This is a genomic window from Variovorax sp. ZS18.2.2 (genome assembly GCF_024701975.1).
GTDB lineage: Bacteria > Pseudomonadota > Gammaproteobacteria > Burkholderiales > Burkholderiaceae_C > Variovorax.
Map to the genome: position 1 here is coordinate 1 of NZ_JANLNM010000013.1, position 115,343 is coordinate 115,343.

Sequence of the window (115,343 nt, forward strand, 5' to 3'; positions counted from 1 at the left end):
CCTTGAGCGACGCGAGCGTCTCCAGGTTGCCCGCATAGGTCAGTTTGTCCAGATTCACGACCGGCTCATCGCTTTGCGCGATCCAGTCGAGTACGAAATTGGCGCCAATGAAGCCCGCGCCGCCGGTAATCAGGATCATGGCAAGTTGAACTCACTTGTTGATTCAGATGTGTGCACACCTACAAAAAGCATGCCAAAACCGGCTCGCGCGATCGACTGAAACGACACGCTGAAAAGTAGTGTCCACGTCGAAGCGATGGCGAGCGAACACGCTGCGCGCTCGCGCATGGTTCTACTTTCTCGAAAAAAATTCGAGGCCACCCGCACCGGCAGGCCATGCGACGTTCGATGCCGTCGAACACGACGCCACGGTCCTGGCAAGAGCACTCAAAAGGTGCCGCCTCGTGCATTTCCGCGAATGTGCACGCGCAATCGAAAGGCCACAGGCGCCCTCCAGGCGCCATCCGGATTTTTTCGCGAAGAAGTAATGCCATGCGTTCGGTCGCGCTGCACAGGCGGCTGTCTTTCGCACGGCATTCACGCGATCAGTGGCACTACTTCCGAGGCCTGCCCATCCGCATGAAAACGCGAGCGATTTGGCATGGTTTTTGTGTGCAAGTGAATAAGCAAGTGAATTCACTTTGCACACCCCTCTCAAGGATCGATCCGCCATGCCCATACAAAGACTCCAGACCAACGCCCGCATGAGCCAGGCCGTGATCGCCAACGGCTTCGTCTTTCTCGCAGGCCAGGTGGCGAGCGACACCGCCGCCGACGTCGCCGGCCAGACCGCGCAGATCGTCGCAAAGATCGACGCGCTGCTGAAAGAAGCAGGCAGCGACAAGACGCGCATCGTGCAGGCCACGATCTGGCTGGCCGACCACAAGACCTTCGGCGAGATGAACACGGTGTGGGACGCATGGGTTCCGGAAGGCCATGCACCGGCGCGCGCCTGCGTCGAGTCGGCACTGGCCTTCCCGCCCTACACGGTCGAGATCGGCGTCATCGCGGCCGTCTGAAGGAGCACCCGCCATGCATACCGTGGTCCTCGGCGCCGGCGTGGCAGGTGTTGCTACCGCCTGGTATCTTGCCGCGCAGGGGCGGCAGGTGACGGTGATCGACCGCCAGCCGCTGCCTGCCGCGGAAACCAGCTATGCGAATGCAGGCATGGTGGCGCCGGGGCACTCCTACACCTGGGCCTCGCCGCGGGCACCGGGCATTCTCTGGCGCTCGCTGCGCGACGACAGCCAGGCGCTTCGCCTGAAGCTCAACCCCGATCCGCGCATGTGGACCTGGTTGTGGAAGTTCATGCAGAACTGCACGGCCGAGCGCTCGCGCCTGAACACCAGCCGCAAGCTGGTGCTGTGCCGCTACTCGCAGGGGCTGCTGCAGCAACTGACGACCGCAGAGGACCTGGCGTACGAGCGCATCAGCCGCGGCGCGCTGTACCTGTACCGCGACGAAGCCTCGTTCGCGCGCGGCAAGGCGAACATGCAGATCCTGGCCGACGGCGGCATGCGGCTGGAGCTGCTGGACGGCGACGGCGTGGTGGCGCAGGAACCCGCGCTCGCCGATGCACGCCCGCACATCGCCGGCGCCATCTATTGCCCGAGCGACGAGAGCGGCGACGCGCGCATGTTCACGCGGGCGCTCACCGAGCGCTGCCGCGCGGCGGGCGTGAGCTTCATGATGGATGCGAACATCCAGCGCATCGAAGCCGATGGCAGCCGCATCCGCGCCGTGCACACCGACCAGGGCGCCGTCGCCGCCGACGACTACGTGCTGGCCATGGGCAGCTATTCGCCGATTGCCGCGCGCCCGCTCGGCTACCGGCTGCCGATCTATCCGGTCAAGGGCTACTCGGTCACCTTCCCGACCGACACGCGGCACCGGCCGCCTTCGCTGGCCGGCGTCGACGAGAACAACCTCGTGGCCTGGGCCCGTTTCGGCGACCGCCTGCGCTTCACCGCCACCGCGGAATTCAGCGGCTACGACACCCGGCACGCACCGGCGGACTTCGGCCCGATGCTGCGCGTGGCCCGGCAGCTGTTCCCCGACGGCGCGGACTACGACAAGCCTGACTTCTGGGCCGGCCTGCGTCCGATGACCCCCGAAGGCACGCCCATCCTGGGCAAGAGCCGGCACGACAACCTGTACCTCAACACCGGCCACGGCCACATGGGCTGGACCATGGCCTGCGGCACGGCACAGATCGTGACCGACATCATGAACGGCCGCACGCCGGCCATCGACATCACGGGAATGACCTTGCGATGAACCACACAGCGACCCTGGGCGAGAACTACACGATCCTGCCGTTCGCGATGGACGAGGGCGTGATGGCGCGGGCCGCCATCGGCCTGGTGGTGCTGGAGACCGACCAGACCATCGAGCACGAGTGGCGCCAGATCATGCAGCTGCCCGGCGTGGCGTACTTCGAGGCGCGCCTGCCGAGCCCGGCCGACATCGGCCTGGCCTCGCTCGCGCGAATGGAAGCGCACATCACGCCGGCCACGCGGCTCATCGTGCCCGACGTGGAGCTCGACGTGGTCGCCTTCGGCTGCACCTCGGGCTCGATCGTGATCGGCGAGGACAAGGTGTTCGCGCAGATTCGCCACGCCCGCCCGGGCGTGGCCTGCACCACGCCGATCACGGCCGCCATGGCGGGCCTTCATGCACTGGACGTGCGCAGGACGGCGCTGATCACGCCTTACGTGCATTCGGTCAACGAGGTGTTCAAGCAGCACATCGAGGCTGGTGGCATCGAGGTGCCGCGCATCGCGACCTTCAACCACGCCAACGACAGCGAGGTGGCGCGCATCGACCGCGCCTCGCTGCGCGCGGCGATTCTCGCGGCCGGCGCACAGGCCGACGTGGACGCGGTGTTCGTCGCCTGCACCAGCCTGCGCATGGCCGACCTGACGCGCGAGGTCGAGGAAGAACTCGGCAAGCCCGTGGTCTCGAGCAACTGTGCGATGGCCTGGCATGCGCTGCGCCTGGCCGGTGTGCGCGATTCCCTTCCCCGCTTCGGACGCCTGTTCGAAGTCTGACCTTCATTTTTCTTACGCCCCATGAATCGCAGATCCGAAGCCGTCCTGAGCGTCCTGCCGCGCACCCTGCGCCGCGCCGGCATGACCGTCAACGACGTCCACAAGCGCCTGAAGGAAATGGTCATCGTCTACCGGATCAAGCCGGGCGAGCGCGTCAACGAGGGCGAGCTGGCGGAAGAACTGGACGTGAGCCGCACGCCGCTGCGCGAGGCACTGCACCGGCTGGTGGCCGAGAACATGCTCACGCTGGTGCCGAACCGCGGCTTCTACGGACGGCAACTCGAACGCCAGGAGGTCTTCGACCTGTACGAGCTGCGCGGTGCCATCGAGCTCGCGTCCGTCAACCTGGCACTGCAGCGCGCGGCGCACGACGACATCGTCCTGGCGCGCGACGCCTGGCTGGACGTGATGCAGCACACCGCCGCGATGTCCACCTACCAGTTGCTGGAGGCGGACGAGCAGTTCCACCTGTCGATCGCGCGGCTCTCCGGCAACCAGGAGATCGCGAAGTCGCTGCAGGCCGTCAACGCCCGCATCCACTACTTCCGCTGGAGCGACCTGGAGGGCAAGAGCAAGGCCATGGAAGAGGAACACCTGGCGCTGCTCGATGCCCTGCTGCGCCGCGATGCACCGCTGTGCCGCGACGTCATCAGCGGCCATGTGGCGCACCGCATGGAAGACATCGTCCAGTTCATCCAGCACAGCGTGGTGCGGCTGTACGCCGGGCACATGTAGGCGGCCTGCGCCACTCGCACCCCTCATCGCACACCGATTTTTTCAAAACCTGGAGTACGCCGTGATCAAGCACTTTTCGTCCCGTCTTCTCGTCGCCCTGCTGCTCGGTGCCGGACCTGCCGGCGCCTTCGCCCAGGGCACCGTCAACGTGGGCGCGGTGCTGTCCCTCACGGGCGCCAGCGCCACCATCGGCGAAGACGTGCGCCGCGGCATCATGCTGGGCGTCGACCAGGTGAATGCCAAGGGCGGCGTGCTCGGCAAGAAATTCAACGTGATCGTCGAAGATTCGGGCGGCAACGCGACGACGGCGCTCAACGCGGCGCGCAAGCTGGTCGGCGTGGACAAGGTGCCGGTGGTGATGGGCGAATACTCCTCGAGCATCACGCTGCCGGTGGGGCAGTACCTGGTCAAGGAAGGTGTCACGCACCTGAACATCAACAGCAGCAGCATCAAGCTGAAGGACCTCGGCCCCACCTCGTTCGGCCTGCTCGGGCTGGAGAACTACGCCAACAGCTTCTCGGCCTCCGACACCTACGCGCTGGGCTACCGCAAGGTCGCGGTGATCGCACCCAACAACGCCTACGGCCAGGGCGTGCTGCAGGGCTACAAGGAAGCTTTCGAGAAGCTGGGCGGCAAGGTCGTCACCGAGGTGCTCTATGCGGCGGGGCAGTCCACCTACCGCCGCGAGCTCGAACAGATGTCGCGCAGCAGTCCGGACGCCTTCGTCTACACCGCCTACGGCCAGGAGGCCGCGGTGATCAACCGCGAAGCGCACGACCTGGGCCTGCGCAAGACGCCGTGGTACGCCATCCTGCTGAGCATGTGCGTGTCCGACACGCCGCCCGAGATCGCGAACGGGCAGCTCGGCATGGAACTCGGCGCGGTGCAGGGTCCGGCGGGCAAGGCCTACGCCGAAGCCTTCACCGCGAAATACAAGGAAGGCTTCAAGACCGCCTACACCGGCTATGGCTACGACGCCGTGCTGATGACCGCGGCCGCGATGGAGAAGGCCAGGTCGGTCGATTCGGCCGCCATCCAGGCCGCGCTCAAGGAGCTCGGGCAGTCGTACCCGGGCGTCACCGGCGTCATCAGCTTCGACGCCAACCGGCAGCGGCTCAACCCGCCCTATGACCGGCTCAAGTACGAAAACGGAAAGATCGCGCAGCGCTGACCGGCCCCGCCCACCGCACAAGGCCACCGACATGTTCCAGTTCCTGATCGACGCCCTCCTGCGCACCGCGGACCTCGCACTGGTCACGCTCGGGCTGAGCATGCTCTACGGGCTGGTCAAGTTCCCCAACATCGCCCATGTGCAGTACGCGATGTTCGGGGCCTATGCGAGCTATGCGCTGTATGCAGCGGGTGCGCCGCTGATCGGCGCGCTGCTGATCGCGAGCGTCGTCACGGGCGTGCTGGCGCTGGGCCTGCACCTCTTGATCTTTCGCCGGCTGCTGCGCGCGGGGCCGTCCATTTCGATGGTCGGCTCGCTGGCCGTGTCGATGCTGGCCATCGCGCTGATGCAGGGGCTGGCCGGCTCGTTTCCGCGCATGTTCAAGCTGGGCCATGCAGCGCCGCTGACCATCGCCGGCGCCCACATCTCGTACACCCAGTTCTACTTCGTCTGCACGACGGTGGTGCTGCTGGTGCTGGTGACGCTGCTGCTGTTCTACACGCGCCTGGGCCGCGCCATGCGCGCGCTCACCAACAACGCCGCGCTGGCCAATGCCTCGGGGCTGAACGCGGAGCGCATCACCTTTCTCGTGAGCTTTGCGAGCGGCATGGTGGCGGGCCTGGGGGGCAGCATGCTGTCGCTGTCGACGGGGGCTCACATCAACCTGGGCAACGACCTGCTGCTGCCGGTTTTTGCCGCGGCCATCCTGGGCGGCCTCGGCAACCCGATGGGGGCGATTGCGGGGGCGCTGCTCATCGCAGTGACCGAGACCGCCGTCACCAACCTCAACTTCGGCTTTCTCTTCGGCGTGGACATGAAGTTCCTGCCCGTGACTTACATCAACGCCGCCTCCTTCCTGATCCTGCTGCTGGCGCTGCTGTTCAAGCCCTACGGGTTGTTCGACCGCGAGGTGCGCCGTGTTTGACTTCCTCGTCTTCTCGCTGACCGTCGCAGGCATCTATGCGCTCATGGCGCTGGGCCTGAACCTGCAGGCGGGCTATGCGGGCCTGATGAACTTCGGCCACATCGCGTTCGCAGGCATCGGCGCCTACGCCACGGGCATCGCCTTCTCGCTCGGATGGCCGCCGCTGGCCGGCGCCGCCCTCGGCGTGCTCGCGGCGATGGCGCTGGGCTGGTGCATCGCGCGCGTCGGCAACAAGCTGGCCAGCGACTACTGGGGCATCGCCACGCTGGCGATCGCCGAGATCCTGCGCACCATCGCGACCAACGAAGACTGGCTCACGGGCGGCGCCAACGGCATCAGCGCCATTCCCTCGCTGTTCGATGGCCTGGGCCGGCCGTGGAGCGGGCTGGCCTTCCTCGGGCTGGTCGCGGTTGCCGTCACGGTGTGCGCTCTGCTGTGTCACCGGCTGGGCGATGGCCGGTTCGGCCGTGCATTGCGGCTCATGCGCGAGGAGCCGCAGCTCGCGGCCTGTATGGGATACGACCTGCGCTCGCTCAAGTCGCGCACGCTCATGGCGGGCGCGGCCGTCACCGCGCTCGGCGGCTCGCTCTATGCCCACTACATGAGCTTCGTGAGCCCCGACTACATGTTCCCCGCGGAGACCTTCCTGCTGTGGACGATGGTGATGATCGGCGGCGTCGGCAGCACGGCCGGCGTGCTCGTCGGCGTGCTGCTGGTGCAGGCGGCGAACGTGCTGGCGCCCTTCGCCCGGGAGGTGCTGGGCTTCGGCTCGGACCAGGCCGGCGCACTGCGGCTGGGGCTGATCGGACTCATCCTGCTGGCCTGCCTGATGTGGCGCAGCGAAGGACTGGTGCCGGAAAAGATCCGGAAGATGCCATGAGCGCACAGTCCCTCGCCCTGCTGGAAGTGAAGGCCGTCGCCAAGGCCTTCAGCGGCAACCACGTGCTGCAGGACGTGAGCTTCAACGTCGCGTCCGGCGAAATCGTCGGCCTGCTCGGACCCAACGGGTCGGGCAAGAGCACCCTGCTCAACACCATCAACGGCTTCGAGACGATCGACCGGGGTGCGATCCGCCTGGCCGGCAATCGCATCGACGGGCTGCCGGTCCATCGCGTGGTCGCGGCGGGCATCGGGCGCACCTTCCAGCTGCCCTCGATGCCGCGCAAGATGTCGGTGCTCGAGGTGGCCGTGGCGGCCGCCACCGCGCACCACGGCATCTGGGCCACGCTGACGCGCAGCGCCGCGGCGCGCCGCACCGAGCAGGCCGCGCTGAGGAAGGCCGGGCAGTTGCTCGACCAGCTGCTGCTCTCCACCGTGCGCGACCTGCCGGCCGCCGCGTTGTCCGGCGGACAGAAGAAGCTGCTGGGCATCGTGTGCGCGCTGATGGCAGAGCCCCGGCTGCTGATCCTCGACGAACCGACGGCCGGCGTGCACCCCAACCTGCGGCGCGACATCGTGCGCGCCCTGCAGGCCCTCAATGCCCAGGGCATGACGCTGCTGATCGTCGAGCACGACATGCAGTTCATCCGCGAGGTCTGCACGCGCTGCGTCGTGCTGGACCGCGGCCGCATCGTCGCCGACTGCCGCCCCGACGAACTCGTGCGCAACGAGGAAGTGGTGCGCGCCTACCTCGGGCGCGCCGAAGAGCCCGAGCTCGAGGAGGCGCTCCCATGATCGAGGTCAAACAGGTCGTTGCGGGCTACACGGCCGAGGTCGACATCCTCAAGGGCATCACGCTGCACGCCGCAAGGGCGGAGATCGTGACGCTGCTCGGGCCGAACGGCTGCGGCAAGTCGACGCTGCTCAAGAGCATCGCCGGCTTCGTGCCGCCGCGCAGCGGCGCGGTGCTGCTCGAAGGCCAGGATGTTTCGAGGATGCCGGCGCACGACAAGATCCGCCGCTGCGGCCTGGGCTTCGTGCCGCAGACCGAGAACGTCTTCAGCGCGCTGACGGTGCGCGAGAACATGCTGGTCGGCGGCCACTACCTGGGCAACACGCACTGCGAGCAGCGCATGCGCGAACTGTGCGCGCTGTACCCGATGCTGGGCCGCAAGCTCGGCGCGCGCGCCGCCTCGCTGTCGGGCGGCGAGCGGCAGATCCTGGCGCTGGCGCGTGCGCTGATGCCGCGGCCGCACATCCTGCTGCTGGACGAACCCTCGGCCGGGCTCTCGCCCAAGATGCTGCAGGAGGTCTTCGAGGCCATCGCGGAGATCCGCCGCAAGGAGGCCGTCACGATCCTGATGGTCGAGCAGAACGCCATGGAGGCGCTGCGCATCTCGGACCGCGCCTACATCCTGTCGATGGGCACCGTTGCACTCTCCGGCACGGCCCGCTCGCTCATGCACGACCCGCAGGTGCGGGAACTCTATCTGGGCAGGCCGTCGCCGTGACAACCGCGCGCGCGAGGCCCGCCAGACATCCGCCCGGCGGTCGCGATCCGACCTCGGGCCCCGGACTCTTTATCGAGGAGGAACGGCCATGACCACAGCGTCCACGCAACCCACGCAATCCACGCAGCAGGCGAGGTCCTACGAGAACTTCGTCATCGTCATCGCGCCGCTGCTGAACAGCGTCAGCGGCATCGCGATCGATCTCTACGCGCCCAGCATGCCCTCCATCGGGCGCGAATTCGGCGTCAGTGCGCTCGTGATGCAGGGAAGCATCTCGATCACGCTGATCGCCTACGCAGTGGGCCAGCTGTTCTTCGGCCTGATCGCCGACGGGCGCGGCCGGCTGCCGGCCATCCTGCCGGGCCTGGCGCTCTTCATCGCGGGGAGCCTGGTCGCGATGCTGGCCGGCGACATCACGCAGTTGCTCATCGGCCGGGCGATGCAGGGCTTTGCCATCGGCGCCTGCCAGGTGGTGGCGCGGGCGCTGCTGGTGGACAACATCCAGGGCGAGCGCTTCTATGTCGCCGTGGTCTACCTCAGCCTGGCCTGGGGCCTGGGCCCGGTGCTGGCGCCCTTCATCGGCGGGCTGGTCGAGCAGTACGCGGGCTGGCGCTGGAACTTCGCGCTGTATGCGGGCTACAGCGCGCTGCTGCTGGCGCTCAGCTTCAGGCTGCAGGAGTCGCTCCCGCCGAGCCGGCGCAAGAGCCTGCGCCAGTCGCTCGGCGGCTATGTGCTGATCCTGGGCAACTCGCGTTTCCTGTCGGCGACGCTGGCGCTCGGGTGCAGCCTGTCGGTCTTCCTGATCTGGAACATCATCGGCCCCTTCGTCATCCAGGACCGGCTGCAGCAAAGCCCCTCCTACTTCGGCACCACCGCGCTGCTCGCGGGCATCTGCTACCTCGCGGGCACGCTGCTCAACCGCACGCTCATCCGCACCGTGAGCGGCCGCACGTTGATGCTGGCCGGGCTCGGCGCCTGCGTGCTGGGCATCTTCGCGATGCTGTGCACGCCCGGCGCGCTGGTGCTGCCGACCCTTTTGGCCGGCGTGATGCTGACGAACTTCGGCCAGGGCCTGCTGTTTTCCAACGTCGTGGCGCTGACCATGACGCTGTACCCCGACCGTGCCGGCGCCACCGCGAGCCTGCTGGGCTGCGGAATGATGGTCTGCGCGGGTGCCAGCTCCGCGCTGGTCGGCCATCTTCCTGTCGGCACCAACCTGTCGGTCTCGCTCCCGTTCGCCGCGCTGCTCGTGCTGCAGGCCCTGGGCATCTGGGGCGCACTCCGGTCCACCGCCTTGCGCAAGGCTGTCGATCATGAATGCCAAGTTTGACGCCCGCAGCCTGGACCACCGGCTGCTGCAGACCCTGCGGCAGCGGGCGGTGGCTGCGGTGAATGAAGGGTGCAGCGTGGCCCAGGTCGCGCTGGTCTACGGCCTGAACCGCCGCACGGTGTTTCGCTGGGTCGCCGATTACCGGCGCGACGGACCGCAGGCCCTGCTGGCCAAGCCCATTCCCGGACGGCCCAAGCGGCGCGATGCGAATGCCGCCGCGTCGGAGCCGATGTTGCCGGCGCGCAGCGAATGAGCACTGCGGCCCCCCGGGGCGCCCGTTTTTCCCGGTGCAACGCAAGCCCCGGAATGTCACCTCAGGTCACGTTTTGGTGCAGGAAAACAGGGCACCCGGCGCCTGTGAAACCCGCGCATGCGGTGCGCCCGCACACCGCCCCGTCCGCAGAAAAACGTGTTGTCCCGGATACCGAGAAAGTAGAGCCACCTGCCCGCCATTCGGCCCAGAGAATGGAATTCCAGAGATTGGTGTGACATAACTTTCCAACCCGATGTGGCAATTGATTTACACCCTCGATGCGTCAATCATTTCCTCTGCTGCGGTGCAACACATGGCATATATTTTGCTAAATTGAATAGTCATTTGTTTACAATTTTTTCGCCCATCAAAGCCTATTTCATTGCGAATCAGGCAATGAACCGACGCGTCAATAAAGAGCCATTGATTTTCTGCAGGAAGAACAATTCCATTTCCGCCAATCACGAGCGGGGATGCCGTAGAGGAGACTTTCTTTAACCCTACGTTATAGGATGAATGAAAATGTCTTGGAATGAAGCACTGATCGACGAGGAAATTACCATCTTGCAAAGAATTCGCTCCGATGTGGGAGCGAGGGTATTGCCCCAGCGGCTTTACGAGGAATTCGTGAAGACCTACAAGAAGATTTCCACCGAGCTGGTGATCTTCGACGAAGAAGGCAATGTCTGGCTGACCCAGCGGCCGAGCAAGGAAAGGCAGCCCGACGAGCCCTTCGCAGGGCAATGGCACAACCCCGGTGTCATGCACAATTTCAACGAATCCATCGACAACGCGTGGGAGCGGCTGTGCAAGGACGAATTGGGAACCGACGTGGTGGCCGACGGCCCTCAATTCATCAAGATTCTCGAATTCAGCGAATCCAAGCGAGGCCATTACCTGTCGCTGCTCTATATCACGCGCTACCGCAGCGGCAAATTGACGAGCAGCACGCCCTCGGGGTTTTACAAGCCGAGCGACCTGCCGCAACCGATCTTCGAGCCGCACGAGAAATTGATCATTCCCGAGGCGATCAAGGCGGCGGCCTCCCTCGGGTGGCTGCAATGATGCGGTCCGGACCGCGCAAGGCCCGGTATACCGGCGCCTTTTCGGTCGCCCCGACGATTTTCGACGAGCGGGGCGAACTTGACCTGGACGGCCAGAAGCGCTGCATCGATTTCATCATCGAGGCGGGTGCCGACGGCCTGTGCATATTGGCCAATTATTCGGAGCAATTCTCCCTGTCGGACCGCGAGCGGGAAATTCTCGCCATCACGATCTTCGAACACGTGGCCGGGCGCGTGCCGGTCATTGCCACCACCAGCCATTTCAGCTCGCAGATCTGCGCCGAACGCAGCAAGCGCGCCGCGCTGATGGGGGCGGCCATGGTCATGGTCATGCCGCCGTACCACGGCGCCACGATCCGGGCCAGCGAGGCCGGGGTGGCGGAGTTCTACCGGCGCGTGGCCGACGGCCTCGACATACCGATCATGTTGCAGGACGCCCCGATGAGCGGCACGCCGCTGTCCGCGGCCTTCCTGGCGCAGCTCGCGCACGACGTGCCGGCGGTCTGCTATTTCAAGATCGAGGTGGCGCAATCGGCCGGCAAGCTGCGCGAGCTGATCCGCCTGGGCGGCGACGCCATCGAAGGGCCCTGGGACGGCGAGGAGGCGATCACGCTGTTCGCCGACCTGGAAGCTGGCGCGACCGGCGGCATCCTGGGCGCCGGCTACCCTGATGGGCTGCAGCCGATCATTCGCGACTACCTCGCCGGGAACCGCGAGCAGGCGATGCGCGGCTACGAGCGCTGGCTGCCCCTCATCAACTACGAGAACCGGCAGTGCGGCCTGCTGGCCAGCAAGGCGCTGATGAAGGCCGGCGGAATCATCCGCTGCGACATGGCGCGGCATCCGATTCCCGCGCTGCATCCCGCGACCGAGGCCGGGCTGATCGAAATCGCCCGGAATCTCGACGCGATGGTCCTGCGCTGGGCGCGTTGACCCCCGAAGAAAGGCACTGCCCGTGATTTCCCAGACCATCAAACAGGTTCGTGCCTACACCTTGCGTGGCGGCGGGGCCGACTACCACGACCAGTCCGACGGGCACTGGATCGACGACCACATCTCCACGCCGATGAGCAAGTACCCCGAATACCGCCAGAGCCGGCGCAGCTTCGGCATCAACGTGCTCGGCACGCTGGTGGTGGAAGTCGAGGCGAGCGACGGCACCGTGGGCTTCGCGGTCACGACCGGCGGCGAGCCGGGCGCTTTCATCGTGGAAAAGCACCTGGCGCGCTTCATCGAAGGGGCCAGGGTCACCGACGTCGAGAAGATCTGGGACCAGATGTACCAGTCGACGCTCTACTACGGCCGCAAGGGCATCGTGCTGAACACGATCTCGGCGGTGGACCTCGCGCTCTGGGACCTGATGGGCAAGCTGCGCCAGGAGCCGGTGCACCAGCTGCTGGGCGGCGCCGTGCGGAACGAACTGCAGTTCTATGCCACCGGCGCGCGCCCGGACCTCGCCAAGCAGATGGGCTTCATCGGCGGCAAGCTGCCGCTGCAGCACGGCCCGGCCGAAGGCGAGGAAGGCCTGCGGCGCAACCTCGAGAAGCTGGCCCACATGCGCGAGCAGGTCGGCCCCGACTTCTGGCTGATGTACGACTGCTGGATGAGCCTGGACCTCAACTACGCCACGCGGCTGGCGCACGCGGCGGCCGACTTCAAGCTCAAGTGGATCGAAGAGGCGCTGCCGCCGGACGACTACTGGGGCTATGCGGCGCTGCGCAAGAACATGCCGGCCGGCATGATGGTCTCAACCGGCGAGCACGAGGCCACGCGCTGGGGCTTCCGGCTGCTGCTCGAGATGGGCTGCTGCGACATCATCCAGCCCGACGTGAACTGGTGCGGCGGCCTCACCGAGCTGATCAAGATCTCGGCGCTGGCGGACGCCCACGGTGCGCTGGTGGTGCCGCACGGCTCGTCGGTCTACAGTTATCACTTCGTCATCACCCGGCACAACAGCCCGTTTGCCGAGTTCCTGATGATGGCGCCCAAGGCCGACGAGGTGGTGCCGATGTTCAACCCGCTGTTGCTCGACGAGCCGATTCCGCACCAGGGGCGCATGTCGGTGAACCAGCTCGACAAGCCGGGCTTCGGGGTGCGCCTGAACCCGGAATGCATGCTCGACCGGCCCTACAGCCATTGAGGGCGCGCCAGCGATGCCGGTGCGATCTTTCAGGCTCCAACTGAACCCGGGCCAGGCGGCGGAATACCGGCGCCGGCACGACGCCCTCTGGCCCGAGCTGGCCGCACTGCTGCGGGAGGCCGGCATCGAGGACTACCGCATCTTTCTCGACGAGACGGACGGCGCGCTCTACGGCGTCATGCACTACCGGCGCGACGACCTGCTCGAAGCGCTGCCCGGCTCGCCCGTGATGCAGCGCTGGTGGGCTTACATGGCGGACATCATGCAGACCCACCCCGATCATTCGCCGGTCAGCGTCGAACTGCTGCCGGTCTTCGCGTTGACGCCCGAACCACTCGCCTGAAGGAGCACCCCATGCTGCTGGCCGACAAGACCGTGATCGTGACTGGCGCCTCGCGCGGCATCGGCCGCGCCGTCGCCCTGGAATGCGCGCGCCAGGGGGCGCGTGTCGTCATCGGGCACAGCGGCAGCGCCCAGGGCCAGGCAGCCGCCTTCTCGCTGATGGAAGAAATCTCCGGCTTCGGCGGCGGCAGCATCGAAGTGGGCAGCGATGCCGCCGACCTGGACACCGGGGGCCGGCTGGTCGCGGCGGCGCTCGACGCCTTCGGGAGCGTGGACGTGTTCGTCAACAACGCCGGCATCTGCCCCTTCCACTCCTTTCTCGACATGCCGCGCGAGACCTACCTGCGCACGATCGACACCAACCTGAACGGCGCCTACTTCGCGGTCCAGGCCGCCGCCAACCAGATGAAGAAGCAGGGCAAGGGCGGCGCCATCATCGCCGTGAGCTCGATCAGCGCGCTGGTCGGCGGCGGCATGCAGACGCACTACACGCCGACCAAGGCCGGGCTGCATTCGCTGATGCAGTCCTGCGCGATCGCGCTCGGGCCGTACGGCATCCGCTGCAACACCGTGCTGCCGGGCACCATCGCCACCGACATCAACCAGGAAGACCTGGCCGACGAGGAAAAGCGCGCCTACATGATCCGGCGCACCACGCTGGGCCGCCTGGGCGTGCCCGAGGACATCGCCGGCCCGGTGGTCTTCCTGGCCTCGGACATGGCCCGCTATGTCACAGGTGCCGCGCTGCTGGTGGACGGCGGCATGTTCGTCAATCTGCAATGACGCCCGAACTCTGGCGGGAAGCGCCCGAAGCGGGTGCTGGCATCTACACCGGACCGATCGTCGATTCGCACATTCACCTGTTCGACCCCCGCCGTCCGCAAGGCATTCCGTGGCCGCCGAAGGACGATGCGATCCACCGGCCGACGCTCCCTGCGGACTACTTCGCCGTGTCGAAGGAACACGGCATCACCGGCGTCACCGGTGCCATCGGCGCCATCGCCGTCGAGGCCAGTCCCTGGCGCGACGACAATTTCTGGCTGCTGGAGACGTTGCGCGACGATCCCCGGATGCGCGGCTTCGTCGGCAACCTGGTGCCGGGCGCCGACGACTTTCTCCCCACGCTGGAACGGCTGGCGACCGAGCCCTTGTTCCTTGGCATCCGATGCGGCAACCTCTGGGACCGCGACCTGCGCGAGGATGTTCGCAACCCCGCCTTCATCGACGGCCTGCGCGCGCTGGCCGAGAGCGGCCGCAGCCTCGACAGCGCCAACCCCGATGCGCGATTGATCGAAGCCCTGCTCGAGATCGCCCACCAGGTGCCGACGCTCCGGATCGTGGTCGACCACCTGCCCGGCGCCGTCGTCCCGGCGGCCCAGGAACAGACCTTCCTGCACAACCTGCGGGCGCTGGCGGCGCATCCCGGCGTGTTCGCGAAGATTTCCCAGATCCCCGTGAACGCAGACGACTCGGCACAGGTGCGCAACCGGTTGGACACCCTGTGGGCGCTGTTCGGCGAAGACCGGTGCCTGTTCGGCAGCGACTGGCCCAACAGCCTGCATGCGGCCCCGTTTCGCGACGTCCTGGGCTCGGCCCTGCGGTTCATGCGGGACCGGAGCGCGGCGGCGAAGACGAAGTTCTTTTCGACGAATTCGGCGCGCGCCTACCGTTGACATCACCGAGCCCCAGGTGATGAACGCCTGGGTTCGCGCCATCGAGCGTGGCGCAGTTCGAGGCACCGATGCGGGCCTGCGGGATGACGCAGGCTTTGAGGGCTGGCAACAACGATTGCGCGGTTCTTGCAATCAAAAGCATCCAGAAAACCGGCCTCTGAAGATACGATCCATCGGTGCCCAGAGGGGGGCGCGAGGGCGGTGCGCATGGCACCGGTGAGCGGATCGGAGAAAAAAGCAATGAAAACGACACTTGCTGCGCTCTGGAGCGCGGCTGTTTTTTGCCTCGGACTGGCGGCGTGCGGTGGAGGCGGGGGGAGCGGCGGCGGAGGCGGCCTCGGCGCGCCGCCGGCCTTCGGTGCCGATGCGCCCTCGAGCTCCGCCATGCTCCGGGCACCTGGCGATGAAGAAGCACCCTCGCTGACAGCGCAGGCGGCGACCAGTCCCGGTCTCGACGTGCAAGCCGTCACCTCGCGCCTGAACGCCGAGGACCCACGCAACGGCATCTACTACGTCTACGCCGCCGACGGCACCAATGGCACCCGGCAAAAGCTCGGTGTCAACTTCGGCACCAGGAGCTATACGTTGACGGACAGCCAGGGGCGCGCCACGTCCGGCACCTTCAGCGAGGATGCAACGGAACCCGGCACCTACGTCTTTGCGAGCGATCGCATCACGAGCACCGTCAACACGGCCCGTTTTCGCCTGACCCCCGATGCCATCGTCGGCGCCTTTCCCTTCGAGAAGCCGTGGTCGAACCCCGTCAGCTACCAGGTGATGCCGTTCGTTGCGGCACGTGCCTTCGTCACCGACCCGGCACAACTAGCCGGTACCTACAACCGTTTCGGCGTCAGCCGCAACAGCAACGGCACCTCGGACTCGCAGATCCTCGCCATGCGGATTTCGGGAGGCGGCCAGACACTGGAGATGTGCTTCGACAACACGATCTACCGAATCGAGTCGTGTCCGGTCGCTTCGAAGCGGACGTACGCCATCACGGCGTCGCCTGACTTCGTCTGGACCGCCATCAACATCGTCTCGCCCAGCGATCTCCTGCAGTTCCGCATGGCCCGCATCGGTGGGCAGAACGTCTGGCTGTCGGGCGGCTACACCGACGCGGCACCCAATGTCCATGTGTTCCGGGTCGGGTTGCAGGACTCTCCCGACTGGCCAAAGATCAGGTACATCGGCGCATCGACAGAGGGCAGCTGGGGGAGCAATGTCTTCGACGCCACGACCTCCGTACGCACCGCGATCACTCCGGAAGGTGTCACCGGCGAGCTCAGCCTTCCCTTTGCCCCGATGGGTGGCCCGCAAGGCATTCGGAGCCTGAACGCCACGGGGCAGAAGAAGTACTACGCGATACAGAACGGCGTGCTCTCCGTCATTGTCGGCACGCGCAATCCGGACACTCAGGGCTACATCCAGATCAATCTGTTCAAGGAAGCGCTGGATGCGCGAAGCGGGCGCTACACGGTGTTTGCAACCAATGGCACCGAGCAGGCTCTGGACATCGACTTCGATACCCGGCGCTACACGATGACCGCACCTGGTGGAGACGCTACGACAGGAAGCTTCAGCGAAGATCCGAACGACCCCGGCACCTACATCTTCGCAAACGAACGCATCACGACTGCATTGAACACGGCGCGCTTCAGGACCAAGAGCGGCGCCATCGTCGGAGGTTTTCCATTCGCCCTCTTCAAATCGGTCCCCGTTGTCTATGCGGTCCAGCCCTTTATCGCCGCGCGCTCCTTCGTGACCGACAGGAGAGAGTTGGCTGGCACCTACGACGTGATCGTTGCGGCGGGCGGCAGCAACAACCTCACGCACCCGGGCGCCTACTGGCAGTTCTACATCGATGCGGCGGGAACAGTCGCAAGGCAATGTCACCCCACAACTGCAGCCTGCCTCCCCGCGGCGAGCTTGGGCGACTACGCCATCTCACCGGGCATGTCGCCCGGCATCTGGCTGTTCACCCAGAACGGAAAGGCGTCTTTCGCGGTACGAGTTGCCCATATCAATGGCCGAAGAGTCATGCTGCAGATTTCGGAATCCTATTCACCGTACGTTGATCCAAGCTCCCCCCTTTTCCCATACCCGATCTGGATGCTCACGACAGGCCTTCAGCAGCCGACGGACGTAGCGTCCCCGGTGTACTGGCCTGCGATGCGCATGCATATCGCCTCGACGGGGGGCACCTTCGGGACCGCATACGTCGATGCGACCCGCTATGCGACCAGCTATTCACGGCCAGACGGTACTCCAGGCTCGCTGGCCCTAGAAATGCAGGGCGTCTCCGGCAACTTCCAGGTGCGAGAAGGCATCGACAGCACCGGAAAAAGGTACCAGCTGGCCCAGAACGGTGTCATCGCGCTCATGCAGGCCGCCCCGCCCTTCGACAACCTGCACATAGGCCTGGCCGACTGAACCATCCGGCTCCTTCGATCCAGTCTGCGAAAATCGCGGGTTCTTGGAGTCCCCCGTGTCATCACCTTTCGTTGCCGAAACCCGCCGCCGCCGCACCTTCGCGATCATTTCCCACCCTGACGCCGGCAAGACCACGCTGACCGAAAAGCTGCTGCTTTTCTCCGGCGCGATCCAGATTGCCGGCTCGGTGAAGGCGCGCAAGGCCTCGCGCCACGCCACCTCCGACTGGATGGAAATCGAAAAGCAGCGCGGCATCTCGGTGGCCTCGTCGGTCATGCAGATGCTGTACCGCGACCACGTCATCAACCTGCTCGACACGCCCGGCCACAAGGACTTCTCGGAAGACACCTACCGCGTGCTCACCGCCGTCGACTCGGCGCTGATGGTGATCGACGCGGCCAACGGCGTGGAAGCGCAGACGCGCCGGCTGATCGAAGTCTGCCGCCAGCGCGACACGCCCATCATCACCTTCGTCAACAAGATGGACCGGGAAGTGCGCGAGCCGCTGGACATCCTGGACGAAGTGGAGCGCGAGCTCGGCATGCCCTGCGTGCCGATGACCTGGCCCGTAGGCCAGGGCAAGAGCTTCCGAGGGATCATGAACCTGCGCACGCAGACGATGACGGTGTTCGAGTCGGGCAGCGAACGGCTGCCGCACGACTTCGAGACCATCCCGCTGTCGGACCGCGAGAAGCTCACCCAGCGCTTCGGCGCCGATTTCGAATCCGCCATGGACAGCATGGAGCTGGCCACCGGCGCCTCGCCCACCTGGGACCGCGAAGCCTTCCTGGCCGGCAAGCAGACGCCCGTGTTCTTCGGCTCCGGCGTGAACAACTTCGGCGTGATGGAAGTGCTCGACGCGCTGGTCGACCTGGCGCCGCAACCGCAGTCGCGCACCAGCACCACGATGGTCAACCGCCAGCCCGTGGTGAAGGAGATCCAGCCCGAGGACAAGGACTTCGCGGGCGTGGTCTTCAAGGTACAGGCCAACATGGACGCCAACCACCGCGACCGCATCGCCTTCGTGCGCATGGCCTCGGGCAAGTACACACCGGGCATGAAGCTCAAGGTGCAGCGCACCTCGAAAGAACTGCGCCCCACCAGCGTCGTGACCTTCATGAGCCAGCGCCGCGAAGCCGTCGAAGAGGCCTATGCGGGCGATATCGTGGGCTTCACCACCCACGGCGGCGTGCAGCTGGGCGACACGATCACCGATGGCGCGAGCCTGCAGTTCACCGGACTGCCCTTCTTCGCGCCCGAACTGTTCATGACGGTGATCCTGAAGAACCCACTGCGCACCAAGCAGCTGCAGCAGGGCCTGGCCCAGCTCGGCGAAGAAGGCGCGATCCAGGTGTTCCGCCCCGAAGTCGGCGGGCCGATGCTGCTGGGCGCTGTCGGCCAGCTGCAGTTCGAAGTGGTGCAGCACCGCCTGAAGGCCGAGTACGACGCCGACGTGCGGCTCGAAGGCTGCCAGTACACCGGCGCGCGCTGGATCACGGCCGACACGCCGGCCGAGCTGCGCGAGTTCGTCAACGCCTACCCGGTGCGCATGGCCAAGGACGCGGCCGACACGCTGGCCTTCCTGTGCACCTCGCCCTACGACGTGCGGCTCGCGCAGGAGCGTTTTCCGAAGATCCACTTCCATCCGCTGCGGGAGCATGCGGGGCTGGCGCTGCAGAGCGCGGGTTGAGCGAGCGTCGAGCGAGGCAGTGAGCCGGACTGTGAATTCGCATAGTCCATCCGCGCAGTAGGTCATTCCGGTTACGATTGGCGACACAAAACACCGCGGTCCCGTGAGGCTGCGGCAGATCGTCGATTTACACGCGGGGGGAGACTGATGTTCGCTATCGGTTGGTCGAAGTCGCTGTCGAGTGCAGCGCTGGTGTGTCTGGTTCTTTCGGGCTGCGGTGGCGGCGGTGGAGGCTCAGGCGGTTCGGGAGGCATTTCTTCCGGGGGAGCCGGACTCGGCAAGGTGACCGAGTCCGAGGCGCAGTCCTCCTCACCGGCGCTCCAGGCGCTGAGCGACGAGCCGGCTCCTTCGTTCTCGGCGCAGATCGGCGACAACGCCGGTCCCGATCTGTCGGGTGCTCAGGCCCGGCTCGATGCCCCGGATCCTCGAAATGGCAGCTACGCGGTCTATGCGGCCAACGGGACGCAGCTGGCCCTGTCCATCGACATGAACGCGAAGCGCTACGTGATGACCGACCCGGCAGGGGAATCGGCATCGGGCACTTTTGCCGAGGATTTCACCGAACCCGGCACCTACGTCTTCGACACCACGCGTGTCCCCGCCGCCGTGAACCTGGCGCGCTTTCGCATCACGGCCGATGCCGCGGTCGGCCAGTTCCCGTTTGCGAACGCCTATTCGAACCCCGCAACCTACGCGGTGCAGCCCTTTATCGCGGCGCGGACTTTCGTGACAGCCGGCGCGGCGGTGGACGGCGTCTACAACCGCCTGGGCATCAGCCACAACCGCAGCGGCACCACGGACTCGCAGGTCGTGCCGCTGCGCATCTCCGGCACGGGCACGCTGCTCGAGATGTGTTTCGACAACACGATCTACACGATCGACGCCTGTCCCACCGGGTCGAAGCGCGCCTATTCGCTGGCCGTCGAAGCCGACTCGAAGTGGACCGGCACCAACGTCACCAACCCCGACGACAAGCTCGGGTTCCGTGTGACCCGCATCAACGGGCAGAACGTCTACCTCTCGGCCGGTGCCAGCACGATCGACCCCGACACCCAGGTCTTCCGCCTGGCCGTGCCGGAGTCGTCCAGCTGGCCGGCCATCACGACGCGCGGCGGCTCCACGGTGGGCACCTGGGGAAGAACGACCCTGGACACCACCACCTACCTGCGCGCTGCCTCGTATGCGGACGACAACTACAAGACCCTGAACGTGCCCGTCAGCCCGCTGGCATCGGGGCCCGCAGGCATCCGGGTGGTGACCAACGGCACCGAGAAGTACCACGTCGTGCAGGGCGCCGGACTGGCGATCGTGGCCGGGTTCCGCACCATTGCGAGCACCGTGGGCTACATCGCCGTCGGTCTGGTCGACAGCCGTCCTCCTGGCGACTCGCGCAATGGCCGCTACAAGGTCTTCACCACGAATGGCACGCAGCAGACGTTGAAGCTCAACCTCGACACGAAGCGCTACGAAATGATCGACAACGCGGGTGCGACAGTGGCCGGCGCGATTGCGGACGACAGCGCGGAAGCGGGCACCTATATCTTCGCAACCGGCCGGGTCGCCAACACCCCGTACAACACGGCACGCTTCCGGGTCTCCGGCGATGCCGTGGTCGGTGGGTTCCCGTTCGCGGTGGCACTCTCGAATCCGGTGACCTACGCGGCGCAGCCGTTCATTGCGGCCCGGACCTTCGTGACCCGCGCCGCGGATCTGGACGGCACCTACAGCCAACTGGCCGTGACGCGCAATGCCAGCGGCGCGGATTCCTCCATCACATCGTTCAGGCTCCAGGGCGGCGGCACCGGCATGGTCTTGTGCAACAGCAACCAGATCTTCGCCATCGACGCCTGTCCAGCGCAGTTCCAGATTCCATACACGGTCACTTGGGATGCAGCCAACGCTCGCTGGCAGGCGATCCGCGTTGACAACCCAGACCCGAACCAGGGCCAGATCTTCCATGTCGCCCGCATCGGTGGCCAGAACATCCAGTTGCGCGGTGCATTCGGTGTCAGCCAGGCCAGCACGATCTTCCGCATCGGACTGCCCGAGATGACCTTGTGGCCCTCAGTCACGGCGCATGGCCTCTCCACAGATGGCGCATGGGGTTCTTCTGTACTGAATACCGAAGTAAACCAGCGCACGAGCACCAGCGTGAACGGGACCGTGGGAACGCTGAGCCTCCCCGTGAGCATCCTCGGCGGCCCATCCGGCATGCGCATCGTGAATGGCTCTGGAGTCAACAAGTACTTCGAGGTACGTTCGACCAGCCTCAGCGTGCTGGTCGGCGCGCGTACCAACGTCAACACGCAGGGCTACATCCAGCTCAACCTGGTGGATTGAAAAAGAAGGCTGCGAAAAAGAGACCTAGCTGCCTGTCGACGCGTAGCGGCGCACCCCCAGCCGCCACACGCCGAAGGCAGCCGCCAGGAACACGAAGCCCGTGACCGGCGACACGATGCCGACCCATCCCGGCGCGCCCAGCGGGTCGGCCTTGCCCAGGATCGCCAACGCCGGGTAATAGGCCACGCAGGCCAGCGGCACCACGAAGGTCAGCACCCGGCGGAACCACCGCGCATACAGCGCCAGCGGATACTGCGCCGCCTGCACGCCGCCGTAGGTGAGCACGTTGGCGATCTCCAGGCTCTCGACGGTCCAGAACGACAGCGTGCCCTGCAGCACCAGGATGCCGAGGAACAGCGCGACGCCGCCGGCCAGTGCGAACAGCGCAATCGCCACCGTGGCCGCCGTCCATTCGATGCCTGCCTGCTGCGTGGCGAACACCACGACCGCCAGGCCCTGCAGCAGGCGGCCCGCGCGGCTGATGCGGAAGTCGTTGCCCATCAGCTGCAGCGCCAGGGGGCGCGGGCGCAGCAGCAAGCGGTCGAAGGCGCCGGTGCGCAGGAACTCGGTGCCGAGCACGTCGAAGCCGCGGCCCAATGCGTCGGCCAGCGCGAACATGCAGTTGACCAATCCGTAGAACAGCGCCACCTCGCCGATGCGCCAGCCCTGCACGTCGCCGAAGCGATGGAACAGCGCCCAAACGGCGACCACCTCGATGCCGGTCCCGAGGAACTGGCCGACGGTCAGCATCAGCGCGGAGGCGGGATAGCGCGCCTGCCCGCCGATGGACGCGCGCACGAGGCGAAAGAAAAGAGAAAGCGAGCCCATATCTCGGCTAGCCGCCCTGGATCTGAAGGCTGCGCATCGTGCGGCCCATCGCAAGGCGTCCCGCCGCGACCAGCACGGCGATCCAGAAGCACTGCAGTCCCAGCGCGGCCACCGCATGCCAGCCGCCCAGCTGCCCGAAGTACAGCCGCGCCGGGATGTCCGTCAGCCCGGCCAGCGGCTGGATCAGCAGCACCGTCTGCCAGGCGTCCGGCAACAGTGCGAGCGGCATCAGGTTGCCCGAGAACACGATGACCACCGGCGTCGCCACCGCGGTGATGCCGCGCTCGTTGAGCGCGGCGGTGGCCGCCACGTTGAGCAGCATCACCATCGATGCCGACAGAAGCAGCGCCAGCACCGTGGACAGGAGGAATGCAAGTCCCTCGATCCACCCCGCTGGCAATTGCCAGGCCCATTCGCCCAACCCCACCAACGGCAGCGCGACCGCGGCGAACGCCGCCATCAGCGCCACGCGCGGCAGCACGCGCGCGGCGATCCATCCGGCGCTGCGCGCGAACCACAGCGCATAGGCGTCCACCGGGCGCAGCCGGTCGTAGGCGACCGCGCCGGTGCGCACGGCCTGCGCCACTTCCGGGTCGCTGAGCCAGGGCATCAGCACCAGCAGTCCCTGCGCCAGCCATGTGTAGGTGATGGCATCCGCGAGCGACATCGGCGAACTCGCGCCCGCGATGGCCGTGCCGCCATAGAAAGCGGCGAACACCATCACCTTGATGCCGCCCCACCAGCACTGCGTCGCGAAACCCGCGAGCGCGGCCGTGCGGTACTGCAGCATCTGCAGGAAGCGCGAAGCGAAGGCCGCGACATACGGGCGCGCGAGGGCTCGCAGCTTCATCATCACGCGTCGGCCGCTCCATGCATCGCATAGAAGCGCGCGATCACCGCCTCGATCGCCATGCCTTCGAGGCGAATGTCTTCCACCGCATGCTCGGCCGCGATGCGCGCGATCAAGGCCGGCGCGGTGGTCACCGAGGGATCGAAGTCGAGCACCAGTGTCTGGCCGTCGCGTGCGCGCACCGTGGCGCCGGGCACCTGCACGGGCAGCGCGGCGTCCTGCGCGAAGTCGACGATCAACCGGCGCTCGGCCATTACCTGCGCGCGCAACGCCTCGACCGGGCTGTCGGCCAGCACGCGGCCGTGGCCGATGACGATCACGCGCTGGGCCAGGGCCTCGATGTCGTGCATGTCGTGCGTGGTGAGCAACACCGTCGTGCCGCGCTCGCGGTTGGCGCGACGCACGAAGTCGCGCACCGCGAGCTTGGAGGGCGCATCCAGGCCGATGGTCGGTTCGTCGAGGAAGAGGATGTCGGGCTCGTGCAGCAGCGCCGCCGCGATTTCGGCGCGCATGCGCTGGCCCAGCGAGAGTTGGCGCACCGGCTGGTCGAGCACGCGCTCCAGGTGCAGCAGCGCGACCAGTTCGTCGCGCGTGCGCCGATAGCGCTGCGGGTCGACGCGGTAGATGTCGCGCAGCAGGTCGAAGCCATCGCCCACGGGCAGGTCCCACCACAGCTGCGTGCGCTGGCCGAAGACCACGCCGATGCGCCCCACGTGGCGCTCGCGGTCGGCGAAGGGGTCGCGGCCGTCGATCTCCACGCGCCCGCCGTCGGGCCGCAGGATGCCCGCGAGGATCTTGATGGTGGTCGACTTGCCCGCGCCGTTCGGCCCGATGAAGCCGAGCAGTTCGCCGCGCTGCAATTCGAAGGACACGCCGGACAGCGCCTCGACCGTGCGATGCCGGCGCTGCACCACGCCGCGCAGCGCGCCCATCACGCCCGGGTCGCGCTCGGAAATCCGGTAGGTCTTGAGGAGGTGGTCGACGAGGATGTGGGGCATGGAAGGCGCCGCGCCGGCGGGGAAGACGCGGCGGGGGCGGGATGCTACACGAAAGCGCCGGTACGATCCCGGGCTCTCCAGAGACTCATCCCCATGCCGCCTTCGTCCGCCCTGCCCGCCTCGCCTACCCACCTGCTGCCGCTCGACCGCTGGGCGGTATCGGCCCGCAGCGCGCTCACCGGCGTGTTCACGGACATCGACGACACCCTCACCACCGACGGCGCGATCACTGCCGATGCACTGCAGGCGCTCGGCGACCTGAAAGCGGCCGGCTTCGCCATCGTGGCGATCACGGGTCGGCCGGTGGGCTGGAGCCTGCCCTTCGTCAACACCTGGCCGGTCGATGCGATCGTGGCGGAGAACGGCGCGGTGGCGCTCTTGCCCGCGCCCGATGGGCAGATCGAGAAGCGCTACCAGCAGGACGCGCCCACGCGCGCAACCAACTTCGCGCGCATGCAGGCGGTGCTGGCGCACATCGAGCGCGAGATTCCGGGTGCGCAACGTGCCACCGATTCAGCGGGCCGCGAGACCGACATCGCCATCGACCACAGCGAGTTCGTGCAGTTGAGCGAGGAGACCATCGCGCATGTCGTCGCGCTGATGCGCAGCGAAGGCATGCACGCCACCGTGAGCAGCATCCACATCAATGGCTGGTACGGCGACAACGACAAGCTCGAGGGCGCGCGCTGGATCGTGCGCGAACTGTGGGGCCGCACGCTCGACGATGAGTTCGACCGCTGGGCCTACGTGGGCGATTCCACCAACGACCAGCTGATGTTCCGCACCTTCGCGAGCAGCATCGGCGTGGCGAACGTCGCGCGCTTCGTGCCGCAGCTGGAGCATCTGCCGCGCTACGTGACGGCGGGCGAGCGCGGCGTGGGTTTCGCCGAGGCGGCGCGCGCGATGCTCTCGGCGCGCGGCGCTACTCGCTGACCGACAGGCCTGCGCGCGTTGCTGCGCAGCGCCGCCCATTGCCGCCAGATGCCGAAGGCGGCGATCAGCAGCAGCACGGCCGCGTAGCCTTCCACCGTGTTCAGCAGGCCGAGCGGCTTCACCAGGAAGCCCGCCAGCATCGCCGGCAGGCTGAACGCGAGGTAGCAGACGACGAAGATGGCCGCGAAGAGCTCGCCACGCTCGTGCGAATCGGCGAGCGGTGCCAGCGTCTGCACCAACGCGGAGAACGCACCGCCGAAGCCCAGGCCCGCGATCGCGGTGCCCACGAAGAACAGCGCGAGCGACTTCGTCGCCAGCGACGCCAGCAGCAACACCAGGCCGACCGCGATGCTGGCCGCGCCGAACACCACGGTGCGCGGCGCGGGGAAGCGACCGAGCAAGGTGGGCGCGAGCGCGCCGAAGCCCGAGAGCACCGCGACCGTGAGACCGTTGACCACGCCGTTGTCGATATGGAACACATGCAGCATCAGCGATGGCGCGAGCGACAGGTACAGGCCGCCCAGTGCCCACACCGCGATGAACACCGGCAGGCCGCGCACGAAGTCGGCCCGGGCCCGCGCGGGAATCGACACGCGCGGCACCAGCGAAGCCAGCGCACCGGCGCGCGGCGTGACGGTCTCGGGCATCCACAGCACCACGGCCGCGCCGACCGCGAACACCACGGCCAGCACGCCGAACACCAGCATCACCGGCTGGGCGGTGAACTTGACCGCCATGCCGGTCAGCAACGCGCCCACGGCGAGCCCCGCGAGCGGCGACACGCTGGTGATCATCGCGCCCAGGCGCTTGCGCGATGCCGGTGCCGCCTCGACCACCGCCGCGCTCAGCGCGCCGCTTGCGATGCCCGTGGCCACGCCCTGCACGATGCGCGCGACGATCAGTCCGGCGATGTCCTCCGCCAGCACGAAAAGCCCCATCGCCACCGCCTGCAGCACCAGCGCCGCCAGCACCACCGGGCGGCGGCCGATGTGGTCCGACAGCGAACCCGCCACCAGCAGCGAGATCAGCAACGCGATCGCGTAGATCGCGAACGCCACCGTGAGCATCGATGCCGAGAAGCCCCAGGCGTGCTGGAACACGACGAACAACGGGGTGGGTGCGGCGGCCGCGAAGAAAAAGGCGAAGAGCACCGCGGCCAACAGCGGAAAACCGACCGCCGCCGGCAGGCGCCAGGGCTTGGAATGGGCAGCGACGTCAGCGGTGGCAACGGCGAGTTCAGGGCAGGAGGAAGGCATTGGAGGTCCTTAACGCAACTTTTTTAGCTTTTGAGATTCTAGACTTGTAGATTCACTAAAGCAAATAGCTTTGCGTTAAAGTCCTCGCATGAACGATGTTGCCCTTCCCAACAAGCGTCCCGGTGGCCGCAGCGCCCAGGTGCAGGCGCTGGTGCGCACCGCCCTCGAGCAACTGGTGGCCGAACAAGGGAGCGAACGCGTCACCGTGCCCGCCGTGGCCGAACGTGCCGGAGTCAGCGCCTCCAGCATCTACCGCCGATGGGGGGATTTGTCAGGTCTTCTGGCCGAAACGGCCACGCGCCGGCTAGACCCGAACCGGCCGCTGCCCGACACGGGATCGCTGCGCGAGGACCTGAGGGCGTGGGCGCAGGAACTCATCACGCACTTGGCGCAGCCCTGCAGCAAGTCCCTGTTGAAAGCCGCGGCCGCGCTGGCCACCGGTGACGCGGACACCGACTGCCTGCGCAATCGCCGCAGGGAAGCGCTGACGCTGGTCGAGCAGGCGCAGGCCCGCGGCGAGCATGCGCCCGAGGCGCAGCAGGTGATCGATCACCTGATTGCGCCGATCGTGTTCCGGCTGGTGTTCGGGGCGGAGCCGGTGAAGCCGGAGTTGGCGGAGCGGCTGGTGGGGGAGCTGTTTGCGATTGCGGCGGCGGACCGCTGAACAGCAATCGAGCCCCCGCGCTCAGCCCACCATTTCCGTGGCGAGCGCCTCGGCCTGCCGCAGCACAAGTTCAACCGCCGCATCCTGCTGGTCCGGCGGGTACTTGTATTTCCGCAGGATCCGTTTGACCAGCAACCGCAGCTTCGCGCGAATGCTCTCTCGCTTTTCCCAGTCGACGGTGAGGTTCTGCCGAAGACTCTCCGTCAGCTCGTGAGCGATTTTCTTCAGCGTTTCGTCAGTCAAGTCGCGCACGGCGGATTCGTTGTCGATCAGCGCGGAGTAGAAGCGAACCTCGTCTTCGGTCAACCCCAGCTTCTCCCCCTGCTGCGCCGCCTCGCGAAACTTCCTGGCCATATCGACCAGTTCTTCCATCACCTGTGCGGTTTCGATGGAGCGATTCTGGTAGCGCTTGATGACGTTGCCCAGCAGCTCTGAAAACTTGCGATCCAGCACCACGTTGCCGGCGAACCGGCTCTTGATCTCGCCCTCCAGCAAGCGCTCCAGCAATTCGACCGCCAGGTTGCGCTCCGGCAGGCTGCGAACCTGCGCCAGAAAGGCCTCGTCCAGCAGTCCGATGTTCGGCTTTTCGAGGCCGACCGCATCGAAGATGTCGACCACGCTTTCGGACACTACCGCCGAACCGATGATCTGGCGGATGGCCAGCTCGCGCTGCTCGTCGGTGCGCTTCTTCGCCGTGAGCTCCTTCTTCGTCAGGATCACCTTCACGCCTTGCAGGAAAGCCACCTCTTCGCGCACCGCCTTGGCCTCGTCGAGCGTGCAGCACAGCGTGAACGCCTTGCTCATCGCGAGGGCGGTATCGGCAAAGCGCTTCTTGCCATCCTTGATGCCGAGCACATGATTCGCCGCGCCGGCGAGCACTTTGTGCCCACCGGTCAGGAAACCGCTGTAGTCAAAGCCGTGCAGCATGCCGCGCAGCACGTCGATCTTTTCGGCCAGCAGGCTGTAGGCCTCGTGCGCATCCACCGTGGGCCGGCCCCGGCCGTTGCTTGCGGTGTATTCCTTCATCGCGGCCTTCAGCTCATTGCCGATGCCGATGTAGTCGACCACCAGCCCACCCTGCTTGTTGCTGAACACACGATTCACGCGCGCAATGGCCTGCATCAGGTTGTGGCCCTTCATGGGCTTGTCGACATAAAGCGTGTGCACGCAAGGCGCATCGAAGCCGGTCAGCCACATGTCGCGCACGATCACCAGGCGCAGCGGATCGGCCGGGTCCTTGAAGCGCTTCTCGAGCCGCTTCTTCACTTGCGGGCTGTAGATGTGCGGCCGCAGCAGCGCTTTGTCGCTGGCTGATCCGGTCATCACGATCTTGATGGCGCCCTTCTCGGGGTCGGCGTCGTGCCAATCGGGACGCAGCTTCACGATTTCGTCGTACAGGTGCACGCAGATGTCGCGGCTCATGGCCACCACCATCGCCTTGCCGTTCTGTGCCTTGTTCCGCTCTTCGAAGTGGGCCACCAGATCCGCTGCAACGCTCGCCACGCGGGGCTCGGCACCCACCACTTTCTCGAGCGCGGTCCATTTGCTCTTGAGGCGGGATTGGTCGCTTTCCTCTTCGTCTTCCGCCAGCTCGTCGACCTCGTCGTCGAGCAGTGCCAGCTCAGACTCCTTCAACCGCAGTTTGGCGAGCCGCGACTCGTAGTAGATCGCCACGGTCGCGCCGTCTTCGCGGGCCTGTTGCATGTCGTAGACATGGATGTAGTCGCCGAACACGGCGCGCGTATCGCGGTCTTCACCGCTCACCGGTGTGCCGGTGAAAGCGACGAACGTGGCATTGGGCAATGCATCGCGCAGGTGCTGCGCATAGCCGACCTGATAGCGCTCCACCGTGCCGGCGCCATAGGCGGGCGGCGTGAAGGCCACGTGATGTGGCGTCGGCACACCGTCGCCTGTTGCAATGGCCTTGATTTCAGGCGGCGCGGCCGTCGCCTTTCGCACCTTGAGCTTGGCCTCGAACCCGTACTGCGTGCGATGCGCCTCATCGGCAATCACCACGATGTTGTGGCGGTCCGAGAGCACCGGAAAGCTGTCTTCGTCCTCGCCCGGCATGAACTTCTGAATGGTCGCGAACACGATGCCGCCCGAAGGACGATTCGCCAGCAACGCGCGCAACTGCTGCCGCGTCGTGGCTTGCACTGGCTGCTCGCGCAAGAGATCCTGCGCCAGGCTGAACACACCGAAGAGCTGCCCGTCCAGGTCGTTCCGGTCGGTGATGACAACGATGGTTGGGTTCTCCATCGCCGGCTCCTGCATCACGCGCGCGGCGAAGCAGGTCATGGTGATGCTCTTGCCGCTGCCCTGCGTGTGCCACACCACGCCGCCCTTGCCCTGAATGCCCTTTGCAGCACCGGGCCGCGAAGCTGCCACCACTTGGCCGATGGCCGCGCGCACCGCGTGAAACTGGTGGTAGCCCGCGATCTTCTTGATCAGATCTCCGTCGTCCTCGAACAGCACGAAGTAGCGCAGGTAGTCCAGTAGATAAACCGGCGCCAGCACGCCGCGCACCAGGGTCTGCAGTTCGTTGAATTCGCCCAGCGGATCAAGCGTGATGCCGTCAATGGTGCGCCACGCCATGAAGCGCTCGCCATTGCTGGAGAGCGAGCCGAGCAGCGCCTCGGTGCCGTCGGAGATGACCAGCAACTCGTTGTACTGGAAGACGTCCGGAATCTGCTCCTTGTATGTCTGAACCTGGTCGTAGGCCTTCCATACATCGGCGTTCTGGTCGGCCGGGTTCTTGATTTCAAGCAGCACCAGCGGCAGCCCGTTGATGAACAGCACGATGTCGGGCCGCCGCGTGTGATGCGGCCCGCGAATCGAGAACTGGTTGACCGCCAGCCATTCATTGCGCTCGATGCGCGCCCAGTCGATCAGCTGCACGAAGTCGCCACGCGTTTCGCCGTCTTTCTGGTACTGCACCGGCACGCCCGCCACCAGCAGCTTGTGAAACTGGCGGTTGGCGGACAGCAACACCGGCGTGCCCAGCTCCAGCACCTGCTTGAGCGCATCGTCCCGCGCGGCTGCTGGTACGCCGGGGTTGAGCCGGTCGATCGCTTCGCGCAACCGGGCCGCAAGCACCACCTGCCGATAGTTGGTTCGCTCCGGAGCGGCGCTGTCGGGCGCCATATCAGGGCCGTAGCAATGCGTGTAGCCCACCTCGACCAGCCAGCCGAGCGTTTCCTGTTCCAGCTGATCTTCAGTCATGTTTTCAACCCGTCAGAAGCGCGATGTACGGCTGGTAGCTGAAGCTGCGGTTCGTCTTCTGGCCGGTCAGCTCCGTCACGATGCCAAGGTCTTCGAGCGTCTTTACGGCCGCAGTGGCCGTCGGGAAGGTCGTATCGAGCTTCTGGCGCACCCGCTCGATGGTGAAGCGCGGCATCAGGGGCAAGAGTTCGAACAGGCGATAGCTCGCCGGCCCGACCTTGGGGGCTTCGAGCAAACGGCGGCGGTCCGCGGCCACCAAGGTTGCGATGGCAATGATCCCGCGCTCGGCATCGGTGGCCGCCGAGGCCACGCCTTCCAGAAAGAAGCTCACCCAGCCCTCCCAGTCTCCGTCCGTGCGCACGCTCGACAAGCGGCGGTAGTACTCCGCCTGATGCTGTTTCAGGTAGCCGCTGAGATACATCAGCGGCTCGGACAACAGGGCCCAATGCTCGATCAACGCGGCGATCAACAGACGACCGATGCGGCCATTGCCGTCCAGGAATGGGTGGATGGTTTCGAACTGCGCATGCACCAGCGCAATCTTCACCAGCGGCGGCAGCGCGGGCGATGGCTCGCTGTGAATGAAGCGCTCCATGTCGGCCAGCAGCCCGGCCACGTGGTCTGCCGGCGGTGGCACGAACACCGCATTGCCCGGTCGCGTGCCGCCGATCCAGTTCTGCGAGCGGCGCAGGGCGCCCGGCTGCTTGCCGGCTCCGCGCGCACCATCGAGGAGCAGTGCATGGGCATCGCACAGCAGGCGAATGCTGATGGGCAGACCGGCGGGGTCGCGCAGGTTGTCTTGCACCAGCCGGAAGGCGCGCAGGTAGTTGGTGACCTCTTCCACGTCGTCCGTGTTTCGAACGGCGAAGCCGGCCTCTTCGTCGAACAGGTCCGTGAGCGTGGCTTGCGTGCCCTCGATCTGGGACGTGAGGAGCGCCTCCTTGCGAATGGCGCTGTACAGCAGCCAGTCCACCGAAGGCACCAGGCCCGACACGCCCGACAGCCGGGCCAGTGCCAGCTCGGCGACGCGGTTGAGTTCGGCGAACGACTCTGGCGCCAGCACCGGATCACGGGGCGGCAGCGGATACGGAACGAAGGCCTGAACGGCTTCGCCTGAAGTGCTGGAGGTGACGTAGGAGCCCGAACTGCGCATTGGATGAAAGCGTTCTTGAATGGCTGGCCGGGGTATTAAAGCAGTCTTTAATGAATCGGTCAGCTATTAAAACGCCCGACAGGCTGAAGATGCCGAGTGCCAGGACAGACGGCCCTACCCAAGCACGGCCGACTCCACGGCTTTCTGGCGCTTCAGCTCATCGAGTGTCTTGCCGGCGGGATCTTTCCATACGCGCCAACCGTTGGAGCTGCGGCCGAGCACGACGTCCGAAGCGCCGCTGGGCGAACCGAACAACACGTCGCGCTGAAACACGTAGGCGCCGTTGTCCAACACAAGATCACCGGCATCGATCAAACGCTGCCGATGCCTGCCTGGAGACAAGGGGACCAAGCTCGGCACGATGTCCACCCGGCCGCGAGCACCCGCCAACACCACCATGCCCTCTTCGGTGTATTGGCCTGTCGCGTCGGCACCCGGCCCCTTGCAACGAAACAGAACCTGTGGCCTTGGATTCGTTTGCATCACAGCTGGCACGCCAGCGCCTTGCGGTGCCTCCCGACGAACAGCAAGCGGCTCGAAGATCGGCTGGCCCAAGGTCGAGACCAGCGTACGAATGGTGTCGAAGAACTCCTGGCAGTCCGCATCCAGGGAAGCTGGCGTGTGCGGTTTGGACCCGGCATTTCCGTTCTCCACCGAATATCGTTGAGCTGCGTTGGCTTGCTGAATGCTGCGCCACTCAAGGTACATCGCATGCGTCGGTGTGAAGCTGTGCGTCAGAGATACCGCAACGAGCGCGCGGTTCCAGAATTTGCGCTTCGGGTCCAGGTCGTGTTCATTGAGTCGCTTGCCCACCGTGCCGGTCTGCCCTGCGTACACGGACAGTTGATCTTTCTCTTCGTCGTCGCCGATCAGGTAGTAAACGCCGACCTGCCGCGATTCGGGCATGAGGAGGAATTCGGAAAGAAGTGGTCGTGGCACTTCGATCATCTGCACGATGCTCGTCGTCAGGGCTGCGACGCGGATGCCTCGCGGGTCGCCAGCGGGCAGAAATATCTGGATGGTGCGAGGGCGTTGGCTCATGGGGTGCAAATGCGAGAGCAGACAAGGGTTGCGTCTTCGAGTTCAGACAGCGACGACTTCAGTCGAAGCGCGCCGAACTTCTGGCAGACGTAGCTGTCCAGATATCAGGCGTGGAAGCAAAGTGTCCCGGAGAGCCACAAGGGTTTGAGCCTGCTGGGTTTGTATCGATACCCTCTGCTTCAATGGCAGGACGGCTGCATCAAAGCGAGCCAGCACTTCAGGGGAAGGTACGAGGATCGGCAGGTCTCCCAGCTTGCTTCTACTGAGTTCAGTCTGGCCTGTCGAACCTTCTCCCATCGCTTCAATTTCTGGCTGCATTTGCTTCAACAGCTGTCCGAGATATGACCAAGTCAGTAGTGGCCCAGCTCGAATAACCGTGACATGTGAATCTGCAATGCAGCGTTCAGGGACGTGCAGCAATTGCGCAACTCGTCCAAGGGTACCGACACCGGTCGAATTCACAAGCACGTCCCCGACGATCAGTTCTCGTCCATCGATCTTCCTCTGTGCAGGGTCGTGGCGCCGACCTTTGGTGAAGTCAACCGCAAAGTCACGGACGCATTTCTGATTCAGCACCAGTACGCCACCCTCGTCGACATATTTTGGCGACAGTCCTCGATTGAGGTAGCTACACATCACTTCAAACTTTTCAACATACCAGCCATGCGGTACTTCTCTAGCCTGTCGCTCTTCCAATCCATCCGGAAACAACGCAGCCGTTGCCTCATCCATGCCTTGGGGGATACGGCCTTCCATCTTGGCGCGCACGGGATCGAAATCGACAAACCACGACTTGAACAGCGCCTGGGCGATGGCTTCGAGCGTGGTGATGGTCTCGCGCAGGAGGTTGATGCGGTCGTCAAGTGCCCCAATGGCAGTTGCAACGGCGTTCTGGACACTGATCGATGGCAAAACGATAGGCAACTTTCGCTGCGCCGTAATGCCTATATAGGCCCGTGTCGAGCCAGCCCCCGCCCACGCTGCAAAAGTCTGTTGGAACGGCGCAGAGTCAAAGTAGTATTTAAGGTACCTGTTATCGAGTTTTGTCGGATCCAGAACTCGGTAGTAGGTCACTTGCGGCGTCAGCACCAGATATTTGTGCACAGTCGACTCAACGATGGCCGTTCGTCCTAGTGTGGCCTTGTGCGACAACAAGACATCACCTTCTTTGGCAAACCCTTTGCGCAATGAAGATGCCTGCGCCTCTGAAATGAACGCGCAAGCGCGTGAGTCCACGCGACCATTTTTCATGTCAGACGCCATGATGAACGGGACGCCGACTTTCACAAAGTCAGCCGCCTTGGGGTGTATCTCACCGTGGTTTCCGTCCATCGGGGGGGCGACAACACCGGCCTTTATGAGTTCTTCCACCGTGAAGGTGCGCACCTCAGAACTCATATCCCAGACCCCCCAGCTTCTTCCGGATCAACAAATCCAACTCCGCCCCCCTCGCCATTTGCTCGCCCAGCTTCTCCGTGAGCGTCTGCATCTTCAGCGCAAACGCCTCATCGTCATCTTCGACTTTCTCGGCACCGACGAAGCGGCCCGGTGTGAGCACATGATCGTGCTGCGCAATTTCCTCCAGCCTCACGCTGCGGCAGAAGCCAGCGACGTCTTCGTAGGCAGGCAGCGGAGGGTCACCGCGCCACGCAGCAACGGTACTCGCAATGCGGTCGATCACCTCATCGGCCAATTCGCACTGCACGCGGCTGATCATGGTGGCGAGCTTGCGCGCATCAATGAACAGCACTTCCCCCTTGCGCGCCGCAGCCTTCCTCTTCGTCAAGAACCACAGACACGCCGGAATCTGCGTATTGAAGAAAAGCTGCCCAGGCAACGCCACCATCACTTCAACCACATCCGCCTCGACCATCGCAGCACGAATCTGCCCTTCGTTGTTCTGGCTGCTGCTCATGCTCCCATTGGCCAACACGATGCCGGCACGGCCGGTGTCCGGCTTCAGGTGATGCAGCATGTGCTGCAGCCAGGCGTAGTTGGCATTGCCTTGTGGCGGATCGCCATACACCCAGCGCGCATCCCCTTCCAGGCTGCCGTGCCACCAGTCGCTGATGTTGAACGGCGGATTGGCCAGCACGAAATCGGCACGCAAGTCCTTGTGCTGATCGCGCACAAAGCTGTCGGCAGGCTCCTTGCCCAGATCGAAATCGAGCCCGCGAATGGCGAGGTTCATCGCCGCCAAACGCCATGTGGTCGGATTGGCCTCCTGCCCGTAGATCGAAACGTCGCCGCGCTTGCCGCCATGCGCCTCGATGAATTCCTCGCTCTGCACGAACATGCCACCCGACCCGCAGCACGGGTCGTACACCTTGCCGTGATGCGGTGCGAGCACAGCCACCAGCGTCTTGACGATGCTGCGCGGCGTATAGAACTGCCCACCCCGCTTGCCTTCGGCATTGGCAAACATGCCGAGGAAATACTCGTACACCTGCCCCAGCACATCGCGGGCCACGGCGGCGTCTTGCCCGAAGCCGATGGTCGACACCAGGTCGATCAGTTCGCCCAGCTTGCCGTCCGGCAGTTGGGCCCGGGCATAGCGCTTGTCGAGAATGTTCTTGAGGGTGGGGTTTTCCGCCTCGATGAGCGTGAGCGCGTCGTCGATGCGCTTGCCGATGTTCGCCTGCTTGGCGGCGGCACGAATGCTCTCCCAGCGGGCCGCTTCGGGCACCCAGAAGACATTGGCGGCGCGGTAGTAGTCGCGGTCTTCCAACTCGGTGGCCACGTCGTCGGGCGTGGCGTCGGGCAGGTGGTACTCATCGGCCGGATCGGCAAAGCGCTTGACCAACTCGGCATTGCGGGCCGCGAACGTGTCGGAGATGTATTTGACGAAGATGAGGCCGAGCACAAGGTGCTTGTACTCGGCGGCGTCCATGTTGGCGCGCAGCTTGTCGGCTGTGGCCCAAAGGGTTTTCTTGAAGGATTCGATCATCTGGCTGGACTGTCAGGCTCGCCGGGGGCGCCGCGCGCCCTTCCGGGAAGGCCGAAGCGTAGCGCAAGAGGACCGGCCGCCTCCCCGCCCCGCCTCACTTCTCCTTCGCCAACCCCAGCTTCTCAATCACCACCTTCTCCTTCACCACCGTGTCCTGCGCGAACTTGGTGTACTGCGCCGAGCTCATGTAGTCCGGCAGCATGTCGTAGCGGCCGAGCGCGGCCACATAGCTCGGCTCTTCCATCGCCTGCTTGAACGCGTCGTGCAGCTTCTTCACCACCTCGGGCGACGTGCCCTTGGGCGCGCCGATGCCGAAGGGCGAGTTCTGCACCACGTCGTAGCCCAGTTCCTTGAGCGTCGGCGCATCGGGGAACTTGGCCAGGCGCTTCTCGCCCCAGGTGTTGAGCACGCGCAGCTTGCCGGCCTCGACCTGCGGCGCGAAGCCGGTGCTGTCGGCCGCGGCCATCAGCTGGCCGCTGACCACCGCGAGCATCAGGTCGGCGCTGCCCTTGTAGGGCACGTGCTGCAGCTCGATGCCGGCCTTCTGCGCAATGATTTCGGTGGTCAGGTGCGGGCTCGTCAGGTTGCCGGTGGAGCCGTAGGTGAGCTTGCCGGGGTTGGCCTTGGCGTAGGCGACGAAGTCGGCCCAGGTCTTGAACGGGCTGTTGGCCGGCACCACGATGCCGAAGGCGTAGCCGGTGACGTTCAGGACGTAGGTGATGTCCTTGAGCGGGTCCCAGTTGATCTTGGTGGTGTAGCCAAGGCGGAACACGCCGAGCGGAATCTGCGCGACCGTGTAGCCGTCGGGCTGCGCGGTCTGCAGGGCCTGCGCGGGCAGCGTGCCGCCGGCGCCGGGCTTGTTGTCGACGATGACGGGCTGGCCAATGATCTTGCTCGCGTTGTCGGCGAGCTGGCGCATCGTGATGTCGGTCGGGCCGCCCGCGGGGAAGGCGATGACCAGCTTGATCGGCTTGGCGGGGAAAGCCTGGGCAAGCGCCGCCAGCGGGGAAGCGAGGCCGCACGCGGCAAGCGTGGCGGCACAGAGAAGGGAACGGCGGGACATGGCGGAGGCTCCTGAAAACTTGAAGACCGCGCATTGGGCCCTGCCCCGCCCGATGCGGCAATCGGGGCTCACCCGACTGCTGTCGCCGACGTTCCTCAGCCGGCCGCCTGGCCGAAACCTTCGAGCACGTTCACCGTGTTGACGCCCACTTCGGCCACCGCGTAACCGCCTTCGAACACGAACACCGTGGGTAACCCTGCGCGCGCGAGGTCTTCTCCCATGCGCAGGTAGTCGTCGCTCTTGAGCTTGAAGCCGGAGATCGGGTCGCCTTCGAAAGTGTCGACGCCGAGCGAGACCACGAGAGCGCCGGCCTTCACCTTCGCGATGCCGTCGAGCGCCGTCTTGAGCGCTGCGCGCCACGCCGTGAAGTCGGTGCCGCGCGGCAGCGGCAGGTTGTGGTTGAAGCCTTCGCCTTTGCCGGCGCCGCGCTCGTCGGCATGGCCGAGGTAGTACGGGTAGTCGGTGAACGGATCGCCGTGCAGGCTGGCAAAGTGCACGTCGCTGCGCTCGTAGAAGATGGCCTGCGTGCCGTTGCCGTGGTGGTAGTCCACATCGAGCACCGCCACGCGCTCGACGCCCGCATCGCGCAGCGCCTGCGCGGCCACGGCGGCGTTGTTGACGAAGCAGTAGCCGCCGAAGAAATCGACGCCCGCATGGTGGCCCGGAGGCCGCGTCAGCGCGAAGGCCGCGCGCTCGCCGCCGAGCACGCGCTGCGTCGCGGTCCAGGCGCACGCCGCACCCTGTCGCGCCGCGGCCCAGCTGCCGGCCGTGAGCGGCGTGCCCGCATCGAACGAGAACAGACCCATGCGCGCCGGAAAGCTCTGTGGCAGCACATCGGTGCGCATGCCGCGCGTGGGCCAGTACGACGGGAGGGCGTCACGCGACGCATTGGTTGGGTCGAGCGCCACCCATTCGTCCCACGCACCGGCGATGAAGTCCAGGTAGCGCGGCGCGTGCACCTTCGCGAGCAGCGCATCGTCGAGCGCATCGGGCGCCTGCAGCGGGCCAAGGCCCCGGCGCTCCAGCTCATGCTTCACATGGTCGACGCGGGCCGGCACCTCGAAGCAAGGCACCAGCTCGCCACGGAACATTTCGACTTTGCCTTGATGCAGTGCGTGCTGGTCGTTGTAGATGGTGAGCATGAAGAAAAACAGGGTCGGCGTTGCAGATGCCGCCGATCATGCCGCACGCCGCAGCACCGCCCGGCGCCTGCCGGACGCGGTGAGCCCGAACAGGTCCTTCGGGTCGTCGAGCTCGGGCACCAGCGCGATCTTCTGGCCGATGCCGCGCTCGATGGCGAGCTGGTGGATGTAGCGCAGCGCGGTGTAGTCCTCCAGCGCGAAGCCGACCGAGTCGAACACCGTGACCTGCTCGGCGGTCTCGCGCCCGGGCACTTCGCCGAGCAGCACCTTCCACAGTTCGTACACCGGGAAGTCGGCCGCCAGTTGCTGGATCTCGCCTTCGACGCGGGTCTGTGCCTCGTACTCGACGAACACGCGCGCGCGGCGCAGCACGTCGGGGTGCAGCTCGGTCTTGCCGGGCGAATCGCCGCCGACCGCGTTGATGTGCATGCCGGGCTCGATCATCTCGGGCGTGAGCACGGTCGCGCGGCCCTGGTAGGCGGTGACGGTGGTGACGATGTCCGCGCCGCGCACCGCCTCGGCCACGGAGCGGGCGCGCACGATTTCCAGCGGCGTGCAGGCCGAGAGGTGCCGCACCAGCTTGTCGGTGGCGTGCGGGTCGGTGTCGAACACGCGCACTTCCTCGATGCCCAGCAGCGCGTGGAAGGCCAGCGCCTGGAACTCGCTCTGCGAGCCGTTGCCGATCAATGCGAGGCTGCGCGAGTCGGGCCGCGCCAGGGCCTGCGCCGCCATCGCCGAGGTAGCGGCGGTGCGCAGCGCGGTGGTGAGGGTGAGTTCGGACAGCAGCACCGGATAGCCGGTGTCGACCTCGGCCAGCACACCGAAGGCCATGACCGTCGGCAGCCCGACCGAGGTGTTGTGCGGATGCCCGTTGACGTACTTGAAGGCGTAGGCGCCGTCGTCGGCCACCGGCATCAACTCGATCACGCCGAGGTGCGAATGGCTCGCGACGCGCGCCTTCTTGTCGAACTCGCGCCAACGCAAAAAATCGTCGCGCAGCGCGTCGGCCAGCGCCTCGAGGAATTGCGGCACTCCTGTTTCATCCACCAGGCGAACCAGGCTGTGAACATCGATGAAGCGGGTCATGACATGGCTCCTTGCGTAGCCCGGCACGGCGCTTCATCCCCTCGCATGTTGACTCCACCATGGCTGATTCAGGATGCGCCTGCGCCAAGGGTTCGATCATTCTGCGCCTGCTCGCAACTTCTTGCGAGCCCCCTTCAGTCGTACCTGCGCTCTTCCTCGATGCTGCGCTCCAGAAAACGCCAGAGCCGCTCGTCTTCGCTGAAGGCCACGTTGAAGCGCAGCCAGCCGGTGGGGCGCGGATTGACCAGGAACAGCTGGCCCGGGCCGAGCATGATGCCCTCCGTTGCGGCGCGCTTCGAGAGCTCGGCACTGTCGGCAATGTCCGGGTGCCGGGCCCACAGGTACATGCCGGCCGCGGCTTCGTGGAAGAGCTCGAAGCCCAGCCCGTTCAGCCGCCTTGCGACGCCGCCTTGCGCCTGCGCAAGGCGGTCGCGCAGGGCCTTCAGATGCTTGCGCCAGCGACCGTCGGTCACGGTGCTGAAGGCCAGGCGCTCGGTGATGTCGGACGAGGTGAGGCCCGAGACCATCTTGAGCTGCGCCAGGTCTTCGAGCAGCTCGGGCTGCGCAACCACAAAACCGACGCGGATGTTCGGCGAGATGGTCTTGGAGTAGCTGCTGACGTAGACCACGCGGCGCAGTTGTCCCAGGCTTGCGAGCGAGGGCCGCATCGACGCATCCATCTCGGCATAGATGTCGTTCTCGACCAGCGTGAAATCGTGCAGTTGCGCCAGCTGGAGCAACTGCACCAGTTGCGGCAGCGAGGCCATCGAGCAGGTAGGGCTCTGCAGCCGGGGCTGGGTGAAGAAGGCCTTGGGCCGGTGCGATGCGAGCAGCGCCTCGAGCGCCGGCATGTCGTAGCCCGAAGGAATGCGCGGCACGCCGATGATCTCCACGCCCAGGAAGCGCAGCATGAACATCAGGTTCGGATAGCCCGGGTCGTCCACCAGCACCGAATCGCCCGGCTTGAGCAGGCGGCGCGCGACCAGGTCCAGCGCCTGGCTCGATCCCTGGGTCAGCAGGACCTGGCCGGCTTCGACCACGATCTGCTGCTCCGACAGCGCCTCGGCCGTCGCCATGCGCAGCGCCATGTGGCCGAAGGGCAGGCCGTAGCCGCCGATGTCGGCGCCTTCGGAGGCCAGGTGGCGCAGGCTCCGGCGCATGCCGTCCTCGAACAGCCAGTCGTGCGGCAGCCAGCCGCAGCCGGGCTTGAGCGGGAGGTTGCGGTTCTCGAAGATCTGCTGCAGGTACCAGCGGGCATCGAAGCGGGGGTCCGGCCGCGGTGCGCTGGCCGCGCCTGCGCTGCTGTCTTCGCTGCGCCGCTTGACGAAGAAACCCGCGTTGGCGCGCGAGACCAGCAGGCCCTGGGCCACCAGCCGGTCGTAGGCCTCGACCACCGTGAAAACACTGACGCCGTGCGCTGCGGCAAAGGCGCGGATCGACGGCAACTTGCTGTCGGCCTTGAGCTTCTGGGCGCCGATCAGACCGCGCAGCCCTTCCACGATCTGGCTCACCAGCGGCGTCGGCTGTTCGGGGCGAAGAATGAGCATCGGGGGGCGTCTGCGGCCGTCCGGCCTGCACCATATTGAGGAAAGTGTGTACAGGATACAAGACCAGTACAGTCCCGCCGGCGATCACTTCCGGTGTACATGGCTGGATCGATTCGCGCGACCTAGAGTGCCGGCATTCCTTCTTCCATGCACAGGTCGTACCCATGAAACGCGAACCCCACCTCAGCAATGCCGCCCTCATGGCGCGCCGCAGCGCGGCCGTCGCACGCGGCGTCGGGCAGGCCCACGAAATCTTCGTCAGCCGGGCCGCCAACGCCGAACTGTGGGACGTGGAGGGCCGCCGCTACATCGATTTCGCCGGCGGCATCGCGGTGCTCAACACCGGCCATTGCCACCCGGAAATCAGTGCGGCCGTGAAGGCGCAGGTCGATCTCTACTCGCACACCTGCTTCCAGGTGGTGGCCTACGAGTCCTACGTGGAGCTGGCCGAGCGCCTGAACGCGCTGGCGCCAGGCAACTTCGCGAAGAAGTCGATCTTCCTGAGCACCGGCGCCGAGGCGGTCGAGAACGCGGTGAAGATCGCCCGCGCCCACACCCGGCGCCCCGGCGTCATTGCCTTCAACGGCGGCTACCACGGCCGCACGATGATGACGCTGGGCCTGACCGGCAAGGTGGCCCCCTACAAGATCGGCTTCGGCCCCTTTCCGGGCGAGGTGTTCCATGCGCTCTACCCGAATGCGCTGCACGGCGTGAGCGTGGACGATGCGCTGCATTCGGTCGAGCTGCTGTTCAAGAACGACATCGAACCCGAACGCGTGGCCGCCTTCATCCTGGAGCCGGTGCAGGGCGAGGGCGGCTTCTACGTGGCACCCAACGACTTCGTCGAGGGCCTGCGCGCGCTGGCGGACCGCCACGGCATCCTGATCATTGCCGACGAGGTGCAGACCGGCGCGGGCCGCACCGGCACCTGGTTCGCCAGCGAGCAATGGCCCGTGGCGCCCGACCTGATCACCACCGCCAAGTCGATGGCGGGCGGCTTCCCGATCTCCGGCGTGGTGGGCCGCGCCGAGGTGATGGACGCTCCCGCGCCCGGCGGCCTGGGCGGCACCTATGCCGGCAGCCCCATCGGTTGCGCCGCGGCGCTGGCGGTGCTCAAGGTGTTCGACGAAGAGCAGTTGCTGGCCCGCAGCCGCGCCATGGGCGAGCGGCTCACGGCAGGCCTCTGCCGCATCGCGGCCGACGTGCCGGCCATCGGCGATGTGCGGGGGCTCGGCGCCATGGTGGCCATCGAGCTGTTCGAAGAAGGCGACACCGCGCGGCCCGATGCCGCGCTGACCCGCCAGGTGGTCGCGGAGGCGGCGCGGCGCGGGTTGATCCTGCTGTCATGCGGAACCTACGGCAATGTCATTCGCGTGCTGGTGCCGCTGACGGCATCCGACTTGCTTGTGGACGAAGGCCTGGCGCTTCTCGCGGACAGCTTCGCCGCACTGCGCTGATCGACCGATCTCTTTCTGAAATCCTCCATGACAGCTGAACCCTTGGTGCGCTTCCAGCGCGTCCAGAAAACCTACGACGGCGAGCACCTGGTGGTGCGCCAGCTCGATCTGGACATTCACCGTGGTGAGTTCCTGAGCCTGCTCGGGCCTTCGGGCTCGGGCAAGACCACCACGCTGATGATGCTGGCGGGCTTCGAGTCGCCGACCTCGGGCGACATATTGCTGGACGGCAAGCAGATCACCGGCGTGCCGCCGCACAAGCGCAACTTCGGCATGGTGTTCCAGAACTACGCACTGTTTCCGCACCTGAGCGTGGGCCAGAACGTGGCCTATCCGCTGACGGTGCGCAAGGTGCCGAAGGACGAGCAGCAGCGCCGCGTGCAGCGCGCGCTCGACATGGTCCAGCTGCGCGGCATGACCGACCGCCTGCCCGGCCAGCTCTCGGGCGGCCAGCAGCAGCGCGTGGCGCTGGCGCGTGCGCTGGTGTTCGAGCCGCAGCTCGTGCTGATGGACGAGCCGCTCGGCGCGCTCGACAAGCAGTTGCGCGAGCACATGCAGATCGAGCTCAAGGACCTGCACCGCCAGCTGGGCGTGACCTTCGTGTACGTGACGCACGACCAGGGCGAGGCGCTCACCATGAGCGACCGCGTCGCGGTGTTCAACGAAGGCGTGATCCAGCAGCTGGACACGGTCGACGGCCTGTACGAAAAGCCGTCCAACCGCTTCGTGGCCGGCTTCGTCGGCGACAACACCGTGCTCAAGGGCCAGCTGGCCCGCGGCGGCGAGCAGGCCGGGATGACGCTGCCCGACGGCCGCGTGCTGCACGGGCTCAACGTCGGCGGCGCGGCAGCGGGTGCGGCCGTCGAGGCCTGCATCCGCCCCGAGCGGGTGGTGCTGCACCGCAGCCCGGCCGCACAGGACGCGCCCGGCGCCAACATGCTCGCCGCCCAGGTGTCGCGCGTCATCTACTTCGGCGACCACCTGCGGCTGCTGTGCGGCGTTGGCGACGGCCAGGCCGAAGCCACCGTGAAGCTGCCGCTGGACGGCCTGGACGGCGCCGCCGCGCCACAGCCCGGCGAAGCGGTGGTGCTCGAATTTCCGATGGCGCATGTGCGCATCTACGCCCCCTGAACCCGGCCCCGTTGTTCCCTCCCTTCCCTCCCGTTTTCTTCTTTCCTTTCATCACCCCGAAAGACTTCTCCATGAAAAAGACCCTCCTCGCCTGCACCGTCGCCGTCAGCTTCGCGCTGCCGGCCTTCGCCCAGCAGCAGCTCACCGTGGTCAACTTCGGCGGTGCCAACGCCAATGCCCAGAAGAAGGCGTACTACGAGCCCTACGAGAAGGCCGGCACCAAGATCATCCCGGTCGAATACAACGGCGAACAGGCCAAGATCAAGGCCATGGTCGAGACGAAGAAGGTCACCTGGGACGTGGTCGAGGTCGAGTCGCCCGATGTGGCGCGCGGCTGCGACGAGGGCCTGTTCGAGAAGCTCGACTATTCCAAGATCGGCAACAAGGCCGACTTCCTTCCCGCCGCGATCACCGACTGCGGCGTCGGCCTCTTCGTGTGGTCCACCGTCATGGCCTACAACGGCGAGAAGCTCAAGACCGCGCCCAGCAGCTGGGCCGACTTCTGGGACGTGAAGAAGATCCCCGGCAAGCGCGGCATGCGCAAGGGCGCGCGCTACAACCTGGAGTTCGCGCTCATGGCCGACGGCGTGAAGCCGGCCGATGTCTACAAGGTGCTCGCCACCAAGGACGGCGCCGACCGCGCCTTCAAGAAGCTCACCGAGCTCAAGCCCAACATCCAGTGGTGGGAGGCCGGTGCGCAGCCGCCGCAGTTCCTGGTGGCCGGCGACGTGGTGCTGACCACCGTGTACAACGGCCGCATCGACGCGGCCAACCGCGAAGGCCGCGACCTCAAGATCTACTGGCCGGGCGGCATCTACGACCTGGACTACCTGGTGATTCCGAAGGGCGCGCCGAACAAGGAGGCTTCGCTCAAGTACATCCAGTTCGCGATGCAGCCGGCCAACCAGGCGGTCTATGCCCAGAACATCGCCTACGGCCCCGCCAACACCAAGGCGCTGGCTTCGCTCAGCAGCAAGGTGCTGGCCGACCTGCCGACCTCGGCGACCAACGCCAAGGACTCGCTGCAGTTCAACGTCGGCTTCTGGGCCGACCAAGGCGAGGCGCTCGAGAAGCGCTTTGCATCCTGGGCCACGCAGTAAGCGGGCAGGCAAGAGGCCATGCACGCGGCAACGACTGCCCCCCTCGGTTCGGCAGAGGCGCCACCCGGCGAGCTACGGCGTGCGCTGGCACGCGCCGACGCCCGCCGCAAGTGGCGCGCCTTCGCGCTCACGGTGCCGCTGCTGGTGTTCCTGCTGCTCACGCTGCTGGTGCCCATCGTGGCGCTGCTGCAGCGCGCGGTCGAGAACCCCGAGGTGGCCAACGCGCTGCCGCGCACCGTGCGCGCGCTCGACGGATGGAACCGCAAGGAGGCGCCCGCGCCGGCGGCCTATGCCGCCATTGCGGCCGACCTCGGCCAGCTGCCCGACAGCTCCGACGCGGGCGCCCTGGCGCGCCGCCTCAACACCGAGATCGCGGGCGCCCGCTCGCTCGTGATGGGCACCTTCCGGGCGCTGCCCATCGCCGGCACGCCGGAAGAAATCAAGGCGCGCATGCTGGCAATCGATCCGCGCTGGGGCGAAGCGCCGTACTGGCAGGCGATTGCCAAGAACGGCTCGCGCTGGACGCCCGACTACCTGCTCGCCTCGGTCGACCTGCGGCGCGACGTGGCCGGCGACGTGGAGCGCATGCCCGCCGACCAGCGCGCGTTCGCCGGCATCCTGCTGCGCACCTTCCAGATCAGCGCCGTCGTCACCTTCTTCTGCCTGCTGCTGGCCTATCCGCTGGCCTGGTGGCTGTCGACGCTGCCGGCGCGCAAGGCCAACGTGCTGATGATCCTGGTGCTGGTGCCGTTCTGGACGTCCATCCTGGTGCGCGTGGCGGCGTGGATCGTGCTGCTGCAATCCGAGGGGCTGGTCAACCGCGGCCTCATGGGCATCGGCCTCATCGACCATCCGCTGGCGCTGCTGTTCAACCGCACCGGCGTGATCATCGCGATGGTGCACATCCTGCTGCCCTTCATGATCCTGCCGCTCTACAGCGTGATGAAGAGCGTGCCGCCCACCTACCTGCGCGCGGCCGTCTCGCTGGGCAGTTCGCCGCTGGCGGCGTTCTTCCGCGTCTACGTGCCGCAGACCTATCCGGGCATCGGCGCGGGTGCGCTGCTGGTCTTCATCCTGGCCATCGGCTACTACGTCACGCCGGCGCTCCTGGGCGGCGCGGACGACCAGATGCTGAGCTACTACATCGCGCGCTACACCAACGTGGAAGTCAACTGGGGCATGGCCTGCGCGCTGGGCACCGTGCTGCTGGTCGCCACGCTGCTGCTGTATGCCGTGTACCGCCGCATCGGCAAGGCCGAACTGAGCCTCGGCTGAACCGCACGACAGCACGAAAGACACACACGCATGTTCAAGCTCCCTCACTTCCCGGCCTACGCCACCTTCGCCGACAAGCTCGGCTGGTGGGCGGTGCGCGCGGGCTGCGTCGCGGTGCTGGCCTTTCTGCTGGCGCCCATCCTGGTGGTGATTCCGCTGTCGTTCTCCGACAGCTCGTTCCTGGCCTATCCGATTCCCGGCTGGTCGCTGCGCTGGTACCGCAACCTCTTCGAGTCGCCCGAGTGGGCGCGCGCGGCGCGCAACAGCTTCATCGTCGCGCCGGCCGCCACGGTGCTGGCCACCGTGCTGGGCACGCTCGCGGCGGTGGGGCTGTCGCGCACGAGCTTCGCCTTCAAGGGCCTGCTCATGAGCGTGCTGATCTCGCCGATGGTGGTGCCCATCGTGGTGGTGGGCGTCGCCACGTACCTCTACTTCGCGCCCATCGGCCTGGCCGACACCTACTTCGGTCTGATCGTGGTGCATGCCGCGCTGGGCGCACCGTTCGTGCTGACCACCGTGCTGGCCACGCTGGCCGGCTTCAACCAGAACCTGGTGCGCGCATCGCTGAGCCTGGGCGAAACGCCGTTCAGGACCTTCATGCGCATCACGCTGCCGGTGATTGCGCCGGGCGTGATCTCGGGTGCGCTGTTCGCCTTTGCCACCTCGTTCGACGAAGTGGTGGTCACGCTGTTCCTCGCGGGGCCCGACCAGGTCACGCTGCCGCGTCAGATGTTCACCGGCATCCGCGAGAACATCTCGCCCACCATCGCCGCGGTTGCGACGCTGCTGATCGTCTTCACCACCACGCTGCTGCTCGCGCTCGAATGGTTGCGCGGCCGGCGGCGCTGAACCGCCTTGCCTGCAATGCCCACGACCACCCCGAACCAGCCGCTCGGCGGCAACACGATGCCGCGCTTCGCCGGCCCCGGCACGATGATGCGGCTGCCGGCCGCAACCTCCCCCGAGGGCCTCGACGCCGCGTTCATCGGCGTGCCGCTGGACATCGGCACCTCCAACCGGCCGGGCGCGCGCTTCGGGCCACGCCAGATCCGCGCCGAGTCGGCGCTGCTGCGCCCCTACAACATGGCCACCGGCGCCGCGCCTTTCGACCGGCTGAACGTGGCCGACCTGGGCGACGTGCCGATCAACACCTACTCGCTCGAGAAATCGGTCGACATCGTCTCGGCCTTCTACGACACGGTGCTGGCCGCCGGCTGCACGCCGCTGACGCTCGGCGGCGACCACACCATCGCGCTGCCGATCCTGCGTGCGGTGGCACGCAGGCATGGCCCGGTGGCGCTGGTGCACGTAGATGCCCATGCGGACGTGAACGACGACATGTTCGGAGAGCGCATCGCCCACGGCACACCATTCCGGCGCGCGGTCGAAGAAGGCCTGCTGGCCTGCGACAAGGTCTGGCAGATCGGCCTGCGCGGCACCGGCTATGCGGCGGACGATTTCGACTGGCCGCGCGAACAGGGCTTCACCGTGGTGCAGGCGCACGAGGTCTGGTACCGGTCGCTCGCGCCGCTGATGGCGCAAGTGCGCGAGCGCATCGGGCCCACGCACCCGGTCTACATCAGCTTCGACATCGACGGCATCGATCCCTCGTTCGCCGGCGGCACCGGAACGCCCGAGATCGGTGGGCTCACCGTGCCGCAGGCGCTGGAGATCGTGCGCGGCTGCCGCGGCCTGAACGTGGTGGGCGCCGACCTGGTGGAGGTCAGCCCGCCTTACGACACGAGCGGAAACACCGCACTGCTCGGCGCCAACCTGCTCTACGAAATGCTGTGCGTGCTTCCCGGCGTGCCCTTTCGCTGACACCGGCGACCCACTCCTTGCTAGACAACACGACACCATGGACACCAGAACCTCTCCCCTCGCGCTGCTGAACGACCCGACCCTGCTCAAGACCGATGCGCTGATTGCCGGCGAATGGACAAGGGGCGCCGGCCGCTTCGACGTGAACGACCCGGCCACCGGACTGAAGCTGGTCGATGTGGCCAACCTCGCGCGGGCGGACGCCGTGCGCGCCATTGCCGCCGCCAACAAGGCGCTGGCCGCCTGGCGCGGCAAGACCGGCAAGGAGCGCAGCATCGTGCTGCGCAAGTGGTTCGACCTGCTGATCGCCAACACCGAAGACCTCGGCCGCCTGATGACCGCCGAGCAGGGCAAGCCCTTTGCCGAGGCCAAGGGCGAGGTCGCCTATGGCGCGAGCTTCGTCGAGTGGTTCGCCGAAGAGGCCAAGCGCGTGAACGGCGAGGTGCTGCCGCAGTTCGACAACAACCGCCGCCTGCTGGTGATGAAGCAGGCCATCGGCGTGTGCGCGGCGATCACGCCATGGAATTTTCCGCTCGCGATGATCACCCGCAAGGTGGCGCCGGCGCTGGCCGCGGGTTGCACGGTGATCATCAAGCCGGCCGAACTCACGCCGCTGACCGCGCTGGCCGCGGCGGAACTGGCGGTGCGCGCCGGCATTCCGGCGGGCGTGCTCAACGTGCTCACGGCCGACAGCCAGAACAGCATCGCGATCGGCAAGGAACTGTGCGAGAGCGACGTCGTTCGCCACCTGAGCTTCACGGGGTCCACCGAAGTGGGCCGCATCCTCATGAGCCAGTGCGCGCCGACGGTCAAGAAGCTGTCGCTGGAGCTGGGCGGCAACGCGCCTTTTCTGGTGTTCGACGATGCGGATCTGGACTCCGCAGTCGAAGGCGCCATGGCGAGCAAGTACCGCAACGCCGGCCAGACCTGCGTGTGCGCGAACCGGCTGTATGTGCAGGACGGCATCTATGACGCCTTCGTCGAGAAGTTCGCGGCCAGGGTCAAGGCGCTCAAGGTCGGCAACGGCTTCGAGGACGGCGTGGTGCAGGGCCCGCTGATCGAGGAAGCGGCCGTCGACAAGGTGCAGCGCCATGTGGCCGACGCCGTCGCCAAGGGCGGCAAGGTGCTGGCGGGCGGCCACAGGATGCAGGGCCAGTTCTTCGAGCCGACCGTGGTGGCCGAAGCCACCGCCGACATGTTGTGCGCGCGGGAAGAAACCTTCGGTCCCTTCGCCCCCGTGTTCCGCTTCAAGACCGAACAGGACGGCATCGACGCGGCGAACAACACCGAGTTCGGCCTGGCGAGCTACTTCTACACGCGCGACGTGGGGCGCATCTTCCGTGTGGCGGAAGCGCTGGAGTACGGCATGGTGGGCATCAACGCGGGCGTGATCGCCACCGAGCACGTGCCCTTCGGCGGCGTGAAGCAGTCGGGCCTGGGACGCGAAGGCTCGCACCACGGGATGGACGACTACGTGGAGATCAAGTACCTCTGCCTGGGCGACATCCAGAAATAAGAAGCACGGCAGGGCGGGGACCGGTCCCCGCCCTGCCCGCTATCTCGCCAGCACCGGCTTGAGCGCCACGCCGGTGTGCGTGCCCAGCCGCACCACCTCTTCCGGCGGTGCCGCGGCCACGATGCGCCCGCCGGCGTTGCCGCCTTCGGGCCCGAGGTCGATGATCCAGTCGGCTTCGGCGATCACGTCGAGGTCGTGCTCGATCACCACCACGCTGTGCCCGCCGTTCACCAGCCGGTGCAGCACGTGGATCAGCTTCTCGACGTCGGCCATGTGCAGGCCCACGGTCGGCTCGTCGAGCACGTAGAGCGTGTGCGGCGCCTTCTGGCCGCGGCGGGTGATGTCGTCGCGCACCTTGCTCAACTCGGTCACCAGCTTGATGCGCTGCGCCTCGCCGCCCGAGAGCGTGGGCGAGGGCTGGCCGAGCGTGAGATAGCCGAGCCCCACGTCTTTCAGCAACTGCAGCGGATGGCTGATGTTGGGCATGGCCGAGAAGAACTCGACCGCCTCGTCCACCTCCATCTTCAGCACGTCGCCGATGCTCTTGCCGCGCCAGCTCACGGCCAGCGTCTCGGGGTTGAAGCGCGCGCCGTGGCACACCTCGCAGGGCACCTTCACGTCGGGCAGGAAGCTCATCTCGATGGTGCGCACGCCCGCGCCTTCGCAGCCCGGGCAGCGGCCTTCGCCGGTGTTGAAGCTGAAGCGCGCCGGGCCGTAGCCGCGCGCCTTGGCTTCGAGCGTGTCGGCGAAGAGCTTGCGGATGGTGTCCCAGAAGCCGATGTAGGTGGCCGGGCAGCTGCGCGGCGTCTTGCCGATGGGGGTCTGGTCGACTTCGAGCACGCGGTCGATGACTTCGTAGCCATCGACGCTGCTGCAGCCAGTCCAGCCCGGGCGCTTGCCCGCGGCATCGGCATCGCGGCCGGCCTTGGTCATGCGCTGGATCACGATCGCCTGCACGTTGGTCAGCAGCACGTCGCGCGCGAGCGTGGACTTGCCCGAGCCACTGACGCCGGTGACCACCACAAGGCGATGCAGCGGCAGGGTGGCGGTCACGTGCTGCAGGTTGTGCAGGTCGGCGCCGTGCACGGTGAACCAGTTGCCGCTGTCTTCCGCCTTCGGGTCGGGCGAGGGGATCAGGCGCCGGGCCTGCAGCGGATGCTTGATGGCATCGCGGAGGTAACGGCCGGTCTGCGATTCGCCCGCCGCCTCGATATCGGCCACCGAGCCTTCGGCCACGAGCCGTCCGCCGCGCTTGCCAGCGCTCGGACCGATGTCGATGATGTGATCGGCGCGGCGGATGGTGTCCTCGTCGTGCTCCACCACCACCAGCGTGTTGCCCTTCTCGCCGAGCTTGTGCAGCGCGTTCAGCAGGATCTGGTTGTCGCGCGCATGCAGGCCGATGGTCGGCTCGTCGAGCACGTAGCACACGCCCTGCAGGTTGCTGCCGAGCTGCGCGGCCAGGCGGATGCGTTGCGCCTCGCCACCACTCAGCGTGGGCGCGCCGCGGTCGAGCGTCAGATAGCCCAGCCCCACTTCTTCAAGGAATTCGAGGCGGCTCTTGATCTCGGGCACGAGGTCGCGTGCGATCTCGGCTTCGCGGCCGGTGAGCACCAGCCCTTCGAACCACTGGCGCACCTCGGTCACGCTCATGCGCGCGAGCTCGGTGATGCCGATGCCGCCCGAGCCGTCGGCCGCGGTGCCGAAGCCCACCGCGCGCGCCGTGGCGTTCAGGCGCGTTCCGGAGCAGGTCGGGCAGGCCGTGTCGGCCAGGTCTTCGACCTCGGGCTCGGCAAAGGTCTGCTCGCGGCCCTTGTTGTCGTCGTCGCGGATCGAATCGTCGAAGACCTTGCGCTGGTCCTTGCTGAGCTTGACGCCCGTGCCCACGCAATCGGGGCACCAGCCGTGCTTGCTGTTGTAGCTGAAGAGGCGCGGATCGAGTTCGGCGTAGCTGGTGCTGCAGACCGGGCAGGCGCGCAGCGTGGAGAACACGTTGACGCGGCCGATGCCCGAGGCCGAGACGCCCGCCATCATCGCGGCCTTGAGGCCGTCGAGCTGGCTCAGCACATGCACCACGCCCTTGCCGTGCTCGAGCGCCTTGGTGAGCGCCTCGCGCAGCTCGTTCTCCTTCGAGGGCAGCACGTCGAGGCTGGCCACGGGCAGCTCGATGCTGTGCTCCTTGAAGCGGTCGATGCGCGGGAAGCCCGTCGTCGGCAGGAAATCGCCGTCGACGCGCAGGTGCGTGAAGCCGCGCGGCCGCGCCCAGTCGGCCAGCTCGGTGTACACGCCCTTGCGGTTGCTCACCAGCGGCGCGAGCAGGCCGATGTGCTGGCCCTTGAAGTTGCGCATCAGCTGCGCGGCGATGCTGTCGGGCGTCTGCGGCTGCACGGCCGCGCCGTCGTGGATGCAGTGCTGGATGCCCAGCTTCACATACAGGAGGCGCAGGAAGTGCCACACCTCGGTGGTGGTGCCCACCGTGCTCTTGCGGCCACCGCGCGAGAGGCGCTGCTCGATGGCCACGGTCGGCGGAATGCCGTAGACCGCATCCACCTCGGGCCGCCCCGCCGGCTGCACGATGCTGCGCGCATACGCATTGAGCGATTCGAGGTAGCGGCGCTGTCCTTCGTTGAAAAGAATGTCGAAGGCCAGCGTCGATTTGCCCGAGCCGCTGACGCCCGTCACCACGCTGAACTTGCCGCGCGGAATGTTCACGCTGAGGTTCTTCAGGTTGTGCTCGCGCGCATTCACGATCTCGATGGCGTTGCTGCCGGGCGCCGTCTTCGCGTTCGCGATGTAGCGCCGCGCCGCGCGTTCGGCCACCTTGTAGGCCTCGGGGCCGATGGCCAGTTCGTAGTCGGCCAGCGCGGCGCCGGTGAGCGATGCGCGGTTCTCGCGCAGTTGCTCGGGCGTGCCTTCGGCCACCACCTGGCCGCCGCCCTCGCCGCCTTCGGGGCCGAGGTCGATGAGCCAGTCGCTGGCGCGGATCACGTCCAGGTTGTGCTCGATGACGATCAGCGAATGGCCGGCGTCCAGCAGCTTGCGCAGCGCGCGCATCAGGCGCGCGATGTCATCGAAGTGCAGGCCCGTGGTCGGCTCGTCGAACAGGAACAGCGTGCCCTTGCGCGCGACCGATTGCTTGCTCGCGGTCGCGCTCTTTGCTGCTTCAGCGAGGAAGCCCGCGAGCTTCAGGCGCTGCGCCTCACCGCCCGAGAGCGTGGGCACGGGCTGGCCGAGCTTGACGTAGTCCAGGCCCACATCGGAGATCGGCTGCAGCACGCGCAGCACGTCGCGGTCGGCCTCGAACACCACTGCCGCCTCGGCCACGGTGAGGTCGAGCACGTCGGCCACGTTGTAGTTCTTGCCTTTGCGCTCCACGCGCACTTCGAGGATTTCGGGGCGGTAGCGCTTGCCGTCGCAATCGGGGCAGCGCAGGTACACGTCCGACAGGAACTGCATCTCGACGTGCTCGAAGCCCGAGCCGCCGCAGGTCGGGCAGCGCCCGTCGCCCGAGTTGAAGCTGAACTTGCTTGCGGTGTAGCCGCGCTGGCGCGAGAGCGCCGCGGTGGCGAAGATCTCGCGGATCGCGTCCCACGCGCCCACGTAGCTCGCGGGGTTGGAGCGCGCGGTCTTGCCGATGGGCGACTGGTCGACGAAGACCACGTCGCCCAGGTGATCGGCGCCGAGCATGCGGTCGTGCGCACCGGGCGTTTCCGTGGCCTTGCCGAAGTGGCGCATGAGCGCGGGCGCGAGCACGTCCTGGATCAGCGTCGATTTGCCCGAGCCGCTGACGCCGGTCACGCACACCAGCCGCGCGAGCGGAAATTCGACTGTCACGTTCTGCAGGTTGTGCTCGCGCGCGCCTTCGAGGATGAGCCGGTGCGTGTTCTCGCTCACCAGCCGCTTGAAGCCCATGCCGATCTTCTTGCGCCCGCCCAGGTACTGGCCGGTGAGCGTGTCGGCGTCGCGCAGTTGATCCGTCGTGCCGTCGAACACGATCTGCCCGCCGCGGATGCCGGGGCCGGGGCCCATGTCGATCACACGGTCGGCCGCGAGCATGACCGCCGGGTCGTGCTCGACCACCACCAGCGTGTTGCCCGCATCGCGCAGGCGCAGCATGGCCTCGGTGATGCGGTTCATGTCGCGCGGGTGCAGGCCGATGCTGGGCTCGTCGAGCACGAAGAGGGTGTTGACCAGCGAGGTGCCGAGCGCGGTGGTGAGGTTGATGCGCTGCACCTCGCCGCCCGAGAGCGTGCGGCTCTGGCGGTCGAGCGTGAGGTAGCCGATGCCGACGTCGTGCAGGTAGCGCAGGCGGGTGGTGATTTCTTCGAAGAGGAGTTTGAGGGCCTGGGTTTCGCCGTGTCTCGCTCCTTCCCCCTCTGGGGGAAGGTTGGGATGGGGGCTCTCGGCCTCCACCACCGCCACAGCCTTTGCAGAGGCCGCATGCCCCCACCCCTGCCCTCCCCCAGAGGGGGAGGGAGCGAATCCCTGGCCCATGCGATCGAAGAAGCGCCGCAGCCGCTCGATGGGCAGCAGCATCAGGTCATGCAGGCAGAGGCCCGGCAGCGCTTCGAGCTGCGCGCGCGACCACTTCACGCCGGTCGGCATGAAGCGCTTCTCGGGAGGCAGCACCGCGTCAGCGTCTTCCTTGCTGCCGATGCGCCAGAGCAGGCTGTCCAGCTTCAGGCGCGCGCCGCTGCAGACGGGGCATTGCGTGTAGCTGCGGTACTTGGACAAGAGCACGCGAATGTGCATCTTGTAGGCCTTGCTCTCCAGGTAGCCGAAGAAGCGGCGCACGCCATACCACTGCTTGTTCCAGTTGCCGTCCTTGTAGTTGGGCGTGCCCTCGATCACCCAGTGCTTCTGCTCGTCGGTGAGCTTGTTCCAGGGCGTGTCGCGCGGAATGCCAGCGGCCTCGGCGTGCCGCATGAGATCGTCCTGCGCCTCTTTCCACGCCGGTGTCTGGATCGTCTTGATGGCGCCCGCGCGCAGCGTGAGCTTGTCGTTCGGGATCACGAGGCCGAGGTCGACACCGATGACGCGACCGAAGCCGCGGCAGGTGTCGCAGGCGCCGACCGCCGAGTTGAACGAAAACATCGACGGGATCGGATCGGTGTAGCGGATGTCGCTCTCGGGGCAGTGCAGGCCGGTGGAGAACTTCCACACATCAGTGGGCGCAGACATCACCCCCACGCTCCCCACTTCGTGTGGTTCGCTGCCCCCCGAGGGGGCTGGCCCGCCTTGGGGCGGCCCTGCGACGGGCCCCTCAGCCCCGGTCGCATGCACGGTGACACGCCCGCTGCCGCGCTTGAGCGCCACCTCGATCGCCTCCACCACGCGCGAACGCTCGGCGCTGGAGATGCGAAAGCGGTCGGCCACCACGTCGAGCACCTTGCGCGGGCCGGTGGGCGTGGCCACCTCGCGCTCGGACTGCACGCGCGTGAAGCCGCTGGCCGAGAGCCATTGCGTCACTTCTTCGGCCGACGTGCCGGCCGGCAGCTCGACCGGGAAGGTGATGACCAGCCGCGGATCGCCCGCTGCAGCCGCGCGCTCGGCGATCTGGGCATAGATGCTGTCGGGTGAGTCATGGCGCACCGGCAGCGCCGTTTCGCGGTCGAACAGCTGCGCCGCACGGGCGTAGAGCAGCTTCAGGTGGTCGTTCAGCTCGGTCATCGTGCCGACCGTGGAGCGCGAGGAGCGCACCGGGTTGGTCTGGTCGATGGCGATGGCGGGCGGCACGCCCTCCACCTTGTCGACGGCCGGCTTGTCCATCCGGTCCAGGAACTGGCGCGCGTAGGCGGAGAAGGTTTCCACATAACGCCGCTGGCCTTCGGCGTAGAGGGTGTCGAACACGAGACTCGATTTGCCCGAGCCGCTGGGCCCGGTGACCACGGTCATCTCGCCTGTGCGGATGTCGAGGTCGAGGTTCTGGAGGTTGTGCTGGCGCGCGCCGCGAATCCGGATGGAGCCCTGTGTCATGAGTGCCTTGGGGGGTGGGGCAAACATTCTAGGGAGTGGTCCATGACGCATCCGTGCACTGCATCACAAGGTCTGCGCTCGCGCAGGGGTTTGTCCGTATTCATCTGGAAGACACTTTCGGAAACAAATAGCACGTTTGTTTTCATTTAAACGAGGGCTTCCCTCGAAAGGCTTCCCATGACGAAGATGCGCACGCTTTGCGTCGCGGCCCTGCTGGCGTTGACGGCGATGGGCGCCTCGGCCCAGATCCTCATCGGCCAGACCGCCGGCATGACCGGCTCGGTCGCCGCGAGCGTGAACGAGACCATCGGCGGCGCGCAGCTGGTGATCGATGCGGCCAACGCCCAGGGCGGCATCCACGGCGAGAAGATCGAGGTGATCCGCATGGACGACGCCTTCGACGTGAAGCGCGCCAGCGACAACGCCCGCGTGCTGATCGAAGACAAAAAAGTGGTGGCGCTCTTCATGAGCCGCGGCACGCCGCACTCGCAGGCGATCATTCCGTGGCTCGACAAGAACGAGGTGGCGCTGATCGGCCCTTCCACCGGCGCCATGGTGCTGCACAAGCCGCTGCAAAAGCATGTGTTCAACGTGCGCGCCACCTACCAGCGCGAGGCCGAGAAGGCGGTGCAGCACCTCTTGACTACCGGGCTCACGCGCATCGCTGTGGTGTATGTGACCGACTCGTTCGGCAAGGACGCGCTCGAAGGCGCGATGACCGGTTTCACCAAGGGCAAGACCACGCCGACGGTGACCATTCCGGCCGACCGCGACAAGCCCGACTACGCGACCATCGTGCCGGCCATCAAGGACGCCAACGCGCAGGCGGTGCTGTGGATCGGCTCGGGCGTGGCGGTGGTCGACGGCATCAAGGCGCTGCGTGCGTCGGGCTCGGCGGCGCAGGTGGTCACGCTGTCGAACAACGCCTCGTCGGGCTTCATCAAGCAGCTGGGCGATGCGAGCCGCGGCGTGATCGTGACGCAGGTGTTCCCGAACGAGCGCTCGCTCGGCCAGCCGATGGTGAAGGAGGCGCTCACGCTGGCCAAGGCCAAGGGGCAGGCAGAACTTTCGCCTGCTGCGCTCGAGGGCTTCGCTTCGGCGAAGGTGCTGGTCGAGGCCCTGCGCCGCGCGGGGCCCAAGCCCACGCGCGCCAAGGTGCTGGCCGCGCTGGAAAGCATCCGCAGCTACGACCTCGGCGGCGGGCTCGAGGTGAGCTACACGCCGCAGGACCACAGCGGCATCGACTTCGCGGACCTGGCGATCATCAGCGACGGGCGGTTCAAGCGCTGACCTTCCGCCCCTCCGAAATCTCCTCTGACCACGGCCCGCCGGCCTCCCCGGCGGGCCGTTGTTTTTGGCGATCTGGAAACAAAGTTCTGACAGGGTTTCTACGGGAAACTAAATGTCACTTGCAGCAACACATTACACATCTTCTGACAGGGGCGCACGCCTCGTGGAAAGGCTTTGCCCGATGAAGACGATGTTCACGTCCTGCGCCGCTGCGTTGCTGCTGGCGTTGGCTGCCCCGGGCGCTTCGGCCCAGATCCTGATCGGCCAGTCGGCCGACCTCTCGGGCCCGGTGGCGGCCAGCGTGAAGGAAACGATCCTGGGTTCGCAACTGGTGATCGACCAGGTCAACGCCCAGGGCGGCATCAACGGCGAGCAGATCGAGGTGATCCGCCTCGACGACGGCCTCGACGCCAAGCGCTCGCTCGAAAACACCCGCATCCTGATCGAGGAGAAGAAGGTCGTCGCGCTGCTGCTGAACCGCGGCACGCCCAACACGATCGCGGTGATCCCGCTGCTCGACAAATACGGCGTGGCGCTGGTCGGCCCGTCGACCGGCGCCATGGTGCTGCACAAGCCGCTGCAGAAGAACATCTTCAATGTGCGCTCGACCTACCAGCGCGAGGCCGAGAAGGCGGTGCAGCACCTGCAGACCACCGGCATCCAGCGCATCGCCGTGGTCCAGGCCGAGGACTCCTTCGGCAAGGATGCGATGGAAGGTGCGAACAAGGGCTTCGAGAAGGCGAACCTGAAGCCGGCGGTGATTGCGCTGGCCGACCGCAACAAGCCCGACTACTCGGCGATCGTGCCGCAGATCACCAAGGCCAATGCGCAGGCGGTGCTGTGGATCGGCTCGGGCACGGCGGTGACGGAAGGCGTGAAGGCGTTGCGGGCCGCGGGCTCGGCGGCGCAGATCATCACGCTGTCGAACAACGCCGCGTCGGGCTTCATCAAGGAACTGGGCTCGGCGAGCGCGGGCGTGATCATCACGCAGGTGCTGCCCTATGAGCGCTCGTTCGGCCATCCGCTGATCAAGGAAGCGCTGGCGCTCGCGAAGGCCAAGGGGCAGAACGAGTTGTCGCCGGCGCTGCTCGAGGGCTTCGTCGCCACCAAGGTGCTGGTGGAGGCGCTGCGCCGCACGGGGCCGAAGCCCACGCGCGCGAAGCTCATCGCCACGCTCAACAGCTTCCAGTACGACGCGGGCGGCGGGGTCGATGTGAACTACTCGCCGACGGACCACTCGGGCATCGACTATGTCGATCTGTCGATCGTCAGCGAGGGCCGGTTCAAGCGCTGACCGCAGCCTCCCCTCCTCCCCAAACACGGCCCGCCGGCGCACCCGGCGGGCCGTTTCTTTTGGGACATTGAAAACAACGGTCCGCAGGGTTTCCACATGCACAGAAATGTCACTTAAAGAAACACACTACACATCTTTTGACAATGACGACCAGTTCGTGGAAAGACCTCGCTCGATGAAGAAGATGTTCAAGTCCTGCACCGCCGCACTCCTGCTGGCGGCGATCACCCAAGGAGCGTCGGCCCAGATCGTGATCGGCCAGTCGGCCGACCTCTCCGGTCTTGTCTCCGCCAGCGTCAAGGAGGCGATCCTGGGCTCGCAGCTGCTCATCGACCAGGTCAACGCCCAGGGCGGCATCAACGGCGAGCGGATCGAGGTGATCCGCATGGACGACGGTTTCGATCCCAAACGCACCGTGGAGAACTCGCGCACGCTGATCGAGGACAAGAAGGTCATTGCCCTGCTGCTCAACCGCGGAACGCCCAACGCGACGGCCGTGATTCCCCTGCTCGAGAAGTACGGCGTGCCGCTGGTCGGTCCTTCCTCCGGCGCGATGGTGCTGCACGCGCCGGTGCAGAAGTACATCTTCAACGTGCGTTCGACCTATCAGCGCGAGGCCGAGAAGGCTGTGCAGCACCTGCACACCATCGGCATCCAGCGCATCGGCGTGGTGCAGGAGCAGGATTCCGCCTTCGCCACCGACGCCATGGTGGGTGCGAACCGCGGCTTCGAGAGCGCGAAGATCAAGCCCGCGGTGCTGGTGCCGGCGGACCGCCGCAAGCCCGACTACGGCACCATCGTTCCGCCGTTGACGCAGGCGAACGTGCAGGCCGTGCTCTGGATCGCTTCGGGCACGGCGGTCACCGAAGGCGTGAAGGCGCTGCGCGCGGCGGGCTCGGCGGCGCAGGTGATCACGCTGTCGAACAACGCCGCGTCGGGCTTCATCAAGGAGCTGGGCGCATCGAGCGGCGGTGTGATCGTCACGCAGGTGCTGCCGTACGAGCGCTCCTTCGGCCATCCACTGATCAAGGAAGCCATGGCGCTCGCGAAGGCCAAGGGGCAGAACGAACTGTCGCCCGCGCTGCTCGAGGGCTTCGTCGCCACCAAGGTGCTGGTGGAAGCGCTGCGCCGCACGGGCCCCAAGCCCACGCGTGCCCGGCTGCTCGCCACGCTCAACAGCTTCCAGTACGACGTGGGCGGCGGGCTCGACGTGAACTACTCGCCGACCGACCATTCGGGCATCGACTACGTCGACCTGTCGATCATCAGCGAGGGCCGCTTCAAGAGGTAGCTTGCCCCCGCCGCGTTTTCTGCTTCTTACTTACTTGGGCGCAGCGGCAGGTGCAGGCTCGTGCGTGGTGGTGTCGCCACCATGCTTCTCGCCCGACATGTCGACCTTGTCACCGGCCTTCGAGATCACGTACAGGGCAATGGCGGCAAAGATGACGAAGCCGACGACGATTTTCCACATGGGTGCTGTCTCCTGAAGAGGATGGGGATGGTGAGGAGGGTTCAAGGGGTTCAAGAAAAGGGCCTCATGCCGATGGATGGCATGAAGCCCCTTTGTTGAACGGAGGACCGCTCCCGCAGCCCTCCTCTCGCACATGCGATATGTGCGATGCGTGCGATCAGTCGTTCGCGTAGATGTCCACGTCCTTCGTCTCGCGGATGAAGATGGTGCCGATCACCAGCGTGATGCCCGCGATGATGATCGGGTACCAGAGGCCGTTGTACATGTTGCCGGTGGAGGCCACGATGGCGAAGGCCGTGGTCGGCAGCAGGCCGCCGAACCAGCCGTTGCCGATGTGATACGGCAGGCTCATCGAGGTGTAGCGGATGCGCGTGGGGAACAACTCGACCAGCATCGCCGCGATCGGGCCGTAGACCATCGTCACCAGCAGCACCAGCCAGAACAGCAGCACGATCGTCAGCACCTTGTTGATCTTGGCGGGGTCGGCCTTCGCCGGGTAGCCCGCGATCTTCAGGTCTTCGGCCACGCCCTTCTTGAAGGCCGCGATTTCCTTGGCCGAGCCTTCGTCGAACTTGGAGTTCACCACGTTGCCGACGGGCGCTTCGACCGTCTTGTCGCCGATCTTCACGATGGCCTTCGAACCCGGCGCGCCGGCCACGTTCTCATAGCTCACCGAGTTCTGCACGAGGTAACGCTTGGCGATGTCGCAGGAACTGCGGAAGTCGATTTCGCGGGCCACCGGATTGCCCTGGAACGAACAGGTTGCCGGGTCGGCCGTCACCGTGACGCCGGCCGTGGCCTGCGCGCGGGCCAGATCGGGGTTGGCGGCTTCGGTCAGCATCTTGAAGACCGGGAAGTAGGTGACCACGGCCAGCAGGCACCCGGCCATGATGATGGGCTTCCGGCCGATCTTGTCAGACAGCGTGCCGAAGACCACGAAGAACGGCGTGCCGAGCAGCAGCGCGGCGGCGATCATCAGGTTGGCGGTGGTCGAATCCACCTTCAGCTGTGCCGTCAGAAAGAACAGCGCGTAGAACTGGCCCGAGTACCAGACCACCGCCTGGCCCGCCGTGAGGCCGACCAGCGCCAGGATCACGATCTTCAGGTTCTTCCACTCGCCGAACGATTCGGACAGCGGCGCCTTCGAGGTCTTGCCCTCGGCCTTCATCTTCTGGAAGGCGGGCGATTCGCTCAGGGAGAGACGAATCCACACCGAGATGCCGAGCAGCAGGATCGACACCAGGAACGGAATGCGCCAGCCCCAGTCGTTGAACGCCGCTTCGCCCATGAACTCGCGCACGCCCAGGATCACCAGCAAGCTCAGGAACAGGCCCAGCGTTGCCGTGGTCTGGATCCACGAGGTGTACGCGCCGCGCTTGCCGTGCGGCGAGTGCTCGGCCACGTAGGTGGCCGCACCGCCGTACTCGCCGCCGAGCGCCAGGCCCTGCAGCATGCGCAGCGCGATCAGGATCACCGGCGCCGCGACGCCGATGGTCGCGTAGCTGGGCAGCAAGCCGACGATGAAGGTCGACAGGCCCATGATCAGGATCGTCACCAGGAAGGTGTACTTGCGCCCGATCATGTCGCCCAGGCGGCCGAACACGATGGCGCCGAACGGACGCACCAGGAAGCCGGCCGCAAACGCCAGCAGCGCGAAGATGAACCCGGCGGCCGGATCCAGGCCGCTGAAGAACTGCTTGGCAATGATCGCGGCGAGCGAACCGTAGAGGTAGAAGTCGTACCACTCGAACACGGTGCCGAGCGAGGAGGCGAAGATGACTTTCTTCTCCTCCGAGGACATGGGCCGGGGGGCCGGGTGCGGCACTCCCCGTGAATCTAGTGTGGCGGCCATTGCGTCGTCTCCTGTGTGTTTGCGTTCATGCGGCACCCGATATCCGGGACCGTGAGGCATTCTTGGAGGCGTGACTGACCCGAGGCTTGCGCGAAACTGAACCGATGCTTACGGATTAAGGTGAAACCCGCGGGGCGCGTTTCAGCCTGTAAGAAATCGCAACCCTGCGCGGGTTTGTCCTCAGGGCTTGCTGCTGCGCAGCAAAGCCGAGGGGCGCTGGTCGGCACCGGCCCATTGCGGGCCATCGAACCACGCGTCACCCGACAGGTACGAACGCAGCATCGCGAGGCCGTCGAAGCCCCAGAAGAGACGCCCGTCCACCACATAGGCCGGCGTACCGAACACGCCGAGCGCGAGCGCTTCGTCGGTGTTGCGCTTCAGAAGCGCCTTGCTCTCGTCGCTGCCCGCTTCGCGCTTGGGCTGCAGTTGCGCGGTGAGCGCAGCGAGACGCGCGGCATCGCCGGGTTCTTCGCCGCCGCGCCACACGTGGCGGAAGATGGTCTCGGCGACCAGCCGGCTGATGCTGCCGTCGTCCGATGTCGAAAGTGCGAGACGCAGGTGCGCGAGCGGGTTGTAGGGGTGCGAGGCCGGCATCTCGATCTGGATGCCGTTCGCATGCCCGAGCCACAGCACATGGCGGTAGGTCCAGCTGCGCTTGGACGGAATCTCGGCCGGCCCGAGCTGGCCGTGTTGCTTCAGCAGCGCGCCGAGCAGCACCGGCTTGTAGGCCACGCTATAGCTCAGCCTTTCGAGCGCCTCTGGCAGGTGCTCGAACGCGAGGTGCGCGTAGGGCGAGATGAAGTCGAGATAGAAGTCGATGTGCTTCATGCGTCGTTGTCTCCGGAGGGTTCCGGGATTTCTGGGACACGCCAGATGCCGGCCCGGGCCCGCAACTCTATCGCGCGCCACACGCCGCGGCGCGCGTCGTCTTCCATCTTGCTCCAGCCCGCGATCTCGGGAATGGTGCGCAGGCACCCTTCGCAGAAGCCGCTCAGGCGGTCCATGCGGCAGACCGAGGTGCAGGGCGAGGGAACGTCTTCGGGCAGATCACGCACGGCCACCGCGCGTGCGGCCAGGGTCTCGGCTTCCGCGAAGTTCAAACCACGTCCGCCACCGGTGCGCCGGTGAGCGTTTCGAGGTCCTGCGGCCTCAACTGGAACACCGCGTGCGGATGGCCCGCCGCGGCCCAGATGTCCTCGAAGCGGAACAGCTCGCGGTCGATCAGCACCACCGGTTTGGTCGCGTGCCCCACGGGCGACACGCCACCGATGGTGAAGCCGGTGCGCGCCTTCACGAACTCGGCATCGGCGCGGCCGGTCTTGCCGATGAGCGCGTCGACTTTCTTCTCGTCCACCCGCTTGTCGCCCGAGGTGATGACCAGCACCGCCACGTCGTCGCTCTTGCGCCGGAAGATGATGCTCTTGGCGATCTGCCCGACGGAGATGCCGAGCGCATCGGCCGCCTGCTGCGCGGTGCGGCAGGCGTCGTCGAGCATGCGTGGCGAATGAGGATGGCCGGCGTCCTGCAGCACGCGGGAGACGCGCTGCACGCCTTCGGGCAGGGAGTGGAGTTCAGAGCCGCACATCGTCAACCGGCTCGCTTGGTGCGGATCGCTTTGGACGCCCGGGAATTCGGCTCGCGCCCCAGCGCCTCGCTGATGTAGACGCCCGCGTCGATCAGCTTGTCCAGGTCGATGCCGGTCTCGATGCCCATGCCGTGCAGCATGTAGACCACGTCCTCGGTCGCGACGTTGCCCGTCGCGCCCTTGGCGTAGGGGCAGCCACCCAGCCCCGCCGAAGACGACTGGAAGTTCCACACGCCCATCTCGAGCGCCGCCAGCGTGTTGACCAGCGCCTGCCCGTAGGTGTCGTGGAAGTGGCCGGAAATGGCGGCTACATCGAAGTGCGCCAGCGTGGCCTCCATAGCCGCTTGCACCTTGCGCGGCGTGCCCACGCCGATGGTGTCGGCCACGTCCACGCGCTGCACGCCAATGCCCTTCATCAACTGCGCGAGGTAGCCGACCTTGGCCGGCGCGATCTCGCCTTCATAGGGGCAACCGACGGTGCACGACATCGCGCCGCGCACTCGGATGCCCTTCTCGAGCGCCGCGGCCACCACGGGTGCAAAGCGCTCGATGCTCTCGGCGATCGAGCAGTTGATGTTCTTCTGGCTGAAGGCCTCGCTCGCGGCGCCGAACACCACGATCTCGTCGGGCCACTCCTCGCGCGGAGCGGCAATGGCGGCCTCGAAGCCCTTCATGTTGGGCGTGAGCACCGAGTAGAGAACGCCGGGCTTGCGCCGGATGCCGTGCATCACCTCGGCGTTGTCGGCCATCTGCGGCACCCACTTGGGCGAGACGAAACTGGTGACTTCGATTTCCTTGAGCCCCGCGTCCTGCAGGCGGTGCACGAGGCCGATCTTGATCTCGGCCGAGACGGGCTGCTTTTCGTTCTGCAGGCCGTCGCGCGGGCCGACGTCGACGAGCTTGACGCGGGTGGGGAGTTTCATGGGATGTCTCTTGTGTCGCGGGAGGAGGAAAAAGCCGCCTTGGATTGTCGGCCACCTGGGAACACCCTGCCTGGTACACAAGTTCAGGAAGGTAGCAATGCGCGCCAGCGGGGTTGCAAATGGCGCCAGCCGCGGTCCCCCCAACAAAAGCGCCGGGGGGTTTCCCAACTGGGCCGCCTTTCCATGGCGGGATCGTCGGCAGTACGTGGCGTCAGTAGCCCCGAACGGGATCGACGATGCCGTTGATCGGCTGCCCCTCTTCCATCGCGCGGATCTTTCCGGCGATCTGGGTGATGGACTCCTCGCGCAGCGTGCGCGCCGAGCCGTGCGGCGTCACGGTGATCTTCGGGTGGCGCCAGAAGGCGTGGTCGGCCGGCAGCGGTTCGACCTGGAACACATCGAGCGTCGCGCCCGCGAGTTCGCCGGCATCGAGCATCGGAATGAGGTCGTCTTCAACCAGATGCCCGCCGCGCGCAATGCTGATCAGATAGCCCTCGGGCAAAAGCCTGCCCAGCGTCTTGCGGTTCAGGATGCCGCGCGTGGCCTCGGTCAACGGCAGCAGGTTGACCAGCACGCGCGTGGACGAAAGGAATTCGTCGAACTGCGCCTCGCCGTTGAACACCTGCACGCCATCGATGGCCTTGGGCGAGCGGCTCCAGCCCAGCACCGGAAACTCGAACTGCGCAACGGCCTTGGCCACGCGTTCGCCCAGCACGCCGAGCCCCATGATGCCGACCGGAAAGTCACGCCGCAGCTTCGGCTTGCGGTAGCTCCACTTGCCTTCGCGTGCATCGGCCTCGTACACATCGAACTCGCGGAAGTGGCGGATCAGCGTGTGGCACACGTATTCGGCCATCTGCACCGACATGCCCGCATCGTCGAGCCGCACGATGCGCGTGTGCGCGGGCACCTTGAGCTTGAGCAGCGCATCGACGCCCGCGCCGATGTTGAAGATGCCGCGCAGCTGTGGCTGCTGGTCGATGAATTCCTGCGGCGGCGCCCACACCACGGCATGGTCGGCCTGCGGCGCGCCGGGCTTCCAGGCTTCGATGACGGCATCGGGGAGTTCGGCCTGCAGGCCTTCGATCCAGAGGTCTGGGCGGTTGTCGGTGAGGTAGACGGTGATTCGCATGGGGACGAATCTTAGTGAGGGCGCTGACGCGATGCCCATGGATGGCTATGCTCGAACGCCACCCACCCACTCACCCACCTCATCAGGAGACACCCATGATCAGATTCAGCGTGATGTACCCCTACGCGGCAGACGCCCGCTTCGACCACGCCTATTACCGCGACAAGCACATGCCGCTGCTGAAGGCGCGCCTGGGCGATGCCTGCATCTCGTACATCATCGAGAAGGGACTGGCCGGCGGTGCGCCCGGAACCCCGCCCACCTACGTCGGCATGTGCCACGTGCTCAGCGAATCGGTCGAGGCCTTCCAGACAGCGTTCGGGCCGCATGCGAAGGAGATCAGGGACGACGTCAGGAACTACACCGACATTACGCCGGTGATACAGATCAGTGAAGTGGTGGTGGGCTGATCGCCCACACCACCCCGCTCACGCCGCCTTCGCGCGGCGGCGGCGCCACACCAAGCGCACCAGCCACACCATCGGCAGCCCCACCAGCAACACCCACGGCAACACCGCCGCCAGGAAGGTGATGAGCACGCCCACGCTTTCCGCCAGCACCGAACCGGCTTCGCGCAGCGCACGCATCATCGGGTTGTAGCTGCGGCCGCCCTGCGACAGCGTGCGCGTCGGCGTGAACTGGATCTGGATGTGCTGCTTGGTGGTCTGCTGCTCGAGCACCTTGCGCTGCGTGGCGCTGCTGTCGAGCTCGGCCTGAGTGTCGGCCAGCGTGCGCTGTATTTCCAGCAGGTCGGACATGTCGCGCTTGGTCGTCTTGTCGCGCAGCATGAGGCGCAGGCTGTCGCGGAACTCGACGCGGTTCTTGATGCGCGCCTCGACGTCGATCACCTCGGCCGTCCTGTCCTCGCTCGTGGTGTTCTGCGACACCACATTGGCCACGCCGGCCAACCCGCTGAGCAGCTTGTCGACGTCGGCCGGGGCCACGCGCATCTCGAGCATCGCGTTGCCGGGCTGCTGCGGCGTCTCGCGCAGCAGCGAGGACGACAGCAGCTCGCACTGCAGCGTGCCGCAGAGGTCGCGCACCTTGCCCCAGGCGTCGGCGAGCTGGTCGGGGGCCACTTCGACATTCAGGTCCTGCCGCACCGCGAGATAGCGCTGCAGCGGCGTGCCCTGGAGCACATCGGAAGCGCCGGAGCCCGCGGCCGCAGGCGCTTGCTGTTCGGCCTCCCTCGCCACCTGCTTCATCCGCATGGACCCGCCCGGGGCCGAGATGGGTTCGGCGGGAGGGGGAGCTGCCCCCGTGGCGTTGTGCCTGTCGCAGCCGCCCACCGACAGGGCGGCCGCCAGGACCAGCAGGAAGATGCCCGACCGGCGGCCGGTGGCAGGAGACGAGAACGGGTGCTTGCGATGCATCATGAAAACCCCTTGAAGTGATGACTACCGCAGCTGATACGGACGAGCCCCCGCAACGGGGTTAAAGAATTTCGCGGGAGGCCCGCGAAACTCGTCAGGCTGTGGCGGCCATCCGCAACAATTCGTCGCCCTCGGCCACCTGCTCGCCGGGCGAGAACATCAGTTCTTCGACCGTGCCATCGGCGGGCGCTGCGATGGTGTGCTCCATCTTCATGGCCTCCATCACCGCCAGCGGCTGGCCGCGGCTGACCTTGTCGCCGGCCTTCACCGCGAAGGACACGACCTTGCCAGGCATCGGCGCGGTGAGCCGGCCGCCTTCGGCCTGGGTGTCGCCCGCGTGGGCGAGGCGGTCGATGGCGGTGATCTTCGTGGCGCCCTTCGCGGCGAACACGTGAGCCGTGGCGCCGTCGATGTGCACATCCAGCGTCTGGCGCGAGCCACCGAACTCGACCTCGAACTCGCCCGTCGGGAACTGGCCGATGACCAGCGACCCTGCCGTGCCGCCGGCTTCGAGCCAGAGGCCGCCGTCGCGCTTGTAGGTCAGCACGGCCGTCTGCTCAGCGCCGCGGAATTCGAAGTCGAAGTGGCGCCGGTATTCGCCCAACGCGCGCCAGCCGTCGCGGCGGGCAAAGGGATCGGGCATCTTCGCAGGCCACTCGGTGATCAGCGTGCGCGTGATCGCGGCGGCTGCGGCCAGCGGCAGGCCCAGCGCCTCGCGGTCGAACAGCACGGTGCGCTCGCGCTCGATCAGCGCAGTGTCCAGGTTCGCCTTCGAGAACGATTCGGTCGCGAGGATGCCGCGCAAAAACTGCACGTTGGTCGCCACGCCCACGATCTGCACCTGCGCGAGCGCGGCGTCGAGCCGGGCCAGCGCCTCGGCGCGCGTGCTGCCGTGCACGATCAGCTTGGCGATCATCGAGTCGTAGAAGGGCGAGATCTCGCCGCCCTCGCGCACGCCGTCGTCGATGCGCACGCGGCTGCGCTGGAAGGCGGTCGCTTGCGGCTTGCGATAAACGCGCAGCGTGCCGGTGGCGGGCAGGAAGTTGTTGTCGGGGTTCTCGGCGCAGATGCGCGCTTCGATCGCGTGGCCGTGGATCTGCAGGTCCGCCTGCTTCGAGGGCAACGTCTCGCCCGAGGCCACGCGCAGTTGCCATTCGACGAGATCCAGGCCGGTGATGGCTTCGGTCACCGGATGCTCCACCTGCAGGCGCGTGTTCATCTCCATGAAGAAGAAGTTCATCTCGCCGCCTTCGCGCTGCTCGACGATGAACTCGACGGTGCCGGCGCCGACGTAGTTCACGGCACGCGCGGCAGCCACGGCCGCATCGCCCATCTCCTTGCGCATTGCTTCCGTCATGCCGGGCGCGGGCGCTTCTTCCAGCACCTTCTGGTGGCGCCGCTGCACCGAGCAGTCACGCTCGAACAGATAGACATAGTTGCCGTGCGCGTCACCGAACACCTGGATCTCGATGTGGCGCGGGCGCTGCACGTACTTCTCGATCAGCACCGCGTCGTCGCCGAAGCTGTTGATGGCCTCACGCTTGCACGAGGCCAGCGCGGCCTCGAAATCCGCGGCCTTGTCGACCGCCCGCATGCCCTTGCCGCCGCCGCCCGCGCTCGCCTTGATGAGCACCGGGTAGCCGATGCGGTCGGCTTCGCGCTGCAACAGCGCCGGGTCCTGGTCGTGGCCGTGGTAGCCGGGCACCAGCGGCACGCCGGCCTTCTCCATCAATTGTTTCGACTCGGCCTTCAGGCCCATCGCCTTGATCGCCGAGGGCGGCGGGCCGATGAAAACCAGGCCCACGTCGGCGCAGGCCTGCGCGAACTCTTCGTTCTCGCTGAGGAAGCCGTAGCCCGGATGCACCGCCTCGGCGCCCGTGGCCTTGGCGGCTTCGAGGATTCGCTCCCAACGCAGGTAGCTTTCCTTGGGTGCGCTGCCTCCGATGTGCACCGACTCGTCGCAGGCACGCACGTGGTTGGCATGCGCGTCGGCATCGGAGTACACGGCGACCGTGCGAATCGCCATACGACGGGCAGTTGCCGCAACTCGGCACGCAATCTCGCCACGGTTGGCGATCAGGATTTTCTTAAACATTCGGAGTGTCTCCCGGAGGATTCTTTTTCAGTTGAAACGCAGGCACGACGCCCGGATCGGGTCGGCCGCTGAAGATGCGGGCCACGCGGCTGAACAGCGCGCTCAGAAAGCGCCAGCTCTTGCGGATGAGCCACACGCTGAGCACCAGCACGAGGACGAACAGCACAAGAAAAACGAGCGGATGCGCCACCGCGAGCCACAACCCCGCCGGCACCATCGTGTCTTCGACCAGCGAAGCGCCCACGTTGGTAAACGGCTCGGGCGAGGTGTTGATGGCCGCGCGCGTCGTGGCCTTGGCCGCATGCGCCGTGGCCGCGAAGCCGCCGCCGACCAGCGCGGCCACGATGGCCATCACGCCGTGGTCCGCGCCGAACACGCTGGCCGCGAGCGCGGCGCCCGCGGGAATGCGGATCGCGGTGTGCACCACATCCCACAGCGAGTCGAGGCCCGGGATCTTGTCGGCGAAGAATTCGATGAACACCATGAAGCCGCTGGCCGCGATCACCACCGGATGCGCCAGCAGTTGCAGCCCGCTCGGCAGCGGCACCCAGCCGAAGTAGCCGACCACCCCCGTCAGCAGAACGACGAGGTACAGGCGCACGCCGCTGGCCCAACCGATGGCTGCGGACAGTGCGAGCAGTTGGGGCATGTCGAGCGTGTTCATGGCGTGTCCTTGCTTGTCAGCCGGCGAGCCAGGAGGGCTTGCGCTTCTGCAAGAAGGCCTGCACGCCCTCGCGACCCTCGTCGCTTGCGCGGATGTCGGCGATGCCCTCGACGGTCTTCGCGATGAGCGCGTCGTCGATCTCGCGGCCGGCCACGTCGGCGATCAACTGCTTGCAGGCGCGTACGGCGGCCGGGCTCGCGCCGGTCAGCGCCTTCAGCAGTTCATCGACCTTGGCATCGAGCGCATCGGCGGTCACCACTTCATGCACGAAACCGATGCGGTGCGCCTCGGCGGCGGTGAAGCGCTCGGCCGTGAGGAAGTAGCGCTGCGAGGCGCGCGTGCCCATCGCGCGCAGCACGTAAGGGCTGATGGTCGCGGGCACGAGGCCGATCTTGACTTCGCTGAGGCAATACCACGCGGTGTCCACGCTCACGGCCATGTCGCAGGCCGCGACCAGCCCCATTCCGCCGGCATACACATCGCCCTGCACACGCGCGATGGTGGGCTTGGGGCACTCGGCGATGGTGCGCAGCATGGCTGCGAGCTTGCCCGCGTCGGCGATGTTCTCGCCCCGCGTGAAGTCGGCCATGCGGCGCATCCAGTTGAGGTTCGCGCCCGCGCAGAAGGCCGGGCCGTTCGCGCCGAGCACGATGGCCTTGACCTGCGGCGCGGCGCCGGCTTCGGTGAAGGCCTGCGTCAGCTCGGCGATGACGATGTCGTCGAAGGCATTGCGGGCGTCGGGCTGATCGAGCCAGATGCGGGCGATGGCGCCGTCGATGGAGAGATTCAGTTTGGTGAAGGTGCTGCTCATGCCGTGCCCCTCTTCACATGCGGAAGATGCCGAACTTCGGTTCGGGAATCGGCGCATTGCGCGACGCGGCCAATCCCAGCGCGAGCACACGGCGCGTATCGGCCGGGTCGATGATCCCGTCGTCCCACAACCGCGCCGTCGCGTAGTAGGGGTGCCCCTGGTCTTCGTACTGCTGGCGGATCGGCGCCTTGAAGGCCTCTTCCTCGTCCTTGCTCCAGCTGCCGCCCTTGAGCTCGATGCCGTCGCGCTTCACCGTCGCCAGCACGCTCGCGGCCTGCTCGCCGCCCATCACACTGATGCGCGCGTTGGGCCACATCCAGAGGAAGCGCGGGCTGTACGCGCGGCCGCACATGCCGTAGTTGCCGGCGCCGAAGCTGCCGCCGATGATGATGGTGAACTTGGGCACGTTGGCGGTGGCCACCGCCGTCACCATCTTCGCGCCGTGGCGCGCGATGCCTTCGTTCTCGTACTTGCGGCCGACCATGAAGCCGGTGATGTTCTGCAGGAACACCAGCGGGATCTTGCGGTGGCAGCACAGCTCGATGAAGTGCGCGCCCTTCTGCGCCGACTCGCTGAACAGGATGCCGTTGTTGGCGATGATTCCGACGGGCATGCCCTCGATCTCGGCGAAGCCGCAGACCAGCGTGGCGCCAAAGCGCGCCTTGAACTCGTGGAACTCGCTGCCGTCGACGATGCGCGCGATGATCTCGCGCACGTCGAAGGGCTTGCGGGTGTCGGTGGGGATCACGCCGTAGAGCTCTTCGCGCGGGAACGCGGGTGCGTTCACTGCCGGATGTGCGGCCGGCTGCGGCGCTGCGGCCTTGGCATTGAGATTCGCCACCGCCGAACGCGCGAGCGCCAGCGCGTGCAGGTCGTTCTGCGCGAGGTGATCGACCACGCCCGAGAGCCGCGTGTGCACGTCGCCGCCGCCGAGGTCTTCGGCCGTCACGACCTCGCCGGTGGCCGCCTTCACGAGCGGCGGACCACCCAGGAAGATGGTGCCCTGGTTCTTCACGATGATCGACTCGTCGCTCATCGCCGGCACATACGCGCCGCCCGCCGTGCACGAGCCCATGACCACCGCGATCTGCGGGATGCCCTGGGCGCTCATGTTGGCCTGGTTGTAGAAGATGCGGCCGAAGTGGTCGCGGTCGGGGAACACCTCGTCCTGGTTCGGCAGGTTGGCGCCACCCGAGTCGACGAGGTAGATACAGGGCAGGCGGTTCTGCTCGGCAACCTCTTGCGCGCGCAGATGCTTCTTCACCGTCATCGGGTAGTAGGTGCCGCCCTTCACCGTCGCGTCGTTGCAGACGATCATGCAATCGACACCGTTCACGCGGCCGATGCCGGTGATGATGCCGGCGCCGGGTGCCGATTCGGCCCCCTTGGCATCGAGGTACATCGCATGCGCAGCCAGCGGCGCGATTTCGAGGAACGGCGTGCCCGGGTCGAGCAGCTCGGCCACGCGGTCGCGCGGCAGCAGCTTGCCCCGGCCCGTGTGCTTCGCGCGCGCAGCCTCGCCGCCGCCCTGCTCCACTTTGGCGAACTGCGCATGCAGGTCATCGACCAAGGCGCGCATCGCAGCGGCATTCGCCTGGAAGTCTGCGGAGCGGGCGTTGAGTTTGGTTTCGAGTTTGCTCATGCTGTCTTTTCTTGCGTGAGACCGAGTTGCTCGGTCATGGCATCGCGGATCTTGAATTTCTGGATCTTGCCGGTCACCGTCATCGGGAACTCGGTGACGAACTGGATGTACTTCGGCACCTTGTAATGCGCGATCTGGCCCTTGCAGAAGTCGCGGATCTCGGTGTCGGTCGCGGTCTGGCCGGGCTTGACGATGATCCAGGCGCACAGCTCTTCGCCGTACTTCCTGTCCGGAAGGCCGACCACCTGCACGTCCTGCACCTTCGGGTGGCGATACAGGAACTCTTCGATCTCGCGCGGGTAGATGTTCTCGCCGCCGCGGATCACCAGGTCCTTGATGCGGCCGACGATGTTCACGTAGCCCTCGGCGTCCATGGTGGCGAGGTCGCCGGTGTGCATCCAGTGCTCGGCGTCGATGGCTTCGCGCGTCCTGGGTTCGTCTTCCCAGTAGCCGTGCATCACCGAGTAGCCGCGCGTGCACAGCTCGCCCGACTTGCCCACGGGCATGACCGTGCCGGTCTCCGGGTCGACGATCTTCACCCCGAGATGCGGCTGCACCGTGCCGACGGTGGACACGCGCTTGTCCAGCGGCGTGTCGGTGCTGCTCTGGCAACTCACCGGGCTGGTCTCGGTCATGCCGTAGGCGATGGTGATTTCGCCCAGGTGCATCTCGTTCACCACGCGCTTCATCACCTCGATAGGGCACGGCGAGCCGGCCATGATGCCGGTGCGCAGCGTGGAGAGGTCGAACTCCTTGAAGCGCGGATGGTCGAGCTCGGCGATGAACATCGTGGGCACGCCATGCAGGCCCGTGCACTTCTCGGCCTGCACGGTCTCCAGTACGGTGAGCGGATCGAAACCGTCGTTCGGGTACACGATCGCCGAGCCGTGCGTGAGGCAGGCGAGGTTGCCCAGCACCATGCCGAAGCAGTGGTAGAGCGGCACCGGGATGCAGAGCTTGTCGACGGGCGAGAGCTTCATGCACTCGCCGATGAAGAAGCCGTTGTTCAGGATGTTGCGGTGCGTGAGCGTCGCGCCCTTGGGAAAGCCCGTGGTGCCGCTGGTGAACTGGATGTTGATGGGGTCGGAGGCCTTCAGCGTCTTCTGGATCTGCGCCACACGCGGGTCGGACACGTCGCCGCTGGCGAGCAGCTGGCTGAAGCGCTTCATGCCGGGCTCTTCCACATCGGCCGCGGCCTTGCCGTCGATCCAGAAGGTGTGCTGCAGCTGCGGCAGACGCTTGGGACCCAGCTCGCGCAGCATGCCCAGGTAGTCGCTGGTCTTGAACTGCGCCATCGTCACCAGCACCTTGCAGCCGACCTTGTTGAGCGCGTACTCGAGCTCGGAGGTGCGGTAGGCCGGGTTGATGTTGACGAGGATCAGGCCGACCTTGGCGGTGGCGATCTGCATCAGCACCCAGGGCGCGTTGTTGTGCGACCAGATGCCGACGCGGTCGCCGGGCACGAGGCCGAGGTTCAGCAGCGCGCTCGCGAGCTTGCTGGATTCGGCCTGCAGCTCGCGGTAGGTGAAGCGCTGGCCTTCGTGGCGGCTGATGAGGGCTTCGCGATCGGGTTGCTTTTCGACCATGTCGTCGAAGAAGTCGCCGATGGTTTGCTCGATCAGCGGGACGTCGGTGGCGCCCTTGCCGTAGCTCTCGGTCAACGCAGCAGTCATGCTCATGTCCTTCCTTGTCTCCGTTTTGTCTTGCTCCTTCCCCTTCCGGGGGAAGGTTGGGATGGGGGCAAGCGGCGCTTGTTCGGCGCAATGCTTCATCGAACGCCGCTTGCCCCCACCCCTGCCCTCCCCCGGAAGGGGAGGGGGAAAAACAGCTTACGCAGTTTCCGCGAACAACTCGCGGCCGATCAGCATCCGGCGGATTTCGCTCGTCCCCGCGCCGATCTCGTACAGCTTGGCATCGCGCCACAGCCGCTCCACCGGAAAGTCCTTCGTGTAGCCCACGCCGCCCAGCGCCTGGATCGCCTCGCCGGCCATCCATGTCGCCTTCTCGGCCGAATAGAGGATCGCGCCGGCCGCGTCCTTGCGGAAGGTGCGCGCATGGTCGTTGCGGTCGCAGGCCTTGCCGACGGCGTACACGTAAGCGCGCGTGGCCTGCCACGTCGAATACATGTCCGCGAGCTTGCCCTGCATCAGCTGGAACTCGCCGATGCTCTGGCCGAACTGCTTGCGCTCGTGGATGAAGGGCAGCACCGCGTCCATGCACGCGGCCATGATGCCCAGCGGGCCGCCTGAGAGCACGGCGCGTTCGTAGTCGAGGCCGCTCATCAGCACCTTCGCGCCGAGGCCTTCGCCGCCGAGCACGTTTTCTTCAGGCACTTCGCAGTTGTCGAAGAACAGCGGGTAGGTGTTGGAACCGCGCATGCCGAGCTTGTCGAGCTTGGTGCCTGCCGAAAAGCCTTTGAAGTTCTTCTCGATGATGAAGGCCGTCATGCCGCGCGCGCCCATCTCGGGTTCGGTCTTGGCATAGATGACCAGCGTGTCGGCGTCGCCGCCGTTGGTGATCCACATCTTGCCGCCGTTGAGCACGTAGTAGCCGTTCTTCTTCTCGGCCTTGAGCTTCATGCTCACCACGTCGGAGCCGGCGTTGGGCTCGCTCATGGCCAGCGCACCGACGTGCTCGCCACTCACCAGCTTGGGCAGGTACTTCTTCTTCTGCGCATCGTTGCCGTTGCGGTGGATCTGGTTCACGCACAGGTTGGAGTGCGCGCCATACGACAGGCCCACCGAGGCCGAGGCGCGCGAGACTTCTTCCATGGCCACGATGTGCGCCAGGTAGCCCAGCTCGGTGCCGCCGAACTCTTCCTTGACCGTCATGCCGTGCAGGCCCAGTTCGCCCAGCTTCTGCCAGAGGTCGTGCGGGAACAGGTTGTCGCGGTCGATGTCGGCGGCGCGGGGAGCGATTTCGTTGGCGGCGAAGTCCTGGATGGCGCTGCGCAGCGAGTCGATGTCCTCGCCCAGGTCGAAGTTCAGGCCGGGATCGTGCATGTGTCTTGTCTCCTCTGAGGGGTCGGCGCGCAGGGCTGCCCACGCGGAATGGCGCTTGGAAGAAACGCAGCTTACGCCTCGTCGCGCCGCAATTGGCGCCACAATGGTTGCAAATTGCGCCACGACTTCACCGCCCGACCATGACCTCGCCCGCCTTCCTGAAGCCCGCCCGCGCCGTCACCCCCATGGCCTTCGTGAGAGCCATCGCGAAGGGCTACGAGCGCTACGGCATGGACCCCGCCGAGGCCCTGAAGTCGGCACAGATCACGCCGCGCGAACTGGCCCGGCCGGGCGCGCGGGTGACGGCGGCGCAGTTCGAGGCGCTCTCGGAACACGCCATGCAGGAGCTGGACGACGAGGCCCTCGGCTGGTTCTCGCGGCGCCTGCCCTGGGGCAGCTACGGCATGCTGTGCCGCGCCTCGCTGACCTCGCCCGACCTGGGCGTGGCCATCAAGCGCTGGTGCCGCCATCACCGCCTGCTGACGGAAGACATCGGCCTCGCGCTCGAAGTGGCCGGCGGCGTGGCCACGCTGCGCATCACCGAGAACCGCCCGCTGGACGAGGCCTTCCGCGAGTTCTGCTTGGTCACCAGCCTGCGCTTCATGCACGGCTACATGTGCTGGGCCATCGACTCGCGCATCTCGCTGCGCAACGCCACCTTTCCGTTCGCGGTGCCACCGCACCGCGATGCCTACGCGCCGATGTTCACGCCCGAGGTGCGCTTCGATGCGGCACAGGCCACCATCAGCTTCGACGAGCGCTACTTGGCCCTGCCGCTGCAGCGCGACGAGCGCGCGCTGCGCACCATGCTCAAGCGCGCGCTGCCGCTCACGATCCTGCAGTACCGCCGCGACCGCCTGCTGGGCCAGCGCGTGCGCGAGCTGCTGCGCTCGCGCGCCGCCGAGGCCACCACCGCGGACGCGCTGGCCGGATTGCTGAACGTATCGAGCCGCACGTTGCACCGGCAGTTGCACGAGGAAGGCACCTCGCTGCAGACGCTGAAGAACGAGGTGCGCCACGAGCTCGCCGTGGAGCTGCTGCGCCGCACCAACCGCCCGATCAAGCAGGTGGCGCTGGCGGTGGGCTTTCGCAACGAGAAGAGTTTTTCGCGCGCTTTCCTGCAGTGGACGGGGTATGCGCCCAGGGATTTCCGGCAGCAAGGACCTTCGTGAGCAGCTGGCGGCCGTGCTGCTCGTGGCGAGCCGTCAGGCGGATGTTGCGGTCATCGCCTTGAACTGCGCAGCCTGCCATGCGTACTCCTCCGCGAAGGCGTCGGGGTCCTTGAGCGCATAGGCGCCATAGGCATAGACCGTGGCATACGCCGCGTAGTCGGCCGCTTCGAGCGCCTGTCCGGCCAGCGCCCTGGCAACGGCGTAGGTCGCGGACACCGCTGCATGCGCCGCCCCATCGATGGAGGCCGAACCCGGATGGCTGCCGGCCGTTGCTGCCCCACGTTGTCGCGCCGACGCCAGTGCCGCCGCATCGCACCGGCCTTCGAGGAAGGCGCCGAGGGTGTCCAGGCAATCGATGGCCTCCGGCGATTCGAGCAGGTGCCGCACGCGCTGCACACACGCGAAGCCGAAGCGCAGCCGCAGCAGCGAATGGACTTCGGCCTCGAGATCGGCCGCCTTGGCGAGGCGCCGGAGTTCGGCGTTCACTTCTTTCTTCAGGCGGAGGGTGCCGCGGCGATCTTCGCCAGCGCATCGGCGATCGACTGGCTGTCTTCCGGCCGCACCAGCTTCGCGACTTCCTTGCCATCGCGCATGAACACCAGCGTGGGCCAGAGCCGCACGTTGAACGAGCGGCCCAGCGGGCGGCCGCTGCCGTCCTCGACCTTGATGCGCGGGATCTCGGGGTACTTGGCGAAGGCCTCGGCGATGTTCGGTTGCGCGGCCTTGCAGATGCCGCACCAGTTGGTGCCGAACTCGACCACGGCGGGGCCGGTGCGTGCGTCGATCTCGGCGCGGTCGGGTTGTTCTGTCTTGTATTCGGAGGTCATGGGCTGGGGTTCCTTCGTTCCTGCGAATGGAGGGGAGACGGTGCCAACCATTCCACCAGAAACTCAGGCCGCTTGCAGGCGATAACCCGAAAGCAACGCGGGCAGTTCGGTCATGTCGCTGAACACCTTCACCGCGCCCGCGCTCAGCAGCGGACCGGGACCGCTGTGGCCCGATTCACCCGTGCTGTAGCCGAACACCGTCGCACCCGCGGCCACGCCGGCCATCGCGCCGGTGACCGTGTCCTCGACGATGGCGCAGCGCTTGGGGTCGACGCCCAGCGCTTCGGCGGCGGCGAGGTACACGTCGGGATGCGGCTTGGAGCGCGGCATTTCGTGGCCGCTGAAGATGCGCCCTTCGAAGCAGTCGAGCAGGCCGACCTTGGCCAGCTGCAGCTCGACCTTGTGGCGGTCGGCGCCCGAGGCACAGGCGATGCGGCCCTTGAGTGCCGCGTGGATTTCGCGGACTGCGGCGACGGCATGGGGGATGGCCTGCAGGTCGCGGTCGAGGGCTTCGTTGCGGCGAGCCCGGAAGGTCTTCAGCCACTCGGGCGTGATGACGAAACCGGTCTTCGATTCGATGAGGGCGGCTTCGTCCTTCACGGCCTTGCCGGTGAAGGTGTTCATCGCTTCCTCGGTGGTGAGGTGCCAGCCGAGCTCGCCGAGCATGTCGGCGAGCACACGGTTGGTGATGGGTTCGGAGTCGACTAGGACGCCGTCGCAGTCGAAGAGGACTGCGGCGAAGGGGAATGGGGTCATATGGTTGTTCGTTGACTTGCTTGCTTGGGACGATGGTAGCAACTGGGGGTTTCTTTTTCTCGGGGCCGGGTCTCGGCCCGGCGGCCGACTTACTTTCTTTTGCTTCGCCAAAAGAACGTAAGCAAAGAAAAGGCGACCCTGCTGTCTGCGTCCCTACGCTTCGCTTCGGGCAACCTGCGGTGCTCACGTTCCGCGGGGTCTCGCCCAAACTCGCTTCGCTCAAACAAGGGCGAGCCCTGATCCGCGAAACGCTCCGCTCCTCGGCGCATACAGAGAAGGGCTTTGGGGACCAGCAGGCCATCGCTGCGCTCGGCCAGCTCACGGGCCTTCGCTTCGCTCGGCTTGGGTTGGTTCCATCTACGACGACGAGCCTCTGCTCCGCTGAGTTCGGATTGGCTCCCTCTCCCTCTGGGAGAGGGTTGGGGTGAGGGCCGGCAGAAACACCGCCTCGCCGGCACGAAGGCCGATGCCCTCACCCCCGCCCTCTCCCCAAGGGGAGAGGGGGCAAGTCCAGCCGTCGAGTGAGGCAACGACCCGACCGAATCGAGGCCGAGCGAAGCAAAGGCCCGATTGCAAGCCGAGCAAAGCGATGGCCCGTGTTGTCTCCACCCCCTCTGGCTGCGCCGAGGAGCGCAGCGTTTCGCGGATCAGAGCTCGCAGCTGTTTGAGCGAAGCGAGTTCTGCGAGACCCCGCGAAACGCGAGCACCGCAGGTTGCCCGTAGCGAAGCGAAGGGTCGCAGACAGCGGGGTCGCCTTTTCTTTGGCTACTTTCTTTTGGCGAAGCAAAAGAAAGTAGCTCGCCCGCCGGGGCGAGACCCGGCCTCGGAAAAAAACCTCAAGACACAGCTCGAATAGGTATGTAGATCTCCCCACCCCCAGCCATAAACTCCTTCGACTTCTCCTCCATCCCCTCAGCCATGGCTTGGGCCTCCGCCACGCCCTTCTTCGCCGCGTACTCCCGCACTTCCTGCGTAATCTTCATAGAGCAGAACTTCGGCCCACACATCGAGCAGAAGTGCGCCACCTTGCTCGAGTCCTTCGGCAGCGTCTCGTCATGGAATTCACGCGCGGTGTCGGGATCGAGCCCGAGGTTGAACTGGTCCTGCCAGCGAAACTCGAATCGCGCCTTGCTCAACGCATCGTCACGCGAGCGCGCCCCCGGATGTCCCTTCGCAACGTCCGCAGCATGCGCAGCAATCTTGTAAGCAATGATCCCCTGCTTCACGTCATCGCGATCCGGCAACCCCAGGTGCTCCTTGGGCGTCACGTAGCACAGCATCGCAGTCCCGGCCCAGCCGATCATCGCCGCGCCGATGGCGCTGGAGATGTGGTCATACCCCGGTGCGATGTCGATCGTCAGCGGCCCGAGCGTATAGAACGGCGCCTCGTGGCAGTGCTTGAGTTGCTCGTCCATGTTGGCCTGGATCATGTGCATCGGCACATGGCCCGGGCCTTCGATCATGGTCTGCACGTCGTGCTTCCACGCGATCTTGGTGAGCTCGCCCAGCGTGCGCAGCTCGGCGAACTGCGCTTCGTCATTCGCATCGGCACCCGAGCCCGGACGCAGGCCATCGCCCAGCGAGAAGCTCACGTCGTACGCCTTCATGATGTCGCAGATGTCCTCGAAGCGCTCGTAGAGAAAGCTCTCCTTGTGGTGCGCGATGCACCACTTGGCCATGATCGAGCCGCCACGCGAGACGATGCCCGTCATGCGGTCGGCCGTGAGGTGAATGAACGGCAGCCGCACGCCCGCGTGGATGGTGAAGTAGTCGATGCCCTGCTCGGCCTGCTCGATCAGCGTGTCGCGGAAGATCTCCCAGGTCAGGTCCTCGGCCACGCCGCCCACCTTCTCCAACGCCTGGTAGATCGGCACCGTGCCGATGGGCACCGGCGAGTTGCGCACGATCCAGTCGCGCGTGGTGTGGATGTTCTTGCCGGTCGACAGGTCCATCACGTTGTCGGCGCCCCAGCGGATCGCCCACACGAGTTTTTCGACCTCTTCCTCGATGCTCGAGGTCACGGCCGAGTTGCCGATGTTGGCGTTGATCTTCACCTTGAAGTTGCGGCCGATGGCCATCGGCTCGACTTCAGGATGGTTGATGTTGGCAGGGATGATCGCGCGGCCGCGCGCCACCTCGTCGCGCACGAACTCGGGCGTGATGATGCGCGGGATGCTTGCGCCCATCGGGTTGCCTGCCACGCGCTTGGCACGCTCCTCGTTGGCGAGGTATTCGGCCATCCACTCGCGCTTGCCGTTCTCGCGCAGGGCTACGTACTCCATCTCGGGCGTGACGATGCCGCGGCGTGCGTAGTGCATCTGCGTGACGTTGGCGCCCGATTTCGCGCGGCGCGGCGTGCGCTGCAGCGCCGAGGCGGCGGCGCGCAGTTCGGCCAGACGCAGGGCGTCGTGGTCGTGCGCGTGTTTCAGGCCTTCATCGAGCGCCTGGTGCGAACGGCCTTCGTAGCTCTCGGTGTCGTTGCGCTCGGCGATCCACGCATCGCGCACGCTGGGCAGGCCGCGGCGCACGTCGATGTCGACCTTGGCATCGGTGTACGGGCCCGAGGTGTCGTAGAGCGAGACGGTCTCGCCATTCGTCAGCAGCACGTCGCGCACCGGCACGTTCAGATCGGGCCGGCTGCCCGGGATCAGGCACTTGTGGGACGCGGGAAAGGGCTCGCGCGTGAGCGAGAGCAGGGAAGTGAACTTATCGGGGGCATTCATCGGGGCACTCCTTGTTGAGGGAAAGGGTGCTCCGCAATCGCTCGGTGGACTTGGGGCCGTCACGGAAGGTGGGTGACGGGACCTCGGTCAGGGAGTGCAGCTCTTCTTACGCCGGTATGACCCGGATCAAGTTCGCGGGTCGGCAGCTTTGCCATCTCAGCACACCACGTGTGTGCACCCCGGAGCGAGGCCGATTGTGCGAGCCCCGGCCCGGCGCGTCAACCCGCGTCACCCCGCCAGTCAGAGGCTGAGAAGCAATTCGGCGTGACCGAGCAGCCCCCGCAAAGGGCCCCAATCAAGGCGCAAAGCGCAGCCATAGCTCGGGCTATGGCGAGCATTTGCAACGCAGAGTGGGACCCTTTGCGGGGGATGAGCGGTCATGTCGGATTGCTTCTCAGCCTCTCAGGCCAGGGGCTGCTGCAGGTCGCCGTCGAGGTAGTACCAGCGGTCGCCTTCTCTCACGAAGCGGCTGCGCTCGTGCAGGCGGGTAGCGGTGCCCGTGCTGCTGCGCTGGCGCGCGACGAATTCGACCTCGGCATGGTCGGCATCGAGCACCGAGCGCGAGCGGATGTCCAGCCCCAGCCACTTGATGCCCGGCTCGAACTCGATCGACGCCGGCCGCTTCGACACGTACCAGGTGGCGAGCAGGTACTCGGCGCGTTCCAGCACGAAGGCCGAATAGCGCGAGCGCATCAGCGATTCGGCGTCGGGGGCGGGCGTGTTCTCGAAATCGTCGAGGTAGCGGCCACAGCACAGGGCGTAGCCGATGGGCTTGTCGCGGCGGTCGGTACGGCCGCAGGGGCAAGGTCCGGTGGTGGGATCGATGGCGCTCATGAAGACCGCTATTGGAACACCTCGCGAGGATCCCTCCGATGGGGCAACCCCGGAGCCAGCCGAAGCTACCCCACGCGGCTCGCGGCAATCGCGTCCTGCAGCGCCCGCGCATCGGCCGGCTTGTAGATCAGCGCATAGCCCGCGCGCTCGACCTCCACCCGGTTGGCATGGGCGGTTTCGCCGGTCAGAATGACCACGTTGCGCGCCTTGCCGACCGCCTGCAGCGCCTGCGCGGCAGCCAGCCCCGAGAGGCCGCTGCCCAGCCGCAGGTCGCTCAGCATCAGGTCGAACACGCCGCCATGCTGCAGCGCCTCGCGCGGGTTGGCGGCCAGCGCCACCTCGTGGCCCCAGCCGCACAGCAGCGAGCGCATCGCCTCGCGCACGGGCTGCTCGTCGTCGAGCACCAGGATGCGGATCGCGGAGGTGGTCCGGCCGGACCCAACCGGCTCGGCCGGCACCTCGGTCTCCGGCACCTTCGGCGGCGCGGGCGCCTCTTCCAGCACCAGCGAAAAAGTACTGCCGCGCGCGGGCGCGGAGCGCACCTCGATGCGCGAACCCATCACCTGCGCCATGCCGGCCACCAGCGACAGGCCCAGCCCGAGGCCGCGGCTGCGGTCGCGGCCCGGGTTGTCGACCTGGAAGAACTCCTCGAACACATGCTCCCGGTGCTGCGCCTCGATGCCCATGCCCGAGTCGCGCACCTCGATGCGCCAGGCGGGCACGCCGTCCGCCGGGCGCTGCACCCGCCGCGCGAGCACGAAGACCGTGCCCACAGGCGTGTACTTGATGGCGTTGTCGATCAGATTGCCCAGCACGCGCGCGAGCATGCGCGCATCGGCCCGCACCACCGCCTCGGTCGGGCGGATGCGCAGCGCGAGCCCCTTGGCATCGGCCAGCGCGGCGAAACGCCCCTGGAGCGATTCGAAGATCGGATCGAGGTACAGCGGCTCCAGCCGCACCGGGGTCACACCGCCGTCGAGCTGCGCGATGTCGAGCAGCGCGTCGATGGAGCCGCGCAGCGCATCGACGCTGTCGCGCATGAAACGCAGGTTGTCGGCGCTGGGCGCGGTGCGCGTGTCGAGCGCGTCGACAAAAATCGCCAGCGCATGCATCGGCTGGCGCAGGTCATGGTTGGCGGCCGCGAAGATGCGCGCGCGCTGCGCCGCGAGCTGCGCCACGTGGTCGAGCTGGCGCGCGAGCGCATCGGCCAGGCGTGCCTTCTCGAAGCCGGTTTCGATGGCGCTCACGATCAGCCGGTTCTGCTTGCGCGCGTAGTAGAGCGCAGCGAACATCTGCGAGACCACGAGGCAGCCCATGATGAGCGTCACGCTGCCCGGCTCGACCACCAGCCTGAGCGCCATGCCCAGGAACATCGGCACGCTGAAGCACACCGCCGCGAGCCACCACTGGGCCAGCGCCGCGATCACGACGCTCGAAACCCCGCTGACGAAAAAGTACATCAGCAGGATCAGCGTCAGGTCGGCGTGCGGAAAGAAGAGCCACGGCGCAAGCCCCCAGATCAGCCCCGGCACCAGCATGCGCAGCTCCAGCCGCCGGCGCGTCTGCACCGCAGTGGCGACATCGATGCCGGCCGGATCGATGCGGCGCAGGTGCCGGTGCCGCTGCCACTGCGAGGTGTGCACCAGCACGCCCCAGACCAGCGCGCCCAGGTTGTGGGTGAGTACGAGAAAAGTAATCCAGAAGATGGCGGCGACGGTGGCCGCCATCAGCGGGGTGTCGAAGGTGTCGACCACATAGGCCCGCGCAAGGCTCTGGTCGACCAGCGGATTGGCATTCGGCGACTCGACCCAGTAGCCGCGGATGCGCTGCAGGATGCCCCCTGGAAAGGGCCTGCGGACGGGGGTGGACGAAGGGGCGCGCATGGACGGAAACCGGGCCATGATTCTGCGCGCATTGCACGGCGCCGGGCTGCGCCCACCGGGACATCCACCCTTGGCGCGGCGCTTGCTAAACGTTAGCCTTACTTCGGCACACGACACGAGAGCGAGGCGGCGATGTACCTGACAGGCTCCGAACAGCAGGCACTGCGCGGCGTTTTCACGCTGCTGGCGCAGGAGCGCGGCGAAAGCGACATCCGCGAACACCTGGGCTGGGCGCTGCTCGACCTGCTGCATGCGGACCAGTTCGCCTCCTTCGTGTGGAACGCCGAGAGCGGCCGCTTCGACAGCCGCGTGGCGCTCAACATGGACCCGGCCAACCTCGACCGCTACGGCGAATGGCACCAGCACCACGACCCGATCACCTTCGTGCTGCAGTCGCACCGCCGCGCCACCCGCGTGACCGACGTGATGCCGCAGTGCGAGTTGATGCGCACCGAGTTCTTCACCGACTTTCTCTCGCGCGACGGGCTGCACTGGGGCATGAACCTGCACGCCTTCGAAGGAAGCCGCGCGCTGGGTGACCTGCGCATCTGGCGGCGCAAGGGGCGTGGCGATTTCGGCGACCACGAGAAGGGGCTGCTCGACCTGATCGAGCCCGCGTTCATCGGCGCGCTGCAGCGTGCGCAGCGCACGGCGGCCGCGGTGCCGATGCCTGCCAGGACTTCATGGATTGCCTTGAGCGCACGCGAGCAGGAAGTCGCACGCGCCGTGTGCGAAGGCCTGACCGACAAGGAAATCGCGCGGCGCATGGCGGTGAGCGTGCCGACGGTGCGCACCTATCTGCGGCGCATCTTCGACAAGCTCGGCATCGAGCGGCGATCGGCGCTGGCCGGCCTCGACAAGCGCTGACACTGTGGTGCGCCCTACTTCGCCTTGGGCGCGGGCAGGCGGCCCAGCACGCCCTCCACCGCGAGACCGACGGCGAGCAGCTTGCGGTCGCTGCCGGCTGGCCCGTCGAGCTCCAGCCCGATGGGCAAGCCGCTGGTCGCACCAAGGCCCGAAGGCAGTTGCACACCCGGAATGCCGGCGTTGCTGCCGGGGTCGGTGTTCTGGATCAGCACGCCGAAGTTCTCGGGGCTGCTGGCTTCGGGCGCAGCAGCCAGGGCCACGCGCGGCACCGTCGGGAACACGAGCGCATCGAGCGTGTTCTTCGCGAAGGTGTCGCGATAGAGCTTCTGCAACGCGGGCCGCGCGATGCGCATCGCGTTGTCGTAGGCCGGCTTCGCATCGACCGTGCCGTTCGGCGCGGGGAGCTTTCGCGGGATCACGAAGGCCTCGAAGGTGCCCTTGACGTCGGGGCTCGCGATGCCGGCAGTGAGTTGCGCGATGTCGATGCCGGTGCGGTACTTCGCAAGGTAGGCCACCATGTCGTCGTGCGCTTCGTACAGCGCGAGCGGGAAGCCGATGGCGCCGTTGAGCTCCATGAGCTTCGGCATCTCCACATCCACCAGCGTGACGCCCGCAGCGCGCAGCTTGGCCAGCGCGGCATCGGTGGCGGCGCGCGTGTCCGCATCGAGGTTCGCATAGAAAGCCGGCACCACGCCGAGCCGCACGCGCTTCAAGTCAGCGGGCTTGAGCGGCGCACCGCCCGCGATCACGCGGTCGAGCAGCGCGACATCGGCCATCGACTGCGCCATCGGGCCCGCGGTGTCGCGGGTGTGCGAGATCGGCGCGATGCCCTGCTGCGAATAGCGCCCCATGCTCGGACGCAGCGATGCGCAGCCGTTGAACGCGCACGGAATGCGCACCGAGCCGCCCGTGTCGGTGCCCAGCGCTGCCGGCGCCATGCGCGCACCGAGTGCTGCGCCATTGCCCGACGACGACCCGCCCGCGATGCGGCTCGCGTCGTAGGCGTTGCGCACGCCGACCTCGGGACCGGTCTGGAACGCGGGGTTGTAGCCCGTGACGCCGAAGGCCAGCTCGTGCATGTTCGTCTTGCCGAGGATGACCGCGCCGGCCGCGCGCAGCTTCGCGACCACGGGCGCATCGGCGGCGGGCACGAAGCCCTTGAGCGCGGGCGAGCCGGCCGTGGCGGGCAGACCCTGCACCTGGATGTTGTCCTTGATGACCACCGGCAGGCCGGCCAGCGGCTTGCAGGCGCCGCCGCGCTTTCGCTGCGCATCGGCGGCGCGCGCGGCCTTCAGTGCGCCGGCCTCGTCGAGCGTGACGAAGGCATTGAGGTTCGCCCTCATCTTGGCCTGCGCGAGGTAGGCCGAGACCAACTGCTCGCTGGTCACCGTGCCGGCGCAGAGCTGCTGCACGGCATCGCTCGCGGTCAGCGTGGTGATGTCCACGGCGACGAGCTGCTGCACTTGTGCGGATGCACCGAGGCACAACAGCGCCGCGGTGAAGGAAACGGGTTTGGAAATGGACATGGCAAGGACCTCCGACGAAGAGGTCTCCATGCTGCGCCGTCGGCGTTGTCCTGTCTGTCATCGAAACCGATGACAAGGGACGAAAGCTCCACTGAAACATCACCGCGCGGGCAGCGCGCCAGGGGTCAAGGGCGCTTCAACTCGGGATAGATCGTCATCAGCTGCATGGCCACGCCGTTGGTCCAGCCGAAGCCGTCCTGCAGGACGTACTCGCCGCCGCCGGCCTCGCCGCTGTTGTCGATCACGTTGTATTTCTCGACCAGCTTGCCGCTGCTGCCATAGACCTGCTGCACCTTGCCCATCCAGCGCGTCGCGATGTCGTGCGCGAGCGCATGCTGGCGATAGCGCCGGAGACCGTCCACCGCGACCCATTGCAGCGGCGCCCAGCCGTTGGGCGCATCCCATTGCTGATCGGTCGGGATCGGCGTCGTCACAAGGCCATACGGCTTGAGCAGTTGCTTGCTCGTCCAGTCGGCCACGCGCGTCGCCTGCGCCGGCTCCGCGAGGCCGACGAACAGCGGGTACAGCATGGCGGCACCCGGACGGCCGGTGGGTTGCGGCCTGATCCACTGGTAGTCCACGTAATAACCGCCGGCTTCGTTCCACAAATACTTCTGCACTGCCAGACGGCGGCGTTCGGCCCGTTGCGTGAAATCGCTGCTGCAGGCGGCGTCCTGCACGCGCTCGCAGCCCAGGCGGATCGCGTTTTCCAAACCGTACAGCAGGCTGTTCAGGTCGACGGGCACGATCGCGGTGGTCTCGATGGTGGCCAGCGTCTTGCCGTCGGCGAACCAGCGGCTGCTGAAGTCCCATCCGCTCTCCGCGGCGGCGCGCACGTCGCGATAGACCTCCGCGGCGGGGCGGCTGCTCTTCTTCGCCAGCGCGACATCTTCCGCATACGACTCGTCGCGCGGCACGGCGCGATCGTCGTAGTAGCGGTTCAGCACACTGCCATCGGCCAGCGCCACCACCCGGCGGTGCGCGGTGCCGGGCTTGAGGCCGTTCGCGCCCTCCATCCAGAACGCGTATTCGCGCTGGAGTTGCGGCAGGTAGCGCGCATAGGCGCCGGCTTCGTCCTGCGTGGACAGCAAGCCGACCATCTTGAAATAGAAAGGCGGCTGCGAGCGGCTCAGGTAGTAGCTGCGATTGCCGTTCGGGATGTGGCCGTAGCGGTCGATCAGGCTGGCGAAATTGCCGACCATGTCGCGTATCGCGCGCGGCTCGCCGTTCTGCAGCAGGCCCAGCATGGTGAAGTACGAGTCCCAGTAGTACACCTCGCGAAAGCGCCCGCCCGGCACTACATAGGGTCCGGGCAAGGGCAGCAGCGAGGAACCGGCAGCTGGCTTCTGCGGCTGCTGCGTCAGGTGCGGCCAGAGACTCGCGATGTGTTGCGTGAGCGACTGCGAACGATCGCTGACGTAGGCGTCGCCGTTGTCCTGCGGCAGATTGAAATGCTGCCGCACGAAGCCGGACAGATCGAAACCGGGGCGGTCCTTTTCGCGCTTGTACTGCGCGGCGACGGCGGCGGGCGAACCTTTGGGTACAGCATCGACGAAAGTCTTACCGTCCTTGAAGACCTGCCCCAACTGCACAGCGGCGAACAGCTCCGGATACAGCGCGGAAGGCGGCGCCGGGTATGCCGCAGCGGGCCTGGAGGCGACGAGTACTTCGGCATTCGCGGGCGCGTTGAACGCACCGAATGCCAGGCTGGCTGCCACTGCGGCAGCCGCAACGATCGAGAAGCGCGGGCGACGATGCGGCGTAACCGCGAATGCCTGAGTCATGTCAGTCTCCCCTTTGTTGGTTGGCGGAAACTCTACATGACGGGTGACGATCGGCGATCGTCACCCTGTCGCCCGGCGGGGCTTCAAGCCAGGGCGCGTTGGATCAGCAGTTTCTGGATGTCCGATGTGCCTTCGTAGATCTGGCACACGCGCACGTCGCGATAGATGCGCTCGAGCGGAAAGTCGTTCACGTAGCCGTAACCGCCCAGCGTCTGGATCGCGGCACTGCACACGCGCTCGGCCATCTCGCTTGCGAAGAGCTTGGCCATCGCCGCTTCCTTCAGGCACGGCAGGCCCGCATCGCGCAGGCTCGCTGCATGCCAGATCAACTGGCGCGCGGCTTCGAGCTGTGTCGCGCATTCGGCGAGGCGAAAACCCACGGCCTGCTGGTCGAAGATCGAGCCGCCAAAAGCCTGGCGCTCCTTCGCATAGGCCAGTGCCACGTCGAACGCGCTGCGCGCCATGCCCACGCTCTGCGCGGCGATGCCGATGCGCCCGCCTTCGAGTGCGCCGAGCGCGATCTTGTAGCCCTCGCCTTCAGCGCCGATGAGGTTCTCCGCCGGAATGCGGCAGCCGTCGAAGTTGATCTGCGCGGTGTCGCTGCTGTGCTGGCCGAGCTTGTCTTCCAGCCGCGCCACGGCGTAGCCGGGTGCGTCGGTGGGCACGATGAACGCGCTCATGCCGCGCTTGCCCGCGCCCTTGTCGGTGACCGCGATGACGATGGCGACCTGGCCGTTCTTGCCGCTGGTGATGAACTGCTTCACGCCGTCGATCACATAGCCGTCGGCGTCCTTGCGCGCGGTGGTGCGCAGACTCGATGCATCGCTGCCGGCCTGCGGCTCGGTGAGGCAGAAGGCGCCGAGCATCTGCCCTTGCGCGAGCGGCTCGAGCCATTTCTTCTTCTGCTGCGCGTTGCCGTAGCGCATGAGGATCGCGTTGACCGGGCAGTTGGTCACGCTGATCGCGGTGCTGGTGCCGCCGTCGCCGGCCGCGATTTCTTCCAGCACCAGCGCGAGCGTGAGGTAGTCGAGGCCGGCGCCGCCATGCTCTTCGGGTACGCAGATGCCGTAAGCGCCCAGCGCCGCGAGGCCCTGGTGCGCCTCTTTCGGGAAGCTGTGTTCACGGTCCCACTTGGGGGCATGGGGCCAAAGTTCGGCTTGCGAGAAATCGCGCACCGCGTCGCGGATGGCTTCCTGGTCGGCACTGAGCAGCATGGTGTGTCTCCTTCTTCTTTCTTCTTCGTGCTTACTTGCCCGAGCCCAGGTCCATGATCAGGCGCGCTGCCATGTACAGGCGGCGCGGGATCGCGCTGATGTCCACGTACTCGGCCTTGTCGCTGTGATAGCCGAAGCCCGGCAAGCCCAGGCTCTCGATCACCGGCTTGCCCGAGAGCGCGGCATAGGCCGCATCGGTGCCGCCGCCCGTGCGCTCTTCCACGCCGAGGTTGCCGCCGGCTTCCTTGTAGAAGGCCACGGCCTTGTCGACCAGCTTCTTGCCGCCCTCGCCCGCGTTGAAGGCCGGGCGGCCGCGCGTGACCAGCACCTTGACGTCGGCTTCGGGCAGCTTCTTCTGCTGCGCCTTTTCTTCGAGCGTCTTCATCGCGGCCTCGAAGTCTTCGTTGCGTGCATAGCGCACGTCGGCATTCAGCGTGGCGCTGGCCGGGATGATGTTCGACACGTTGCCGGCCTTGGCGATGGTCCAGTTGAAGCGCAGGTTCTTCGACTTGTCGTCGATGCTCATCGTGCGCAGCACCAGGTCCGACGCCTCGACCAATGCGTTGACGCCCAGCTCGGGCGCGGCGCCCGCGTGCGAGGCCTTGCCGGTGATGTTGACCTGCACGTAGGCAATGCCCGAGGTGCCGAGCGAGAGCTTCTCGTCGCCCGCGCTGGTGGGCTCGAACGAAAGCACGTAGTCGGCGAGCTTGGCTTCTTCCTGGATGAGGTCGCGCGAGCCGAAGGAGCCTTTTTCCTCGTCGGTGTTGAAGAGCACGGTGATGGTGCCGTAGTCGCGCACGCCGTAGTCCTTCAGCAACTTGAGCGTGTGCAGGATGACCGCGTTGCCGCCCTTGTCGTCGGCGATGCCGGGGCCATAGGCCTTGTCGCCTTCGATCTTGAACGGCGCCTTGGCGAGCGTGCCCTTCAGGTACACGGTGTCCATGTGCGAGAGCAGCAACAGGTTCTTGCCGCCGCGGCCCTTGATCTTGCCGATGATGTTGTCGCCGACCACGATGCCGGCCGACTTGCTGCGCGTGACGGTGAAGCCCAGCGTCTTGAGTTCGCCTTCGAGGTAGGTACCGGCGGCGGCAATGCCTTCGGCGTCACCCGTGCCGGTCTCGATATTGACGAGTTTTTCCAGCGTCTTGATGACGGCGGGCTGCTCGTCGGTCGCGGCCTGGAACAGCACGTTGTCGCGCTTCTGCGCCCAGCTGGCGGCAGGTGCCAGGAAGGCGGCTGCCAGCAAGGCGGCAACGGCGGTGCGGGGGATGGATAGGTGCATGAAATCTCCTGCCTTACAACAATTCGAGTGCCACGGCGGTGCCTTCGCCGCCGCCGATGCACAGCGTCGCCACGCCGCGCTTCTTGCCGCGTGCCTTCAACGCATGGATCAGCGTGACCATGATGCGCGCGCCGCTCGCGCCGATCGGGTGACCCAGCGCGCACGCGCCGCCGTTCACGTTGACGATGTCGTGCGACACGTCGAGTTCGTGCATCAGCGCCATCGGCACCACGGCGAAGGCCTCGTTCACTTCCCAGAGGTCCACGTCCTTCACGGTCCAGCCGGTCTTCTTGAACAGCTTGGCGACTGCGCCCACCGGAGCGGTGGAGAACCACTCGGGCTCCTGCGCATGCGTGGCGTGGCCGACGATGCGCGCGATGGGCTTGGCGCCGATCTTCTTCGCGTGCGACTCGGTCATCATCACCAGCGCGGCGGCGCCGTCGTTGATCGACGAGCTCGAGGCGGCGGTGATGGTGCCGTTCTCTTTCTTGAACGCGGGCTTGAGCGTGGGGATCTTGTCGAGCTTGACCTTGCCCGGGCCTTCGTCGATGGAGATCACGGTATCGCCGCCGCGGCCCTTCACGGTCACGGGCACGATCTCGTCCTTGAACGCACCCGATTCGGTCGCGGCCTTGGCGCGCTGCACGCTCGCGATCGCGAAGGCGTCCTGCTGCTCGCGGGTGAACTTGTACTTGGCCGCGCAGTCCTCGCCGAAGGTGCCCATCGAGCGGCCCGGCTGGTAGGCGTCTTCCAGGCCGTCGAGCATCATGTGGTCATAGATCTTGTCGTGGCCCATGCGGTAGCCACCGCGGCCCTTGAGCATGAGGTAAGGCGCGTTGGTCATGCTCTCCATGCCGCCCGCGACGATCACATCGTGCGTGCCGGCCAGCAGCAGGTCATGCGCGAGCATCGCGGCCTTCATGGCCGAGCCGCACATCTTGCTGAGCGTGACCGCGCCCGCGCTGTCGGGCAGGCCGCCCTTGTAGGCCGCCTGGCGCGCCGGGGCCTGGCCCTGGCCGGCCATGAGGCAGTTGCCGAACAGCACTTCGCCCACGCTCTCGGGCGCGATGCCGGCGCGCTCGACGGCGGCCTTGATGGCGGCGCCGCCGAGGTCGTGCGCGGAGAGGGAAGAAAAGTCGCCCTGAAAGCCACCCATGGGGGTGCGGGCGGCGCCGACGATGACGATGGATTCGGACATGAGGGTCTCCTTCTTGAATGCGAATGTGAATGTAAAAGTGAAACGGTCGACTGCGGCCTTGGCCACCGCCGGTCAGAAATGGGTCGCGTGCCCCTCGTGCTGGAAGCGCTGCGATTCTTCGTACGGGAACACATCGAGCATCTGCCCCGCCTGGATGCGTTCCTTGTGGTGCTGCCAGAAGGCAGCGTCGAGCAGGTCGGCGTGGTGCGCCATGAAGGCGGCGCGCACATCCTTGTTGCCGAGCAGGAAGGGCTCGAAGGTCTCGGGGAACACGTCCTTCGGGCCCACCGAGTACCAGACCTCGCCGCTCATCTCGTCTTCCTCGTTGCGCGGCTCGGGGACCTTCCGGAATTTGCAGTCGGTGATGTATTCGATCTCGTCGTAGTCGTAGAACACCACCTTGCCCCCACGCGTGACGCCGAAGTTCTTCCACAGCATGTCGCCGGGGAAGATGTTGGCGGCGACCATGTCCTTGATGGCATTGCCGTACTCGATCACCGCGTGCTCCAGCTGGTCCTTTGCGCGCTTCGCATGAGCCGGGCTCTCGGGGTCGGCCAGCGTGTCGAAGGCTTCCTGCAGGTAGATGTTCAGCGGGATCATGCGGCGCTCGATGTAGACGTGCTTGACCACGACCTCCATCTCCCCGTTGCCGTCGCGGTCGCCAATTTCGAGCTGGCTGGGCGCGAACTTCTGGATCTCCTCGATCAGCTCGGGCTCGAAACGATCGAGCGGAAAACCCACGTCGCTGTACTCCAGCGTGTCGGCCATGCGGCCCACGCGGTCGTGCTGTTTCACGAGCATGTATTTGCCCTTGATCTGCTCGCGCGTGGTGTCCTTCTGCGGCGGATAGAAGTCCTTGATGACCTTGAACACGAACGGGAACGACGGCAGGTCGAACACCAGCATGACCATGCCCTTGATGCCGGGCGCGATGCGAAAGCGGTCGCTCGAATAGTTCAGGTGCGAAAGAAAGTCGCGATAGAAAAGCGTCTTGCCCTGCTTGGCGAGGCCGAGCGCGTTGTAGATTTCTGCACGCGGCTTGCGCGGCATCAGCGAGCGCAAGAACTGCACCCAGGCCGAGGGCACTTCCATGTCGACCATGAAGTAGGCGCGTGCAAAGCTGAAGAGCATCTGCAGGTCGTCTTCGCCGAAGAGTGCCGCATCGACATAGAACTTGCCGGTGCTGTCGTGCAGGATCGGCAGCGAGAACGGGATCTCGGTGAAGCCGTTCATGATCTTGCCGACCACGTAGGCGCCCTTGTTCCGGAAGAAGAGGCCCGAGAGCACCTGCAGCTGGAAGTTGGCGCGCAGCTTGACCTGGTGAAAGCGGTTCAGGATCACGTGCGCCACGCGCTCGGCATCGCGGCGCTTGTTGGCATAGCTGCCCTGCAGCGCGAAGTCGTCGAGCATCTGCACGAGCGTGTCGGCCAGCGTGTCGTGCGCGGGGTAGTACGGGCGATAGGTCGGTGCGCCACGCGGCTCGATGTACTCGGTGCTGATCGCGGGGCGAACGAAGATGAAGTCGTTCTGGAAGTAGGCGCGATGCAGGATCTTGGTGGTCACCGAGTTGAAGAAACTCTCCGCCAGCTCGGGCTGGTGGTGGTCCACCAAAAGGCCGATGAAATGCAGCTTGACCTGGTGCCACACCTCCATCGGCTGGTCGCCGGCCTTGAACTCTTTCTCGAGCCGGGCCACGGCCTCGTTCACGCGCAAATCGTAGAACTCGATGCGCTCGCGCTGCGCCCGCTGCTGGCCGTGCCAGTCGGCGGTCTCGAAACGGTGCTTGGCGCGCGCCGATTCGGCGCGGAACAACCGGTAGTGCCGGTTGAACCCATCGATCATCGCCTTGGCGATGTCGTAGGCCAGCGGTGAATCGAGGCGCTGCGGGAACATGGCAGGCGGATGGATGGCGGCCCCGGGGCGCTCAGGCGGCGGGGTCGGCCTTGCCGTCGGCCGCCGGTGCTTCCAGCTGCTGCGCCGCCTGCGGCTTCGACTGCTGGGTCACTTCGCCGGGCTTGCTCCACTTGTAGCGGATGCGTTGCACGGCGGCCTTGTATACCGTGTCGAGCGGCTTGGCGCCATCGACATTGAGGCCCAGGTCCTGCAGAAGGCCGTCGTGCACACCGAAGATCCAGCCGTGGATGTTGACCTTCTGGCCGCGGCTCCATGCATCGACCATCACAGTGCTCACGGCCACGTTGACCACCTGTTCGGCCACGTTGAGGTCGCACAGTGCATCGACGCGCGCTTCCTCGGGCAGGCTCTCGAGCAGGGCGTGGTGGCGGTCGCGCACATCCTGGATGTGGCGGATCCAGTTGTCGGCCAGACCGATGCGCGTACCGCTGAGCGCCGCCTTGACGCCACCGCAGCCGTAGTGGCCGACCACCATGATGTGCTCGACCTTCAGGTGCTCGACTGCGTACTGAATCGCCGAGAGCGCATTGAGGTCGGAGTGCACCACGATGTTGGCGACGTTGCGGTGCACGAACACCTCACCGGGTTCGAGGCCGGTGATCTGGTTGGCAGGCACGCGGCTGTCGGAGCAGCCGATCCACATGTAGCGCGGCGTCTGCTGCTTGATCAGGCTGGTAAAGAAGCCGGGCCGGTCGCGTTCCATTTGTGCAGACCAGGCACGGTTGTGGGCGAACAGGTCTTCGAGGTTGTTGTCGGACATAGAGCGTGATTGTCGATGAGTCGTGGCCGGTCAGGACGCCCGGGGGGACTTGGCCGCCTTCTTGGCTTTCGCCAGCGTGGCGCGGCCCTTTTTCTCGTGTGCGCGCACTTCCGCCAGGTTGGCCTGCAGTTCGGCCAACTGCGCCTCGAGCTGGGCACGGTGCGCGCCCAGCACGCCGAGAAACTTCTGCAGCTGCGGCACGGTGTCCTGCGGGCTGTCGTACATGTCCAGGATGTCCTTGGCCTCCGTGAGGCTCAGGCCCAGGCGCTTGGCGCGCAGGGTGAGCGTGAGCCGTGCCCGGTCGCGTGCGCTGTACACGCGCTGCAGGCCGGCCCGCTCGGGCGTGAGCAGGCCCATGTCCTCGTAGAAGCGGATCGCCCGCGTCGTGAGGTCGAACTCCTTCGCGAGCTCGCTGATGGTGAAGGTTGGCGTGGACATGCGGGATGAAAGAACGTTCCGGAAAACGCCATGAGGGGTGTTATGGGGGCGACAGCAGGTTTTTGCCGCGCTCCCTACAATGGTGCCACCCACACATGACGTTTACGTAAACGTCAATCTTACATGAACCTCCTCGAACGCGAACTCCACTACACCCTGGGCGACACGTTGCCCGGGCCCGGCGAAGCCCTGGAAGTCGCGCCGGGCGTGCGCTGGATCCGCATGCGGCTGCCCTTTGCGCTGGACCACATCAACCTCTGGCTGCTGCGCGACACGATCGACGGCGTCGAGGGCTGGACGGTGGTCGACTGCTGCATCTCGCACGACGAAGCGCGCAAGCAATGGGAGCAGATCTTCGAGACGCAGTTGGAGGGCCTGCCGATCCTGCGCGTGATCGTCACCCACATGCACCCCGACCACATCGGCCTGGCCGATTGGCTCTGCAAACGCTGGAATGCGCCCCTCTGGATCAGCGCCACCGACTACCACGTGGCCCGCGTGCTGAGCACTGCCGGCGACACGCTCGCGGGCGGCGATGCGGCGGCGGACTTCTTCGCTTCGCACGGCATGACCGACCCGGTGGGCATCGCCAAGATCCGCGCGCGCACCAACTACTACGCGAACATGGTGCCCTCGGTGCCCGACCGGTACGTGCGCATGATGGACGGCGACATCGTGACCATCGGCGGGCGTGACTGGCGCTGCATCAGCGGCTACGGCCATGCACCCGAGCACATCGCGCTGTACTGCGACGAACAGAAACTGCTCTTGGGCGGCGACATGATGCTGCCGCGCATCTCGACCAACGTGAGCGTGCATGCGGGCGAGCCCGAGGCCAATTCGCTGCGGCTCTTCCTGGACAGCATCGACAAGTTCAAGACGCTGCCGGCCGACACGGTGGGCCTGCCCTCGCACGGCAAGCCGTTCACCGGCATTCATCGCCGCGTCGACCAGCTGCAGGAGCATCACCGCGACCGGCTGGCAGAGTTGCTCGAAGCCTGCACGGCGCGCGCGCTCACGGCGGCCGAGGGCCTGCCGATCCTCTTCAAGCGCGAACTCGACCTGCACCAGATCACCTTCGCGATGGGCGAGACGGTGGCGCACCTGCACCTCCTGTGGTTCTCGGGTCAGGTCAAGCGGGAGCTGGGCAAGGACGGCGTCTACCGCTTCGGCCCTCGAAGCTAGGGATTTAGACTCGGCGGATGGACACACTGGCCGAGCTGCGCGCGGGTCGGCTGGCAGGCGCCACCAGGCTCGATCTCTCGTGCGGACTCACCGAGTTCCCGCGCGAGATCTTCGACCTTGCCGATTCGCTCGAAACACTGAATCTCTCCGGGAATGCGCTCGATGCGCTGCCCGATGACCTGGGTCGCCTGCACAAGCTGCGGGTGCTGTTCTGCTCCGACAACCGATTCACGACGCTGCCCGAATCCATCGGCGCATGCCATGGCATCGACATCGTCGGCTTCAAGGCCAACCGCATCGCGCGCGTGCCGGCCTCTTCACTGCCTGCCTCGCTGCGCTGGCTGATCCTCACGGACAACCAGATCGGGGAGCTCCCCGACACGCTCGGTCACTGCACGCGGATGCAAAAGCTGATGCTGGCGGGCAATCGGCTGAGTCGGCTGCCCGATTCGATGGCTGCGCTGCAGCGGCTCGAGCTGCTGCGCATCTCCGCGAACCGCTTCGAGGCGCTGCCTGAATGGCTGCTCTCCTTGCCACGCCTCTCGTGGCTTGCGGCCGCTGGCAATCCGTTCGATACGCAGGCCGAAGACGCGGCCATCACGGCGCAATCGGTGCCGCATGTCGATTGGCGCGATCTCACGCTCGGCAAGAAGCTCGGTGAAGGCGCATCAGGCTTGATCCATCAGGCCACGCTGGGGCCATCGCAGCAGGACGTCGCGGTCAAGCTATTCAAAGGCGCGGTCACCAGCGACGGTTGGCCGCACAGCGAGATGGCCGCCTGCATCGCGGCGGGCATGCACCCCACGCTGATCGCCGCGCAGAGCCGGATCGATGGCCACCCCGATGGCACAGAGGGCCTCGTGATGCCGCTGGTGCCGCCCTCCTTCCGCACGCTGGCGGGGCCACCGAGCCTCGCTTCGTGCACACGCGACATCTATGCGGACGATGCGCAATGGACGGCCGATGTCGCGCTGCGTATCGCAAGCGACATCGCCTCAGCCATGCAGCACCTGCACGCACGCGGCATCCTCCACGGCGATCTCTACGCGCACAACATTCTGTGGAATGCGCAGGGCGGCGGCCGGCTCGGCGACTTCGGCGCGGGGTGGATGACCGGATCGCTCGATGCCCACGAAGCCACGGCCCTGCAGCGCCTGGAAATGCGTGCCTTCGGCTGCCTGCTCGAAGAGCTGCTCGACCGCTGCAGCGATGGGCAGCCCGCCGCCATGTCCGCGCTGAAGGATCGCTGCATGCATTCCGACGTCGCCGCGCGCCCGTCGTTCGACGAGGCGCTGCGCGTGCTGCAACAGGAAGCCGCATCGTGAGCCGCCCCCGCCAGACGCCGCCGCTGCCCACGCGCGACGGCGTCGGCCCGAGTTGCGTCGGCCTGCCGTACGGGCCCTGGCCCACAATCGCCGAGTTCCTGATCGAGCGCTTTCCGGCGATCACGCGCGACGCATGGCTGGAACGCATCGTGGCCGGCGACGTGATCGACGAGCACCGCATGCCCGTCACCCTCGAGCGCCGCTACGAGTCGCCGCTGCGCGTTTATTACTACCGCACACTCGACGACGAAGTACACATCCCCTTCGAGGAGCAGGTGCTGTTCCAGGACGACGAGCTTGTCGTGGCCGACAAGCCCCCGTTCCTCCCCGTCACGCCGACCGGCAAGTATCTGCAGGAAAGCCTGCTCGTGCGACTCAAGCGCAAGCTGAACATCGACGACCTCGTGCCGCTGCACCGCATCGACCGAAGCACTTCGGGCCTCGTGCTGTTCTCGGTGCGCCACGAAACGCGCGGTGCCTACCAGCAGATGTTTCCGGAGCGCCGCATCGCCAAGCACTACGAGGCGGTGGTGCCGTGGCAGGAGGGCGCCTCGTCGGTGCCCGACATCTACCGCAGCCGCCTCGTCGACGACGAGCACTTCATGCGCATGCGCGAAGAGCCGGGCGAGCCCAACTCCGAGACGCGCATCGAGGTGCAAGAGGTGCGCGGCCATCGCGCGCTGCTGCGGCTCTCGCCCGTCACCGGCCGCAAACACCAGCTGCGCGTGCATTGCCTCGCGCTCGGCATGCCGATCGAGAACGACCCGATCTACCCCGTGCTGCTGCCCGAAAACACCGACGATTTCGACAAGCCGCTTCAGCTGCTGGCCAAGTCGGTCGCCTTCCAGGACCCGGTCACCGGCAACCTGCGCAGCTTCACCAGCCCCCGGAGCCTGTCGCTGGCACCAAGGTGACGCGGCGCGGGCACGCTCCGCACTAAGCTCGTTTCCTGAAGTTCTTTCAATTCAGGAGACACCCGCACCATGGACACCACCCAACTCTTCTCACTGAAGGGCCGCACCGCCTTGATCACCGGCGGCTCGCGCGGCATCGGCCGCATGATCGCCGAGGGCTTTCTGGCCCAGGGCGCGCGCGTGTACATCTCGGCGCGCAAGGCCGCCGCCTGCGACCAGACCGCCAAGGAGCTCTCGGCCTTCGGCCACTGCGTCTCGCTGCCGGCGGATGTGTCCACGGTCGAAGGTGCGCAGGCGCTGGTCGATGCCTATGCGAAGCATGAAGGCTCGCTCGACATCCTCGTCAACAACGCCGGTGCCGCCTGGGGCGCGCCGTACGCCGAGTTCCCCGAGAGCGGCTGGGACAAGGTGGTCGACCTGAACCTGAAGACGCCCTTCTTCCTGACCCAGGCCCTCACGCCGATGCTCAAGAAGGCCGCGACCGATCACCTCTCGAAGGTGATCAACATCGCCTCGATCGACGGCATTTCGGTGAACCCGCAGGAAACGTATTCGTATGCGGCCAGCAAGGCCGGCCTGATTCAGCTCACGCGCCGCATGGCGCTGCGCCTTGCGCAAGACCGCATCGTGGTGAGCGCGATCGCACCGGGCGCGTTCGCCTCCGACATGAACAAGGATGCGCGCGACCACGGCGACGAGGTCAAGGGCCGCATTCCCGCAGGCCGCATCGGCACGCCGGAAGACATGGCCGGCGCCGCGATCTACCTCGCCTCGCGCGCGGGCGACTACGTGATGGGCTCCACGCTCGTCGTCGACGGCGGCGTGACGCACGCACGCTGAGCGCCTGAAGCTTGCGGAAATAAAAAGCCGTTCGGGCTGAGCCTGTCGAAGCGCCGCGCGAGGCTTCGACAAGTTCAGCCCGAACGGCCGTGGCTCTTGCGGGGTCAGTGGTTGTCGCGCGGCACGCCGAAGGTGGCGTGGATCTTCTGGTACTTGATCGCCGGCTTGAGCACCATGCCCTCGGAAAGCTCATCGACCACCGCGCGCTGGATCTCCTGCCACGGCGTCTGGCTCGGCGGGTATGCATAACCACCGGCGGCCTCGAGCTTCTGGCGGCGCTGGGCCAGCTCTTCGTCGGACACCAGCATGTTGGCCGTGCGCTTCTTCAGGTCGATGCGTACGCGGTCGCCGGTCTTCAGCAATGCCAGTGCGCCGCCCGTCGCAGCCTCGGGCGAAGCATTCAGGATCGATGGCGAGCCTGACGTACCCGACTGCCGCCCATCGCCGATGCAAGGCAGCGCGGTGACGCCCTTCTTCAGCAAATAGGCCGGTGCGCGCATGTTCACGACCTCGGCCGCGCCGGGGTAGCCGACCGGCCCGACGCCGCGCATGAACAGGATGCTGTGCGCATCGATCTTCATCTTCGGGTCGTCGATGCGGCGGTGGTAGTCCTCGGGGCCGTCGAACACGACGGCCGTGCCTTCGAAGGCCATCGGGTCGGCGGGGTTCTCCAGGTAGCGGTTGTGGAACTCGGGCGTGATCACGCTGGTCTTCATGATCGCGGAGTCGAACAGGTTGCCGCTGAAATCGAGGAAGCCGGCGTTCTTCATCATCGGCTTGGCGTACGGGAAGATCACCTTCCGGTCTTCGGTGAAGCGGCCTTCGCAGTTCTCGATGATCGTCTTGCCGTTGACGGTGAGCGCGGGCTGGATCTTGCCCTTGGCGATCAGCTCGGCCACCACCGCCGGCACGCCGCCTGCGCGGTAATAGTCCTCGCCGAGGTACTCGCCTGCGGGCTGCAGGTTGACCAGCAGCGGGATCTTGTAGCCGTGCTTCTCCCAGTCGCCGGTGGTCAGCGGCACGCCTATGTGGCGCGCGATGGCGTTCAGGTGAATGGGCGCATTGGTCGAGCCGCCGATGGCCGAGTTCACGACGATCGCGTTCTCGAAGGCGGCGCGCGTCAGGATGTCCGAGGGCTTGAGGTTCTCGCGCACCATCTCGACGATGCGCTTGCCGGTCATGTAGGCCATCTCCTGGCGGTCGCGGTAAGGCGCGGGAATGGCGGCGCTGCCGGGCAGCGTCATGCCGAGCGCCTCGGCCAGCGAGTTCATCGTGGAGGCCGTGCCCATGGTGTTGCAGTGGCCGGTCGATGGCGCCGAAGACGCCACGAGCTTCAGGAAGCCGGTCTCGTCGATCTCGCCCGCGGCCAGCAGCTCGCGCGCCTTCCAGACGATGGTGCCCGAGCCCGTGCGCTCGCCCTTGTACCAGCCGTTGAGCATCGGCCCGGAGTTGAGCGCAATGGCCGGGATGTCGACCGTGGCGGCAGCCATCAGCTGCGCCGGCGTGGTCTTGTCGCAGCCGGTGGTCAGCACGACGCCGTCGAGCGGGTAGCCATAAAGAATTTCGACCAGCGAGAGGTACTGCAGGTTGCGGTCCAGCGATGCGGTCGGGCGCTTGCAGGTCTCCTGGATCGGATGGATCGGAAACTCGAACGCGATGCCGCCCGCATCGCGGATGCCCTCGCGCACGCGCTCGGCCAGCACCAGGTGGTGGCGGTTGCAGGGCGCGATGTCGGAGCCCGTCTGTGCGATGCCGATGATCGGGCGGCCCGATTGCAGCTCATCGAGGCCGAGTCCGAAGTTCATGGTGCGCTCGATGTAGAGCGCCGTCATGTCGGTGTTGGCCGGGTTGTTGAACCACTCCTGCGAGCGCAGCTTGAGCGCACCCGAGGTTTTCTTCGAGGCGTTGCTCTTCGACTTGGTTGTGGACGTAGGCGTGGGGCTTTTCTTCTTGCTCATCAGGACATTCCCTTCAAGGTTTCTGCCGCATTCGGAAGCGCGGCGCAATCGGCGATGTATTGGCGAATGATGTCTGCGAAATTCTCGTGCGGATGCAGGCCGAGCCGCGCGGCACGCTCGGCCGTGGCGCCGGCGGGCCAGTTGGCCACGATGCCGGCGATGCGCTCGTCGCGCTCGAAGCGCACCAGCGCGCGCACCTTCGGGCCGGCCACTTCCTCGAGCGCATCGAGCATGTCGCTCACGCGCACGTTGAGCGCCGGCAGGTTGAGCGCGGCGCGCCCGCCGAAGGCCTCGCGGCTGGCTTCGTAGACGGCGATGAGGCCGTCGACCGTGCGCGCCGGCGAGGTCATCGGATGCGATACGTCGGGCGACACCGGGCAGACCGATTCCACGCCCGCCAGCGGCTCGCGGATGATGCCGCTGAAGAACGACGAGGCGGCGCCGTTCGGGCGGCCCGGCCGCACGGTGACGGTCATCAGCCGCGCGGCGCGGCCGTCGATGTAGCCCTTGCGCGTGTAGTCGGAGATGAGGTGCTCGCAGACCAGCTTCTGCGTGCCGTAGGAGGTCTGCGGCAGCGGCAGCGTGTCGTCGGCCACCAGCTTGGGCAGCGGCACCGAGGGGTCGAGCCCGAACACCGCGACCGAGCTGGAGAACACCAACCTCGCCACCTTGCCGCCCGCGCCGACGTTGGCTCGCAGCGCATCGAGCAGCGCGCGCGTGCTGTCGAGGTTGGAGCGCAGGCCGAGTTCGAAGTCGGCCTCGCATTCGCCCGACACGGCCGAGGCGAGATGGAACACGCCGTCGAAGGCTTCCGTCCTCAGCGCCTCGGTCTGCGCGAGCAGCGGGCCGGTGCGGGCCTCGACGCGCGCATCGGCCAGCAGGTCGACCGGCGGCGGCGCGATGTCGGTCAGCACGAGCCGCTCGATGCGCTGGCCGGCCAGCGTGCCGCGCGCGAGCAGCGCACGCGCAAGTCGGGAGCCGACGAAGCCGCCGCCTCCGGTGATCAACAGTTTCATGGGGTGTCCCTCTTCGTTCTCTGGGTTCGCTTGGTTGTGGGTTTCTCGGGAATGGTCGGCGCGGCGGCGCGCACGGCCCGCGCCGCCGCACGCCGGCGCTGCCCGGTGATGACTCCGCCCTCGACGAGCCGCTGCTCGCCGCGGATCAGGTGTTGTGTCGCGTGATGGCGCGCAGCCACGGGATCGCGCGCCGCGATGGCTTCGACGATGGCGCGGTGCTCGTTCTGCACCGCTTCCATGAAGTCGAGCCGGCGCGCCTCGTTGCCGCGCGTGATGCGCATGCCTTCGCGCAGGTACTGTTCGAGAAAGCCGAGCAGCAGGCGGAACTGCGGGTTGCCGGTGGCCTCGCCGATCACGCGGTGAAAGGCCAGGTCTTCGGCCACGCCGTCCTGCCCTGCCGCCGCTGCTGCGTCGATGGCCTTCAGTGCGCGCCGCAGCGCCGCGATCTGGCTGCGCGTTGCGCGCTTGGCGGCGAGCGCGGCGATCTCGCCTTCGAGCACGCGGCGCACCTCGACCACATCGACGACGGATTGCACCGACTCCAGCACGGCCGGATCGAAGGCGAGCGGACGGTTCAGCGGCGCCTGCGCCACGAAGCAGCCGAGGCCCTGCCGCGAAGTGACCAGCGCCTGCGACTTGAGTTGATGCACCGCCTCGCGTACCACGGTGCGCGAGACGCCGTGCGAGGCCGCGAGTTGCTGTTCGGTAGGGAGCCGATCGCCGGGTCGCAGCGCGCCCGTTTCTATCTGCGCAGCCAGCCGCGAAGCGAGCCGGTCGGACAGGCGGTCAGTGACCAGAGGAAAGGATTCTGAGAGGGCGGTGGCCTGCACGGCAGCGGAAAAGTGGAGCACGGTTATCGGGTCATCATACAAGTCAACCGGGATTTTCTCGTACCGGTTTGCCCTGATACCGGTTTCAAAAACGAGTGCCGATACTGCGCGGGCTGCGATGCGGAGGTCTCCGTGTCGCCCGGCTTTCCTTCCCGCGATTTGTCAGGACTCCTTGCATGGCCAGTGTCACGATTCAGGCGGTCAAGAAGCGATTCGGCGAAGTCGCCATCCTTCATGGGGTGGACATCGACATTGCCGACGGTTCGTTCACGGTGCTGGTGGGCCCCTCGGGCTGCGGCAAGTCGACGTTGCTGCGCATGATCGCGGGGCTGGAGGAGATTCACGGCGGCGAAATCCGCATCGGCGATCGCCGCGTGAACGACCTGCCGCCCAAGGAACGCGACATCGCGATGGTGTTCCAGAACTACGCGCTCTATCCGCATATGACGGTGCGCGACAACATGGCTTTCGCCCTCTCGCTCGCGAAGATGGACAAGGCCACCATCGACAGCAAGGTGCAGCGCGCGGCCGAAATTCTTGCGCTCGCGCCGCTGCTCGAACGCTATCCGCGCCAGCTCTCGGGCGGCCAGCGCCAGCGCGTGGCGATGGGGCGCGCGATCGTGCGCGATCCGCAGGTGTTTCTTTTCGACGAGCCGCTGTCGAACCTCGATGCCAAGCTGCGCGTGGCGATGCGCAGCGAGATCAAGGAACTGCACCAGCGCCTGAAAACCACCTCCATCTACGTCACGCACGACCAGATCGAAGCCATGACCATGGGCGACAAGATCGTGGTGATGCGCGACGGCCGCATCGAGCAGACCGGCAGCCCGCTGGACCTGTACGACCACCCGGCAAACCAGTTCGTGGCAGGCTTCATCGGCTCGCCGGCCATGAACTTCCTGCCCGGCACGCTGCGGCGCGCGGGCGGCGCGGCGCATGTCGAGCTGCCCGACGGCACGCGGCTCGATGCGCCCCTCCATGCGGGCGGCACTGACGGCCAGCCCGTGGTGTACGGCACGCGCCCCGAGCACCTGACGCTGGGCGACAGCGGCGGCATTCCGTCGCGCGTGGTGGTGATGGAGCCGACCGGCATGGACACCTTCGTCGCCTGTCGCCACGAAGGCGCCGAGCTCTCGGCCGTGTTCCGCGAGCGCTACGACTTCGCGCCGGGCAGCACCATCCATCTCGTGCCCGACCTTGCGCGCGCCCACCTGTTCGATGCCGAAAGCGGCCTGCGCCTGGTCGCCTGAACTCGCCTGATTTCTCGCCTTGTCTTTGGTTCACACCGGTCCGTTTACAACGAAGGAGACAGCTCATGAGTGATTTCAATCGCCGCAGGTTTCTCGAGGGTTCGGCCGGCGTTGCCGCTGCCGCGACCGTCGGCACGGGCAGCGCCCTGTTCGCACCGTTCGCGCAGGCGCAGAACCTGACCTTCAAGCCCGAGAAGGGTGCCAAGCTGCGCGTGCTGCGATGGAGCCGCTTCGTGCAGGGCGACATCGACGCCTACATGGCCAACGTCAAGAAATTCACCGAGGCCACGGGCGTCGAAGTGCGCGTGGACAACGAAGGCTGGGAAGACGTGCGCCCGAAGGCCGCTGTGGCCGCCAACACCGGCGCGGGCCCCGACATCATCCTGTCGACCAACGACGACGCCAACCTCTACCCCGACAAGCTGCTCGACGTGACGGACCTCGCCGAATACCTCGGCAAGAAATACGGCGGCTGGTATCCGGCGGGCGAAGCCTTCATGCGCCCCGACGGCAAGAAGTGGCTAGGCCTGCCGCTGGGCGCCTCGGGCTCGCTCATCGTCTACCGCGAGAGCATGGTCAAGGCCGCGGGCTTCGCGACCTTCCCCAAGACCACCGACGACTTCCTGAAGCTCTACAAGGCGCTGAAGGAAAAGGGCACACCCGGCGGCATGGCGTTGGGCAACGCGACCGGCGACAGCACCTGGTGCAACTGGCTCATCTGGTCGCACGGCGGCAAGCTGGTCGACAAGAACAACAAGGTGGTCATCGACAGCCCCGAGACGCTCAAGGCGCTGGAGTACGGCAAGGAGCTCTACGCCAACTTCATTCCGGGCACGCTCTCGTGGCTGGACCCGAACAACAACAAGGCTTTTCTCGACGGGCAGATCAGCGTCACCAACAACGGCATCTCGGTCTACTACGCCGCCAAGAATTCGGCCGATCCCAAGATCAAGGAAATGTCCGCGGACATCAACCACGCGGTGTTTCCCATCGGCCCGGTCGGCGTGCCGACGGAGTCGCACCTGTTCTTCAACCAGATGGTCATGAAGTACACGAAATTCCCGCAGGCGGCCAAGGAGTTCCTGCGCTTCATGATGGAGAAGGAGCAGTTCGACCCGTGGCTGCAAGGCGGCGGCGGCTACGTGGCGCAGCCCCTGCGCTTCTACGAGAACAGCGCGATCTGGACCTCGGACCCGAAGAACATGCCCTACCGCGACTCGGTGAAGAACCTGCGCCCGGGCGGCTACGACGGCAAGCTGGGCTACGCCTCGGCCGGCGCGGCAGCGGACTTCATCATTCCGAACATGGTGGCCGAGGCGGCGAGCGGATCGAAGACGCCGAAGGAAGCGGCCGAGCGCGCGCAGAAGCGTGCCGAGCGGTACTACAAGGTCTGATCCCTTCACTCCCAAAGCAGCCCGCCCCATGACACTCCTGGCCAGGTTCCAGAACAGCCGCAACGCCCTCGGCATCGCGTTCATGCTTCCGGCGGCGGTGCTGCTGTTGCTGTTCCTGACCTACCCGTTGGGGCTGGGCACCTACCTTGGCTTCACCGACGCCAAGGTGGGCCGCGCGGGCCAGTGGATCGGCCTGGAGAACTACGAGTACCTGTGGGGCGACGCCGTGACGCGGCTCGCCCTTTTCAACACGCTCTTCTACACGGCGGTGGCGAGCGTGCTGAAGTTCTTCCTGGGGCTGTGGCTGGCGATATTGCTGAACCGGAACATCCGCTTCAAGACTTTTTTCCGCGCGGTGATCCTGCTGCCGTACATCGTGCCCACGGCCCTCTCGGCCATCGCGTTCTGGTGGATCTACGACTCGCAGTTCTCGATCATCAGCTGGGCGCTGATGAGAATGGGGCTCATCGACCAATACATCGACTTCCTCGGCTCGCCGTGGAATGCGCGCATCGCGGTGATCATCGCGAACGTGTGGCGCGGCGTGCCTTTCGTGGCGATCACGCTGCTCGCGGGCCTGCAGACGATTTCGCCCTCTTATTACGAAGCCTCCGCCATCGACGGCGCGACGCCCTGGCAGCAGTTCCGCCACGTCACGATGCCGCTGCTCACGCCGATCATCGCGGTGGTCATGACCTTCTCGGTGCTGTTCACCTTCACCGACTTCCAGCTGATCTACGTCATCACCCGCGGCGGCCCGCTGAACGCCACGCACCTGATGGCCACGCTGTCGTTCCAGCGCGCCATTTCGGGCGGTGCGCTCGGCGAAGGCGCCGCCATCGCGATCGCGATGGTGCCGTTCCTGCTGGCGTGCGTGATGTTCAGCTTCTTCGGCCTGCAGCGCCGCGCGTGGCAGCAGGGCGGTTCGGACAAATGAGGAACTTCCAATGAGCAATGCGGGCCAGGTCGACACCGTCGGCATGAGCTACCTCGACACGATCCCGCGCAAGGCGGTGACCGTGTACCTGCCGCTCGTGGTCTTCCTGATCGTGCTGCTGTTCCCGTTCTACTGGATGGCCATCACCTCGGTGAAGCCCGATGCCGAACTGCTCTCGCGCGAAGGCAATCCGTTCTGGGTGATCAACCCGACGCTCTCGCACTTCTACAAGCTGCTGTTCGAAACCTCGTACCCGCAGTGGCTGTGGAACACGGTGCTGGTGTCGGTGGTGTCGACCTTCGTGTCGCTCGCGGCCTCGGTGTTCGCGGCGTATGCCATCGAGCGGCTGCGCTTCAAGGGTTCGAAGCATGTCGGGCTGTCGATCTTTCTCGCGTACATGGTGCCGCCGTCGATCCTGTTCATTCCGCTGGCGAACGTGGTGTTCAACCTCGGCCTCTTCGACACGCGCTGGGCGCTGATCCTCACCTACCCGACCTTCCTCATTCCCTTCTGCACGTGGCTCCTGATGGGCTACTTCCGCTCGATCCCGGCCGAGCTCGAGGAATGCGCGCTCATCGACGGCGCGAGCCGCTGGCAGATCCTCGTGAAGATCGTGCTGCCGCTCGCGGTGCCCGGGCTCATCTCGGCAGGCATCTTCGCGTTCACGCTGTCGTGGAACGAGTTCATCTATGCGCTCACCTTCATCTCGTCGTCGGAGGTGAAGACGCTCCCGGTCGGCGTGGTGACCGAGCTCGTGCAGGGCGACGTGTACCAGTGGGGGCCGCTCATGGCCGGCGCGCTGCTCGGCTCGCTGCCGGTGGCGTTCATCTACTCGTTCTTCGTCGAGTACTACGTGTCGGGGATGACCGGGTCGGTCAAGGAATAGACAGATCAGTTCCAGCGCGGAACGGCTTCGTCCTTGAGCTGCTGGCGCAGCACGTCGTAATCGGGCACCACGCTCTCGACGGTTTCCCAGAAGCGGTGCGAATGGTCCATCACGCGCAGGTGGGCCAGTTCGTGCGCCACCACGTAGTCGATCACCGGCAAGCGGAAGTGAATCAACCGCCAGTTCAGCCGGAGCGACCCATCCGCGCTCGCGCTGCCCCAACGCGTGGCCGCGTTCGACAGCGACAGCTTCTGCCAGCGCACGCCCAGCAGCGGCGCGAAATGATCGAGCCGCTCGATGAAGAGCTTGCGCGCCTGCCGCATGAGCCAGGCCTGCGCGGCATCGCGGATCTGCGAGGGCCCGGCGTTCTGCGCGACGGCCAGCCGCAGGATGCGCGGACCGCCGGCAACCTCGGCTTCATCGAGCGTGCCGCCGACACTGGCAAAGCCATGCTTCGGATCGAGCCGGATCACCACCGGCTCGCCCATGAACGGAAAGCCGGCGCCGTCCTTCCACTCGATGCGCGTCGCCTCGACGCGCGCGTGGCGCTGCTGCGTTTCCTGGAGCTTGCGCAGGATCCAGTCGGCCTTTTCGCGCACCGCGGCATCGACATCGCGCAGCGCGACCCAGCGCGGCGCACGCACCGACAGCCCTTCGGCGCCCACGAGAAATCCGATGGTCTTGCGCTTGCCGCGCTTGAATTCGTAGGCCACGCGTGCCGAGCCCAGCACCAGTTCGCGCGTGGCGTGCGGATGAATGAAGCTCGCGAGCGCCAGCGTGTCGCGCAGCGGGATCGCGGGCAGTGCCGGGCCTGTGTTCCTGACCTCTTCCGGTTCCGGCATCGCGAACGGCAGTGGCGTCGCCACAGGCGGAGCAGCCTTGCGGACCTTCTTCGGACGCGGCGCGGGCGGCTCGGGCTGTGCGAACTCGCTGCCCAGCCCCTCGAACAGATCCATCGTGAACTGCAGCAGCCCCTGCATCTGGCGTCCTCTGTTCCTTCTATCTAGCGGTACGCCTCGGGATCGAGCCGGTGCATCTCCGCTTCGATCCAGGCTTCGACTTCGCGCATCAGCTCATCGGGCTTGCGACCCACGCTCGAGATCGCCGGCCCGATCGACACATCGACCACGCCCGGCCGCTTGATGAACGCCTTGCGCGGCCAGACCTTGGCCGAGGTGACCGCAATCGGAATCACCGGCACGCCGGTCTCGCAGGCCAGGCGCGTGCCGCCGCTCTTGTAGGTGCCCTTTTGCCCGCGCGGAATGCGCGTGCCTTCGGGGAACATGATGATCCAGATGCCCTGCGCGAGCAGCTTGCGGCCCTGGTTCACCACCTTGTTGAAGGCCTGCGCGCGCTGGCTGCGGTCGATGTGGATCATGTCCAGCCGCGCCATCGCCCAGCCGAAGAAGGGCACGTAGATCAGTTCCTTCTTGAACACGTAGGCCAGCGGATGCGGCATCAGCGTGGGCATGAGGAAGGTCTCGAGCGTGGACTGGTGCTTGACCAGCAGGATCGCGCCGGCGAGCTGGTCGGTCGGCAGGTTCTCCATGCCGGTCACGCGCGTCTTGATGCCCAGCAGCACGCGCGCGCCGCCGATGGCCCAGCTGAGCCATTGCTCGGCCATCCAGTAGAGCGGAATGCCGCGCTTCCAGATCGAACTGACGCACATGATGATGCCCCACGGCACCACGGTGACAAGCATCCAGAGTGCGTGGAGAACGGAACGGATAAACGCCATCAGACAGCTACCTGGAGTGCAGCCCGCGCTTCGCGCACGAGCAGGAAGTCGACAAAGGCGGCGAGGTTCTCGTGAACCATCGTGTTCGCCGGATATTCGGGCGGCAGCGGATCGACACCGATGCAGGCCGCGCCCATGCCCGTGAGCAGGAGATGCGGTTCGCAGCCAGCGGCCGCGCCCGCCTGCAGGTCGCGCAGGCTGTCGCCCGCGGTCGGCACGCCCTTGAGGTCGATGCCGTAGCGGTCGCCGATCTGCAGGAACAGGCCCGACTTGGGCTTGCGGCAGTCGCAGCCCTCGTCGGGGCTGTGCGGGCAATAGAACACCGCATCGACCTTGCCACCCACGGCCGCGAGCATCTTGTGCATCTTGGCGTGCATGGCATTGAGCGAAGCCATGTCGAAGAGGCCCCGGCCGAGGCCCGACTGGTTCGACGCGACCACCACATGCCACCCCGCATGGTTCAGGCGCGCCACGGCCTCCAGCGCACCGGGCAGCGGCGTCCACTCGATGTCGCTCTTGACGAAGTCTTCGCGGTGCACGTTGATCGTGCCGTTGCGGTCGAGGATGACGAGTTTCATGGCGATGCCACCGGTGGAGGAGTCGTCGAAGGGATCAGACGGCCAGCCGCTCGAGCTGCGCCACGCGGTTCATCGCAGCGTGCAGCGACATCAGCAAGCCCAGCCGGTTCAGGCGCAGGTCGGCCTGTTCGGCATTCACCATCACGCCGTCGAAGAAGGCATCGACCGGCTCGCGCAGCACGGCCAGCGTCTGCAACGAGGCGGTGTAGTCGCCGGCTTCGAATTGCGCGTTGGCGGCGGGCACGACCTTGGCCATGGCGGCGTGCAGCGCCTTCTCGGCGGGCTCCTGCAGCAGCAGCTCGCTGACATGCGCGTCGGCCTCGGGCGCCTTCTTGAGGATGTTGCCGATGCGCTTGTTGGCCGCGGCCAGCGCGGCCGCGGCAGGCAGTGCGGCGAAGGCGCGCACGGCGGCCAGCAGCTTGGGCACTTCGCCCAGGCGCTGCGGCAGCGGGGCCAGCACGGCGTCGACTTCTTGCGCGCTCGCGCCCTGCTCGCGCAGGCTGCCGGCGAGGCGGTCGAGGATGAAGTCGCGCAGCTCGACCGTGGCCTTGCTGCTGTCGAAACCGGCAATGTCCTTGAACTGCGCGGCGGCGTCCTGCAACAGGGCGTCGAGCCCCAGTGCGAGGTCTTTCTCGATCAGCATCCGGATCACGCCCAGCGCATGGCGGCGCAGCGCGAACGGGTCGCGGTCGCCGGTGGGCAGGTTGCCGATGCCGAACATGCCGACCAGCGTCTCGAGCTTGTCGGCCAGCGCGACCACGAGGCCGACGCTGTTGCGCGGCAGTTCGTCGCCCGCGAAGCGCGGCTTGTAGTGGTCTTCGATCGCATCGGCCACCGCAGCATCGAGGCCGTCGTGCAGCGCGTAGTAGCGACCCATCGTGCCCTGCAGCTCGGGAAACTCGCCGACCATGTCGGTCACGAGATCGGCCTTGGCCAGTTGCGCGGCCTGCGTGGCCTGTGCGGCGACCTTTGCATCGCCGAGTTTTTCGGCAATACCGCGCGCGATGTGCATCACGCGCTGCACGCGTTCGCCCTGCGTGCCGAGCTTGTTGTGATAGACCACCTTGCCCAACGATTCGACACGCGAGGCCAGCGATTTCTTGCGGTCCTGATCGAAGAAGAACTTGGCATCGGCCAGGCGCGGGCGCACCACGCGCTCGTTGCCTTCGATGACCGCGCTCGCGTCGTCGGGGCTGATGTTGCTGACGACCAGGAACTTGTTGGTCAGCTTGGTTTGTGCATCGAGCAGCGGAAAGTACTTCTGGTTGGCCTTCATCGTGAGGATGAGGCATTCCTGCGGCACTTCGAGGAACTCGCGCTCGAAGCTGCAGACCAGCACGTTGGGGCGTTCGACCAGCGCGGTCACTTCGTCGAGCAGCGCGTCGTCGTGGATCGGCACCGAGCCGCCGCCGACCTTGACCGCGGCCGCCGCGAGCTGGCGCGCGATTTCGGCGCGGCGGGCTTCGAAGCTCGCGATGACCGCGCCATCGTCCTGCAGTTGCAGCGCGTAGCTGTTGGCATCGCGCAGCACGACCGGATCGACCGCCGCCTCGAAGCGGTGGCCGTGCGTCTCGCGGCCGGCCTTCAGGCCCAGCGCCTCGATGGGCACCACGGTGCTTCCGTGCAGCGCCACGAGGCCGTGCGCGGGGCGCACGAAGCTCACGCTGCTCCAGCCCGGCAGCTCGCAGCCGCTCTCGAGCTGGTAGCTCATCACCTTGGGAATCGGCAGCTTGGCGATGGCTTCGGCCAGCGCCTTCTGCAGGCCCTCGGCCAGCGTGGCGCCCTTGGCGGTGCTTTCGTAGAAGAGCGCTTCGGCCTTGCCGTCCATCGCACGCTTCAGGCCGGGCACGGCCGAGGCGTCGGCGCCGAGCGCGCCCAGGCGCTTGAGCAACGCGGGCGTCGGCTGGCCCGAGGCATCGAGCCCCACGGCCACGGGCATGAGCTTTTGCGAGATGGCCTTGTCGGCGGCGCGCTCGGCCACATGCGTGAGGTGCGCGGCCAGCCGGCGCGGCGAGGCGTAGGCGGTGAGCACCGAGCCGGCTTCGGCCAGGCCTTGCGCCACGAGCTGGTCGCGCAGCACGCCCGCGAAGGCGTCGCCGAGCTTCTTGAGGGCCTTGGGCGGCAGCTCTTCGACAAACAGTTCGACCAGCAGGGAGTTCTTGTTGTTCATGGAGATCGTCATCGCTCAGGCGGCTTTCTTCGGGGGCATCTGCGCAACCCATTCGCGCGGCGCCATCGGGAAACCCAGGCGCTCGCGGCTGTCGTAGTAGCTCTGCGCCACGCTGCGCGCGAGGTTGCGGATGCGGCCGATGTAGGCGGCGCGCTCGGTCACGCTGATCGCGCCGCGCGCATCGAGCAAATTGAAGCTGTGCGCAGCTTTCAGCACCTGCTCGTAGGCCGGCAGCGCGAGCTGTTCGGTCATGAGGTGCTTGGCCTGCTTCTCGTGCGCGTTGAAGGCGGTGAAGAGAAATTCGGCATCGCTGTGCTCGAAGTTGTAGGTCGACTGCTCGACCTCGTTCTGGTGGTACACGTCGCCGTAGGTCACGCCGGGCGCCCATTCCAGTTCGTAGATGCTTTCCTTCTGCTGCAGGTACATCGCCAGGCGCTCGAGGCCGTAGGTGATTTCGCCGGTGATCGGCTTGCAGTCGATGCCGCCGACCTGCTGGAAGTAGGTGAACTGCGTCACCTCCATGCCGTTGAGCCAGACTTCCCAGCCCAGGCCCCAGGCGCCGAGCGTGGGGTTCTCCCAGTCGTCTTCGACGAAGCGGATGTCGTTCTTCTTCAGGTCGAAGCCCAGGGCTTCCAGCGAACCGAGATAGAGCTCCAGGATGTTGGCGGGCGCCGGCTTCAGCACGACCTGGTACTGGTAGTAGTGCTGCAGGCGATTGGGGTTCTCGCCGTAGCGGCCGTCCTTGGGGCGGCGGCTGGGCTGCACGTAGGCGGCCTTCCAGGGTTCGGGGCCGAGGGCCCTGAGGAAGGTGGCGGTGTGCGAGGTGCCCGCGCCCACCTCCATGTCGTACGGCTGCAGCAGCGCGCAGCCCTTGTCGGCCCAGTACGACTGCAATTTGAGAATGATTTGCTGGAAGGTCAACATGAAGCTGGCCGGCGCAGGCCGGACATTGGACGGTAGCGCGGCGATGCGCCGCGAAAGCGGACGATTTTACGGGCGGAGGGCAACTCTCCCACAGCCGGGCGGGATGCCGGCCGCTCCCGCCGCCCGGCCGGGCATGAGACAACCACCGGCCAGCCGCACGCGGCAGCCCTTCACGCGGCCCTCCCGGGCCTGTCTTTCTCCATCCCCACAGACATGCAACCGCCCCACATCGGTCCGAACGCTCCGTTTTTCATCGTGCTCAATGCCGGCTCCGGCAGCGAGAGCGCCGCCGAGGCCCGCCGGGTCATCGAGGAAGGCTTTGCCGCGGCCGGCCGCAAGCACCGCATCTTCCTGGTCGACGGCCCCGGCCGGGTGCAGGCACTGGCGCGCGAAGCCGTGGAACGCGCCCGCGCCGCGGGCGGCGTGGTGGTGGCCGCAGGCGGCGACGGCACCATCAACGCGGTGGCGCAGGCCACGCTCGGCAGCGGCTGCGCCTTCGGCGTGCTGCCGCAGGGCACCTTCAACTATTTCAGCCGCACCCACGGCATTCCGCGCGACACGGCCGAGGCCCTGCAGGTGCTGCTGACCGAGCAGCCGCGCGCCGTGCAGGTGGGGCTGGTCAACGACCGCGTCTTTCTGGTGAACGCCAGCATGGGCCTGTACGCCGAACTGCTGGAGGAGCGCGAAACCTACAAGGCGCGCTACGGCCGCAGCCGGTGGATCGCATTTTTCGCGGGCCTCCTGACGGTGATGCGCGGCCGCCACCGGCACTGGAACCTGCGCATGGCCTGGCGCGGGCAGGAGAGAGACATCCGCACGCCGACGCTCTTCGTGGGCAACAACCCGCTGCAGCTGCTGCAGGTGGGCATCGAGCATGCCTATGCACCCGAGCAGGGTCAGCTCGCGGCGATTGCGCTCAAGCCGGTCGGGGTGCTGGCCATGCCGGAGCTGCTGGTGCGCGGCGCGATGGGCAAGCTCGGACGCGCCGACCAGGTGCTGAGCTTTCCCTTCGAATCGATGACGGTGAAGGCCGGCCGCCTGCGCGCGCCGCGCCGCGTGAAGGTGGCGACCGACGGCGAGATCGCCTGGGCCGACATGCCGCTGCTGTTCCGCGTGTCGCCCGAGCCGCTGTGGCTGGTGCGGCCCGACGTCGCGCCCGAGCTGGAGGCGGCCAAGCAATGAACCATTGCCTGCTGCAGATCTCCGATCCGCATTTCGGCACCGAGCAGCCCGAGGTGCTGCGCGCGCTCGAGCGGTTTGCCGAGGCGCTGGCGCCGCAGGTGGTGGTGATGTCGGGCGACATCACGCAGCGCGCCACGCGCGTGCAGTTCGCGGCGGCGCGCGCCTTCGTCGACCGGCTCGCGGCGCCCGCGAAGCTCGTCGTTCCGGGCAACCACGACATCCCGCTGTTCCAGCTCGCGGCGCGCTGCTTCTCGCCCTACGGCCGGTACAGGGAGGCCTTCGGCGACGACCTGGAGCCGGTGTTCGAGTCCGACGAATGGCTCGTCGTCACCGTGAACACGACGCGGTGGTACCGGCATACAGACGGCGTGGTGTCGCCCGCGCAGGTCGAGCGAGTGGCGGCGCGCCTCGCGGCGGCAAGGCCCTCGCAACTGCGCGTGGTGGTGACGCACCAGCCGGTGATGGTCACGCGGCAGGAGGACATGTCGAACCGCCTGCACGGGCGCGAGCGGGCCGTGGCGCGGTGGTCCGAGGCGGGCGTCGACCTGATCCTGGGCGGGCACATCCACCTGCCCTATGTACGCTCGCTGCACGACGCGTTCTCGGGCTGCAGGCGCACCGCGTTCGCCGTGCAGGCGGGTACGGCGGTGTCGCACCGCGTGCGCGCCGGTTTTCCGAATTCGGTGAACGTGGTGCGCCTGGACATGAGCGGCGACACGCGCGCCTGCCGCGTGGAACGCTGGGACTACGCCGCGGCCGACAAAGCCTTCGTGTGCGCCAAAGTATTTCCGCTTTCGCTTGCCAGCAGCGCGACGGCCCCTTAGGGTCCTGCCGCATGCCTTTGGAAGCCTCCTCTCTCACTCCTCCTCTCGTCCTCCTCGCCCAGCAACTCGGTGCCCACGCGCTCGGCTGGTTTCTTTCGATCTGGACCGTGTCGGTGCTCGGCGCCGGTGCCATCTGCTGGACGCTGCAGCGCCGCCACTTCAAGGCGCTCGATGCCGAGGAACCCAGCGAACCGCGCATCGCGGTCGGGCTCGCGGCGGGATTCCTGCTGATCCTGGCGGCGGCGAGCGTGTTCGCGTGGATCGCGTCGAAGCTTTCCGACGGTCACTCGATGGGCCTGGCCGACCAGGCGCTGGCCGATGCCATCGGCACCCACGTGCCGTGGACGGCGCTCGTCGCATTCAGTTGGCTCACCCACCTGGGCGACTTCGCCTTTCTCGCGCCGGTGTGCCTGGTGGTCGCCGCGGTGCTGTGGCGCCGTGCGCACCGCGGCCTGGCACTCGGATGGGTACTGGCACTCGGCGGCATCGTGCTGCTGAACCCCGCGCTCAAGCACATCTTCGAGCGGGCGCGACCGCTGCACGACCACGGGCTGGCGTTCGAGACGAGCTACAGCTTCCCGAGCGGACACAGCGCGGGCGCGATCGTGAGTTACGGGATGCTGCTGTACCTGGCGCTGCGCACGCTGCCGGCGCGCTGGCATGTGCCGGCGGCGATGGCGGCCGTGGGCGCCATCCTGACCATCGCGTGCAGCCGCATCTTTTTGCAGGTGCACTTTGCGAGCGATGTGGCGGCCGGCCTGCTGACCGGCTTCGCTTGGCTGCTCGTGTGCGTGAGCAGCCTGGAATACGCGCGGCACCGCAAGCGCCGCACCGCGCGCTGACCTGGGATCAGTACTCCCAGAAGATGCGCTGCAGGTCCTTGGTGTTGCTGGTCTTGGTCAAGGCCACCATCGCCAGGATGCGCGCCTTCTGCGGACGCAGGTCGTGCGCCACCACCCAGTCGTACTTGTCGTCGGGCTGCTCGGCGTTTCGGATCACGAAGCCGTCGGGCACGCGCGAGCTGCGGATCACGATCACGCCATCGGTGCGCGCCTTCTGCAGGTTCGGAACGATCCGGTCGGCCACCGAGCCATTGCCCGTGCCGCCGTGGACGAGCGCCTTGGCACCGCTCCTGGCGATGGCGTCGATGGCCACCGACGACACGCCTTCGTAACCCATGGCGATCTCCACCGGCGGCAGCGCGTTGATGCTGTCGATGTCGAACTCCGAGTTCATCGTGTGGCGCTTGACCGGCGCGCGGAACCAGTAGTTCTTGCCCTCGACGATCATGCCCAGCGGACCCCACTGGCTGGAGAAGGCGCTGGTCTTGATGTTGACGTTCTTGCTCACGTCGCGGCCGCTGTCGATGTTGTCGCCCATCGTCACCAGCACGCCCTTGCCCACGGCGTCCTTGCTGCCCGCCACGTTGACCGCGTCGTACAGGTTGAGCGCGCCGTCGGCCGAGAGGGCCGTGCCGGGACGCATCGAGCCGACCACGACGATCGGCTTGTTGGTGTGCACCGTCAGGGTGAGGAAGTAGGCGGTTTCTTCCAGCGTGTCGGTGCCGTGGGTGATGACGATGCCGTCGACGTCCGATTGCTTCGAGAGCGCCGAGACGCGCTTGGCGAGCGTCAGCAGGTTGTCGTTGGTGAGGCTTTCCGATGCGACCTGGAACACCTGCTCGCCGCGCACGTTGGCGACCTTGGCGAGTTCGGGCAGGCCGGCGATGAGCTTGTCGACACCGACCTTGGCGGCCGCATAGGTGGCGCTGTTGACGGCCGAGGCGCCGGCACCGGCGATGGTGCCGCCGGTGGCGAGGATCACCACGTTCGGCAGCGCCTGCTGGGCCTGCGCGAGTGCGCTGGCGGCAAGCAGGGCGGCGCCCGCGGCGAAGGCCCTGAAACGGGGAGAGAGGTACATGGAAGACTCCTTGGTCTGAGGTGAAATTCTGGAAGCGGCGAGGAAGATACATGAACCGTGCCCGCATGCGCTCCACGGCCATGCCGGCACTGCATGCGGCCATGCCTTCTGGCGAGGCGTGCCGCCATGCGCCAAGGATTACCATCGCCCGGGCGCCACGCCGCAATCTCCAGCATGACCTCCGACACCGCCGCCCTGCCCCCCGCCACCGCCCAGGAAATGCCCGCCCCCGACGGCCCGCTGTCGCGCGCACGCCCGGGGCGCGAGCGCATCATGGCCGCCATCCGCACCGCGGCGGTGGCCGAGTTCAGCCTGCATGGCCTGAAGGGCACCTCGACGCAGGCCATCGCCGCGCGCGCCGGCCTCACCAAGCCCCAGCTGCACTACTACATCGCCGGCAAGGAAGAGCTCTACGAAGAGCTGCTGATGCAGGTGCTGCACGCCTGGAAGGTGGTGTTCTCGTTCGAGGACGCGAGCGACCCGGCCACCGTGCTGGGCGACTACATCCGCAAGAAGCTGGACCACGCCATCGACAGCCCCGAGATGTCGCGCATCTTCACGCGCGAGATCCTCGACGGCGGTCGCAACCTGGACCGCTACTGGCCCAACGCCCGGGCCTGGACG

General features: G+C 66.6%; 99 protein-coding genes and 1 riboswitch (1 of these 100 running past the window's edge). Of the genes, 47 read left to right on the forward strand and 52 right to left on the reverse strand.

Annotation, left to right across the window (positions count from 1 at the left end; translation table 11 throughout):
• Window positions 1-139 (reverse strand): NAD-dependent epimerase/dehydratase family protein (locus NU688_RS31580; RefSeq protein WP_257864974.1); only part of this gene is annotated, 139 nt, incomplete at its 3' end.
• Window positions 140-671: 532 nt separating this feature from the next.
• On the opposite strand from NU688_RS31580, the gene NU688_RS31585 reads away from it, so the two are divergent.
• From NU688_RS31585 to NU688_RS31680, 20 genes are all read left to right on the forward strand, one after another.
• The gene (locus NU688_RS31585; protein ID WP_257864832.1) at window positions 672-1,019 is read left to right on the forward strand and encodes a RidA family protein; all 348 of its coding nucleotides are present in this window, start codon (window positions 672-674) and stop codon (window positions 1,017-1,019) included.
• A gap of 13 nt (window positions 1,020-1,032) precedes the next feature.
• On the forward strand, window positions 1,033-2,277 hold the full coding sequence (locus tag NU688_RS31590) for a D-amino acid dehydrogenase (RefSeq protein ID WP_257864833.1): 1,245 nt from the start codon (window positions 1,033-1,035) through the stop codon (window positions 2,275-2,277).
• Window positions 2,274-3,050, forward strand: a complete 777-nt coding sequence (locus tag NU688_RS31595; protein ID WP_257864834.1) for an Asp/Glu racemase — start codon at window positions 2,274-2,276, stop codon at window positions 3,048-3,050. The genes NU688_RS31590 and NU688_RS31595 overlap by 4 nt, the downstream gene beginning before the upstream one ends.
• Window positions 3,051-3,071: 21 nt before the next feature.
• A complete protein-coding gene (locus NU688_RS31600; protein WP_257864835.1) occupies window positions 3,072-3,785 on the forward strand; it encodes a GntR family transcriptional regulator in 714 nt (237 codons plus the stop codon).
• Window positions 3,786-3,846: 61 nt separating this feature from the next.
• Window positions 3,847-4,956 carry an ABC transporter substrate-binding protein gene (locus NU688_RS31605; protein ID WP_374684716.1) on the forward strand — a complete coding sequence of 370 codons (1,110 nt, stop codon included), beginning with the start codon at window positions 3,847-3,849 and terminating at the stop codon, window positions 4,954-4,956.
• A 31-nt stretch (window positions 4,957-4,987) separates the two neighbouring features.
• On the forward strand, window positions 4,988-5,881 hold the full coding sequence (locus NU688_RS31610) for a branched-chain amino acid ABC transporter permease (protein ID WP_257864836.1): 894 nt from the start codon (window positions 4,988-4,990) through the stop codon (window positions 5,879-5,881).
• Entirely contained in the window at window positions 5,874-6,761 is an 888-nt protein-coding gene (locus NU688_RS31615) for a branched-chain amino acid ABC transporter permease (protein ID WP_257864837.1), read from the forward strand. Before NU688_RS31610 ends, NU688_RS31615 begins: the two co-directional genes overlap by 8 nt.
• The gene (locus NU688_RS31620) at window positions 6,758-7,555 is read left to right on the forward strand and encodes an ABC transporter ATP-binding protein (RefSeq protein ID WP_257864838.1); all 798 of its coding nucleotides are present in this window, start codon (window positions 6,758-6,760) and stop codon (window positions 7,553-7,555) included. The genes NU688_RS31615 and NU688_RS31620 overlap by 4 nt, the downstream gene beginning before the upstream one ends.
• Window positions 7,552-8,271: an ABC transporter ATP-binding protein gene (locus tag NU688_RS31625; protein ID WP_257864839.1), complete on the forward strand. Its 720-nt coding sequence runs from the start codon at window positions 7,552-7,554 to the stop codon at window positions 8,269-8,271. Before NU688_RS31620 ends, NU688_RS31625 begins: the two co-directional genes overlap by 4 nt.
• Before the next feature lie 88 nt (window positions 8,272-8,359).
• Window positions 8,360-9,601, forward strand: coding sequence for a multidrug effflux MFS transporter (locus tag NU688_RS31630; RefSeq protein WP_257864840.1), 1,242 nt, complete (start codon window positions 8,360-8,362; stop codon window positions 9,599-9,601).
• On the forward strand, window positions 9,585-9,854 hold the full coding sequence (locus tag NU688_RS31635) for a helix-turn-helix domain-containing protein (RefSeq protein ID WP_257864841.1): 270 nt from the start codon (window positions 9,585-9,587) through the stop codon (window positions 9,852-9,854). The genes NU688_RS31630 and NU688_RS31635 overlap by 17 nt, the downstream gene beginning before the upstream one ends.
• A 522-nt stretch (window positions 9,855-10,376) precedes the next feature.
• On the forward strand, window positions 10,377-10,919 hold the full coding sequence (locus NU688_RS31640) for an NUDIX hydrolase (protein WP_257864842.1): 543 nt from the start codon (window positions 10,377-10,379) through the stop codon (window positions 10,917-10,919).
• Window positions 10,916-11,851, forward strand: coding sequence for a dihydrodipicolinate synthase family protein (locus NU688_RS31645; RefSeq protein ID WP_257864977.1), 936 nt, complete (start codon window positions 10,916-10,918; stop codon window positions 11,849-11,851). The genes NU688_RS31640 and NU688_RS31645 overlap by 4 nt, the downstream gene beginning before the upstream one ends.
• Window positions 11,852-11,873: 22 nt before the next feature.
• Complete coding sequence (gene rhmD, locus NU688_RS31650) at window positions 11,874-13,058, forward strand: L-rhamnonate dehydratase (RefSeq protein ID WP_257864843.1); 1,185 nt, start codon at window positions 11,874-11,876, stop codon at window positions 13,056-13,058.
• A 13-nt stretch (window positions 13,059-13,071) separates the two neighbouring features.
• Window positions 13,072-13,401 (forward strand): L-rhamnose mutarotase, encoded by a 330-nt coding sequence (locus tag NU688_RS31655; RefSeq protein ID WP_257864845.1) that lies wholly within the window; start codon window positions 13,072-13,074, stop codon window positions 13,399-13,401.
• Between the two features lie 11 nt (window positions 13,402-13,412).
• The gene (locus tag NU688_RS31660) at window positions 13,413-14,183 is read left to right on the forward strand and encodes an SDR family NAD(P)-dependent oxidoreductase (RefSeq protein ID WP_257864846.1); all 771 of its coding nucleotides are present in this window, start codon (window positions 13,413-13,415) and stop codon (window positions 14,181-14,183) included.
• A complete protein-coding gene (locus tag NU688_RS31665) occupies window positions 14,180-15,073 on the forward strand; it encodes an amidohydrolase (RefSeq protein ID WP_257864847.1) in 894 nt (297 codons plus the stop codon). The genes NU688_RS31660 and NU688_RS31665 overlap by 4 nt, the downstream gene beginning before the upstream one ends.
• 240 nt (window positions 15,074-15,313) lie before the next feature.
• Window positions 15,314-17,503, forward strand: coding sequence for a hypothetical protein (locus NU688_RS31670; protein WP_257864848.1), 2,190 nt, complete (start codon window positions 15,314-15,316; stop codon window positions 17,501-17,503).
• Between the two features lie 55 nt (window positions 17,504-17,558).
• A complete protein-coding gene (locus tag NU688_RS31675; protein ID WP_257864849.1) occupies window positions 17,559-19,193 on the forward strand; it encodes a peptide chain release factor 3 in 1,635 nt (544 codons plus the stop codon).
• 282 nt (window positions 19,194-19,475) lie between these two features.
• The gene (locus NU688_RS31680) at window positions 19,476-21,533 is read left to right on the forward strand and encodes a hypothetical protein (RefSeq protein WP_257864850.1); all 2,058 of its coding nucleotides are present in this window, start codon (window positions 19,476-19,478) and stop codon (window positions 21,531-21,533) included.
• 24 nt (window positions 21,534-21,557) lie between these two features.
• Here NU688_RS31680 and NU688_RS31685 read toward each other — a convergent pair whose 3' ends face one another.
• Genes NU688_RS31685 through NU688_RS31695 form a run of 3 tightly spaced genes read right to left on the reverse strand, consistent with a single transcriptional unit; the run spans window position 21,558 to window position 24,209 of the window.
• Entirely contained in the window at window positions 21,558-22,361 is an 804-nt protein-coding gene (locus NU688_RS31685) for an ABC transporter permease (RefSeq protein WP_257864851.1), read from the reverse strand.
• A 7-nt stretch (window positions 22,362-22,368) separates the two neighbouring features.
• The gene (locus tag NU688_RS31690; RefSeq protein WP_257864978.1) at window positions 22,369-23,211 is read right to left on the reverse strand and encodes an ABC transporter permease; all 843 of its coding nucleotides are present in this window, start codon (window positions 23,209-23,211) and stop codon (window positions 22,369-22,371) included.
• Window positions 23,212-23,213: 2 nt separating this feature from the next.
• Window positions 23,214-24,209, reverse strand: coding sequence for an ATP-binding cassette domain-containing protein (locus NU688_RS31695; protein WP_257864853.1), 996 nt, complete (start codon window positions 24,207-24,209; stop codon window positions 23,214-23,216).
• Between the two features lie 93 nt (window positions 24,210-24,302).
• On the opposite strand from NU688_RS31695, the gene NU688_RS31700 reads away from it, so the two are divergent.
• Window positions 24,303-25,142, forward strand: a complete 840-nt coding sequence (locus tag NU688_RS31700; RefSeq protein WP_257864855.1) for an HAD-IIB family hydrolase — start codon at window positions 24,303-24,305, stop codon at window positions 25,140-25,142.
• Here the strand turns inward: NU688_RS31700 and NU688_RS31705 are convergent.
• Window positions 25,061-26,398: an MFS transporter gene (locus NU688_RS31705; protein ID WP_257864856.1), complete on the reverse strand. Its 1,338-nt coding sequence runs from the start codon at window positions 26,396-26,398 to the stop codon at window positions 25,061-25,063. The genes NU688_RS31700 and NU688_RS31705 overlap by 82 nt on opposite strands.
• Before the next feature lie 88 nt (window positions 26,399-26,486).
• Here NU688_RS31705 and NU688_RS31710 point away from each other — a divergent pair, with 88 nt between their 5' ends.
• On the forward strand, window positions 26,487-27,062 hold the full coding sequence (locus NU688_RS31710; protein ID WP_257864858.1) for a TetR/AcrR family transcriptional regulator: 576 nt from the start codon (window positions 26,487-26,489) through the stop codon (window positions 27,060-27,062).
• 21 nt (window positions 27,063-27,083) lie between these two features.
• Here NU688_RS31710 and NU688_RS31715 read toward each other — a convergent pair whose 3' ends face one another.
• From NU688_RS31715 to NU688_RS31755, 9 genes are all read right to left on the reverse strand, one after another.
• Entirely contained in the window at window positions 27,084-30,284 is a 3,201-nt protein-coding gene (locus tag NU688_RS31715; protein WP_257864859.1) for a type I restriction endonuclease subunit R, read from the reverse strand.
• Between the two features lie 4 nt (window positions 30,285-30,288).
• Window positions 30,289-31,437: a Fic family protein gene (locus tag NU688_RS31720; RefSeq protein ID WP_257864860.1), complete on the reverse strand. Its 1,149-nt coding sequence runs from the start codon at window positions 31,435-31,437 to the stop codon at window positions 30,289-30,291.
• Window positions 31,438-31,551: 114 nt separating this feature from the next.
• Window positions 31,552-32,478: a GIY-YIG nuclease family protein gene (locus NU688_RS31725; protein WP_257864861.1), complete on the reverse strand. Its 927-nt coding sequence runs from the start codon at window positions 32,476-32,478 to the stop codon at window positions 31,552-31,554.
• A 42-nt stretch (window positions 32,479-32,520) separates the two neighbouring features.
• The gene (locus tag NU688_RS31730; RefSeq protein WP_257864862.1) at window positions 32,521-33,864 is read right to left on the reverse strand and encodes a restriction endonuclease subunit S; all 1,344 of its coding nucleotides are present in this window, start codon (window positions 33,862-33,864) and stop codon (window positions 32,521-32,523) included.
• A gap of 1 nt (window position 33,865) precedes the next feature.
• Window positions 33,866-35,425, reverse strand: a complete 1,560-nt coding sequence (locus tag NU688_RS31735; protein ID WP_257864864.1) for a class I SAM-dependent DNA methyltransferase — start codon at window positions 35,423-35,425, stop codon at window positions 33,866-33,868.
• Between the two features lie 94 nt (window positions 35,426-35,519).
• Window positions 35,520-36,488, reverse strand: coding sequence for a tripartite tricarboxylate transporter substrate binding protein (locus tag NU688_RS31740; protein WP_257864866.1), 969 nt, complete (start codon window positions 36,486-36,488; stop codon window positions 35,520-35,522).
• 95 nt (window positions 36,489-36,583) lie between these two features.
• Complete coding sequence (locus tag NU688_RS31745; RefSeq protein ID WP_257864867.1) at window positions 36,584-37,630, reverse strand: histone deacetylase family protein; 1,047 nt, start codon at window positions 37,628-37,630, stop codon at window positions 36,584-36,586.
• 36 nt (window positions 37,631-37,666) lie between these two features.
• Window positions 37,667-38,716 (reverse strand): ornithine cyclodeaminase, encoded by a 1,050-nt coding sequence (locus NU688_RS31750; protein ID WP_257864868.1) that lies wholly within the window; start codon window positions 38,714-38,716, stop codon window positions 37,667-37,669.
• Window positions 38,717-38,850: 134 nt separating this feature from the next.
• Window positions 38,851-40,263 carry a PLP-dependent aminotransferase family protein gene (locus NU688_RS31755; protein WP_257864869.1) on the reverse strand — a complete coding sequence of 471 codons (1,413 nt, stop codon included), beginning with the start codon at window positions 40,261-40,263 and terminating at the stop codon, window positions 38,851-38,853.
• A 164-nt stretch (window positions 40,264-40,427) separates the two neighbouring features.
• Here NU688_RS31755 and gabT point away from each other — a divergent pair, with 164 nt between their 5' ends.
• The 7 genes from gabT to NU688_RS31790 all read left to right on the forward strand — a co-directional run bounded on the left by gabT (window position 40,428) and on the right by NU688_RS31790 (window position 48,563).
• Entirely contained in the window at window positions 40,428-41,720 is a 1,293-nt protein-coding gene (gene gabT / locus NU688_RS31760; protein WP_257864870.1) for a 4-aminobutyrate--2-oxoglutarate transaminase, read from the forward strand.
• A 27-nt stretch (window positions 41,721-41,747) separates the two neighbouring features.
• Window positions 41,748-42,851: an ABC transporter ATP-binding protein gene (locus NU688_RS31765; protein WP_257864872.1), complete on the forward strand. Its 1,104-nt coding sequence runs from the start codon at window positions 41,748-41,750 to the stop codon at window positions 42,849-42,851.
• A 71-nt stretch (window positions 42,852-42,922) separates the two neighbouring features.
• Window positions 42,923-43,951: an ABC transporter substrate-binding protein gene (locus NU688_RS31770; RefSeq protein WP_257864873.1), complete on the forward strand. Its 1,029-nt coding sequence runs from the start codon at window positions 42,923-42,925 to the stop codon at window positions 43,949-43,951.
• A gap of 18 nt (window positions 43,952-43,969) precedes the next feature.
• Window positions 43,970-45,226 carry an ABC transporter permease gene (locus tag NU688_RS31775; RefSeq protein WP_257864874.1) on the forward strand — a complete coding sequence of 419 codons (1,257 nt, stop codon included), beginning with the start codon at window positions 43,970-43,972 and terminating at the stop codon, window positions 45,224-45,226.
• Window positions 45,227-45,256: 30 nt separating this feature from the next.
• Entirely contained in the window at window positions 45,257-46,075 is an 819-nt protein-coding gene (locus tag NU688_RS31780) for an ABC transporter permease (protein ID WP_257864875.1), read from the forward strand.
• 15 nt (window positions 46,076-46,090) lie between these two features.
• Window positions 46,091-47,047, forward strand: coding sequence for an agmatinase (gene speB / locus NU688_RS31785; protein ID WP_257864876.1), 957 nt, complete (start codon window positions 46,091-46,093; stop codon window positions 47,045-47,047).
• A 37-nt stretch (window positions 47,048-47,084) separates the two neighbouring features.
• Complete coding sequence (locus NU688_RS31790; protein ID WP_257864877.1) at window positions 47,085-48,563, forward strand: NAD-dependent succinate-semialdehyde dehydrogenase; 1,479 nt, start codon at window positions 47,085-47,087, stop codon at window positions 48,561-48,563.
• 39 nt (window positions 48,564-48,602) lie between these two features.
• On the opposite strand, the gene uvrA is transcribed toward NU688_RS31790, so the two are convergent.
• Window positions 48,603-54,536, reverse strand: a complete 5,934-nt coding sequence (gene uvrA, locus NU688_RS31795; RefSeq protein ID WP_257864980.1) for an excinuclease ABC subunit UvrA — start codon at window positions 54,534-54,536, stop codon at window positions 48,603-48,605.
• A 177-nt stretch (window positions 54,537-54,713) separates the two neighbouring features.
• Here uvrA and NU688_RS31800 point away from each other — a divergent pair, with 177 nt between their 5' ends.
• The 3 genes from NU688_RS31800 (at window position 54,714) to NU688_RS31810 (ending at window position 58,411) form a co-directional block, all read left to right on the forward strand.
• The gene (locus NU688_RS31800; RefSeq protein ID WP_257864878.1) at window positions 54,714-55,826 is read left to right on the forward strand and encodes an ABC transporter substrate-binding protein; all 1,113 of its coding nucleotides are present in this window, start codon (window positions 54,714-54,716) and stop codon (window positions 55,824-55,826) included.
• A gap of 181 nt (window positions 55,827-56,007) precedes the next feature.
• Complete coding sequence (locus NU688_RS31805) at window positions 56,008-57,120, forward strand: ABC transporter substrate-binding protein (RefSeq protein ID WP_257864879.1); 1,113 nt, start codon at window positions 56,008-56,010, stop codon at window positions 57,118-57,120.
• A gap of 175 nt (window positions 57,121-57,295) precedes the next feature.
• A complete protein-coding gene (locus NU688_RS31810; protein WP_257864880.1) occupies window positions 57,296-58,411 on the forward strand; it encodes an ABC transporter substrate-binding protein in 1,116 nt (371 codons plus the stop codon).
• Window positions 58,412-58,441: 30 nt separating this feature from the next.
• On the opposite strand, the gene NU688_RS31815 is transcribed toward NU688_RS31810, so the two are convergent.
• From NU688_RS31815 to NU688_RS31845, 7 genes are all read right to left on the reverse strand, one after another.
• Window positions 58,442-58,591 carry a hypothetical protein gene (locus NU688_RS31815; protein WP_164546835.1) on the reverse strand — a complete coding sequence of 50 codons (150 nt, stop codon included), beginning with the start codon at window positions 58,589-58,591 and terminating at the stop codon, window positions 58,442-58,444.
• A gap of 157 nt (window positions 58,592-58,748) precedes the next feature.
• Window positions 58,749-60,443 carry an MFS transporter gene (locus NU688_RS31820; protein WP_257864881.1) on the reverse strand — a complete coding sequence of 565 codons (1,695 nt, stop codon included), beginning with the start codon at window positions 60,441-60,443 and terminating at the stop codon, window positions 58,749-58,751.
• Between the two features lie 180 nt (window positions 60,444-60,623).
• A complete protein-coding gene (locus NU688_RS31825) occupies window positions 60,624-61,271 on the reverse strand; it encodes a 2-hydroxychromene-2-carboxylate isomerase (RefSeq protein ID WP_257864882.1) in 648 nt (215 codons plus the stop codon).
• Complete coding sequence (locus NU688_RS31830; protein ID WP_257864884.1) at window positions 61,268-61,543, reverse strand: DUF1289 domain-containing protein; 276 nt, start codon at window positions 61,541-61,543, stop codon at window positions 61,268-61,270. The genes NU688_RS31825 and NU688_RS31830 overlap by 4 nt, the downstream gene beginning before the upstream one ends.
• A complete protein-coding gene (locus NU688_RS31835) occupies window positions 61,540-62,028 on the reverse strand; it encodes a YbaK/EbsC family protein (RefSeq protein WP_257864886.1) in 489 nt (162 codons plus the stop codon). The genes NU688_RS31830 and NU688_RS31835 overlap by 4 nt, the downstream gene beginning before the upstream one ends.
• A gap of 2 nt (window positions 62,029-62,030) precedes the next feature.
• Complete coding sequence (locus tag NU688_RS31840) at window positions 62,031-62,951, reverse strand: hydroxymethylglutaryl-CoA lyase (protein WP_257864887.1); 921 nt, start codon at window positions 62,949-62,951, stop codon at window positions 62,031-62,033.
• Between the two features lie 211 nt (window positions 62,952-63,162).
• Window positions 63,163-64,083: a glyoxylate/hydroxypyruvate reductase A gene (locus NU688_RS31845; RefSeq protein WP_257864889.1), complete on the reverse strand. Its 921-nt coding sequence runs from the start codon at window positions 64,081-64,083 to the stop codon at window positions 63,163-63,165.
• Between the two features lie 95 nt (window positions 64,084-64,178).
• On the opposite strand from NU688_RS31845, the gene NU688_RS31850 reads away from it, so the two are divergent.
• Window positions 64,179-64,493, forward strand: a complete 315-nt coding sequence (locus NU688_RS31850; protein WP_257864891.1) for an EthD family reductase — start codon at window positions 64,179-64,181, stop codon at window positions 64,491-64,493.
• 18 nt (window positions 64,494-64,511) lie between these two features.
• On the opposite strand, the gene NU688_RS31855 is transcribed toward NU688_RS31850, so the two are convergent.
• From NU688_RS31855 to NU688_RS31885, 7 genes are all read right to left on the reverse strand, one after another.
• Window positions 64,512-65,459, reverse strand: a complete 948-nt coding sequence (locus NU688_RS31855; protein WP_257864892.1) for a DUF4349 domain-containing protein — start codon at window positions 65,457-65,459, stop codon at window positions 64,512-64,514.
• A 91-nt stretch (window positions 65,460-65,550) separates the two neighbouring features.
• Window positions 65,551-67,551: an acetyl/propionyl/methylcrotonyl-CoA carboxylase subunit alpha gene (locus NU688_RS31860; RefSeq protein ID WP_257864893.1), complete on the reverse strand. Its 2,001-nt coding sequence runs from the start codon at window positions 67,549-67,551 to the stop codon at window positions 65,551-65,553.
• Window positions 67,544-68,215 (reverse strand): DUF4126 domain-containing protein, encoded by a 672-nt coding sequence (locus NU688_RS31865; protein WP_257864894.1) that lies wholly within the window; start codon window positions 68,213-68,215, stop codon window positions 67,544-67,546. Before NU688_RS31865 ends, NU688_RS31860 begins: the two co-directional genes overlap by 8 nt.
• 16 nt (window positions 68,216-68,231) lie before the next feature.
• Window positions 68,232-69,026: an enoyl-CoA hydratase/isomerase family protein gene (locus NU688_RS31870; protein WP_257864895.1), complete on the reverse strand. Its 795-nt coding sequence runs from the start codon at window positions 69,024-69,026 to the stop codon at window positions 68,232-68,234.
• Between the two features lie 13 nt (window positions 69,027-69,039).
• Window positions 69,040-70,668: a carboxyl transferase domain-containing protein gene (locus tag NU688_RS31875; protein ID WP_257864896.1), complete on the reverse strand. Its 1,629-nt coding sequence runs from the start codon at window positions 70,666-70,668 to the stop codon at window positions 69,040-69,042.
• Window positions 70,665-72,347 carry an AMP-binding protein gene (locus NU688_RS31880; RefSeq protein ID WP_308340347.1) on the reverse strand — a complete coding sequence of 561 codons (1,683 nt, stop codon included), beginning with the start codon at window positions 72,345-72,347 and terminating at the stop codon, window positions 70,665-70,667. Before NU688_RS31880 ends, NU688_RS31875 begins: the two co-directional genes overlap by 4 nt.
• A 150-nt stretch (window positions 72,348-72,497) precedes the next feature.
• Window positions 72,498-73,670, reverse strand: a complete 1,173-nt coding sequence (locus tag NU688_RS31885) for an isovaleryl-CoA dehydrogenase (protein WP_257864898.1) — start codon at window positions 73,668-73,670, stop codon at window positions 72,498-72,500.
• A 140-nt stretch (window positions 73,671-73,810) separates the two neighbouring features.
• Here NU688_RS31885 and NU688_RS31890 point away from each other — a divergent pair, with 140 nt between their 5' ends.
• Window positions 73,811-74,842: an AraC family transcriptional regulator gene (locus NU688_RS31890; RefSeq protein WP_257864899.1), complete on the forward strand. Its 1,032-nt coding sequence runs from the start codon at window positions 73,811-73,813 to the stop codon at window positions 74,840-74,842.
• A 33-nt stretch (window positions 74,843-74,875) separates the two neighbouring features.
• Here the strand turns inward: NU688_RS31890 and NU688_RS31895 are convergent, their stop codons facing one another.
• From NU688_RS31895 to NU688_RS31920, 6 genes are all read right to left on the reverse strand, one after another.
• The gene (locus NU688_RS31895) at window positions 74,876-75,328 is read right to left on the reverse strand and encodes a hypothetical protein (RefSeq protein WP_257864900.1); all 453 of its coding nucleotides are present in this window, start codon (window positions 75,326-75,328) and stop codon (window positions 74,876-74,878) included.
• Between the two features lie 8 nt (window positions 75,329-75,336).
• A complete protein-coding gene (locus NU688_RS31900; RefSeq protein ID WP_257864901.1) occupies window positions 75,337-75,669 on the reverse strand; it encodes a thioredoxin family protein in 333 nt (110 codons plus the stop codon).
• A gap of 63 nt (window positions 75,670-75,732) precedes the next feature.
• Window positions 75,733-76,425 (reverse strand): HAD family phosphatase, encoded by a 693-nt coding sequence (locus NU688_RS31905; RefSeq protein ID WP_257864902.1) that lies wholly within the window; start codon window positions 76,423-76,425, stop codon window positions 75,733-75,735.
• Between the two features lie 836 nt (window positions 76,426-77,261).
• On the reverse strand, window positions 77,262-79,148 hold the full coding sequence (gene thiC / locus NU688_RS31910; RefSeq protein WP_257864903.1) for a phosphomethylpyrimidine synthase ThiC: 1,887 nt from the start codon (window positions 79,146-79,148) through the stop codon (window positions 77,262-77,264).
• An 86-nt stretch (window positions 79,149-79,234) separates the two neighbouring features.
• A riboswitch (TPP riboswitch) is annotated at window positions 79,235-79,340 on the reverse strand.
• Between the two features lie 210 nt (window positions 79,341-79,550).
• Complete coding sequence (locus tag NU688_RS31915; RefSeq protein WP_257864904.1) at window positions 79,551-79,982, reverse strand: YchJ family protein; 432 nt, start codon at window positions 79,980-79,982, stop codon at window positions 79,551-79,553.
• 65 nt (window positions 79,983-80,047) lie between these two features.
• On the reverse strand, window positions 80,048-81,865 hold the full coding sequence (locus tag NU688_RS31920) for an ATP-binding protein (protein ID WP_257864905.1): 1,818 nt from the start codon (window positions 81,863-81,865) through the stop codon (window positions 80,048-80,050).
• 132 nt (window positions 81,866-81,997) lie between these two features.
• Here NU688_RS31920 and NU688_RS31925 point away from each other — a divergent pair, with 132 nt between their 5' ends.
• Window positions 81,998-82,732 (forward strand): LuxR C-terminal-related transcriptional regulator, encoded by a 735-nt coding sequence (locus NU688_RS31925; RefSeq protein ID WP_257864906.1) that lies wholly within the window; start codon window positions 81,998-82,000, stop codon window positions 82,730-82,732.
• 14 nt (window positions 82,733-82,746) lie between these two features.
• Here the strand turns inward: NU688_RS31925 and iaaH are convergent, their stop codons facing one another.
• The 8 genes from iaaH to NU688_RS31965 all read right to left on the reverse strand — a co-directional run bounded on the left by iaaH (window position 82,747) and on the right by NU688_RS31965 (window position 92,848).
• Window positions 82,747-84,258 carry an indoleacetamide hydrolase gene (iaaH, locus tag NU688_RS31930; RefSeq protein WP_257864907.1) on the reverse strand — a complete coding sequence of 504 codons (1,512 nt, stop codon included), beginning with the start codon at window positions 84,256-84,258 and terminating at the stop codon, window positions 82,747-82,749.
• Between the two features lie 125 nt (window positions 84,259-84,383).
• Entirely contained in the window at window positions 84,384-86,042 is a 1,659-nt protein-coding gene (gene treF / locus NU688_RS31935) for an alpha,alpha-trehalase TreF (protein WP_257864908.1), read from the reverse strand.
• 83 nt (window positions 86,043-86,125) lie between these two features.
• Window positions 86,126-87,256 (reverse strand): acyl-CoA dehydrogenase family protein, encoded by a 1,131-nt coding sequence (locus tag NU688_RS31940; RefSeq protein ID WP_257864910.1) that lies wholly within the window; start codon window positions 87,254-87,256, stop codon window positions 86,126-86,128.
• A 31-nt stretch (window positions 87,257-87,287) separates the two neighbouring features.
• A complete protein-coding gene (locus tag NU688_RS31945) occupies window positions 87,288-88,538 on the reverse strand; it encodes a M20 family metallopeptidase (protein ID WP_257864912.1) in 1,251 nt (416 codons plus the stop codon).
• 13 nt (window positions 88,539-88,551) lie between these two features.
• Window positions 88,552-89,736 (reverse strand): acetyl-CoA C-acyltransferase, encoded by a 1,185-nt coding sequence (locus tag NU688_RS31950; protein WP_257864914.1) that lies wholly within the window; start codon window positions 89,734-89,736, stop codon window positions 88,552-88,554.
• 72 nt (window positions 89,737-89,808) lie between these two features.
• Window positions 89,809-91,629 (reverse strand): bifunctional isocitrate dehydrogenase kinase/phosphatase, encoded by a 1,821-nt coding sequence (gene aceK / locus NU688_RS31955; RefSeq protein ID WP_257864916.1) that lies wholly within the window; start codon window positions 91,627-91,629, stop codon window positions 89,809-89,811.
• A 31-nt stretch (window positions 91,630-91,660) separates the two neighbouring features.
• Window positions 91,661-92,410 carry a carbonate dehydratase gene (gene can, locus NU688_RS31960; RefSeq protein WP_257864918.1) on the reverse strand — a complete coding sequence of 250 codons (750 nt, stop codon included), beginning with the start codon at window positions 92,408-92,410 and terminating at the stop codon, window positions 91,661-91,663.
• 30 nt (window positions 92,411-92,440) lie between these two features.
• Window positions 92,441-92,848 carry a MerR family DNA-binding transcriptional regulator gene (locus NU688_RS31965; protein WP_257864920.1) on the reverse strand — a complete coding sequence of 136 codons (408 nt, stop codon included), beginning with the start codon at window positions 92,846-92,848 and terminating at the stop codon, window positions 92,441-92,443.
• 123 nt (window positions 92,849-92,971) lie between these two features.
• On the opposite strand from NU688_RS31965, the gene NU688_RS31970 reads away from it, so the two are divergent.
• The 4 genes from NU688_RS31970 to NU688_RS31985 all read left to right on the forward strand — a co-directional run bounded on the left by NU688_RS31970 (window position 92,972) and on the right by NU688_RS31985 (window position 97,112).
• A complete protein-coding gene (locus NU688_RS31970) occupies window positions 92,972-94,033 on the forward strand; it encodes an MBL fold metallo-hydrolase (protein WP_257864921.1) in 1,062 nt (353 codons plus the stop codon).
• Between the two features lie 17 nt (window positions 94,034-94,050).
• Window positions 94,051-95,358 carry a leucine-rich repeat-containing protein kinase family protein gene (locus tag NU688_RS31975; RefSeq protein ID WP_257864923.1) on the forward strand — a complete coding sequence of 436 codons (1,308 nt, stop codon included), beginning with the start codon at window positions 94,051-94,053 and terminating at the stop codon, window positions 95,356-95,358.
• The gene (locus tag NU688_RS31980; RefSeq protein WP_257864925.1) at window positions 95,355-96,272 is read left to right on the forward strand and encodes a pseudouridine synthase; all 918 of its coding nucleotides are present in this window, start codon (window positions 95,355-95,357) and stop codon (window positions 96,270-96,272) included. The genes NU688_RS31975 and NU688_RS31980 overlap by 4 nt, the downstream gene beginning before the upstream one ends.
• A 69-nt stretch (window positions 96,273-96,341) precedes the next feature.
• Window positions 96,342-97,112, forward strand: a complete 771-nt coding sequence (locus NU688_RS31985) for an SDR family oxidoreductase (protein ID WP_257864927.1) — start codon at window positions 96,342-96,344, stop codon at window positions 97,110-97,112.
• Between the two features lie 104 nt (window positions 97,113-97,216).
• Here the strand turns inward: NU688_RS31985 and NU688_RS31990 are convergent, their stop codons facing one another.
• The 3 genes from NU688_RS31990 to NU688_RS32000 are packed head-to-tail and all read right to left on the reverse strand — an operon-like array spanning window position 97,217 to window position 100,937.
• Window positions 97,217-99,070, reverse strand: a complete 1,854-nt coding sequence (locus NU688_RS31990; protein ID WP_257864929.1) for an IlvD/Edd family dehydratase — start codon at window positions 99,068-99,070, stop codon at window positions 97,217-97,219.
• The gene (gene denD, locus NU688_RS31995; RefSeq protein WP_257864930.1) at window positions 99,070-100,086 is read right to left on the reverse strand and encodes a D-erythronate dehydrogenase; all 1,017 of its coding nucleotides are present in this window, start codon (window positions 100,084-100,086) and stop codon (window positions 99,070-99,072) included. The genes NU688_RS31990 and denD overlap by 1 nt, the downstream gene beginning before the upstream one ends.
• Complete coding sequence (locus NU688_RS32000) at window positions 100,083-100,937, reverse strand: FadR/GntR family transcriptional regulator (protein WP_257864931.1); 855 nt, start codon at window positions 100,935-100,937, stop codon at window positions 100,083-100,085. Before NU688_RS32000 ends, denD begins: the two co-directional genes overlap by 4 nt.
• A 155-nt stretch (window positions 100,938-101,092) precedes the next feature.
• Here NU688_RS32000 and NU688_RS32005 point away from each other — a divergent pair, with 155 nt between their 5' ends.
• The 4 genes from NU688_RS32005 to NU688_RS32020 all read left to right on the forward strand — a co-directional run bounded on the left by NU688_RS32005 (window position 101,093) and on the right by NU688_RS32020 (window position 105,383).
• Window positions 101,093-102,166, forward strand: coding sequence for an ABC transporter ATP-binding protein (locus NU688_RS32005; RefSeq protein ID WP_257864933.1), 1,074 nt, complete (start codon window positions 101,093-101,095; stop codon window positions 102,164-102,166).
• Window positions 102,167-102,231: 65 nt separating this feature from the next.
• Window positions 102,232-103,560, forward strand: coding sequence for an ABC transporter substrate-binding protein (locus NU688_RS32010; protein WP_257864934.1), 1,329 nt, complete (start codon window positions 102,232-102,234; stop codon window positions 103,558-103,560).
• Window positions 103,561-103,588: 28 nt separating this feature from the next.
• The gene (locus NU688_RS32015; RefSeq protein WP_257864936.1) at window positions 103,589-104,497 is read left to right on the forward strand and encodes a carbohydrate ABC transporter permease; all 909 of its coding nucleotides are present in this window, start codon (window positions 103,589-103,591) and stop codon (window positions 104,495-104,497) included.
• Window positions 104,498-104,507: 10 nt separating this feature from the next.
• Window positions 104,508-105,383: a carbohydrate ABC transporter permease gene (locus NU688_RS32020; RefSeq protein ID WP_013543745.1), complete on the forward strand. Its 876-nt coding sequence runs from the start codon at window positions 104,508-104,510 to the stop codon at window positions 105,381-105,383.
• A 5-nt stretch (window positions 105,384-105,388) separates the two neighbouring features.
• Here the strand turns inward: NU688_RS32020 and NU688_RS32025 are convergent, their stop codons facing one another.
• The 5 genes from NU688_RS32025 to glyQ are packed head-to-tail and all read right to left on the reverse strand — an operon-like array spanning window position 105,389 to window position 110,793.
• Window positions 105,389-106,363 (reverse strand): M48 family metallopeptidase, encoded by a 975-nt coding sequence (locus NU688_RS32025; protein WP_257864937.1) that lies wholly within the window; start codon window positions 106,361-106,363, stop codon window positions 105,389-105,391.
• 23 nt (window positions 106,364-106,386) lie between these two features.
• On the reverse strand, window positions 106,387-107,121 hold the full coding sequence (locus NU688_RS32030; protein WP_013543747.1) for a 1-acyl-sn-glycerol-3-phosphate acyltransferase: 735 nt from the start codon (window positions 107,119-107,121) through the stop codon (window positions 106,387-106,389).
• Window positions 107,121-107,699 (reverse strand): D-glycero-beta-D-manno-heptose 1,7-bisphosphate 7-phosphatase, encoded by a 579-nt coding sequence (gmhB, locus tag NU688_RS32035; protein WP_093442165.1) that lies wholly within the window; start codon window positions 107,697-107,699, stop codon window positions 107,121-107,123. Before gmhB ends, NU688_RS32030 begins: the two co-directional genes overlap by 1 nt.
• A 34-nt stretch (window positions 107,700-107,733) precedes the next feature.
• Window positions 107,734-109,869 (reverse strand): glycine--tRNA ligase subunit beta, encoded by a 2,136-nt coding sequence (gene glyS / locus NU688_RS32040; RefSeq protein ID WP_257864982.1) that lies wholly within the window; start codon window positions 109,867-109,869, stop codon window positions 107,734-107,736.
• Window positions 109,870-109,884: 15 nt separating this feature from the next.
• Entirely contained in the window at window positions 109,885-110,793 is a 909-nt protein-coding gene (glyQ, locus tag NU688_RS32045; protein WP_257864942.1) for a glycine--tRNA ligase subunit alpha, read from the reverse strand.
• 213 nt (window positions 110,794-111,006) lie between these two features.
• Here glyQ and NU688_RS32050 point away from each other — a divergent pair, with 213 nt between their 5' ends.
• The 3 genes from NU688_RS32050 to NU688_RS32060 are packed head-to-tail and all read left to right on the forward strand — an operon-like array spanning window position 111,007 to window position 113,641.
• Complete coding sequence (locus NU688_RS32050) at window positions 111,007-111,975, forward strand: diacylglycerol kinase family protein (protein ID WP_257864943.1); 969 nt, start codon at window positions 111,007-111,009, stop codon at window positions 111,973-111,975.
• The gene (locus tag NU688_RS32055) at window positions 111,972-112,799 is read left to right on the forward strand and encodes a metallophosphoesterase (RefSeq protein WP_257864944.1); all 828 of its coding nucleotides are present in this window, start codon (window positions 111,972-111,974) and stop codon (window positions 112,797-112,799) included. Before NU688_RS32050 ends, NU688_RS32055 begins: the two co-directional genes overlap by 4 nt.
• Before the next feature lie 11 nt (window positions 112,800-112,810).
• Window positions 112,811-113,641 carry a phosphatase PAP2 family protein gene (locus NU688_RS32060; RefSeq protein WP_257864945.1) on the forward strand — a complete coding sequence of 277 codons (831 nt, stop codon included), beginning with the start codon at window positions 112,811-112,813 and terminating at the stop codon, window positions 113,639-113,641.
• A 7-nt stretch (window positions 113,642-113,648) separates the two neighbouring features.
• Here the strand turns inward: NU688_RS32060 and NU688_RS32065 are convergent, their stop codons facing one another.
• Window positions 113,649-114,719: an asparaginase gene (locus NU688_RS32065; RefSeq protein ID WP_257864946.1), complete on the reverse strand. Its 1,071-nt coding sequence runs from the start codon at window positions 114,717-114,719 to the stop codon at window positions 113,649-113,651.
• A gap of 174 nt (window positions 114,720-114,893) precedes the next feature.
• Between NU688_RS32065 and NU688_RS32070 the strand changes: the two genes are divergently transcribed.
• Window positions 114,894-115,343, forward strand: the 5' portion of a protein-coding gene (locus NU688_RS32070; protein ID WP_257864947.1) for a TetR family transcriptional regulator C-terminal domain-containing protein. The gene runs 234 nt beyond the window's last position; only the first 450 of its 684 coding nucleotides appear in the window; it begins with the start codon at window positions 114,894-114,896; its stop codon lies off the right edge, out of view.

Coding starts and splice junctions, on each gene's coding strand:
- NU688_RS31805 (WP_257864879.1), top strand. CDS start 56,008: ATGAAGACGATGTTCACGTCCTGCGCCGCTGCGTTGCTGCTGGCGTTG.
- NU688_RS32005 (WP_257864933.1), top strand. CDS start 101,093: ATGGCCAGTGTCACGATTCAGGCGGTCAAGAAGCGATTCGGCGAAGTC.
- gmhB (WP_093442165.1), bottom strand. CDS start 107,699: ATGAAACTCGTCATCCTCGACCGCAACGGCACGATCAACGTGCACCGC.
- NU688_RS31735 (WP_257864864.1), bottom strand. CDS start 35,425: ATGATCGAATCCTTCAAGAAAACCCTTTGGGCCACAGCCGACAAGCTG.
- NU688_RS31710 (WP_257864858.1), top strand. CDS start 26,487: ATGAACGATGTTGCCCTTCCCAACAAGCGTCCCGGTGGCCGCAGCGCC.
- NU688_RS31585 (WP_257864832.1), top strand. CDS start 672: ATGCCCATACAAAGACTCCAGACCAACGCCCGCATGAGCCAGGCCGTG.
- NU688_RS31720 (WP_257864860.1), bottom strand. CDS start 31,437: ATGCGCAGTTCGGGCTCCTACGTCACCTCCAGCACTTCAGGCGAAGCC.
- glyQ (WP_257864942.1), bottom strand. CDS start 110,793: ATGTTGACCTTCCAGCAAATCATTCTCAAATTGCAGTCGTACTGGGCC.
- NU688_RS31875 (WP_257864896.1), bottom strand. CDS start 70,668: ATGAGCAAACTCGAAACCAAACTCAACGCCCGCTCCGCAGACTTCCAG.
- NU688_RS31855 (WP_257864892.1), bottom strand. CDS start 65,459: ATGATGCATCGCAAGCACCCGTTCTCGTCTCCTGCCACCGGCCGCCGG.
- NU688_RS31865 (WP_257864894.1), bottom strand. CDS start 68,215: ATGAACACGCTCGACATGCCCCAACTGCTCGCACTGTCCGCAGCCATC.
- treF (WP_257864908.1), bottom strand. CDS start 86,042: ATGACTCAGGCATTCGCGGTTACGCCGCATCGTCGCCCGCGCTTCTCG.
- NU688_RS31920 (WP_257864905.1), bottom strand. CDS start 81,865: ATGCGCGCCCCTTCGTCCACCCCCGTCCGCAGGCCCTTTCCAGGGGGC.
- NU688_RS31885 (WP_257864898.1), bottom strand. CDS start 73,670: ATGCACGATCCCGGCCTGAACTTCGACCTGGGCGAGGACATCGACTCG.
- aceK (WP_257864916.1), bottom strand. CDS start 91,629: ATGTTCCCGCAGCGCCTCGATTCACCGCTGGCCTACGACATCGCCAAG.
- NU688_RS31950 (WP_257864914.1), bottom strand. CDS start 89,736: ATGTCCGAATCCATCGTCATCGTCGGCGCCGCCCGCACCCCCATGGGT.
- NU688_RS31655 (WP_257864845.1), top strand. CDS start 13,072: ATGCCGGTGCGATCTTTCAGGCTCCAACTGAACCCGGGCCAGGCGGCG.
- NU688_RS31970 (WP_257864921.1), top strand. CDS start 92,972: ATGAACCTCCTCGAACGCGAACTCCACTACACCCTGGGCGACACGTTG.
- NU688_RS31690 (WP_257864978.1), bottom strand. CDS start 23,211: ATGAAGCTGCGAGCCCTCGCGCGCCCGTATGTCGCGGCCTTCGCTTCG.
- NU688_RS31790 (WP_257864877.1), top strand. CDS start 47,085: ATGGACACCAGAACCTCTCCCCTCGCGCTGCTGAACGACCCGACCCTG.
- NU688_RS31755 (WP_257864869.1), bottom strand. CDS start 40,263: ATGCTCATTCTTCGCCCCGAACAGCCGACGCCGCTGGTGAGCCAGATC.
- NU688_RS31880 (WP_308340347.1), bottom strand. CDS start 72,347: ATGAGCATGACTGCTGCGTTGACCGAGAGCTACGGCAAGGGCGCCACC.
- NU688_RS31770 (WP_257864873.1), top strand. CDS start 42,923: ATGAAAAAGACCCTCCTCGCCTGCACCGTCGCCGTCAGCTTCGCGCTG.
- NU688_RS31600 (WP_257864835.1), top strand. CDS start 3,072: ATGAATCGCAGATCCGAAGCCGTCCTGAGCGTCCTGCCGCGCACCCTG.
- NU688_RS31630 (WP_257864840.1), top strand. CDS start 8,360: ATGACCACAGCGTCCACGCAACCCACGCAATCCACGCAGCAGGCGAGG.
- thiC (WP_257864903.1), bottom strand. CDS start 79,148: ATGAATGCCCCCGATAAGTTCACTTCCCTGCTCTCGCTCACGCGCGAG.
- NU688_RS31670 (WP_257864848.1), top strand. CDS start 15,314: ATGAAAACGACACTTGCTGCGCTCTGGAGCGCGGCTGTTTTTTGCCTC.
- NU688_RS31845 (WP_257864889.1), bottom strand. CDS start 64,083: ATGCGAATCACCGTCTACCTCACCGACAACCGCCCAGACCTCTGGATC.
- NU688_RS31940 (WP_257864910.1), bottom strand. CDS start 87,256: ATGCTGCTCAGTGCCGACCAGGAAGCCATCCGCGACGCGGTGCGCGAT.
- NU688_RS31905 (WP_257864902.1), bottom strand. CDS start 76,425: ATGACCCCATTCCCCTTCGCCGCAGTCCTCTTCGACTGCGACGGCGTC.
- NU688_RS31740 (WP_257864866.1), bottom strand. CDS start 36,488: ATGTCCCGCCGTTCCCTTCTCTGTGCCGCCACGCTTGCCGCGTGCGGC.
- NU688_RS31870 (WP_257864895.1), bottom strand. CDS start 69,026: ATGAGCAGCACCTTCACCAAACTGAATCTCTCCATCGACGGCGCCATC.
- NU688_RS31800 (WP_257864878.1), top strand. CDS start 54,714: ATGACGAAGATGCGCACGCTTTGCGTCGCGGCCCTGCTGGCGTTGACG.
- NU688_RS32060 (WP_257864945.1), top strand. CDS start 112,811: ATGCCTTTGGAAGCCTCCTCTCTCACTCCTCCTCTCGTCCTCCTCGCC.
- NU688_RS31705 (WP_257864856.1), bottom strand. CDS start 26,398: ATGCCTTCCTCCTGCCCTGAACTCGCCGTTGCCACCGCTGACGTCGCT.
- NU688_RS32065 (WP_257864946.1), bottom strand. CDS start 114,719: ATGTACCTCTCTCCCCGTTTCAGGGCCTTCGCCGCGGGCGCCGCCCTG.
- NU688_RS31660 (WP_257864846.1), top strand. CDS start 13,413: ATGCTGCTGGCCGACAAGACCGTGATCGTGACTGGCGCCTCGCGCGGC.
- NU688_RS31985 (WP_257864927.1), top strand. CDS start 96,342: ATGGACACCACCCAACTCTTCTCACTGAAGGGCCGCACCGCCTTGATC.
- NU688_RS31815 (WP_164546835.1), bottom strand. CDS start 58,591: ATGTGGAAAATCGTCGTCGGCTTCGTCATCTTTGCCGCCATTGCCCTG.
- uvrA (WP_257864980.1), bottom strand. CDS start 54,536: ATGACACAGGGCTCCATCCGGATTCGCGGCGCGCGCCAGCACAACCTC.
- NU688_RS31665 (WP_257864847.1), top strand. CDS start 14,180: ATGACGCCCGAACTCTGGCGGGAAGCGCCCGAAGCGGGTGCTGGCATC.
- NU688_RS31645 (WP_257864977.1), top strand. CDS start 10,916: ATGATGCGGTCCGGACCGCGCAAGGCCCGGTATACCGGCGCCTTTTCG.
- NU688_RS31595 (WP_257864834.1), top strand. CDS start 2,274: ATGAACCACACAGCGACCCTGGGCGAGAACTACACGATCCTGCCGTTC.
- NU688_RS31965 (WP_257864920.1), bottom strand. CDS start 92,848: ATGTCCACGCCAACCTTCACCATCAGCGAGCTCGCGAAGGAGTTCGAC.
- NU688_RS32050 (WP_257864943.1), top strand. CDS start 111,007: ATGCAACCGCCCCACATCGGTCCGAACGCTCCGTTTTTCATCGTGCTC.
- NU688_RS31860 (WP_257864893.1), bottom strand. CDS start 67,551: ATGTTTAAGAAAATCCTGATCGCCAACCGTGGCGAGATTGCGTGCCGA.
- NU688_RS31990 (WP_257864929.1), bottom strand. CDS start 99,070: ATGAGCAAGAAGAAAAGCCCCACGCCTACGTCCACAACCAAGTCGAAG.
- NU688_RS32020 (WP_013543745.1), top strand. CDS start 104,508: ATGAGCAATGCGGGCCAGGTCGACACCGTCGGCATGAGCTACCTCGAC.
- NU688_RS31835 (WP_257864886.1), bottom strand. CDS start 62,028: ATGTGCGGCTCTGAACTCCACTCCCTGCCCGAAGGCGTGCAGCGCGTC.
- NU688_RS31610 (WP_257864836.1), top strand. CDS start 4,988: ATGTTCCAGTTCCTGATCGACGCCCTCCTGCGCACCGCGGACCTCGCA.
- NU688_RS31975 (WP_257864923.1), top strand. CDS start 94,051: ATGGACACACTGGCCGAGCTGCGCGCGGGTCGGCTGGCAGGCGCCACC.
- iaaH (WP_257864907.1), bottom strand. CDS start 84,258: ATGTCCATTTCCAAACCCGTTTCCTTCACCGCGGCGCTGTTGTGCCTC.
- speB (WP_257864876.1), top strand. CDS start 46,091: ATGCCCACGACCACCCCGAACCAGCCGCTCGGCGGCAACACGATGCCG.
- NU688_RS31590 (WP_257864833.1), top strand. CDS start 1,033: ATGCATACCGTGGTCCTCGGCGCCGGCGTGGCAGGTGTTGCTACCGCC.
- NU688_RS31745 (WP_257864867.1), bottom strand. CDS start 37,630: ATGCTCACCATCTACAACGACCAGCACGCACTGCATCAAGGCAAAGTC.
- NU688_RS31725 (WP_257864861.1), bottom strand. CDS start 32,478: ATGAGCCAACGCCCTCGCACCATCCAGATATTTCTGCCCGCTGGCGAC.
- NU688_RS31715 (WP_257864859.1), bottom strand. CDS start 30,284: ATGACTGAAGATCAGCTGGAACAGGAAACGCTCGGCTGGCTGGTCGAG.
- NU688_RS31825 (WP_257864882.1), bottom strand. CDS start 61,271: ATGAAGCACATCGACTTCTATCTCGACTTCATCTCGCCCTACGCGCAC.
- NU688_RS31915 (WP_257864904.1), bottom strand. CDS start 79,982: ATGAGCGCCATCGATCCCACCACCGGACCTTGCCCCTGCGGCCGTACC.
- NU688_RS32025 (WP_257864937.1), bottom strand. CDS start 106,363: ATGCAGGGGCTGCTGCAGTTCACGATGGATCTGTTCGAGGGGCTGGGC.
- NU688_RS31695 (WP_257864853.1), bottom strand. CDS start 24,209: ATGCCCCACATCCTCGTCGACCACCTCCTCAAGACCTACCGGATTTCC.
- NU688_RS32030 (WP_013543747.1), bottom strand. CDS start 107,121: ATGGCGTTTATCCGTTCCGTTCTCCACGCACTCTGGATGCTTGTCACC.
- NU688_RS31850 (WP_257864891.1), top strand. CDS start 64,179: ATGATCAGATTCAGCGTGATGTACCCCTACGCGGCAGACGCCCGCTTC.
- NU688_RS31620 (WP_257864838.1), top strand. CDS start 6,758: ATGAGCGCACAGTCCCTCGCCCTGCTGGAAGTGAAGGCCGTCGCCAAG.
- NU688_RS32055 (WP_257864944.1), top strand. CDS start 111,972: ATGAACCATTGCCTGCTGCAGATCTCCGATCCGCATTTCGGCACCGAG.
- NU688_RS31640 (WP_257864842.1), top strand. CDS start 10,377: ATGTCTTGGAATGAAGCACTGATCGACGAGGAAATTACCATCTTGCAA.
- NU688_RS32010 (WP_257864934.1), top strand. CDS start 102,232: ATGAGTGATTTCAATCGCCGCAGGTTTCTCGAGGGTTCGGCCGGCGTT.
- NU688_RS31945 (WP_257864912.1), bottom strand. CDS start 88,538: ATGCACCTATCCATCCCCCGCACCGCCGTTGCCGCCTTGCTGGCAGCC.
- glyS (WP_257864982.1), bottom strand. CDS start 109,869: ATGAACAACAAGAACTCCCTGCTGGTCGAACTGTTTGTCGAAGAGCTG.
- NU688_RS31780 (WP_257864875.1), top strand. CDS start 45,257: ATGTTCAAGCTCCCTCACTTCCCGGCCTACGCCACCTTCGCCGACAAG.
- denD (WP_257864930.1), bottom strand. CDS start 100,086: ATGAAACTGTTGATCACCGGAGGCGGCGGCTTCGTCGGCTCCCGACTT.
- NU688_RS31700 (WP_257864855.1), top strand. CDS start 24,303: ATGCCGCCTTCGTCCGCCCTGCCCGCCTCGCCTACCCACCTGCTGCCG.
- NU688_RS32015 (WP_257864936.1), top strand. CDS start 103,589: ATGACACTCCTGGCCAGGTTCCAGAACAGCCGCAACGCCCTCGGCATC.
- NU688_RS31925 (WP_257864906.1), top strand. CDS start 81,998: ATGTACCTGACAGGCTCCGAACAGCAGGCACTGCGCGGCGTTTTCACG.
- NU688_RS31750 (WP_257864868.1), bottom strand. CDS start 38,716: ATGACCCGCTTCATCGATGTTCACAGCCTGGTTCGCCTGGTGGATGAA.
- NU688_RS31625 (WP_257864839.1), top strand. CDS start 7,552: ATGATCGAGGTCAAACAGGTCGTTGCGGGCTACACGGCCGAGGTCGAC.
- NU688_RS31685 (WP_257864851.1), bottom strand. CDS start 22,361: ATGGGCTCGCTTTCTCTTTTCTTTCGCCTCGTGCGCGCGTCCATCGGC.
- NU688_RS31775 (WP_257864874.1), top strand. CDS start 43,970: ATGCACGCGGCAACGACTGCCCCCCTCGGTTCGGCAGAGGCGCCACCC.
- NU688_RS31900 (WP_257864901.1), bottom strand. CDS start 75,669: ATGACCTCCGAATACAAGACAGAACAACCCGACCGCGCCGAGATCGAC.
- NU688_RS31820 (WP_257864881.1), bottom strand. CDS start 60,443: ATGGCCGCCACACTAGATTCACGGGGAGTGCCGCACCCGGCCCCCCGG.
- NU688_RS31890 (WP_257864899.1), top strand. CDS start 73,811: ATGACCTCGCCCGCCTTCCTGAAGCCCGCCCGCGCCGTCACCCCCATG.
- NU688_RS31810 (WP_257864880.1), top strand. CDS start 57,296: ATGAAGAAGATGTTCAAGTCCTGCACCGCCGCACTCCTGCTGGCGGCG.
- NU688_RS31635 (WP_257864841.1), top strand. CDS start 9,585: ATGAATGCCAAGTTTGACGCCCGCAGCCTGGACCACCGGCTGCTGCAG.
- NU688_RS31765 (WP_257864872.1), top strand. CDS start 41,748: ATGACAGCTGAACCCTTGGTGCGCTTCCAGCGCGTCCAGAAAACCTAC.
- can (WP_257864918.1), bottom strand. CDS start 92,410: ATGTCCGACAACAACCTCGAAGACCTGTTCGCCCACAACCGTGCCTGG.
- gabT (WP_257864870.1), top strand. CDS start 40,428: ATGAAACGCGAACCCCACCTCAGCAATGCCGCCCTCATGGCGCGCCGC.
- NU688_RS31840 (WP_257864887.1), bottom strand. CDS start 62,951: ATGAAACTCCCCACCCGCGTCAAGCTCGTCGACGTCGGCCCGCGCGAC.